Raw genomic sequence first — 115,343 nt, 5'->3', positions numbered from 1 at the left:
CTGACCTAATCAAACTGGTAGAAAGCGTAGAAAAATAGGAGGACAAAATATGGCTGAGCACAACAAATTGGTGTAAGGATGCTTTCTTTTTCTGCTTACTTTTTGGTTCATCCAGCATCCGCTGAAATGCAGCGGACAAGTTTGCTGACTGCAGGTACATTCTTTTTCTGGCCAACCTGTAGGCGAGCTCATCAAATCTATCCGCATCTAAGCGCTTAATCACCTGGGCCAGGTATTCCAATTCCGCCTTGACCACCTCTTTCATCAAATGTCTGAATCCACCATATTCCCAACTGGGGAAAAAGAAATTACTGGCCAAATAAGCTAGACCTGAACCAACAACGGTATCAATGATCCTCTCACGGGCGATAAGAATATTGGCATCTGGATACAAAAAACCATATACAATAAATATAAATGGTGTCATAAAGACCACACTAAGTACATATTTGATCCTCAAAAAAGAATAGGCCAGCACCATCAATATCACCAAAATCACAAAGCGCGCCGTATGGTCCTGCACCAAATACAAAATCATAACACCAGAAACACCACCTATCAAAGTCCCTATTATCCTTTGGGCATTTCTTCTTTTGGTCAAACTAAAACCCGGTCTTAAAATCACCAAGATGGTCAATACCACCCAATAACTATGATGGCCCAAGGACAGCTGTAGAGAGATCAAAAAGCCAACCAAACAGGTCACAGACAGCCTCAAAGCATGCCTGAAAACAGTGGATTCAAAAGTAAGATTATCCCGGATCAATTTTAAAGAGAAATTTTGGTGCCCTACAAACTTGGAAAGGTTTTCCTCTCTGGTCTGGGAAATAAAAGTCAGCTCTTCCTTATAAAAATAATTAAAGATATCATCCACCCTTCTGCTGATAGACCTGAGGTTGGCCTGGATCTTGCGCAGCATCAGGCATTTTACGCCTTGCCTTTCCAAATCTTCAATTTGGTCCTTTAGCCTGGCAAGGATGACTGTTTTGGAAGACTTCTTTATGGGCTTTTCATTATTGATCAGCGCATAGCCCAAGTCCGAGAGCTGATCACTTATCAGCTGTATTCCCAGTCCGATTTCCTTCAAAACCCCATACTTCCCATAAATTTCTCTTAAACTTTTGTACTCGTAATGGGAAGACATCATTTGCTCAAAAATATCCAAGGTATCCACAAAGATCACAATCAACAGCTGACCTGACTTGATGGAATCCCCCACCTTAATCCTGGTATTATAAAGCATCTGCCTCACACTTTCCTGATGCTCATGAACCAACACTTGGGATTTGGCCAAATCCTGATAATTCTTGGAAACATCCACTTTGGTATCATAGAAATTGGCCTTTAATTTCAGATAACTGGCTAACTGCAAAACACATTCACCTAAGGCTTGCTGAGCCACGCGATAAGGCCTGATCTGCATGATAGACAGGCTCAAGACCATATACCAAACCCCTCCGGCAAGAACCAATAGTGCATAAAGCCAAAAAGCTGCCTCTGTCTTTTGAGAATCTATGGAAATGGCCATGGCCAATAAAGCACCCGACCCAACAGATGAAGCCCTAAGCCCATAGACCGAAAACATGGCAAAAAAGAAGCAAAAGACCAAGATCTCTATCGCCAATAAATACACATTGACATTTAGAATTCCTGTGATCAAGGCTGCCAAAAAAACGAAGCCACAACTGGCCAGCATCCCAGTTCTTCTATGCTCTTCAGGCCCTGTACTATCAGAAAGGCTCACAAAAAAAGCCCCCAGGGAAATGGAAAGACCGGTTCTAAAATCACCCATCAGGGAAAAGACCAAAGCAGGAAGTAACACGCCCAAGGTCATCTTCACCCCGTCAGCAAAGTACTGACCAAACAAAAAACTTTTTAATTCTACAGGTCTAAGAATTGCCATTCCTGAATTTTGATTCCAAAATTTAAATATCCCCAATTATAGGCGATTCACCTAATGAGCTGAATTATTTTAATAGTCTAAAAATACTGCTATTTTTACCTTGAACAACACCATCAGTTTTTAATATGAATAAGTTCAGCTTTTTAATTTTATTCCTGGCCTACTTCCTTTCTGGCTGCAGTTGCAATCCCGAAGCACTCATTGAGCTAATCGCCAATTCCAGTATGTTCAAGGGACAAGGTGAGGTAATGGCCATTGGGCATTTTAACCGAATTGAAGCCAATTTCCAAAAAAACCTTAGTGAGCAGCAAAGTAAAATTGAATTGAGACTTTATAATGGGAAATTACCGGAGTTATACGAAAATGAAGCCAATATTGCCCGAAAATGTGCCAAAGCATATATTGAAGCAACAGAAAGCCAAGACTATAAAGAAATAGAAATCTTTATCATCAAGACTTCCGAAGAGATTCCGCCTCAAACCCTCTACCAAAGCAGCTATCTATTTGAAGTAGCTAGCCTTTCAGAGGAATAAATAAGTAATTGGTTAATCAAAAGTAAAATGCAATTAATAGGGGACTTTTCTAATTACGCCTCATCTCAAAGGGCAACACCTCACTTTTAATTTACTATCATCGAAAATTCTTCATACCAAATTATCTGATAAATAATATGCAGCAATATAACTATCACCAAAGACCTCAAATCCCAGTTTCCACTGGTGATTGGATCATTACCCTTATAATTTCAGGCATTCCTTTTTTAGGTTTTATCATGCTTCTTGTATGGGCATTTGATAAAAGCACGCCTATTAGCAAAGCCAATTATGCCAAAGCAGCATTAATTTTATGGGCAATCGGAATAGCTTTTGTAATTTTGTTCGTAGGCATTATTGGCCTAAGTACATTTCCTTTACTATTTCCACAATACAGCTAAATGAACATTAAAGCCCTTTGCACAGATATAGACGGCACTTTTCTCAATAAAAACAGGGAAATTTCTGAGCGTACCATTGCTGCCATCAAACAACTACCTGAAGATTTTCCCGTCATTCTGGCTTCTTCCAGAATGCCCAGTGCCATGCGACATTTACAGGCCGACCTTGGCAGGCTCCAAAACCCCATGATCTGCTATAATGGGGGCTATATTATTCATTTTAATGGAAAAGAAGAAAATTTCGAGCTGTTGGACTCCGTAAAGATATCTCTTGATATTGTGGAGCATATCGCTTCCTTGGCCAAGGGAACGGACATTCACATCAGTCTTTACCATGAGGACGAATGGTATGTTCCTCAGGATGATTTTTGGACCCAAAGGGAAATTACCAGCACTAAGGTAAATCCAGTAATCAAGGGCTGGGAAGAAGTCAAAAGTCATTGGAAGGACAAGCAGGCGGGGGCGCATAAAGTCATGTGTATGGGACCTGTCGAGCAAATAGACTCTATTTTCAGTATCCTGGAAAATGAAAAAAATGGAGATTTACACCTGTACCGCTCCAAAGACACCTATATTGAAATTGCCCCTAAAGCTATTTCAAAAGCCAGTGCCTTAGCCCTTTTGCTCAATGAGAAATATGACATCAAGATGTCAGAAGTAATGGCCTTTGGTGACAACTATAATGATATAGAAATGCTAAAAGCTGTTGGCCATGGAGTAGCGGTAGGCAATGCCAGAGAAGAAGTCAAAGCTGTAGCCAATGAAATTACCGCCAAAAACACAGAGGATGGAGTAGCCATGATGATTGAAAAATATTGCTTGTAAAGCTTCCCAAAAACACAAAAACACCAATCAACCTATAATGGTAATTGGTGTTTTTGTGTCCCCAATTGTCTTGATTCTACTCTATACTTTCAAATGTGTCATCTAAGATGCCACACTTACCTCCCTCTTTTCAATCCTCTTTTTTCTGGCAGGCTTTTTCTTCATCTTATTGATCCAAATCAATGTTCCAGTAATTGGTAAACTAGTAGCAATCAAGCAAGCAATAAAATAAAGCAATTTGCTAAATCCACCATACACAGAACCAATATGTAGTGCCTTTATGGACCTGGCTATTCTTTGATTAAACGGTTGATCTGAAAAAATCTGAATATCATTGACCCCTGCGGTTTTAATATCCAAACTCACCTTGTCCCCTGCCGCGGGGGCAAAAAATCCCACTTTATTTTTCGAGATTTCTAGCTTACTATTGGCATCTTGAGGAATGCTGATCCTGTATTCTCCATCGTAGGGCAAATTTTCGTCCACGACTTTGATATACTCTTCAAAAGCCAAAAAAGAAGGTATTTCTGCCTGATGTTCTTCAGCATCATTTCCCTTCATGGCTTGAGGTGGCCCACCATGTCCACCTCTCTGGCCTGAGGCCTGGTAGGTCCCCAGTGTTTTTTGTAAGGCTGTACGGTACCATGGAAAAGACCATTGCGGACCTGTCAAGCCCATGATCAATAAAAATAAAAAAGAATAAAAAGCCAATGTATTGTGCAGATCATGATTGGCGCGTTTCCAGCTACCATTCAACTTCAATTTTAATCCCTGCTTCCAACTCTTCAACTTTTGAGGAAACCAAATCACTATCCCAGTAATCAATCCAATTGTAAACAATATAGTGGCTGTTCCTGAAATATAACTTCCCAACTTTCTATTTTCCAGTCCTTCGAAAATTGGTTCTTCTATTTTATCCAATAATAACCATCTGTGCAGACTGAACATGTCCCGCATAAAGCCGGCTATCGCATTTTTCTCCTCTGAATTCCCTACAATTTCCCCATTATACGGATTCATATAATACGTCGTACCAAATCGGCTCCGGCTTCCTTCTTCCTTAACGGAAAATTGATAGGTTCTCTCATCTGAATAAGGAATCGACACATTGGTAATATTTCCATCCACCTTACTGGATAGACTTCGAATCAAGTCTTCCACTGCTAACTTATTTTGTCCATCTTCCTTATCGATCCAATGAAGATGAGAGCTGAACATCTCCTGCAGTTCTGTATTATAGACATAAATGGTTCCTGACAAACAAATAGGGATGAGCACCAAAGCTCCTGCTAGGCCTACCCAAAGGTGGACATCATTAAAAAACTTCCTGACCTTTTGCCAATTGGTCTTTTTCTTTTTTGTCTTCATCTTCTTCAATTTTATAATCGTTAGCGTCTGGATTAGAATAATACTACCGGCACTTCCGAAAGGCTCATTCTAAGCAAAATAAACATCTTGGATCACGAAAAAACTACAGCCATTTTCAACTTACCTCTAAATCCATAAGGCCCCTGTACCAACCTTAGATGGTACAGGGGCAATATCAATGCACTAAGCTTATTTCTAAAATACGCCTATAAAGTGATTTCCTGGTTTATTGATCAATTTAGCACCTACAGATACTTCCCCAGTCTGGCTGTGAAGCACATAAACATTACCATCTTTACCCAAAGGAGCTACGGCTACCAATAAATCATCTCCACTTACCAGAAAACCTTGGTATTGATTGAACCTCACATCGGGATCATTTGGAATACCGTCTACCAATGCGGCAGATTGTTGGTTTAGATCTATTCGAACCAAATGTCCCTGGTTGTCTTCACCATGGCGAATCACGGCATATCCGATTCCCTTATTCACATATTTCCAAGCATCCACATAAACGTCTGTCAGACCAAGGGCCTCATCAAGGCTTATAGAGAAAGAATTGTCATATTCATTATCTGGGGTAATTCTTAGAATATGAGAACCATTGGTATCCCTATTTGTCGCCTGATAAATATAGCCGTCTTCTGCAAGGTGGTTCACATTACTTCTATAACCGGAGCAGTCACCATTGGCTTGGGTAGAGGTAATGATTCTAGGGTTTTCCAAAGAGGGGTAATCCACTACTACAGTCTTTGTCCCCAATCGCTCCCAGTCGCCTTCCCTTTCACCAGTAGCAGGGTCATATTTACGCATCCATGTACCGATCAATAATTTATCACCAGCTTGGTTCAGCACTGGTGCATCCAGTCTAAAAATACAGTGTCCAGCCAACTCTTCCTCTGCAGTCAATGGCAACTCATACACCTTATAGTCCTCTATATAATTTTCCTGTAAGTTCAGGTCCAACACAGTAGCTGTTCCTCTGTAGTATTCATATGGAACAGTTTCATCGGTTGCGTTATTTGCAGCAATATCAGCTACATTTACGGCAATACCGTTTTTGTCACCATTGAACAATTTACTCCATCTTGGACCTGTTCCTACATATTGAGAGATATTTACCGGTACATCTTCCTCTATATAACTGCTACCTCCGGCTACTTTAAACCTAGAATACTCCCCTCCATTTTCACCACCATAAGCTATATTAAACATGGTACCTCCATCTTCAGATACCTGTAATCTGGCTGTACGATTCGATTTTACCGGAGTACCATTATCAAACACATTAATTTCCTTTTCTGAGTTAATGGCATCCTCATAGCTTACCGCAAAAATCTTGGTACCACCATTTCCATCACCAGGATTTTCTCCCATAACTGCTCCTGCTATAGTGACCCAACGATCTGCTTCCAATCCACTATCTGGAGTTATATCTTCTTCATTATTACAGCTGGCCATGGAAACTACAGTCGCCGCAAGTCCAAATTGAAGAATTCTTGATCTTAAACTGTTATAATTAAACATTTTATCGTTATATAATTGGTTAAAAATTTATTAGAAATTATTGATTGAATAATTGATTTTAAGATAGAAAGCACGGCCTGGCTTTTGCACTGCAAAATTGTCATAAACCTGCTTATCAAATATATTTCTACAGTCTGCACTGATAGAAAGTCTTTGATTTGGGAGGATATAGGTAGCCCCAAAATCATGGACATATTGTCGAGGAGTTCTGAAATCCTCTATTTCCAACCACGTGGTGTAAAACCTCTCCACAAAACTAAAATAATGCGATAGTCTCAATGCGGACCCACTTTGGAAGATGTCCCTGACAGTATATTCAAGCGAACTATTTACCGTAAAGAAAGGATCATTGGGAATCTGCTGATTATAATGATCAAACACATTACCATTAGCATCATATTTTGTATTATATACAGAATTGAACTTGGAGAAATTCAGGGTGGCCAACAGGGCCTTTTTATAGGAATAGTTGACCTGTCCCTCAAAACCTATTGCCTTGGTCTTTCCTAGGTTTACAAAGGGAGCTGTCTGTACGGCATCATTGATCCTATCATTGATCTCACGAGTAATTTTATCCCTAGTATCCCTGATAAAACCCGTTCCTGAAAAGGAAAACTCATGTTCGTTACGCTCAAAGCTTCCTAATTTGAAACCAAGGTTGAAATTATTGCTTATTTCAGGCCTGATACTAAGATTTTCCACTATATTTTCACTGGGGCTTCCAAAGATTTCCCCTTCAGAAGGCATCCTTACCGCCTTTTCAGCAGAGGTCAGTATTAGCAGTTTCTTGGTAAGCCTGAATGAATAAGCCATACCATAGCCTTTGGTATTTCTTTTACTGGAAACTCGGTCCTCAACACGTACGCCATCTTCCAGTGCCGGATCCATCTTATTGATCCCCTGCACATAATATTTGCCAAAAAGGTTTCCTTTTAGCCGGGATTGCATCAGATTGAATTCATAGCCCAGTGAAGTGATGTACTTTTGGAGATCTCTGGTACCGATAAACTCCCGTTCCACGGCACTTCGCATCATATCCTGCTCATACCTATCGATATTGAAATAGGATTGGGACAGGATCAGCTTATGATGTTCATTGACATCATAGTTGGCACTCGCACGGAAAGTGCTTATATTTCTATCGATGTGATTGATAGTAGGAACTCCCTGCTGGGCACCTTCTGGTCGTAAAATAGGTTCACCATATTTCCCTAGGCTTCTTTCACCAAACCAATTATAATTCCACTTTACGGTATCTGTCACCACTTCTGATCTCTTGGAAAAAGAACCATTGAAATTAAGGTCAAGGCCTTTGGTAAGTAGATCCTCTTTGGAGTAGTTCAGCCCAAAGACATTTGATTGCGATGTAGTAAAGCGACCTTTGTAAGGAATAGACATGTAGGCACCATGCTGGATTTCATTATAATCATCTGAGCCAGTATAACTAACAAAAAACTGATCTGCCCAACTCACATTAGAAAAACCAAGGTCGATTTTTCCTCCCACAGACCTATAGCTATCATTAAACCTTTTGGCGCGCACATAATCATATCTTCCATTGGGCAAAATATTCCTGACAAATTTCCCCCAAACCTCATAGTCATTGTCAGAGTAGTTGTGAAAGGCAGAGATTTTTGCAGTAAATCCAGAGTTTTCATCTCGGTAAACTGCATTCAGGTTATTTTGAAAAGTATTGAAAGAGCCGTAAGAAACGGAAGCTGATAGGTTATTGGCCACTCCTTTTTTCAAGATCACATTGATGGCACCGCCCAGTGCATCATCCGCAAGGTGGGCAGGTATCACTCCCTTATAAATCTCTATGCGATCAATTAGAGCTGGAGGAATACTATTCAAGCTAAACGAAGGTCCATAGGTAGAGATCGGCAGACCATCTATAAATATGCGGACAGAACCGCCTGTCATCCCATTAAGGTTATAATCCACCCGTGAGCCTAGGCCTCCATTCTGTCGTACACGGACCCCTGCTGTTCTATTGAGCAGATCGTTGGTTTGTACAGATTGCAAGGCAGCCTTTTCGGTTTCCACTACCTCTACCGCAAAGCCCTTGGTTTCTATTTCACTTTTGACAGACTGCCCCTCCACGATCACCCCATCAAGTTCAGTGGTCGACTCTGCCAAAGAAAAATCCAGCTGAAGAACAGCATCCCCACTGTTCACCAATACTATCTTTGAATGGGCCTCGTAGCCCATGCACGAAAGTTGAAACTCAAAACTCCCCTCAGGCACATTAAGAATCTGATAACTTCCATCCAAGGATGATATGGCGGTCAAAGGACTGTCTTTTACCCTTATAATGGCACCAGGAACAGGTTGAGACTTTGAATCAAATATCCTCCCCTTTACTGTTGCTGCATCAACATCTTGACAGAAAGCAGTAAGCCCACAGAAAATCAGCAAAATTCCTATGCAAAATTGTATACCTGTTCTATGTAAAGACTTCCCCATACTATCTGTATTATTGTTTAGTTGGATTTCAATTGAAAATTCATCCCTCCTCTTATTCTAAAAAATCAGAAATAAGCCTAAAACCCTCTGTCTTATTTAGACTTAATCTAATTGAATGCAAAAATATATCACCATAAGCTATCTTGCAATACTTATTTAGATTTATTTTTAATAAAGAAAAAAATATTAGCTCAGACGCTCAAAAACCCCTTATATCGAATGATATTTTTTAAAAATTAGCGCTCTTCAAAAAATAAAAAACAGACTATACGGACCATGCCCGCCAAACTACAGTATCCCTTCTCCTCCATCACTTTCATCCACTGCCCTGGAAAGAAATTCATTGAACCTATCCATTTTCCCATAAGCATCAATACATATAGCCACTAAGCCCTTAGATAAGACCTCGCTATCTGTCAACGCTTTGGTGACTATAAAACTCTTCATCCTCAAAAAGTCAATATATGGATGCTCAGAAGGGTAATCCCTAGGAGATGTCTTGAGCTTTTCCCCTTCTATCCCCCCAAATGCATCTTTAAAAGACTTCGCTTCAATGATCTCCTTTAATTCTGCCCCCGAATAATCTATTTCTTGCCGGATCTTCTTCAGGACATCCGAAGCGGGCATCCAAATCCCTCCTGCCAAAAAACACTCTCCAGGTTGTAGGTGCAAATAGTACCCTGGGAGTGATGATTTTTTACCCCCTGGAGAAAAATATGCTCCCATATTATTCTTATAGGGTTCTTTGTTGGCACTGAACCGAATATCCCTGTTTTGTCTAAAAATACATTCCTTTGGTTTTAGGATGGCGAAGCGCGGATCCATTTTACTTAGCTCTGCTAATAATTCTCCTACAGTAGCTAAGAACCCCTCCTTTACTTCCAAATACCAATTTCTGTTCGCATCCATCCATTCTTTGCTATTATTAGCAGCCAATTGTTCCAAAAACTTCAGTGTATCCTTTTTCATCTTAATTATGCTTGATCTTTACAAAACCAGTCTTTAAAGTTAAAGTTTATTTTGAGCCCATTGATATAATTTGTTTCCCAATCAAACATGCCCTTCCAAATTCCCATCATGATCATGTATTAATAATACCCCTATTATTGCTTAAATACATCATAGGAACAAAAAACAGGTCTTGTCCAAGCCCTTTCATCGATCAAACTACGTAGAAATATAAATTTTACGTAAAATTAATTACGTATTTTTACTTATTTTAAAAATAATAACTTACCTTAGCATCAGTAGTTTTCAGTAATTCAAAGAAAACCACAAGCTGCTCAATAAAAGAGGATCCAATATTCAGTAAAAGGAATGAAAGTATTAGGATCCTCTTTGAACAGTATAATAGCTCATAGTCATCAGCTATAAACCTAAAATAATCCTGGCCATACCATATTTTACCTGCAAGTATAAGTACGTAATTTAAAATAACTACTAGCAGAAAATAATTGGTCCAGTAGCATGTGATTGACAGATCGGTTATACGGGAAAAGGTTGGGGCCTTTCAACTAGATGAATTTTCAACTGGAAGAAACGGCCAAGCCTTTTTATCAAGGCTGTCAGCCGGAATAGTAAAGTAAATTCTCTTTTAAGTTTAGGAACTATCCTTAAGGTCTAACAAAAAAAAGATTTAACCATTAACGCATTATTGACATGAAAAAAGTAGCCACAAAAGCCACCTCCATCAAGTTGTTGGATTTTAAAACCCCACAGATGCGGGCCTTTCACCTTTCTTGGTTTGCCTTCTTCCTATGTTTTTTTGGTTGGTTTGGCATTGCCCCCCTGATGGCAATCGTCAGGGAGGAATTGGACCTTAGCAAGGCCCAGATTGGAAACATCATCATAGCTTCTGTAGCTATTACCGTCATTGCCCGCTTACTCATAGGATGGTTAGTGGATAAAATAGGCCCTCGGATCACTTATACCTATCTATTGACACTCGGGTCTATTCCTGTCATGCTGATAGGCTTGAGCAATAGCTATGAATCCTTTCTATTGTTCAGATTGGCCATTGGGATCATCGGGTCTTCATTTGTGATCACTCAGTACCATACATCCGTAATGTTTGCCCCAAATGTAGTGGGCACGGCCAATGCCACATCAGCTGGCTGGGGAAATATGGGTGGTGGAGTTACCCAGATGGTAATGCCGATGATTTTCGCTTTGTTTGTATCGCTTGGATTTTTAGATGAGCAAGCATGGAGATACGCTATGATCGTACCAGGAATTGCCATGATCTTATGCGGTATAGCTTATTACAAATGGACCACAGATTTTCCAGAAGGAAACATTGCTGACTTAAGCAAAGCTGATTTGGACTATAAAAAGAACAAAAAAGCTGATGGCAAAGGCGCCTTTAAAGCAGCTATTACTGACCACAGGGTATGGGCCTTATTCCTAATTTATGGCGCTTGCTTTGGTATAGAATTAACGATCAACAATATTGCCGCCATTTACTACCACGACTATTTTCAATTGGACATAAAAACCGCCGGATTGATTGCTGGCTTATTTGGCCTGATGAATCTATTTGCCCGTTCTGTAGGCGGGATGTTTGGGGACAAAGCAGGAATCAAATGGGGATTGAAGGGACGTGTAGGGCTGTTGGGCGTAGTGCTTTTGATAGAAGGACTTGCCTTGATCCTCTTCGCACAAATGACCATTCTTCCATTGGCCATAGGCACCATGATCCTATTCAGCCTCTTTGTACAAATGGCCGAAGGCGCCACTTTCTCCGTGGTACCATTTATCAATAAAAAGGCCATAGGCACCATTTCAGGCATAGTAGGTGCTGGAGGTAATGCTGGCGCCGTAATGGCTGGCTTTCTCTTCAAAATGGAAGGCATTTCCTATGGACAGGCCTTGACTGTATTGGGCATAGCTGTGGCAGCGATCAGTGCCAGCACATTATTGGTTAGGTTCTCTGCTGAGGATGAAAAAGTAGCCCAGTATGAATTAGAAAAATCTCTAGAGGAGAAACAATTACAACCTGAATACGCAAATAGCTAAGCATTAACCCCCAGAGCAATGTCAACGACAAAAGCTGAAAGTTATAAAAGCACTTGTTCCTACTGTGGAGTAGGTTGCGGAATAATCGTCAACAAAGACAAAAAAGGCCGCGTAACCGTTGAAGGTGATCCCGAGCATCCAGTGAACCGGGGCATGCTCTGCTCAAAAGGCATGAACCTGCATTATGTGGTAGAGGATAAGTCAGACCGGCTACTCTATCCTCAAATGCGCTGGGGAAAATCACATCCCTTGGAAAAGGTGGATTGGGACACTGCACTTAACAGGGCTGCCGCCGTATTTAAATCTATCATAAAAAAACATGGGCCAGATTCGGTAGCTTTTTATGTTTCCGGACAGTGCCTTACAGAAGAATATTACCTGGTCAATAAACTGACCAAAGCTTACCTACAGACCAATAATATAGACACCAATTCGCGGCTATGCATGAGTTCGGCCGTGATGGGTTATATAAAAACCTTGGGCGAAGACAGTGTACCGATCTCCTATGACGACATCGAATTAGCAGACTGTTTCCTTGTGGCTGGCGCCAACCCTGCTTGGTGCCACCCTATTCTCTGGAGAAGAGTAGAAAAGCACAAGGAAGAAAACCCTGACACCAAAATAATTGTCGTTGATCCAAGAGTAACCCAGAGCTGCTCCTTGGCAGACCTACATCTTCAAATAAGACCTGGTACGGATGAAAGCTTATACTTGGCCATAGGACGCTGTATAATAGAACAAGGAGACATTGACCTGGACTTTGTACAACAGCACACTGATGGTTTTGAAGCCTATAAAGAATTGGTGATGCAAACCAGCTTGGAAGAAGCGGCAGAGATCTGTGATGTTAAAGTAAATGATATAAAGCTCGCGGCCTCCTATATTGGCAATGCCAAAGGCTTTCTTTCACTATGGGCAATGGGCCTTAACCAAAGTGCCGAAGGAGTCAATAAAAACCTTGCCTTAATAGATCTCAACCTTATTACAGGCCATATAGGAAAGCCAGGATCAGGACCATTTAGCCTTACTGGCCAACCCAATGCTATGGGCGGAAGGGAAGTTGGGGGCATGGCCACACTATTGGCCTCCCACCGAAACCTGCTCAATCCAGAGCACCGAGAGGAAGTCGCTAAATTCTGGAACGTAGACAGTCTTCCTGACAAGCCCGGCAAAACGGCCACGCAAATCTTTGAAGGCATAGAAGATGGTTCGATAAAAGCCCTATGGGTAATTTGCACCAACCCATTGGTCAGCATGCCCAATGCCACTCAGGTAGAGGCGGCCATGAAAAAAGCCAAATTCGTAGTAGTTCAAGATATCTCCAGCAAGGCTGAAGCTATCCCCTATGCTGACCTAGTTCTCCCAGCAGCAGGCTGGGGAGAAAAAGAGGGCACCATGACCAACTCAGAGAGAAGGATTAGCTACCTCAACAAATTCAACGAGGCTCCTGGCGAAGCCCTTCCTGATGCTGAAATATTGATCCGATTTGCCCAGAAAATGAATTTCGAAGGATTTGATTTTCAAGATATGGGAGCGGTGTATGCGGAATATTGCCAATTGACCAAGGGCACCAATATTGATATTTCAGCTTTGGATTATGAATACCTGAAAAGCAAAGGCACGGTACAATGGCCCTTCAAAAACAAAGAGGAAGGCGGAACGGCCAGATTGTTTACTGACAAAAAATTCTTCACTCCCAATGGCCGGGCCCAAATACTGGCCAATGGACCTAAAAATGATACTGAAAAACCAAATAAGGATTTTCCATTGATCCTTACCACTGGCAGGATCAGGGACCAATGGCATACCATGACCAGAACAGGTAAGGTTTCTAAACTTAACAAGCATATCCCTACACCCTTTTTGGAAATCCACCCAGAGGATGCCCGAAGCAGGGGAATCAAAGATGGCGAAACCGTCCTCATTTCAGGAAAACGAGGAGAAGTAAGGGTCCATGCACAGGTAAGTGAAAAGATCAAAAAAGGTGTGGTATTTCTTCCAATGCACTGGGGGAAAATCCTGAAAAATGATTTCTCCAGAACCAATAACCTTACGGGAAACGGAATAGACCCAGTATCCAAGCAGCCTGATTTTAAATATTCGGCTGTGCAGGTAGCTAAATATGTCAAACCAAAACAAAAACTGCTGATAGTAGGTGCAGGAGCTGCTGCTTACCGTTTTATCAATAGTTACAGGGAGTTTAATCAAAACGATGAGATCCATGTGTTCTCCAAAGAAAAATACCCCTTTTATAACCGGGTACTTTTGCCAGATTATGTCAACAGGCATAAAGCATGGGAAGACTTGCTAAAGTTCAAATCCGATGAGGAAATGAACAAGTTAAATATCAAACTTTATATTGAAAATGGGATTGAATCCATTGACCGTTCGAATAAAACAGTCACCGATGAAAAGGGCTTGGTCCATCATTATGACACCTTAATTCTGGCCACTGGAAGTCGAGCATTTGTTCCTGCCGATGTCCCTATGCATTTGCCCGGCATTTTCACGATGAGAAGCCGGCAAAATGCCGATCAACTCAAATCCTACCTGAACTATCAAGGACATGTCCTAATTGCAGGTGGAGGCTTATTGGGACTTGAATTAGCTGCAGCCTTGCGAGAAATCAACATAGATGTTACCATCGTTCAGCTGGGGTCAAGGCTGATGGAACGCCAACTAGACCCTATGGCCAGCTCTCTTCTTCGCGAAAAAATTGAAGAAATGGGCGTACAGCTCTATATGAACAACCAAGTATCCCATCTCGACAGTAATGAGGCTGAAAAAAGTGTTACTGTAAGTCTGAAAAGTGGAAAAACCATCCATTGTAATGCAGTGGTCTATGCCATCGGTACCCGTCCCAATATGGAACTGGCCAAATCATCAGGACTGGATTGTGGAAGAGGTATAAAAGTAAACGATTATCTCCAGACCAGTGATCCATCCATTTTTGCCATGGGAGAAATCGCCGAGCATCAGGGCAAACTAAATGGCATCACTGCTGCAGCAGAAATGCAAGCTGATATAGCAGCCAGGTTTATCACAGGGGACTTGCTGAGCATCTATAAGGGTTCTGTTCCAATGAACATTTTAAAATTTGCTGACCTAGACCTTTGTTCCATCGGCATACCAGAAATTCCTGCCAATGCAGAGGGCTATGAAGAAATCTTATTGATTGACACGGCACAGACTTACTATAAAAAATGTATCGTTTATCAAGACCGTTTGGTGGGAGCTATCTTAATGGGGGATAAATCAGAATTTGCAGAATTTAAGAGCCTGATTGAAGAAAAAACGGAGCTGTCCAAAAAACGACAAGAATTACTTAGAGGAAAATCCACTAAGGAAGAATTGATTGGGGAAATGGTTTGTTCATGCGGTAATGTAGGCACAGGCAATATCAGTAAGGCGATACAATCAGGTTGCCATGAATTCAGACAACTCTGCCAACAAACGGGCGCCGGACTGGGCTGTGGCAGCTGCAAGCCAGAAGTCAAAAGCATACTGGAAAAAGAATTGCCCGCACTGGTCAAAGTATAATGTATTCCTGTCCCTTGAGCTTGACTATCGGCCCTTTGAAAATCAAACCGTTAAGTTTAATACCGGGAAGCAAATACATTTTCGACCTGAATCACTCCAACACTATTAGGATAAAACAAACCAGCATCCTTCACAATAAAACCATAACTTTACCACAGCAAAAGCTATAAAAAAGATGCAAAAAGCGGATTTAGTAAGGGTATTTGTAAAAGGTGGCATCATCTCTCCAGGTGATTTCCTTAAAACCATCAACACAGCTTATGAACTTGGAACCAAATACATTCATTTAGGCTCTCGTCAGGACATCCTATTTCCTGTCAAGGATAAAAACCTGCAAAGTCTGGAAGACACTTTTAATGCGATCAATACGGCTTACGACACAGATGGTGAAGAATATCATAATATCGTAACTTCTTATACAGCCTTGGATGTGATGCCTACGACGCATTGGCTGGCATCGCATACCTATCACTATATTCTGGACACATTTGATTATCAGCCCAGGCTCAAAATCAATATCACAGATCCGGTTCAGAGTTTAGTGCCACTTTTCACTGGCAATATCAATTTTGTAGCATCCTCTATTGACAACTATTGGTTTCTATACCTGAGATTTTCAGAAATTGATCCAAAACCATGGTGTGCCCCTGTTTTAATTTATGGCTATGACTTGGCCAAAGTGGCAAAGGCCATTGAAGGAATAAACCCTGTAGAAAGCCATTTAAAATATAACGAAATCTTCCAAAAAGCTATTTCGCAAACTACCCCAAACACCAATCCTATAGAACAGGAACTAGACTATCCTGAATCCAATTCCCCTTATTATGAAGGCATGAACAGGATTGTAGGTGGAAAATATTGGCTGGGGCTGTACTGGAGAAACAACAAATTCACCATCAACTTCCTTAAGGCCCTATGCGAGCTTTGTATGGAGACCAATATTGGAAAAATTTGTATCACGCCTTGGAAGTCCATTATTGTCAAAGGTATTGCTGAAAAAGACCGCCTAAGCTGGGAAAAACTGCTCGGTAAATTTGGTATCAATATTAGGCACAGTTCGCTCGAACTCCACTGGCACCTTCCTGTACTCGATGAGGAAGCACTCAATATTAAAAATTACCTGGTGCGCGCCCTGGACAAACAAGACATCAGCACTTATGGCTTGAGTTTTTCGATAAAAACCAAGCATATGGCCCTTTTCACCTCTGTTGCCATAGAAAAGGCTAGCAAGGAAAACCCTAATGACCCGGATACATTTAACATCTTATATTCAAAAGATTTTAACCCCAACCTCTCTGAGTATTATTTCTATGCCAAAAATGTCCCAATAGATACTATTCCCCCGTTGCTTATAGAACTGAGTTACAAATATTATGACCAGCTGGAGGAAAGAAAAAATCAGGACAACAGTGACAGCGATCTTAATTCAGAGCAAAAGCACCATAAAAAATACCAATGCTCCAACTGCATGACCATTTATGATGAGAAATACGGAGATCCGGATTCGGATATATTGCCGGGAACTTCGTTTATGAAATTACCAACAAATTATTGCTGTTCCGTTTGTGAAAGTCCAAAATCTGCTTTTAAATTGATCACAAAATAATTTAATGGATCATGAAACTAAGGATCAACAATAACTCTATCAGACTTCGCCTTAGCCAAACTGAAGTTAAGGAAATAGGCAAAGGAAATTCGGTCACTGAAAACCTATATCTTGGCAATAATAATTTGGCCATAGCCTATAGTCTCATCCCCGACGAAAAGACACCAGCTATCTCCGCCCATTTCTTTGGGAATGAACTCAAAGTTTATGTACCCAAAACTCTTTCAGATAATTGGGCTGGCTCTGAGGAAGTCACTATGCGGCATATGCAAAATGAGGGCGATGAACATCAAAATTTGATTTTAATAGAGAAGGATTTCCAATGCCTACATAAAAGACCGGACGAGGATGAAAGTGACAGTTTCCCCAATCCTAAATCTGAAGAAGATTACAATAATTGCAATTGAACTTTTGTGATTTTCACCCACAGCATATCTTTGAAAATCTGCAGAACAAAAAACGGGCTATTTCAAATGTACAGGTCATTTCATACCTGTCTGCCGCAGGCGGGCAGGTTCGATATGCATCGCTTTTAGCCTGCTTTCCACAAGCAAACAAATCCTTATAAAGTAATTGAGACTGTATCACTGCACTCCGGATGACTTTTTGTCCAATGGACTAACGGCCAGCCAAAATTATCACAATGATTATACGGCTATTAAAACTTGATATCTTCTTCCCATAATCTAAAACCACCTTTGAAGGCATTTTTATTGGTGCCTAAACGACATCCTTCGGGAACCTTGGAAAGGTGTTTTGAATTCCCTCCACCCAGTACAATCTCATCCGGTTGGAAAGCCCTGAAAAAATGCTCAACGCATCTGTTCACATGCTTCTCCCATTTCTTTATCCCATTTTTATAGAAATAGGACTTGCCCAAGTATGCTTCAAAGGTTTTTTTTCTATAAGGTAAATGAGCCGCTTCCATCGGTATAATTGTATTGTTCACTACCATGGCAGTCCCAAGGCCTGTCCCTAAGCCCATAAAAAGCATCTTCTTACCTTCATAACTCCCCAAAGCCTGCATGGCCGCATCATTGATGATTTTTATGGGACGGCCAAAGGCGCCTTCAAAATCATAAGTTTCCCAGCCATGGCCAAGATTTATTGGTTCTGTTAAAATATTATTGTTTTTGACGATCCCCGGAAAGCCCATGGATACCACATCATACTCCCAATGAGAAGCTTGCTCCTTTACCAGAGGGATCATTTCTTCAGGTGAAAAATCACTTCCTGAGGGAATTTTTATTCTTTCCTCTTGGCCTGTGGCTAAAATTTTAATATTTGACCCTCCGATATCAATTACAAGTATTTTCATAAAATCAAATATAATAAGTCCAATGAAAATATTACCCAAAACAAGTGCTTTACATAAAGAACAAAGCTATATTTTTCAAACTAATCATTAAACCTACTCTATTTACACAAAAAACTCACTGCTCCATATACAAAGGATCAAGGTGTTATGACTATTAGATTAGAACTAATTTATCTATTCCTAATTGGCATCATTCAAATCCAGTAATCCTTCCACATGTTGGCTGATCATTGGATTTCCTTTATAATCCACCCTCGCAGCTCCCTCGACATCAATGGACAATTCTTCGGTGCAAAAGACCTCGTAGTCTCCACGCCCAGCAATTTCAATGACCGTTTCATTTGTCAACAATCCAAAATTGTTTACTTCTACGTTTCCTTCTCCATATAACACCTGCCTATCTATCTCACCAGAAAGTTCCAAATGAAATTCCCCATAGGAGTTTATTACTAATTCCTCCAAATCAAGACTTCCCTCACTCCTTACCGTGCTCAATCCATCGGAATTTACTTTTCGAATATTAGGCAATGTAGCCACCACTACGATTCCCTTATTAGTCTCCAAACACCTAACATTTCCCTCTAAACCAATCCTAAGTTCATTTTGGCTTAGCCTATAGTCCAACACATCCATCAATTGAGCTTCTGCCATTACCTTTAAAGAAGCTTGCTCATCTTGGATAATTACAAGATCAATGGGCCCAACAAGAGACACCTGATCAAAAGCCCCCAAATCCAGCTCATAAGTCCTTACACGTCCATCTCCTTTGATACACAAGTGATCATTTTCACAGGAAAAGGAGACCAATGTCAAAAGCAGCAGATAAATAATATTCATTTTCATAGTACATTGATTATAAAGAAATGAAATCCACCAATGAAAAGAAGCTCACTTTAGGCCATGAATTCACAATCCTGTGAATAGCTTAATTGGGTAACTTCTATTTTCATTTTTCCATCTGTACCAGAAAGACACCTAATGTAGGCTTATCCCCTATAGCTGTTAGGAATTTACTGACGCTCAAAAATCATTTTACATCACTCTAAGTCAAAATAACCCGGCTCCGTCCAGACTGCAAGCATTTCCGCCACAAGCATTAAGAATATCGAAGTGACCCAACAGCCAAAAAACATCAGAAAATACATCTCCAAAGAAATATCAACAAATATCCTTAGCACAAATGGAATCAAAAAAATGACTATAGCGATTCCCCTCATCACCCTTACAAAACTACCTATCCACTTATAGTTGCCTAAAACAGGTGCAACTTGAAAACGAAGAATATTGGGTTCATTGATCATGGTTACTTGGGTTTTGGTTAGTACTAGACTTCTACCGAACAGGTCATTACGATATAGAAACACCCTATTCATAACATATTATTTACAAAATATTCTGTAAAAATCCTATAATATCGCAAAATCATTACACACAAATAGCAGTTCAATAAGATTGATTTCAAACAAAATACGGATCAAGCAATATTTCTGGGGGGGATAATTTCAAACTTAAATTTTGTCTTCCCTTGTCAGATTAAGCGTAGTTGAATTAATCAACCTGCCTAGACAGCCAATTGCGTAAAAGGATGAACGCAGATATATTATAAATAAGCATATCCGTGTTCATCTTTATCCATCTGTGGTTATAAATAGCCATATCAAAGCTAAAATAGACTGTTTTCCCCCAGCTTTTCGGCTTAATCCCAAAATACTTAACCAGTACCAAAAAATTGCAGACTTCCATTTAGATAAAATATTGGGACTTGTAAAAAGCCAATTATGCTCCTTAACTTTATATAAACAATAACGAAGCCATGGATAATAGCGTAGAAATTAAATATTGTACCCAATGCAGATGGATGTTAAGGGCCACTTGGATGGGGCAAGAATTATTGAGCACATTTGATGGAGAAATCAAACATTTGATTTTAACACCTGGAACTGGTGGTATTTTTGAAGTATGGGCCAACGGCAAATTGGTCTGGTCAAGAAAGGAAAAAGGACGTTTTCCTGAAATAACCGAAGTGAAACAAGTTGTCCGCGATGAGATAGCTCCCGAAAAACACCTTGGACATGCTGACAAAAAGAAGGATGGAAAATAATCATGAAGATCCCATTTCATTATTGCTCTTATTATATAGTTTCTCCCAAAACTAACCCATCGCCCAAACCTTTGCTTACCCGCTAGACCTGTTTCTATTTTCTACAGCTACCAATTGGTCCATGAATTTTTCCAATAAACTATATAAATCCAAAACCTCCTCCCCAACCACCCGAATCAGTCAAATTATTGACAATAAACACTTTAAATACAATTCACAGACGAAACATAATAGATTTTATCTATAGATCCATAAAAACAATCAATTGTATTTATTACAATAATACGCAAGCGGCTCACTAATATTGCAGAAGCAAAACATCAACTAAATCCTTTATCTATGAAAAACACATTCGCATTTTTCTGGCTGATTGTACTAGCTTTTATGCTACCCGCTTGTCAGGAAAAAAGTACTGACCAAGAAACGGTCAAAGCAGATGGACATTCCGGAGCGACTAAAAAAAGCAAGTCGAATATTAAAGCAACCAGCAATAGCGACTGGTGGCCTAATCAGCTAAACCTAAGCATACTTAGACAAAACTCTTCACTTTCAAACCCTATGGACAAGGACTTTGATTATATAGAAGAGTTCAACAGCTTGGATTATCAAGCGCTAAAAGAAGACATCAGGAAAGTATTGACAGACTCCCAGGACTGGTGGCCTGCAGATTTTGGTCATTACGGCGGTTTATTTATCAGAATGGCCTGGCACAGTGCTGGTACCTATAGAACTGCCGATGGACGAGGCGGATCCCGTGCTGGACAGCAAAGGTTTGCCCCTTTGAACAGCTGGCCTGACAATGCCAACCTGGACAAAGCAAGAAGACTAATCTGGCCTATCAAACAAAAGTATGGGGATAAAATTTCATGGGCTGACTTGATGGTACTTACCGGAAATGTAGCTTTAGAAGATATGGGTTTCAAAACCTTTGGTTTTGCGGGAGGCAGAGAAGACGTTTGGGAACCTGAAATGGATGTTTATTGGGGGGCCGAAAAAGAATGGCTTTCCGATGAAAAACGATATTCTGGAGACAGAGAATTGGAAAATCCATTGGCAGCTGTACAAATGGGCTTGATCTATGTAAATCCAGAAGGTCCAAATGGTAATCCTGATCCACTTCTAGCGGCAGAAGATATCCGACAGACATTCGGAAGGATGGGTATGAATGATGAAGAAACCGTAGCCTTGATTGCGGGTGGTCATACATTGGGCAAGGCCCATGGTGCCGGGCAAGCCTCCCATGTTGGCCCAGATCCAGAGTCTGCAGATATAGAAGAACAAGGTTTTGGCTGGAAGAGCTCCTATAAATCCGGAAAAGGTGCTGATGCCATCACATCTGGACTAGAAGTAACCTGGACACCAACACCAACCCAATGGAGTCATTTGTTCTTTGTAAGTCTTTTCGAAAACGAATGGGAGCTGACCAAAAGTCCAGCAGGTGCTCACCAATGGGTAGCCAAAGATTCGGACATGACTGTTCCTGATGCCTTTGACGAAACCAAAAGACATCAACCAACTATGTTTACAACCGACCTGTCTTTAAGGATGGATCCAGGTTTTGAAAAGATCTCAAGGAAATTTTATGAAAATCCTGAAGCGTTTAATGAGGCTTTCGCTAGAGCTTGGTTTAAATTAACCCACAGAGATATGGGACCTAAAACCACCTATTTAGGTCCTGAGGCTCCAACTGAAGACCTAATCTGGCAAGACCCTATTCCTGCAGTAAATCATCCTTTGATCAACAAAAACGATATCGCTAAGTTAAAATCAGAGATATTGAACGCTGGTTTGAGCATCAGCGAATTGGTATCAACAGCCTGGGCTTCAGCATCTACTTACAGAGGTTCCGACAGAAGAGGCGGAGCCAATGGAGCAAGAATACGCTTAGCTCCTCAAAAAGACTGGGAAGTAAACAATCCTGAACAATTGGCAAAAGTATTAGGTACCCTTGAAAAGATACAAAGCAACTTCAATGCAAAATCCGGTGCAAAAAAAGTTTCTTTGGCAGACCTCATTGTACTTGGTGGTGATGCAGCAATAGAAAAAGCTGCTGCCAATGCTGGATACCCTGTAAATATTCCATTCGTACCTGGCCGAATGGATGCTTTAGCAGAGCAAACAGATGTGGAGTCTTTTAAATTGCTTGAACCAATGGCCGATGGGTTCAGAAATTACTTAAAAACCCAGTATACCATTTCTACCGAAGAATTGTTGATAGACAAAGCACAGCTACTCACCCTAACTGCTCCTGAGATGACTGTTTTGCTTGGAGGAATGCGCTCTCTAAATGCCAATTACGACAATTCGGATTTTGGTACTTTCTCTAGCAAAAAGGACGAACTAAGCAATGACTTCTTTGTAAATCTACTGGACATGAGTACTGAATGGAAAGCAATAGATGATACTAAAGAGATTTTTGAAGGTAAAGACAGAAAAACTGGGAAGGTAAAATACAAAGCTACCCGTGCCGATCTTATCTTTGGTTCGAACTCCGAATTAAGGGCCTTAGCTGAGGTTTATGCAAGCAAAGGCTCCAAGGAGAAATTCATCAAGGACTTTGCAGCGGCCTGGGACAAAGTCATGAAACTTGATCGATTTGATCTTAAATATCCCCAAGACTAAATAGCAATTAAAGAAAAGTAAAAATTAAATCAGCCGCATAAAATGTAAAAGCCATCCGCATGAACGGATGGCTTTTTTATTGAGAATTATCATCTTTATCCCAAAATATCTGTTTCCAATTTCCCTGTACTGTCAGAGAAGTTTTCCACCGGAATACCCATGGTATGTAACATACTGACAAACAGATTAGACATCGGACTGTGTTCATCGAATTTGGTATAGGTACCGTGATTTACTCCCATATTTTTTCCTCCCGCCAATACCAATGGATAATTAACTGCATCATGGGTACTACTACAAGCAGAACCATAAAGAACTAAAGTATTATGGATCAATGGACCATATTCGTCCTCAGTGTTCTTCATCCTGTCCAAGAAATAAGAGAATTGCTTGGCCAACCATTGGTCATAACTTCCCCATTCTACCCAGTGATTTTTGGATTGGTCATGGCTAATGGCGTGGTGTCCATTTTTAAATCCTAATGCCAGCTTAGGGAAGTTCTCTCCGAATCCCATTCCATCTTCACGGGCCATCATATAAGTCATTACCCTAGTGATATCAGTCTGCATACCCAAAACCATTAGGTCAAAAGAAGAGCGGATATAGCTCTCAGGATCTACTGTGGCATTGGGGTTCAAATTGATATGATCGGCATTAAATTCTTTCATAGGAACATTCAGCCATTTTTCATTACGCTTGATCTGCTCTTCTACTTGATTCAATGAAGTCATATATTCATCCAACTTCAATTGATCATGCTTACCCAATCTCCTTTGAAGGTGCTTACTATCGGCTAGCACCAAGTCAACAATTTTTTGCTCTTGCTGCAAACTTTTTCTTCTGGCCTGAGTGGTTTCCCCTCCTCCCGGAGCAAAATATCTTTCAAAGATCTCCCTGTGCCTGTGTTCTGAAGGAATAGGTCTTCCATTGGGGTCAAAAGAAAGCGTAGACACCCTGGATTTATAGCCTACCCCTCCGTCTGTAGATAAGGCCAAAGAAGGGAACCTAGTATGTTTGGCTAGATGTTGGGCTGCCAACTGATCCACCGAAATATTATTTTTGTATTCACTACCTCTAAGATCACCACCTGTAAGCCAGGTATCCCCTGCCAAGTGCCCTAGCAGCCTACGGCTTTTAGGATGGCTAAGCCCCCCTAAAATTGAAATCTCCTTTCTATGTCGCTCCAGTGGAGAAAGTGTCTTGGTAAATCGATAATCCTTGCCTTCACCCAAAGGAAACCAGTTCCAATGTTCATGGTGATAATTGTTTTGTGGGGGAAGCCCTACACCATTGGGAAAATAAACGAAGCAAAGCCTTTTTGGAGCCTCACTCATAGAACCAACTTTAGCCAAAGGTGTACTCATGGCCTCCATATAAGGCAGCATGCAGCTCACTCCTAAGCCTTTCAAAAATGTCCTTCGATCTAAATGCCAAGATTTCTTTCCCATGATTATTTTGTCTTTCTCATTAATTCATTTTCCAATGTACCGAAGCCTATTTGTATTATCATAAAGAATAAACCTAAGCCCGGTTTTATATATCAATTAACTTACAAATCTTCCTTAATTTCCCCCTCTAAAAGAAGGACTCAAAACGATGTTTTCAATTACAGATTGGAATCGATAATCATCCGACCTTACTTCTTTCACAATAGATTCAATTTCCCTTTCATCAACAAAAGTCACATCTCTTCCCATTGCATATGAAAACAAATGTTTTACCAAGGATCTGGTAAAATCATCCTTTTTCATATTTAAAATATACGACTTTATTTCATCAATTCCATCAACCTGCTCTCCACTAGGAAGTTCTGCCTCCGTGTCGATTGGTTTATCCATAGCCACAGTCTGGAACCTTCCCACTGCATTATAGTTTTCAAATACGATCCCGTAAGGATCTATCTTTTTATGACAATCCATGCAGGCCGCCTTATCCCTATGAACAAACAATTGCTCCTTTAGTGTCAATTCATCAAATCCTGGTGTTTCAGGATCAAGCTCTGGGACATTTGGTGGCGGGGCCGGAGGCCTGTCTCCAAGAATCTTGGTTTTGAGCCATACCGCCCTTTTAATCGCATGCGCCTGGGTTCCGTCTGAGTGTCCACTTAGGAAGGCACCTTGAGACAACAATCCTCCACGATGCATATCCGGCGTAATCGCAACTGGTCTAAAATGACTTCCTTTTACATCCTCAATGCCATAAAACTCAGCTAGATTTTGATTGAGCATGGCAAAATCGGACTCTATCATATTCATAATGCTCAGGTCTTGCTCTAAGACATAGTGCATAAAATGATAAGTTTCTTCAGCCATATCCCTTTTTACAAAGCGGGTATAATCGGCATATTGATTCACATTGGTGCTCATGGCTTCATGACGGTCCACCCTTAGCCACTCATTACTGAATGACCTCACCATATTCCAAATCCGATCATCCTTAACCATCCTGGCAACCTGTTTTTTCAAATATCGCTCTTTATGAAGATCTTCGTCTTCTGCCAGTTCCAATAACTCTTCATCGGGTGCAGAATCCCATAAGAAATAGGCCAATCTGGATGCCAAGAAGAATTCCTTCTCTTCCTCTTCTGTTTCTTTTTCTGGTTCTGCTAGGTAAATGAAATTTGGAGAACAAAGGACAGCTACCAAAACCTCCTTAACACCTTCCTCATAGCGTGGATAATCATCCTTGATGCCTTTCCAGAATTCCATATATGGCTCCAATTCCGAATCCTCGATAGGTTTACGGTAAGCTCGCTCCATAAATTTCTTAACAACCTCTTTCGTGTAAGCCTCTTTGTCATCCTCCTTGGAAGAAGGGAAAAAGATCTCCGTATGGCTCTTAGGAGGCCAAACTGGGTAATATGGAGCCTCAAATTCCAATTCATTGATCAATAATGGAGGCCCCGAATCTTCATTGTCCTTGACCAAATAATCATTCCACAATCCCAAAATCATGATATTGGCCAGTATCTCTGTCTCCACTGTATCGATCATTGGGATTGGTAGATTCTCCAATCTTCCCTTGAAAGTCAGGTGCTCAAAATCACCCACCTTGGAGCTTACCGTCTTGAAATCATCAAAAGTTTTATAATCCATCCCATCATCAGTCCTAGAACCTGCAAAGGTTCTGATCACTGGCACATCATTTTCATATTTTTGACGACTTTTATCAGCTTCTGATTTCAACTGTATAGTTACTGGATGGTCTTCAGGGAATGGACTTATGGTTACTTTACTAAAGCCTGTAAAGAATTTCCCTCCAATGGTGAATTTATGCTTTCCAGCTTTCAGATACGCCATGGTCAATGGCGTATACATTTTTGCAAGGTCTTTTTTATCATCCATAAAGTGGAAACGCTCTTCCAACTTAAACTTGTCCAATCTCATTTCCAAGGAAGGCATCCCATCAGCTCCTACATAAGGGTGTTCAAAATCAATTTGGTAATATCCATCTTTTGGAGCTTCAAACTCATAATAGGCCCAGCTAGGATTGGTAAGTTCTTTAGGTCTATAAAAATTCCCTTTCTTTATCAGGTTTTCTGACTTCAAGGCTTTCGAGGCTTCTAGAACAATGGCTCCAGGAAGATTTTCAGCGGGCTGATCATTTCTTAAACTTATCAATCCCTCCTTCTGTATCTCCCACTGATATCCACGGGAAGCTTTTACCCTCAACTCAAAATTACCCTGCTCAGGAAAATGCTTTCTAAACAACAACTTCAAATTGGGGGATGGCCCTTGCCAAGATTTAGGAGTAACCTCTTTGTGTGGTAATGCTGAATAAAGGATGATCCCTTCATCTACTACTTGATAGCGATCAGCATGTGAACCCCTCATGCCTACGCCAATATCCTTCTTGATGCGATCCAGCTCAGCCTTACTCGCACTATCTTTTCCTATTTTGGGTTGCCCCTTTTCATCTAGAATCTCTACAATAAAATCATCGGAATTTATGGGTGCACTTTGATAGCCTCCTATCATTCCAGCAGTTTTCCCCTTTCCTATCCCCTTGCCAAATTTGATCCTATAATGGGTACTTTCCGGTTTCTCTTCTGGGACAATGGCCTTATCGAGTGCATTTCTGGCAATTTGCTTATAATATTCTATATGCAAAGGAGAAACCTGAAGCACCTGTCCATTATTACTGAATCCCATTTCTGACTTAGCATCATCAGGAAGCACTTGACCAAATTTAACCGGTACATATAATAACTCTGATAAGGTATTGCTGTACTGATCTTTGGTCAATCTTCTGATCACTGGCTGTTGTTCAGATTTTTTCTGTGCTACCGCTTGGTGAATAGATGCTGTAATCCAATCTACCAATACCCTTCTCTCTTCATCTGTCAGCTGATCTTCATCCTCCGGAGGCATCTCGCCACTATTCACCATATTCAGCATGGCTCTCCAAGTTTCAGCATCATGCCCCTTTATCATATCAGGATCAATATCATCCAAACGAAGCCCGCCCTTTTTCTCATCTTCATTATGACAGCTTACACAATAATTCTTAGTAATTGGTGCGATATCCTTATCAAAAGCATATTTTGACAAAGTCTCATCTACCTCGTTACTTTCCATAGCCACCAAACCGTCCAAAGCAAATGGGTCGTCTCCCAGAAAAACCCTTACCTCTTCCGGTAAATCTTCAGTCAGGTAATTAGAGCCATGAGTCAAAGAACCTCCATAGTGGCCAGTTGCACTTAAGAACAATATATTTACCAATAATAAAAACCTATAGGACGAAAGTGGTTTCCCTTTCTCATCAATATCATAGCGCAATGCCAATAGCCAAGTACTTATCAAGGCCGTACCCAAGCCCAACCATTTATGCCAAACCATCACATCACTGCCATAGCCTCCACTCCCTGCTAACAATGCTCCCACAATTACAGTGGGAATGGAGGTGATTACGGCCAACCAAAGCAGTAAAGTACAAGCTGACTTCAAGCCCAGTGATGGCGAAAAGTATTGAGCCAATTCCAAAACGAAAAGTGCAATTAATACACCAATAGGTAAGTGCACCAATAACGGGTGCAACTTACCTAAAAACAATAGGGTCCAATGCGCTCCCTCTTCTCCAAACGGAATAAATACAAACGCAAGAAGCAACACGGAAAGAATTCCTGCTCCTAAAGTTATTTTTCTTGCATTCAAATTTTTAATGGTCTTCTCCATCAGTCGCTTTACTAAACTAATATTTTATAATGGACGAATGATTTTACGATAAAATCATTCATTGTATTTGATCAGTCTCATTATTATTTTTTCCGAAAAACACCTACCTAAAAGCACCTTACAAAAACAATAATATTTCAAAAACCACCACTTACACAAACACTTAGCTTATAATATTACCTATTCACATTTAAATCACCAACCTTTTTAGCACAAACGGACAATATACGTTATGAACCTGTTAAAATAATATCAGACTACCTCTATCAATCGATTGCAATAAGGAGTTAATCTTGAAGATCAAACAAAAAAATATTGGACAGCTAATAAAAGCCTTAAGAATTTAACTAATGGATTTCAGCTAAAAAATAGTCAGGATTCTGCAATTACCCATTTAGTAAACTCATCACAAAATTGCCTTTTCTAAAATTCCTAAACGCTATAAAAAAAGCATCTAGGATTCGGTAGGACTAGCAGTATTCCAAGTGTAAAAAAAGGCCTTCCTCAGTAAAAACTAAAGAAAGCCCATATCACTCAATAAAATAATTTTTCAATTAAACTACCCGTAAATTCACTAAGTAGCTGCAAGTGCTTTCTTTACAATGGTCAAAGCAGCATCGGAATGGCTCATGGCCAAAGCAGCATCATGCCCCTTTTCTGACATTTTTTTCCATGTCTTCTGAACAATATCCACCAGCTTCCCTTCCTCATCTTGATGTTTAACAATAAAATCATCAAAATAATACTTCAGAAACACCAAACATACCACATCTTCCAAAGCCTGAACCTCGGGGTCTGTTTTTAGTCTTCTTTTATTAAGCAGATCATCCACCTTCTGGATTTCACCCTCCTCATAGCCATGCTTCTTCATAATGGAACCAGCCAATTCACCATGATACTTTTTCAGTTTGGTTCTCCACATCAAATACCCCTTTCTGTCCATAGAAAAATCTTCTCTCGGGATGGCCCATCTCTTTATATGTTGGCATCTGGCAGCCAAGCGCAAGGTTTCTGAAGCTTCAGGGCAAAAATCCAATAACATCCCTGACATTCTGTGTCCATAAACCAGCTCCTTGGACACTTCTTTACCGTTAACCAATTCCTTATGAGGATCTTCCGCATTGATCGCATCTATCTCCTCGATGGTCTTATCAAATTTATTCGCAGTCATAATTCGAAAATTCAATTGAAAAATCAATTTAGGAGGATTTCCGCTTAGAAGGAAAATAAATAAGAACGAATGACCAAATGCTGGATAAAGGAGTGGTATTAAGTCACATTTACTAAATATGTTGGCCAAGCAAGCAAAGTCCCCATCCTAAATTCCTAAAAACCGTAGATCAAAGCACAATTCAGCTGAAACATCTCTCGGATCTAACATCTCTCAACCACTACTATTGGACCAACACTTTTCCCTCCAAATAGCTACCCAACTGCCTACCTCTTTCTTTAACTACCTGACCAATCACAATGATCGAGGGTGCCATCAGCTGCTCTTTTTCCTGAATACTAAGAATATTTTCAAGATCAGCGGAAATAAACCTTTCATCAGGTCTACTGCCATTTTGAATCATAGCGACAGCCTCATTTCCGCCCCGAAATTGCTTAAATAATTGAACGATTTCAGGCAGTTTTTTTACTCCCATCAATATAATCACGGTTGCAGATGATTGCGCAGCATATTTTAAATCCTGAGCTGTTGAGTGATCTTTCAAAGTTCCCGTCACTACCCAAAAGCTCTCATTCACTCCTCTCTTGGTCAAAGGTATCCCTGACAGTCCAGGCACAGACATCGCACTACTTATTCCTGGTACGTACTCAGTAGGAATACCAAATTGGGCGGCATACTCCAATTCCTCGTGTCCACGACCAAACACATAGGGATCTCCTCCTTTTAACCTTACCACATGCCCACAGGTCTGCGCATAATCAACAATCATCCTATTGATCTCTTGTTGTTGTCTTGAATGCATACCGGCCCTTTTCCCCACAAAAACCTTAATGGCCGTCTCAGGTACGTAAGCCAATAAATCCTCATTAGCAAGCGCATCATACAATACCACATCGGCACTTTTGAGCACTTTAATGGCTTTTAAGGTAATCAAGTCAGGATCTCCTGGACCTGCTCCCACTATCGATAGTTTCTTATTTATGTTGTCCATACTTGTTTTCTACTTAGTTACTAAAACAAATTTAAGTATTTTTATACGTATTTTTACGTATTATTAAATTTAATTTATAACTTAGCCGCTGTAATCAATCTAATAGTCAGTCAAATTACTTAGAAAAACAGCCTAACCTATAAACCAACAAACGTATGACAAAGATAGCAGTAATCGGAAATGGAATGGTCGGCTATAAGTTTTGTGAAAAACTTTGTGCACAGGAAACCGCAAAGGATTTTGAAATCACCGTATTTGGAGAAGAACCATGGCCAGCCTATGACAGGGTCCATCTAAGTGAATATTTCTCTGGATCCACGGCTGACGACTTGATCATGGCACCTAGATCATGGTATGAAGAAAACGATATCACTTTGCATACCAATGAAATGATCGTAAAAATCGATCGGGATCAGAAAAAAATCATTTCCCATTCGGGACACGATTATTCCTATGACAAACTGATATTGGCTACAGGCTCAGGCGCATTTGTTCCTCCTATTGATGGCGTGGACAAAAAAGGCGTTTTTGTTTACCGTACCTTGGAAGATCTGGATGCGATAATCAATTATTCCAAAAAGGTAAAAACAGCTGCGGTTATAGGTGGTGGATTATTAGGTTTGGAGGCAGCTAAAGCTGTAATTGATATGGGACTTAAGGCCCATGTAATAGAATTTGCTCCTAGGCTAATGCCAAGACAACTTGATGAGGCCGGCTCAGCGACACTTCAATCAAAGCTAGAAGAGCTAGGCATCCAAATCCATCTCAATAAAAACACAAAAAAAATCAAAGGCAATGGCAAGCTGGAATCCATGAAGTTTGCTGATGACAGCGAGCTACCTGTAGAAATGCTGATTATTTCAGCCGGGATCAAACCAAGAGATGAACTTGCCAAAGACTGTGGACTAGCCACTGCTCCCCGCGGTGGTGTAATTGTCAATGAGTTTTTACAAACCGAGGATGAAAATATTTTTGCCATCGGAGAAGTAGCCTCATATAAGAACATGATTTATGGCTTGGTAGCCCCAGGATATGAAATGGCCAGCCAAGTAGTCAACCAGCTGGTCAATGAAGAGGTTAGGCCTTTTATGGGCTTTGACATGTCCACCAAGCTCAAACTGATCGGTGTGGATGTGGGAAGTTTTGGAGATCCTTTTGGGGAATTTGAGCCCTCCAAGCCGATTATTTATGAAAACAAAAACAGTGGCATCTATAAACGCATCAATGTTTCCATGGATGGAAAGCGACTTCTGGGCGGTATTTTGGTAGGAGAGGCCTCTGCTTATAATATGCTATTGCAGATGTGCCAAAACAAAATGCCTTTGCCTCCTGAACCAGAAGACTTAATATTGGGAGCAAGAGGAGGAAAGGAAGCTGTAGGCGCGGGAGTAGAAAGTCTTCCTGATGAAGCCCAAATCTGCTCATGTGAGAACGTCTCCAAAGGAAGCATTTGTAGCCTTATAGAAAATGATGGCATCACCAAAATAGACGAAATCAAATCCTGTACTAAAGCTGGCACTGGCTGCGGAGGCTGTATGCCTATGGTGAACGACCTATTAAAGCATCAGCTCAAGGCCATGGGCAAAGCTGTAAAAAATGTCCTTTGCGAACATTTCGATTACTCCAGACAGGAGCTGCTTGACCTGGTCAAAATCAAAAAGATCAAAACCTATAATGAGCTACTTGATCAATTTGGTCAAGGTGATGGCTGTGAAGTTTGTAAACCAGCAGTAGCCTCTATTTTGGCAAGCACTTGGAATGACCTGATCACCAAGCAGGACACTATCCAGGACACCAACGACCGATTTCTGGCCAATATCCAAAGAGGCGGAACCTACTCAGTGGTGCCTAGAATCCCGGGAGGGGAAATCACTCCAGAAAAACTTATTGTAATTGGAGAAGTCGGGAAAAAATATGGCCTTTATACCAAAATCACTGGCGGCCAAAGAATCGATCTTTTCGGAGCAAGGGTGGACCAGTTGCCCGACATTTGGGAAGAATTGATCAACGCTGGTTTTGAAAGCGGTCACGCATATGGCAAATCCCTAAGGACAGTAAAAAGCTGTGTAGGGAGTACCTGGTGCCGATATGGTGTACAAGATTCCGTTTCATTTGCCATCCAAGTGGAAGAAAGATACCGTGGACTTCGCTCCCCGCATAAACTTAAGGGAGCTGTATCTGGCTGTATCAGGGAATGTGCAGAAGCACAAAGCAAGGACTTTGGCATCATTGCCACTGAAAAAGGATGGAACCTTTATATCTGTGGTAATGGAGGGTCAAAACCCCAACACGCGCAACTATTGATCAATGATGTGGATACGGAAACTTGCCTGAAATTCATTGATAGGTTCTTGATGTTCTATATCCGGACCGCTGAACCATTGACGAGAACCGCCACTTGGCTGAATAAACTGGAAGGAGGAATGGAATATGTCCGAGATGTAGTGGTCAATGACAGCTTGGGAATCGGAGAAGAGTTAGAAAGAGAAATGCAGTTTATGATCGACACTTATGCGTGTGAATGGAAAGAAGTGGTCAATAACCCTGAGTTAAGAGCCAAATTCAAACATTTCCTGAATGCTGATGAAGAAGATCCAAACCTCCAGTTTCAGGATATGAGGGGTCAAAAAATCCCATCCCCATGGTAACCCCATCAAATAGCCCTTTGATACCTTAACACTAAACAAAGACATCATGATTTCAGAATTGGAAAAATACAAAACAGCCGACACCTCTAAAGTCAAACATTGGTTCAAAGCAGCTCCCGTGGACCGCTTTCCCGAAGATGGAGGAGCCTGCATCAAATATGGAGATCTTCAAATTGCCATTTTTAATTTCACCAGAAGAAACGAATGGTATGCATGCCAAAATCTTTGTCCTCATAAAATGCAGATGATCTTATCCAGAGGCATGATTGGCTCATTTGAAGGAGAACCGAAAGTCGCTTGTCCTTTTCATAAAAAAACTTTCTCCCTGAAATCAGGCAAAAACCTTAATGGTGACACCTGTGATATTGCCACCTATCCGATCAAAATCGAGGATGGACATGTATTTGTCGGCTTTGAAGAGTAAAAGGGAAATGAAAGCATAGGTTTGTCTACCAAATCCTAAAGGCAGATTGGCAGATAATCAATTAGTAGTAGACCTATTTTTCGTAACTAAGCAGGGTTTGATTTTAAACCCTGCTTTTTCATTTTTTTAATGTAAATTATAGTTCAAAGCCTCTGGCATATTCGAACTATGAAACTACTATCCGTAAGATACCTGCGTGATCAGGCCCAACAATCCTTCAACCGGTTTCCTTGGGTCATGATCGCAGCAATATTGGCAGTTTCCTTTGCTAACTATTGTGTAGAATTCGCTTCTTCCTCCACAAATCTTTTTCCATTTATCAATGGAATGTTGGTCGCGGCATTAGGTATTTCCTTATTTTTTGGCATCATCATCTTTGCAGAGAAAAAAAAACTTTCGAAAAAGCAAAAAAAGGTTCTAGAGTTTATAGGCCTCGCGATATTGGTCGGCATATACTATACACTTCCTGATGGACGCAGCAGTCAAAATACTGCTTTGCCCTATTACCGTTTTGCCATTTTCTGTCTATGCTCCCATCTCTTGGTTTCATTTATGCCTTATAGCAAAAGCAAGCAGACTTTGGACTTTTGGAATTACAATAAAACATTATTTATCCGTACGACCATTGGTCTACTGTTTTCCCTGATCATTTTTGTAGGCATCATTCTGGCCTTGATGGCCATCCACTTACTTTTTGAAATCGAATTTGAGGATGAAATCTTTCTTCAGATTTTCATTTTTATCATAGGTATTTTCAATACTTGGTTCTTCATTTCGGGCATCCCAGAAGACTTCAAAGAAATAGAATTGGAAAACACTTTCCCTAGAGGACTAAGAATTTTCAGTCAATTTATTCTCCTGCCCTTGTTGACGCTTTATTTACTGATCCTTTATGGATATTGTATCAAGATCATCATCAACTGGAACTGGCCAGAAGGAATTGTCAGCTATCTGATTATTTCGGTTTCCTCTTTGGGAATACTGGCCCTGCTATTACTTTATCCTTACAGAAATGATAAGGATGAAGCATGGATAAGTACTTTCTCGAGGTTTTACTATTATTTGTTATTACCACTGGTACTTGTTCTCTTTCTGGCCATCGGGATCAGGATAAGTGAATATGGCATTACCATCAACCGCTATTTGATAGTTTTGCTGGGAATATGGCTCACTTTCACCTGTTTTTACTTCATTCTAGGTTTCCAAAATATCAAAATCATCCCTTCATCACTTACCCTGCTGTTATTATTAGCCTCATTTGGTCCTTGGGGTATCTTCTCTGTAAGTGAAAACAGTCAGTTCAATAGATTAAAATCCATCCTATCAGAATCCAATTCCCTCAAAGACCAAAAGTTAAGACAAGAAATTCTTTGGAAAACGAACCGTTTGCCTGAATTAGAGGCACTGGAAAATCAGAACCTCAATTTATCCTTGGATTCCACTCAAAAAGAAGAAGTCAAATCAATTATAAGATATCTTTCCGAGCATCACGGCCTTGATAAAATCGATCCTTGGTTCAGCCAAGACCTTCATCAAATCATGCTGGCAATCAAAAATGATCCTAAAGGAAACAGGAGCATTGACCAATCAAGACTTTATCTAGAAACAATGGGGCTCGACCTATCCAATAAACCGTATCAAAAAGATTATATTATCAGGGCAAAATTGGACAGACACAGCACCCAAGTAAGCGGATATGATTACCTCAGCCAATTTCACTTAAACCAACAGGATAGCATAACAATATATGCGGGTGGAAAGCAATTTGACTTATCTTTTACCAAAAACAGAAAAGGAGTGCGGATTCAAAACGGCCAGGACCAGGTCAAGTTGTCGATCGCTTCCCTCATAGAAGAAAATCAAGTACTATCAGCAAGTGAGGAAGACACCAACATCTCACCAAACCACCTGATGATCAAGAGCCAAGACGAAAGGTACAAACTCGAACTACACCACATTAGATATACTCGAAAACAAGACAAAGAGGTTGAAATCAATAGCCTATCAGGAATTCTACTTATTAACCAAAAAGAAAGAAAATAATTAATCCTTAGTTTTTTAAGTGTTATTACGTAATTTTAATATTGGATAAAAAAATAAATATCAACCATTACCCTTGTCTGAAAAACCAAAATACGAAAAGCTGGTCCGCTATTACTTAATAGCCCTTTGTGCCATTGCTACCAGCATCATTCTCAGCCAAATCCTGGTTCAAAAATTTATCAGTGAGCAAAAAAATGATTCACGGGTAATCAACCTTTCCGGAAGGCAAAGAATGCTCAGCCAAAAAATCAGTAAATGCGCCTTACTTTTAGGGGATTCCACACAGTCTTCCCAAAGAAACAAATATTTGCAGGAATTCAGTTTGGCCTTAAGCGATTGGAGAGACACCCATCTTGGATTAAAAAACGGTGATGGCAATTTGGACATTATTAGCCGAAACAGTAAAACTGTCCAGTTTTTATTCCAAAATATAGAACAAGACCACCTTGCCATTGTCAGAGCCGCAGAAAACATCATCCATAAACTCAACGAAAACATACAGGCCCCGACCGACAGTATAAAAGAAGACATTGATCAAATCATCAAGCATGAATCGGCATTTTTGAAAGGCATGGACATGATTGTCTTTCAATATGATGACGAAGCCAAAACAAAAGTCACCAACCTTCAGGGTATAGAAATATTTCTTTTGGTGATCTCCCTGGGTGTAATCATGTTTGAAATTTTCTTTATTTTCATTCCTTCCGCAAAAACCATCAAAAAGACTTTCAGACAACTCCTTCAATCAGAGCAAAAATCCAAAAAAATGACTTTGGAGCTCAGCTCGCTTTACAGTTCCTTGGAACAAGCCTACCAAGATCTTTTGGAGGTGGATGTGGATGTGGAGGATTTTACCATTTTTGCCAAATGCAAAGCCAACGGTGATTTCACCTACTTTTCTGATAAATTCTCTAAGTTGATGGAGTTTGAGGACAACACTCCTCAAAACCTCTTCAAGTGGCTACAAGAACAGGGCTATGAAGGTGCCTACCTTGAAAAAATCCAAGAGATGATGCCTTACGGAAAGACCTGGTCCGGAGAAATCAAGGTCATCAATGAAATGGGGGATTTCGTTTGGCTTAAGGTAAACATTACCCCTACTATGGGTGATAGCGGAGAGCTGGAAACCCTGATGATCATTGCCACTGATGAAACAGAAAAGAAAGAAGCAGAGGCCATTTCACAGGAAATCAACAGGGAAAGAATCGAAAAGAAAGTCAAGGAGCAACAATTCCGGTCAGCCTTGATCCTGGAAGGACAAGAAGAAGAACGAAAGCGTATCTCAAGAGATATGCATGATGGTATTGGTCAATTGCTGTCCGCCATGAAATTTAACCTAGAGGGAATCCACTCGGTAAACACCGACATCGAAAGAAATAAGTTAAAAACAAGCAAGGATCTCCTGAAAAACGTCATTAAAGAAGTAAGAAGGATTTCCTTTAACCTTACCCCAAGTGCACTTTCAGACTATGGTATTGTACCGGTGCTGAATAAATTCTGCAGGGAAATATCTAAACTTTCAGACCTTCAGGTATCTTTTGAAAACCAAACGGGGTTTCTTACCCGCTTGGAAGGAAAAGTAGAAAACAACCTTTACAGGATCTGCCAAGAAGCAGTAAACAATGCCATAAAATATTCCGAAGCCAAAGAAGTCAAAATCACCCTTTCGCACAATTCCCAGTATTTAAATTTGGAGATCAGTGACGATGGCAAGGGCTTTGACATGAGAAAATTAGAAGAAAAAGGGCATTTCTCTGCTTCTGGGCACGGGCTGTTCAATATCCGAGAAAGAGCTAACTTTATCAATGGACAGTGTACGATCTTTTCCGAAAAGGGAAAAGGAACAAAAATAAGCATCAATATACCTTTGGATTAATATGAAAAATTAAGAGAGGATGGAAAAAATAAAAGTAGTTTTGGCAGATGACCATGTTGTAGTCAGGAGCGGTATAAGGAACCTACTGGAAAACGAAGGGGAAGTGGAAGTGATCGGAGAAGCAGCCAATGGAGAAGAGGCCATTCAATTAGTAGAAAAAGTCAATCCAGACTTGCTGATCATAGACATCAGGATGCCCGTAATGAACGGTCTTGATGCCACCAAAAAGCTAAATCAGCTTAAAGACCCGACCAAGGTGCTGATACTATCCATGCATGATGATGAAGATTATATCCTTCAATCCATTGAATGTGGAGCTTCTGGTTATTTGCTAAAAGACACCAGCAAAGATGAGTTCATGAAAGCCATTCGTACCATTTTCCAAGGCGGCCAATATTTCAGTGGAGATATCAGCCAGGTACTGGTCAAAAGTTATCTCAACGTAAAGGACAGAAAAGTCACCAAAAACATTGCTCCTACCAACACTTATGAGATTACCAAGCGGGAAAAGCAAATCTTGAAAATGATTTCCGACGGGATAGGGAACAAAGAAATTGCTGAACAGCTGGGCAAAAGCATCAGGACCATAGAAACCCACCGGTTTAATATCATGAAAAAGCTAAAAGTGAGCAATGTCGTTGAATTATTGAAAAAGCTAGAAGAAGAGCCTGGATTGAAACAACATATAGAGAGTGCTTAAATCACCCTTCGTAACAGGAACTATTGATTGTTCCTACTATTCTTATTACCTTATCCCCACTTCAATAGCCAGGCCCTAAACCCACTTAATTTTGTACGTATTTTTACGTATTTATCAAATTATTTAGTACCTTGCTAAAAATGATCAGTAACCTTACACAAAGAACTGAACACCATTCACTTGAAGTAATTAAAATCGTTATGAAAGTACATGCATTTGGAGTTGCCAAGGACATTACAGGGGCAGCCATGATAGATTTCCCGATGGAAGAAACCTTTGTCAAAGTAAAGGATTTCAAGGACCTGCTTTATCAAAAATATCCAGATTTGATCAACCTTCCTTCTCTCGCCATATCGGTCAATCTATTCTACGCAAGTGAAGAAACTGTAATCAATAAGCACGATGAAGTTGCCCTGATTCCACCAGTAAGTGGTGGATAAAGAAATACACCATGGAAAGTCATATCGCCATTACATCTGAAATCAATATTGCAGAGGCTTACCAAATGCTAGTAGACCCCAAAAGTGGAGGAATCTGCACTTTCATTGGGACGGTAAGGGATCTCAACAACAGTAAGGAAGTCAATCACCTCTTCTTTGAAGCCTATGAAAAGATGGCCATATTAAAGATGGAAGAGCTAGCTGAAGACGCCGCAAAAAAATGGCCTTTGAATAAAATTGTAATTATTCATGCTATAGGCGAAAAAGAAATCACTGATCCAGTCGTTTTTATAGGGACCTCCTCAGTTCATCGAGATGCCTCATTTCAGGCCTCAAGGCACCTAATTGATCGCTTGAAAGAAGTGGTCCCCATTTGGAAAAAAGAAACTTACCGAGATCACAGTACTTGGATAAATGCCCATCCATAAAAGAATTTTATGCCATCTATAATTGACAATCACGGAAGAAAAATAAATTACCTGAGACTATCTGTCACAGATAACTGTAATCTGCGGTGTCAATATTGTATGCCCGAGGAAGGAGTCCAGTTTGCCCACAAGCATGAGTTGCTCAGCTGGGAGGAGATGTTCATCATGGCCGAAGCTTTTGTGGATATGGGCATAAACAAAATCAGGATTACAGGTGGTGAACCATTTGTCCGTAAGGGACTAATGGATTTTTTAGAAAGAATAAGCCAATTACAAGGACTAGATGAAATATCCATCACGACCAATGCCACACTGATAGGCCCTCATATCACCCAACTAAAAGCGCTAGGCATCACCACCATCAATGTAAGTTTTGACAGTTTGGACAAAGACCGGTTTAACCATATCACCAGGCGTGACCAATATGATACCGTCATGGCCAATATCTTAATGATGGTAGAACAAGGTTTCAATATCAAGCTGAACTGTGTGGTCATGAACGGCAAAAACACAGCGGATATCATACCTTTTATCAATTTTGTCCAGGAACATCCTATCACAGTAAGATTCTTGGAAGAAATGCCCTTCAATGGCCAATCCAAAGGCAAAAATGTACTCAAATGGGACTATATTGCCATTATAGAACATATCAAAAAACATTTTGGTGAAGTAGAGAAATTACCTGCAGCACCTAGTTCCACCTCACTCAACTACAAGATCAAGGGGGCAAAGGGCTCATTCGGTATTATCCCCAGTTATTCCAGAACATTTTGCGGCACATGTAACCGTGTGCGGGTTTCGGCAAAGGGAGAAATGCAAACTTGTCTTTACGCAACAGAAACCATTGATCTCAAATCACTGTTGAGAAATTATATAAATGTAAGCGGATTGAAATTTAGCATATACACTGCTTTGCAAACTCGTCATAAGGATGGATTTGAAGCCGAAAAACAGTCCGTCACCAAAAAATCCATGACACTAATCGGAGGATGAAAAATAAGAATACCCAATTGTCCCATGTGGACAAAGAAGGCAATGCAAAAATGGTAGATGTATCTGACAAAAACATTACCCAACGCACTGCCACTGCCCAGTCCAGCGTTAAATTCCCAGAAAATGTATTCAATAGTTTAAGTGCTGATAATTTCTTGGGCAAAAAGGGTAGCATTATCCAAACCGCCATCATTGCGGGCACCATGGCAGCCAAGAAAACTTCCGACCTGATTCCTCTCTGTCACCCTTTGGCATTGAGTAAAATCCATATAGACATTACTCCTGAAGAGAATCAGCTGACCATCCAAGCAAGTGTAAAGTGCGAAGGCAAGACAGGTGTGGAAATGGAAGCCTTGACAGCAGCCAGCATGGCAGCTTTGACCATATATGATATGTGCAAGGCCCTCAGCCATGATATTATCATCAGTGAAACCAAATTAATGGCAAAACAAGGAGGAAAAAATGATTTCAACAGATAATCTCTACGGACTGGTATTGGCAGGAGGAAAAAGCAGCCGAATGGGCCATGACAAAGGCGAATTGCAATATTACCGCACTAACCACCGGACCTACTTGTACCATACTTTAAGAGAATTGTGTCCAAAAACCTATATAAGCTGCAGAGCCGACCAAGAAAACATTACCCAATCGGGGTTAAGCTATATACTTGACGAAAACCACTACAAAGGCCCTCTTAATGGCATTCTCTCTGCCCACCATGCTTATCCTGACAAAGCCTGGCTGGTAGTTGCCGTAGACCTGCCCCACATACATGAAAGTACACTACGATCCTTGATCAAACAACGTCAACCCAAAAAAATGGCCACGGTCTATGCTACACATGAATCTCAGCTCCCAGAACCATTGATAGGTATTTGGGAACCAAAGGGGCTGAAAGAAGCTGAAAAATTCATCTTGGAATCAGGAAAAAGCTGTCCAAGAAAATTCCTAATCAATAGTGATACCGCATTGATCTATCCAGAAAAGGACCTGGAACTATTCAATGCCAACTATCCAGAAGACTATGAATTGGCCAAATCCAGAATAGACCAATAATCCCTATGCCTAGTTCAAGGTATCAAAAACATATTAAGCTCAAAGGTTTCGGCAAAGAAGCCCAAGATAAACTGGCCAAGTCAAAAGTCCTGATCATCGGTGCTGGTGGATTGGGCACACCTGCAGCCCAGTACCTCAATGGTGTGGGCGTAGGCACTATTGGCATCGTGGATCAAGACCTTATCGAAGAAAGCAATCTTGCCCGACAAACCCTTTTTCGTCCAAAGGACATAGGAAAAGCCAAAACCGACACCCTTATTTCCTGGCTACAGGAACAAAATCCTGAAACCAAACTCATTAATATTGCAAAATATATTGATCCTGGAAATGCATTGGACACCATCGCTGATTATGATGTGGTCCTGGATGCATCTGACAATTTCGGCACCCGATACCTTGTGAATGATGCCTGTGTGATTTTAGGCAGGCCATTTATTTATGGCGCCATTCACGATTTTGAAGGACAAGTATCTGTGTTGAATTATCAAGATGGCCCTACTTACCGCTGCCTCTTCCCTGAGTCTAGCCACAATCAACTCATACCTAACTGCGATGAAAATGGGGTTTTGGGCATTTTACCGGGACTTATTGGCACTTATCAGGCATTGGAGGCCATTAAGGTGATCACAGGAATCGGTGAACCACTATCAGGAAAACTAATGATCGTGGACACACTTGGACAAAATCATTTGAAAATAGGCGTGCCTTGCAAAGCTGAAAACAAGGCCATTAATAAATTAAAAAACGATTATCGTCAGGATGTTTGTGCCAGCAGTATGGATTATCATGAATTAAGTCCTGAAGATTTATTAGAAAAAATAAATGCCGGAACATCATTCCGATTGATAGATGTACGCAGCAATGCAGAATTTGACCAGGATCGTTTGGTACAGGCTATCAATATCCCCCTTCAGGAAATAAATAAAAAAACAGAAGAGCTCAGGTCGGTAAAGGAACTTATCATTATTTGTCAATCAGGAAAAAGGAGCCAGCAGGCAGCTCTAATGCTAAAAGAACTCTTCCCCACAGCCAATATTTTCAATGTACAGGGCGGGATGAATGCAGTGAGAAGTTCGAAGGTAGAAGTTGGAGGAGTAAAGTAAGAAGATAGAGGTTAGAAGCGGCAAGTTGGGAGAAAAATTTTACTGCTCGGGATTTATCCTCTTATTACGATTACGCTAGAGGCTGTCTTAAAAAAAATCGATGTTCATGTCATACTTACAAACGAAGCATTTCTATTAGCAGAATTAAATTGATAGAAGAGAAGCTTCCTATCGTCTGCATGACAAATTTTAAGACAGCCTACGCTAGGCTTGATTTGTAATTAAGGCTTTATATTACTAAGGATATTTAATATCCTTCTGAAAAAATTAAACTCGAAAGAATTTCATATTAATCATGATCACTATCCAGGAAGCCCTTGACTTAGTTCTTAGCCAAAAACAATCTTATGGAATCGAAGAGGTTCTCTTGACTGAAGCTGTTGGGAGGTTTTTAGCCGAAGACATCTTCGCGGATCGTGATGCGCCTCCTTTTGACAGGGTGATGATGGACGGCATCGCCATCAGTTTACCTGATCTCCATGAACCTTTATCCACCAATTATACCATTCAAGGGACACAAGCGGCCGGTGCTCCACAAATGACCCTAGCAGATACATCCCATTGCTTGGAGGTCATGACAGGAGCCATCTTACCCATTAATGCAGATACCATTATCCCTTATGAGGAAATAGAAATCAAAGATGGAAAAGCCCATGTTCATATTGAAAAAGTAAGCAAACGTTTTATCCACTATCAAGCAAGCGACTCCAAAAAAGGAGAGAAGGTCCTCGAAAAGGGCAAGAAAATAAATGTTGCAGACCTGGGTATTTTGTCAACTGTAGGAAAGGCAAAGATAAACGTAGCCAAATTACCTTCAGCGGCCATTATCTCAACAGGGGATGAATTGGTAGATGTAGACCAACCCCCTCTCCCTCATCAAATCAGAAAATCCAATGTATACTCACTTTGGGCATCACTTAAGCAGGAAGGTATCACGGCAGAAATGCACCATATCATTGACGACAAGGACGCTTTAAGGATAAAACTGGGTCAATTGGTCAGGGACTTCGATATTTTACTACTGAGTGGCGGTGTTTCCAAGGGAAAATTTGATCATATTCCGGAAATCCTGAACGAATTGGGTGTACAAAAACTATTTCACCGCATTGCACAAAGGCCCGGAAAGCCTTTCTGGTTTGGAGTTCACAAGGACTATAACACAAAAATATTTGCTTATCCGGGCAACCCTGTTTCCACCTATGTCAACCACTTGTTTTATTTCAAGCAATGGCTTCATTCCTCATTAGGAAAAGCTTGGGCCTTTGAAATCAAGGAGCTTGGAGAAGAAATACCTGGCAGCCCTCACCTAGCAAAATTCATCTCTGTGCGCCTATCTCCAACAAACGGAAAAGTGCTGCCTCTTAACCATAATGGCTCTGGTGATTTATTCAGCCTTGCCCAAACTGACGGCTTCTTGCTTTTGCCTCAAAGAGAGGACTCCTATCAAAAAGGGGAGAAATTTCAGTTTATAGCAATACAATAGAGCAACAATCCTTAGAATTATAACCTGTATAGAATAAAATCCAATCCCTGATATTGCCCAAACATCCGAAAAGACTTCGTTTTTATCACTGACTATCCTCCACATATTCCAAAATATCACAAGGTTGGCAATCCAAAGCTTTACATACTGCTTCCAATGTACTAAATCTAATGGCTTTGGCCTTTCCTGTCTTAAGTATGGAAAGATTAGAGACGGTGACGCCCACTTTCTCTGACAAATCATTCAAAGATATTTTTCGCTTGGCCATTACGACATCTAAATTTACAATTATTGCCATAGCTTATACAGTTAGATCATTTTCAGATTTAAGCTCAATCGCGTTCTTGAGGAGCTCTTGTAAAGTAGCTGCAAAAACAGCTATAATAGCTGGCGCAATGACCAAAATCACTCCCATAAGAATCCCTCCTGGCGCATCATCTCTCTCTGCGATATAATATATATAAGGCATAGCCATCAGATAGAAACCACTTATCATAAAAGAATACATCTTTATTTTTTTCAGTGCCTTCACAGATAGATCTGAAAAAGCAATATTACTGTCTATATAATTCAACAGCTGAAAAGCCTGAAAGAGCCCCAAGAAAAAAGGGATGGCTGTCAAAATCATCCCGAGAATTACAGGCTTAAATGCGCCAATATCGTCAGATACCAATAAAAGATATATGAGCGCGCCACATAAACCCGTTGCTGCAATGCCTATGAGAATTACCGTTCCCTTTAAAAATAAGGTCGGGCCTCTTTTTATTAGATTTGAACTTAAAGCCGTCATTGAAAATAGTTTGAAGTTATAAAGCAAATCTAATTAAATTTATTGAAAAACAATAAAAAATAATCGCAATACAACAATAAACTCTCCGAAACCCACTTCTACCACCTCTATAATCCTATCCACAGCAAAAGGCTTCTTCCAGAAATTCGCGAAGTAAACTCAGCTTTTGATTAGCATGGGAAACACCTTCCTTTAAATAAAGTCCACTAAACCTTCCAACCTCATGCCCCTACTACCCTTGATCAGGATCAAATGATCTTCCAGTTGGGAATCTGCCAGCCAATTTCTCAAGCTAAAAGGATCTGGAAAATAAAGTGCCCTAGGGGCTTTGGTAAGAGCATGCTGCACTAGTTCTCCTGTAAAACAAACCTTTTCAATATCATATTCACTCACCCAGTCCCCTAGCTTTTGATGTTCTTCGGCGGCACTTTCTCCCAGTTCATACATATCGCCCAAAATCACCATCTTATGGGACTTCCCGCTCATCTTTCCAAAAGTCCTAATGGCCTGCTCCATACTACTGGGATTGGCATTATAGGCATCCAACACAATCAGGTTGCTTCTCTTTTCTATCAACTGGGAACGCATATTGCCTGGTGTATATCCACAAACTGCCTCCAGAGCTGTTTTCTCTTCTACACCGAAATAAGTCCCCACTGTCAAAGCGGTAGCAATATTTTCAAAATTATACGCTCCCAACATTTTGGTCAGGTGTTCATTTCCATCATCCGTTTTGAATCTTACAAAAGGATTGGCCTCTACTAATTCACAATGATAATGATCTCCTTTTGCCGGGTAGGTCACTGGATGATCCATTCTTTTGATCATATTCGCCAAAACAGGATTTTGACTATTTACAAAAATTTGTCCTTGATGACCGATCAAATACTGGTAAAGCTCCGTCTTTGCTCTTAAAACTCCCTCAAATCCCCCAAACCCTTCCAGATGGGCACGGCCTATATTGGTAATCAAACCATGGGTCGGCGCTGCTATCTCACAGAGTTCAGCAATATCTCCTATTTTATTGGCGCCCATTTCAACTATTCCCAGCTCAGTATTTTCATCCATGGCCAATAAAGTCAAGGGCACCCCTATATGATTGTTCAAGTTCCCTACAGTTGCATAGGTTTTATACTTTTTGCTCAACACCGCATTGACCAATTCTTTGGTGGTGGTTTTACCATTTGATCCTGTGATGGCGAGAAATGGAATATCCAGTTGTTTTCTATGGTAATGAGCTAGATGTTGCAACGTCTGAAGTACATCATCCACCAAAAAATAGCGCTCATCCCCTTCTACCTTGTATTGTCTTTCATCAATTACTACCGCAGAAGCCCCTGCTTCCAATGCTTTACCTGCCAAATTATTGGCATTAAAATTCGGCCCCTTTAAAGCAAAAAACAGGTTTCCTTCCTCTATCTTTCTGGTATCTGTACTTACTCCAGTGGATTTATTATATGCTCGGTAAAGTGCTGTTATCGCTGACATAGATGAATTGGCAGTTTTTATTTTTTCTTCAAAAGTTTCCATCCGAAATGTCTTAAAGCATACCGGCTAAACTTTCTTTCAAAATAAATGATTCCCTCACATCTTTGGGCAAGATTGTTCGTTTAATTTTAAATGAAAAATAAAGTTTCTTCATCTTTGTGAACATGAGATACCTGTTTCCCTTCTTTTTGATATTTTCGTTCTACTCCAGCTATGCCCAAAAGGCCTATCAATTTTCAGAAATATCCATCCAACAAAATGGAGAAATTTTACCCATGCCATTTGCAGGAGGAATCAATGCCGCTCAGGTTCAAAGCATGGACACCAATGGAGATGGGAAAGAGGAACTGGTCATTTGGGATATCAATTCCAGATCAATCAAGGTATTCCAAAACACCAATGGACAGTACAAAGAGCTTCCCTATATGCCTTATTTTTTTCCAAAGGACATAAGTGGCTTCATGGTCTTGGCAGATTATGACGGGGATGGAAAAAAAGACCTGTTTACCAGCACAGCCTTTGGCATCAAAGCATATAAAAACATCACAACAGACGGCAAAACCAATCCTGAATGGGAAGTAGCGGAAACCTATTTGAAACTCGAAAATGGTTCCAATTTCCAAGCCAACAACCTTGATATTCCCGCTATCCAAGATTTGGATGGAGATGGGGATTTGGACATTGTAATTTTCAACTATGCTGCTGGAGATTATCTGGAATATTATAAAAACACCAGCATTGAAAGAACAGGAAACAGCGATATTGATGCCTTCGCTGCGCCAGAGATACGCTGGGGGAATTTCGAGTTTTGTGGATGTGGTAGTTTTGCCTTCGGTCAAACCTGTGATGGCGACCCAATTTCCAGAAAAATCCCTGGCGATGAAAATAGCGCCATTGAGCATTCTGGCGGGCATTCCATTTTATTGAAAGATTTCAATGGAGATGGCATCGTGGATATGATGATGGGGCAGGATGAATGCAATACGCTTTATTATTTGGAAAATGAAGGCAGTAATACTGATCCCATTTTCAATAGCTTCAGCACCAATTTGCCCGGAAAAGGAAACTTTCCTCAATTCCCCATATTCCACATTCCCCAAATTTTGGATGATCAGCTTTTGGTCAGCACCAACAGTTCTGAGACTACCTTAACAGCAGGAATTGATTTCTCTCAAAGCCTTTATTTATTGGACCAAAACCTTTCCCCCATCAGCAAAGCCTTTTTGCAGGAGGACATGTTGGATTTAGGAGAAAATACCAGACCTTTCTTTAGGGGAAATGCCAGCTCTGGAGCACTTATCTTAACTGCCAATACGATCAAGAATGGTGAGGCGACAGGACAAGCCTTCCTTTATGATTTGTCAAATGAAACCCTGAAATTAATTGAGACCGATTATCTGGGTTTATCGCAATTGGGATTGAATGATTTGCAGTATTTGGAATATACCAACACTGAGCAGGATAATCACCTTTTTATTTCAGGCACTGAAATAAAAGACTTCCTTCTGGTAAGAAAACTATATTATTCAAACAGTCAAAACGTCCAAAACCTACAAGAAATCAGCATTCCCAACACTACTCTTCGTCCTAATGATCATTTTGAGTTTTACCAACACCAAGGTGAGGATTATATGTTGCTGGCCAAGCAAACTGGAGAGTTGCAGCGCTACAAAGTCACATTTGAGAACTCTCCCCAATTCGAATTGTTGGATAGCAATTATTTGGGTTTTGCTGACAGTCCTGCAAGTAGGAATTTGATCGTAAAGGTCAGTAATAACAATGGCCAACTGGACCTGTACGCCATTGACCAGAGCGGGGTATTGGCTTTCATACCTGGCTTCAACCAGCTTAACAGTGCTCTTAATACACAATTACTAAAAATACCTGATGGCAGCATTCAGGAAACAAGATTCAGCAGGAATACTTGGATCAGCACCATTCCCCAAACTTTTGGGAATAAAGTGGATTTATTATTGGGAAATAGAGCAGGAGGACTACGTTTATTAAAGGATATTTCTACAAACACCAATCCTCCAGAAGAAGGACAGCTTTTATTAAAAATCTATCCCAACCCCACAATCGGTCCTGTTGAATTGATCGCTAGTCAAGCAGGAGAAGCTAGGCTAATAAGTTCCATGGGACAAATTTTGATGGAAAGTTTTAACCTAAAAGCCAACACCCTACAAACCATAGACCTCAGTTCCTTTCCAAGCGGACTTTATCTCTTGGATTTTATAAGTAACAAAGGGAAAAGAATGACGAAGAAACTAATTGTCAGATAAAAAGATAATTGATGTTATAAGTTTATCAAATCTTCCCTTGCTATTTGATTTCACAACATTTTGAAATGATCGGCATCCTTCCAGGCAGGGAATTTTTGTCTATACTCCATAAGTCTTTCTGCATCCAACTCCACGATCAATTCTTCTTCTACCTTTTCCGAAAAGGCCAATGTTCCGCCCTTGAAATCATAGGCTGCGGAATGCCCCGAATAGGTAATGCCATTTCCATCTTCACCGACCCTGTTCACACCTATGGAATAACAAAGGTTTTCAACGGCTCGGGCTTTTAACAATATATCCCAAGCACTTTCCCTTGCTGCAGGCCAAGAAGCAATATAAAACACCATATCATAATCCATATTCCCCTCACCATCGGAGATATTTCTGGACCATACCGGAAAACGCAAATCATAACATACTTGAGGCAGAATTTTCCAGCCTTTCAACTCAAAGACCTGATTACCCTTTCCCATACTGTAATGATCATCCTCATTGGCCATTCTGAACAGATGACGCTTATCATAATGCAATACTTCTCCTTCAGGGGTAACCCAAAGTAGTCGGTTAAAAAACTCCTTGCCTTCCTTAACGATCACACTGCCGGTTACCACCGCTTTGCTTTGGGCTGCCATTTGTTTCAGCCATTTGGTAGTGGTAAAATTCATAGGCTCGGCCAGTTTCTCCGCCTCCATTGAAAATCCAGTTGGAAACATCTCAGGCAAAACGATCAAATCCACCTTTCCTTGCAAAGGCCAGATTTTCTCTTCTAACATGGCCAAATTAGCTGCTCTGTCTTGCCAATAAAGGTCAGTTTGTACAAGTGCTACTTTGAGGTTTTGCATGGATATTCCTTTTAACAAAAAAGTTGACCGGATAGGCTCCTGGTCAACTTTTGATTTAAAGATTTTATGAATACTATTTTACTGGATAGATCATCCTATAATCTGTAGGAATCTTTCCTTTGCTGACATCAATCAACTTACTTTTGACCATTCTTTTTTTAATGCCTTTGATATAATCCACAAAAAGTATTCCTTCCAAATGGTCGTACTCATGTTGGATCACCCTCGCGGTCATACCTGAAAACTCTTCTTCCTTTAGGTTCCAGTTTTCATCAAAATACTCAATGGTCAATTTCTCCGGACGAATGACTTCTGCCCTCACATCGGGAATACTCAAACAGCCTTCTTCAAAACCATAATCATCTCCATATTCATCAAGAATAATTGGATTGATAAAAGCCCTTCTGATCCCTTTTTCTTCGCTTTCCTCATCCAACATTAAAGTACTGTCAATAACAAAAAGACGAATACCTCTATTGATTTGTGGTGCAGCCAAGCCTACCCCGCTGGCATGATCCATGGTATCATACATATCCGAGATCAGTGCACTGATATCTTCTCCCTCGTTAATTTCCTCTGCTTCTTTCTTTAATATCGGATTTCCGTAAGCTACAATCGGATATATCATATTTGATCTAAATAGGTTTGTAATATAATGGCAGCACTGATTTTGTCCAGGTTGCCTGATTTTTCTTTTCTGTCCTTCTTTTTACTGCCCATGGCGATCATACTTTGCATGGCCATCTTGGAGGTAAACCGTTCATCTACCAAAATCACTTTCTTATCTGGATAAGCCTTGGACAACTTGTCTTTCAGCCTGATCGCAGGCTGTGTCATCTGTGTATCTGTGCCATCCATTGATTTTGGATGACCTACGACTATTGCCTCCACATCTTCCTTTTGTACGTAATCCTTCAGAAATTTATCCAGGTCCATTGTCCTGATTGTTTCCAACGGATTCGCGGTGATCTTCAATATGTCTGTAACGGCTATTCCAGTTCTTTTTGTTCCCAAATCTATCGCTAATACCCTTCCCATCTAATTTGACTTTATTTTTTTTAGAATATTCCTCTTCACTTCTTTTTCTAATTCAACAGCTTTGGGAAATAATAATTCATTTTCAATGGTAGCATGGATAATCAGCTCCTTTTCAAAATTTTGTAATTCATGGTACAATACCTTGATAGCTGTAGGTGCATTTTCGGCAAGTTTATAACCTTTTGTCAGTTTTCGAATCCCTTGCATCTCATCATCATGTGCCTCATGTTCTTCAGCCAATCCCGCTATGGACGGCATCTGAAGCACCTTCAAAGACTCCTCCAATCGGTAATGGTTACTTTCAACCTCCTGCAAAGTCTTGATCCTATTGAACAAAGTGTTTTCTTCCTCATGAATATGATGGATAAAGTCATCCACAAAGAGAGGAAACATCAAGCGAAGATCAGCCAATAATGCCACATACTCCCCTTTGAGGTTAACTCCACTGATAATATTGGAGAGGAAAGGCAGCTCATGTCTCAAAAAATAATGATGCTTGTTCTTCAAGTATTCCACCAAGACCTCAATAGGTCTTAAATACAGTTCCTCCCTGCTAGGTTCTTTTCTCCATGCCCAGGCTTCTAATTCATTGATCAACTGCCGGGGATTTATTTTAAAAGCCAGACACACATCCTCCAAGGATTGTTTTTCGTAATTATAAAAACTAATCCCAAAATAATGCAGTACTCCTGCAAAGACATAATTCTCCTGAACTAAGTCTCCTATAGAACGTTTCTTTATATGAGAAATGTGAGGCATGGTATCGACAAAAGTAAAATTTTTTCAGGTAATTATGATGCCTTTTAATTACCTAAATTGATTTTATTCCGATAGTTTAAACGAAATAGTTTAAAATCATGTTAAATTGTATATTTGAAGATTATCTTTAAATAAGAAATATACCAAAATCAAATAAACTGAGGATTTATCGTGAGCGAAGAAAACAATACTTCACGTCCAAATGTGAACACCCCAAAAAACACCAAAGCACAAATCAGACTCCCCATTATACTGGCATTGGCCATCTCTGCAGGTATATGGATAGGAGCTACTTTTGCCGAGCCCCAATCAGACGGAAACGATCTGAAAGCTGCTCTTTATAAACTGCAGGAAATCATCACCTACATAGACAGGGACTATGTAGACACTGTCAATACCACACAGCTGGTGGAGCATGGTATCCAAAAAATGCTAGAGGAGCTGGACCCGCATTCCAGCTATATTCCCGCAAAGGATGCAGACCTTGCCCAATCGCAGCTCGATGGAGAATTTGATGGTATTGGAGTAGAATTTGGCATATTAAGAGATACTATCTATGTAGTGGCCCCTCTAACAGGTGGACCTTCTGAAAAGCTGGGCATTCAGTCAGGAGACCAAATCATCAAAGTTGACGGTGAAACTGTAGCAGGCACCGGTGTGACCAATAGAGACGTTTTCGATCTTTTGAGAGGACCAAAAGGCAGCGTAGTAAATGTAGCCATCAAAAGAAAAAACAATAAAGACCTCATTGACTATGCCATCACAAGGGATAAAATCCCTCAGTATAGCATCAACGCTTCTTATATGATCAACGATGAGATTGGTTATGTAAAAATCACCCGTTTTGCTGCTACGACCTATGAAGAGTTTAAGGAGTCCCTAATGGACTTAAAAGCCCAAGGAATGACCAAACTGGTACTAGACCTTCAGGGTAATCCAGGTGGATATATGGGTGCGGCGATCAACATCGCTGATGAAATCTTAGCTGACAATGCCCTGATCGTTTCCCAAAAGGGTAAAGTCAGCCGTTATAATCAAAAGGCTTTTGCCATGAGACCCGGCTTGTTTGAAGACGGCTCCGTGGTAGTTCTGATCAATGAGGGAAGTGCCTCTGCCTCTGAAATTGTGGCTGGTGCCTTGCAGGACAATGACCGAGGACTAATTGTAGGTCGCAGATCATTTGGAAAAGGTTTGGTGCAAATGCCTATAGACCTTGCCGATGGCGCAGAACTTAGACTAACCATTGCCAGATATTACACCCCTTCTGGAAGATCCATACAAAAGCCTTATGGTGAAGATGCCGAGGAATACAGTATGGATTGGATCAACAGATTTGAACATGGTGAGTTTTTCAGTGCGGACAGTATAGAGTTCAATGACACATTGAAATACCAAACCACCAAAGGAAGGACCGTTTATGGTGGCGGAGGTATCATGCCTGACTATTTTGTACCAATGGACACTTCTATGAGCAGTGCCTATGTCAACAGGTTATTTGGAACTGATTCCCATAGAGAGTTTATCCTAGACTATCTTGAGAAAAACAAAAGCAAATTTGAAGACATGAGCTTTGAAGACTATTATAACAACTTTGAAGTGACTGACAAGATGCTCCAACAACTGGTCGCCATTGGTGAACGCAACAAGCTGGAGTTTGATGAAAAAAGCTTTAATAAATCAAAATCTTATCTCAAGACCTTATTAAAAGCCCATATGAGTAGAAATATTTATGATGACAATGCCTTCTATAAAGTCATCAATGACATCAACGAAATCTACCAACAAGGTCTAAAATTATTTGATGAAGCCGAATCACTGGCTTTCAGTCCTGAAGCTCAGGAAAACCAATAAGAGAAAAAGCGGGAATTCCTCCCGCTTTTTTTATTTTTTCGGCTATATTGTAAGCTAATTTTATGAGCATTAAACCTATTTTAGCCCTGTCCAATGAAAAATAATTTCAAAGTATTAGCCATTTTATTACTATCTCTAATCAGCATGAACACCTTCAGTCAAACTAAACTGAACCATATCGCTGTTTATGTGGAAGACCTGAAAGTCAGCAATAAATTTTATAAAGACTTTCTCGGTTTGGAAGAAATTGAAGAACCTTTTAAAGATGGGTTACATACTTGGTATAATATAGGTAACAGTCAACTTCACCTGATCGAACAACTCCCTTGGACTCCGCCTACCATCAACAAAATCAACCACCTTTGTTTTAGTATGGAAGATTTAGATGGTTTTATTGCCAAATTAAAAGAGAATAATATTTCATTTGAAGATTGGCCAGGGGTAAAGGGCAAAATCAATATGCGACCAGATGGTATCAGACAAATCTATATCCAAGACCCCAATGGTTACTGGATTGAGGTTAATGACGAACATTAACACATCCAACACCCCTCTCATTACCAATACAATAAGTATAGTGTTTTAGATTTTGGTAAATAATAAAAATAATACCTAATTTTATGTGTCATTATTACATATAATATCGCATTTTCTAAACTCGATTTTTCTCCAAAATCGATCTTGTATCGCAAACAATCATGATGAAATACTCAAATCAAACGAGAATCTTAACAGCCATTGACTGTATCATTTTTGGCTTTGATGGTTCTGACTATAAATTACTTCTTATCCAAAGAGGCTTTGCCCCAGAAAAAGAAAAATGGAGTCTTATGGGCGGTTTCTTGCAGCCCCAAGAATCTCTAGATGGAGCTGCCAATCGAATTCTAAAAAAGCTTACAGGCCTCGAAGATGTCTATATGGAACAATTACATACTTTCAGTAGACCTGATAGAGACCCTGTAGAAAGGACCATTGCAGTAACTTATTTTGCCTTGATCGACATCCAGAAATACCAAAAACAAATCAATGATGACTTTCATGCACATTGGTTTTCCATGAATGAGTTGCCAGATTTGATTTTCGACCATAATGAAATGGTTGAAATGGCCAAATCCCGTCTAAGGTACAAAGCAGCCTTGCATCCTATTTTGTTTGAGCTTTTGCCAAAAAAATTCACCTTGCCGCATCTTCAGGCCATGTACGAAAACTTATACGAGACAAAAATCGATAAGCGGAACTTTACTAGAAAGGTATTATCAACCAATATGTTGATCAAAGAAAAAGATAAGGATAAGACCAGCTCTAAGAAAGGCGCCTTTTATTACCGAATCGATCGCTCCAAATACAATGACCAGTTTCAAACCGTCCTAAATTTCATTCCAAGAAATGAAATGCCGGGTGTTAATGAGTAATTTTTTGCTCATTATTTTTTTTTCTGATTTTTTAGGTGTAAATATGACACTTAAATAAGAATTAAGTAAAATCATTTAGAATTAAGTATAAGATAAACCCTCAATATCATTATTATGTCAGTAGGATTTTCTACCCTAGATTATGTTATTTTCATCCTATATGCGCTGGCCATTGTTTCGGTAGGCTTATGGGTTTCCAGATCAAAAAAAGGACTGGAAAAAACCGCTCAAGAATATTTCTTAGCAGACAAATCACTTACATGGTGGGCTGTAGGCGCCTCACTCATTGCTGCCAATATTTCTGCTGAGCATTTTATTGGAACATCAGGATCTGGCTTTGCTATCGGTTTGGGCATTGCGGCCTATGAATGGATTGCAGCATTGGCCCTCATCTTGGTCGCCAAATATTTTCTCCCCATATTTCTGGAGCATGGCGTCTATACCATGCCACAGTTCTTAAGTGAAAGGTTCAATAAAGGAGTAAGTACAGCCTTTGCCGTTTTCTGGCTTTTGGTATATGTGTTTGTTAACCTGACCTCTGTGAGTTATTTGGGGGCTTTGGCTTTGGATAAGATCATGGGAGTTCCGCTTCAATATGGCATTATTGGCCTACTGGTATTTTCGGGAATTTATTCCATCTATGGTGGATTGGAAGCAGTAGCCTGGACAGATGTAGTCCAAGTGGTCGTATTGATAGGCGGTGGTTTGATCACTACATTCCTTGCCTTGGATGCAGTTGGAATGGGAGAAGGTATTATTGCTGGTATGGGCAATCTATACAGTGATGCCAAAGATCATTTTATCATGATTATGCCTCAAGGCGCCACCATGGTTCCAGATGGAGCAGGAGGAGAGAGAGATGCTTTTCAAGATCTACCTGGATTGGCAGTTATTCTAGGAGGAATGTGGTTGACCAATTTAGGCTACTGGGGATTCAACCAGTATATCATTCAAAAGGGATTAGCTGCTAAAAGCATACAGGAAGCAAAAAAGGGATTGATTTTCGCTGGATTTCTGAAGATATTGATGCCCATCATCGTGGTCATACCAGGTATTGCAGCTTATGTACTTATCAATGATTATACTCCAGAGCAATTATCAGCACTGCTGAACCTACCCATTGAGCATATAGGCCAAATCCAAAAATCTGATGAAGCTTACCCTTGGCTTTTAAAGAACTTTGTCCCTGACGGTATTCGAGGTTTGGCCTTTGCAGCACTCGCCGCTGCTATAGTCTCTTCTCTAGCCTCTATGATCAACAGTACTTCCACCATCTTTACCATGGACATCTATAAGGTTTACTTTAAGCCTAATGCCAATAACCATGACATGGTAAAAACCGGTAGAATAGTGGCCGTTATCGCCCTCCTAATAGCCATGTTTGTGGCACCACAATTGGCTTCTTTAGATCAGGTGTTCCAATATATCCAAGAATATACCGGCTATATATACCCTGGAGTGGTGGTTGTATTCGGCATGGGCTTATTATGGAGACAAGCTACCGCTAACGCAGCTCTTTGGACAGCCATAGCAACCATCCCAGCGGGAATAATCTTCAAAGTATTCTACCCAGAAATGCCTTTTCTACTTAGAATGGGCTATGTATTCATCATACTTTGCTTCATTGCCTCTGTGATCAGCTTTACGGAGAAGAAAGCATTTGCCAACCCAGATTTCAAATCCGGAAAGGAAGCGATCAAAGCTGTAGCCTCTGGTTACTTCTTCATCTTCTTGGGATTGGTTTCAGCCATTATAGGTTTTGCATTGTTTGACAGTTATGAATACCTGGGCATAGAATCTATCTTTATGCTGGCCGCACTGTTCTTAATGGTAGGCATTATACTGTATACCAATGTCAAAATGGAACATGCAGACAAAAAATCCTTCAATGTCGATCCAAGCCTTTTTAATACGGCAACTCCATTTAACCTTGGAGCCGCAGGTATTATCCTAATTGTATCTCTCTTGTACTATTTCTTCTGGATGTAGTAAATAAATATTGAAATCAATAAGTAGTGAATAAATGAAAAATTTAAAAGAAAACGAAGTTTGGTTTATCACAGGAAGTCAGCACTTGTATGGTGAGGAGACTTTGCGCCAGGTAGCCGAACATGCCCAAATCATAGCCAAAGAGTTGCACAACTCTGAAAAAATCGCTGTAAGTATTGTCTATAAACCTGTAGTAAAAACTACCGAAGAGATTTATGCGATAGTCCAAGAAGCCAATCAAGCACCCAACTGTATTGGTCTGATCACCTGGATGCATACTTTCTCACCTGCAAAAATGTGGATCAATGGACTGAAAATCTTACAGAAACCACTCCTCCATCTGCACACGCAGTTCAATCAAGACATCCCTTGGAATTCAATCGATATGGATTTCATGAACTTGAATCAAAGTGCACATGGAGACCGTGAGTTTGGATTTATCACTTCCAGAATGAAAGTAAGCAGAAAAGTGGTAGTTGGCCATTGGCAGGATAAGGAATTGCATGGGGAGATCGATGTTTGGTCCAGAGCTGCCAGCGGATGGCATGACTGGCAAGGCGCCAAATTTGCCCGTTTTGGAGACAATATGCGCTACGTTGCTGTAACCGATGGGGACAAAGTCGAAGCAGAGCTTAAATTCGGCTTCTCCGTCAATACCTATGCTGTGGGGGACTTGGTAGAAAAAATAAACGCAGTAAGCGATGTCCAGTTAAAAGCGCTGATTGAAGAGTATGAGGCAACTTATACACTATCGGATGATCTTAAGGCCAATGGTTCAAAAAGACATTCCCTACTAGATGCTGCCAAAATAGAAATCGGGATGAGGACCTTCCTTGAAGAAGGTGGCTTCAAAGGCTTTTCCAATACTTTTGAGGACCTTCACGGCATGAAACAACTTCCTGGAATTGCTACCCAAAGACTAATGGCAGATGGCTATGGCTACGCTGGAGAAGGCGACTGGAAAACAGCTGCTTTGGTTCGTGCCATGAAAGTTATGGGTACAGGATTGGATGGCGGAAATGCTTTTATGGAAGACTATACCTACCATTTTGACCCGAATAACAGCCTCGTTTTAGGCTCACATATGCTAGAGGTAGACCCATGCCTTACCAAGGACAAACCTAGCTGCGAAGTACACCCCTTGGGTATTGGAGGTAAAGAAGATCCAGTAAGGCTGGTATTCAATGGAACGGGTGGAGACGGTTTAAACGCTTCTATTGTAGATATGGGTAACAGATTCAGACTGATTGTCAATGAAGTAGAAGCCGTAGCTCCACTAAAAGATCTCCCTAAGCTCCCTGTTGCCCGTGTAATGTGGAAACCAATGCCAGATATGAAGACTGGTTGCGCTGCTTGGATTTTGGCCGGCGGGGCGCACCATACTTGCTTTAGTCAAAATTTAAGCAGTGAACACTTAAATGACTTTGCCACCATGGCCGGTATAGAAACTGTCAATATTGACAAAGAGACTACCATTAGAGGCATTCAGAATGAGTTGAAGTGGAGTGATGCTTATTACCAATTCAACAAAAAATAATATAACCACCAAACCTAGAAAAACTCACATTGATATCATTGGCCAATATACTTGATCACAACTAAGTTTTGTTCATGACAAATAGGTCAATGACCATTTTAGGACTAATCAATTAAAAAAGCGAACTAAATTAGTTCGCTTTTTTAATTGGAAATGGTCTGTAAGCCACTTTATCCAAATTTGCTTGGTAGAAGCTAGCTGACTTAATTTAACTATTAATTGATCAGATATATTGATTAATCAAGTTTTCAAACATTTCCTGTCTACCACTAGTAAGCTTTGGCTCACCTGTATCAATAGCATGCGCTCTCAGATCCTCCAAAGTAAGTTCTCCCTCCTCAAATGCTTTTCCCTTTCCTTCATCAAAGGAAGCATATCTAGCCTTTCTCCATGTCTTATAATCAGAATTCTCCAGAATATTATCCGCAATCAACAAAGCCCTTGCAAATGCATCCATACTGCCAATATGTGCATGGAACAGATCCTCCAAATCGGTAGAGTTTCTCCTCAGCTTGGCATCAAAATTAACACCTCCACCTTGTAAACCACCTGCTTCCAATATCACCAATAAAGATTCTGTCAACTCTTGAAGATTCAAGGCAAACTGATCAGTGTCCCAGCCATTTTGGTAATCACCTCTGTTGGCATCAATGCTTCCTAAAAGCCCCGCATCTGCCGCTACCTGCAATTCATGCTGGAAGGTATGCCCGGCAAGAGTAGCATGATTGACTTCAATATTCAGTTTAAAATCCTTATCCAAACCATAATGTCTCAAAAAACCGGTCACTGTGGCGGCGTCATAATCATACTGATGCTTAGTGGGCTCCATTGGTTTTGGTTCAATAAGGAAATTACCTTTAAATCCATTCTTTCTACCATAATCCCTTGCCATAGTCAAAAATTGAGCAAGGTGTTCGGTTTCACGTTTCATATCTGTATTCAGTAAGGACATATATCCCTCGCGACCACCCCAGAATACATAGTTCTCCCCTCCAAGGGCAATGGTCGCATCTATAGAATTTTTCACCTGAGTAGCTGCCCATGAAACCACATTGAAGTCAGGATTGGTACTGGCTCCATTCATATACCTGGGATTGCTGAAAACATTGGCCGTACCCCAAAGCAATTTCACCCCTGTCTCCTCTTGCTTTTGTTTAGCGTATTCAGTAATCGCCTTCATTCTACTCTCATATTCCTCGATGGTTGCTCCCTCATCAATAAGGTCAACATCGTGGAAACAGTAATATGGAGCACCAATCTTAGTGATAAATTCGAATGCCGCATCCATTTTGTCTTTGGCTCGCTGTAAGGCGTCTGCAGACTGGTCCCATTCATAGCTTCGGGTTCCCGGTCCAAAAGGATCATCTCCGGTAGCATTGAAACTATGCCAGTAAGCAATGGCAAATTTAAAATGCTCCTTCATGGTCTTGCCGGCCACTACTTTTTGCTCATCATAATATTTAAAAGCAAATGGATTCTTGGAATCTTTACCTTCGAATTTGATTTTATCAATTTCCGGAAAATATGTTTTTGACATGATATGTTTGGTTATTTAATAATATAATTTTCGTTTAAAGCCATTTATGCAAAATTGGCGCGGATCTACAAAGCCCCCCTATTGTTTTAGCGTACTTTCTCCAAGTTAACTTCCCACTGCTGGTATACTTCCTTATATACTTCCACTAATTTCTGATCAGGCATATAAGAAGCCACTTTCTCCAAGCCTACAAACGCTTCCTGATCACTGGAATAAATGCCCGCACCTATCCCCGCACCTCTTGCAGCCCCTTGGGATCCATCCGTATCATAAAATTCCAGGTTCACTTCATTCATATTCACAAAAGCTTCCCTAAAAATGGGACTTAAGAACATATTCGCCCTACCAGCTTTTACTGTGTTCAAACTCAGTCCCATGTTTTTCATGATATTAAAACCAAAAGTCAAAGCACTGACAATCCCTTCTTGTCCTGCTCTAAGCAAATGACGTTTATCATGCTTCAAGAGATTCAGCCCACTCAAATGCGCTCCTACAGCTTTGTTTTCCATGATCCTCTCCACTCCATTACCAAACGGAATAAAACATAAACCCTCAGCACCAGCTGGAACTTCTGCGGCCAAAGCATTCATTTCTTCATACCCCAACGATTCTCCACCTAACATTCTCCTTAACCAACTGTTTAGTATACCGGTGCCATTGACACATAATAATACTCCATAGTGTGGATTGAGCTGTTCATGATTTACGTGCAAGAAAGTATTTACTCTGGATAAAGGATCATAAACAGGCTGGTCACTCACACCATAGACTGTCCCTGATGTGCCTGCCGTGGTCGCCAGTTCGCCCCTATTCAGAACATTCAAAGAAAAAGCATTATTGGGTTGGTCTCCTGCCCGATAGGTGATTGGAATTCCTATATCTAAACCCAAGAGTTCAGCAGCATACGCATTTACCCTGCCCGTCTCAGAAAAAGACTTTACCGCAGTAGCTAATAAATCCTGGTCAATACCATAGTAACCTAAAAGCTCTTGACTGGTACTGTCCTTCTTGAAATCCCAAAATACCCCTTCAGAAAGTCCCGATTCAGTCGTAAAAATCTCGCCGCTTAATTTCATGGCAATAAAATCCCCTGGAAGCATGGCTTTATGGATTTTAGCATAATTTTCAGGCTCATTATCCTTCACCCATTTCAATTTTGAAGCGGTAAAGTTTCCCGGAGAATTCAACAAATTCGATAGGCAAAACTCTTGCCCCAACTCATCAAATGCCTGATTACCTATGCCAACTGCACGGCTATCACACCAAATAATTGCTGGACGGATGACCTCTTGATTTTGATCGACCAAAACCAAACCATGCATTTGGTAAGAAATTCCTATACCTTGTATTTCTCCAGATTTTACAGCTCCGCTATTGAGAACAGATTTGGTGGTGTTTATCACATACTTCCACCACATCATTGGATCTTGTTCTGCCCAATCTTTTTGAGGGGAATCTATGGGCATTTCTATTTTGGGCTGACCATCTGAACTGACTACTTTTCCAGTATCTGCATCCAATAAGGTCGTTTTTACCGAAGAACTGCCTATATCATATCCAATCAATAATCTACGCATGTATTATTTTGGGTTAATTTTCTAAAATTGACAAAATCAAGACAATAGACCACAAATCTCTTTCTCCTGATCGAAACAAATTTCGATCAAAAACCAAAGACCTTCTTACACTATTCAATTAATTTATAATACTCTTTGATCAAAAATGTAATCAAAGAGTATCAATTATTAAATTAGTGTCATGACCATTAATTAGCTCCCCATGAAACCAATTGTTCAGAAACTCCCCAAACAAGCCTCCAAATCATTTGTGTCCACCTCCTTTAGCACCCCCCTATTCGAAACACCATGGCACCGACATATTGAAAACGAAATTCTCTATATCAAAGAAGGGTACGGTACGGCTATCATTGGTGATTTTGTGGGAGAATTTACAGCAGGAGACCTATTTTATATAGGCTCCAATGTTCCTCATTGGTTTAGAAAAGATGAAGAAAAAGTCTTTTGCACCGTTGTGGTCATCCAGTTTGACAAAGGCATCTTTGGCAACACATTTCTGAACCTACCGGAACTAAGCAAAATCAATCAGCTTATTCACTTAAACCAGGCATTATCCATTGATTATTCAGGCCAAACTGACCTTATTCACTCCATTCAAAAATTGGAAAACACAAGCGGTTATGAGCATTTAGGCACTTTAATGAACCTCCTCAATACTTTCAGCGTCAAAACCCATAATACTGTTTTGACAAATGAACATATCAACTCCTTTGATGCCAAGGGGATAATTGACGAAATACTGGAATACACCTTTGAGCATTTTCATGAAAATATAAAACTTGAAGATGTGGCTTCAATAGCAAAAATGAGCGTTTCTAATTTTAGAAGGTTTTTCAAGTTGAATACAAAAAAATCCTATTCCGGATTTTTAAAGGAAATCCGGATTGCACATGCATGTAAATTATTAAAAGACAAAAACCTTTTTGTCTCTCAAATTTTCCACGAATGTGGCTACAGAAATATCACCAATTTCAACCGACAATTTAAAGCAGTGAAAGGCCTAACTCCTTCCGTATACCGCGCACAAATCTGGCAATCCTAAAAAAGCCCCTAATAGTGTTGAAAACAATCAGTTCTTCAACAACTATTAGAGGCTAGATGCTCAATTCAGTTAAATTTAATTAATCGCTTACCAGAACACTGTATACAATGCAGCGAGTATTCCACAAATCAATATCGCTCCGATTTTGAATTTGGTACTGGAAGCAAACAACTCCTTATCCACTACAATGGCTTTCTTACTGTCTTCCCCTTTCCCTTCTACCAAACTGATCACAATAATCAAAGCAGCAAGTACCAAGAAAACTACTCCCATCCTATCGATAAACGGCAGATTTGGAGTAATGAACTTAAAGGCCGCTGACAGAGGTATAGTCAACACAGCCGCTGTAAGTGCTGCATTTGAGGTGGTTTTCTTCCAAAAGAACCCAAAGATAAAAATGGCAAAAACACCTGGAGAAACGAAACCAGTATACTCTTGGATATACTGAAAAGCCTGATCAAGTTGCCTCAACTGAGGAGCTACTATAGCCGCTATGATAAAAGCCACTACAGCAGTGATCCTTCCGATAGTTACTTGCTTGGATTCAGACACTCCTTTATTGATGAATTCTTTATAAATATCGATGGTAAAAATAGTAGAAGTACTATTGGCCATTGAGGCCAAAGAAGATACAATAGCAGCCGTTAAAGCAGCAAAAGCCAAGCCCTTTAAACCTGGAGGTAATAGATGAAGCAGGGTAGGATAAGCCCTGTCCGATTTCGCTAAGCCAGTAACAGGATCTGTCATGGATTCAATAAAAGTGGTATCGGCTCCTTGCTGTACAATAACATAAGCAGCTATCCCTGGAATAACCACAATCAGGGGCATCAATAACTTCAAAAACCCGGCAAATACCATCCCATTTTGCGCTTCATTTAGACTTTTGGCAGCCAGGGCCCGCTGGGTAATATATTGATTACAGCCCCAATAATTAAGGTTAATAATCCACATTCCACCGATCAACACACTCAATCCTGGCAGATCCAAATAAGCATCTTTACTACCTCCTGTTCCATCAGGAATCATCATTTCTCCCTTTTCGATAATCATGGAAAAATGAGCAGGAGCCGCTTTTCGCAAAATCCCTATTCCTTCCCAAACATTGCCGTCACCAACTATTGATAATGCCAAATAGGTAGTGGCAAGCCCACCAGCAACTAAGAATACTACTTGTACCACATCTGTCCATGCCACCGCTTTAAGCCCACCATAAATCGAATAGATCATGGCAAAGGCCGCCAAGCCCATAATGCCATACTGCAAAGGCACCCCCATAATGGTCTCCAGACTCAGGGCCCCTAAATACAATACGGAAGTAAGGTTAACAAATACATAAATCAAAAGCCAAAAAACGGCCATCACGGTCCTTACCCTTCCATCATAACGCCTATTGAGAAATTGCGGCATGGTATAAATCCCCTCCTTCAAATAAATAGGCAAAAAGAAAATCGCAACCACAATAAGTGTAGCGGCCGCCATCCATTCATAGGTAGATATGGCAAGGCCCAATGCAAAGCCAGATCCTGACATCCCGATAAACTGCTCTGCAGAAATATTGGAAGCAATCAACGAAGCCCCTACAGCCCACCAAGGCAATGCTTTACTGGCTAGAAAATAATCTTTGGAATCCTTGACGTGGCCTTTCTTTTCCCTGGACACTACTAAGCCCATGGTAATAATTAAAAGACAGTAGGCCACAAAGACAACGAGGTCTAATGTGTTAAAGGTCATTTAAAATTCAGGTTTAATGGTTTTATCTAATTCAAATCGGCTCATAAGTTATAGTTTTTTTTGCAAAACATAATCATTGCCCTAAAAAGTAATACTCCATTTAACTACTACAGAAGATCACTAATCAATAGAAACCAAAATGCAAACGAAAAACCAAAAAACACCACACTACACTAATAATCAATCACTTAAACCCAATCAACAAACTTCAAAACCGGTAAAAAAACAAAAAGCCTAAACGAAAATTCATTCAGGCTTTCAGTACATTTATTTTAAACAATCCCATTAATTAATCCTGATTGATAAATTCCAAATGATAATTACCCTGAGCTACCTTAACAATCGTTCTGTAAACATATTCTGCAATCACTCTTTCTCCCTCAATATTAATCAGATCTGCGGTATCTTCTGGCCTATGATATTCGGGGTGTCCTCCCGTATGTAAGCCCATTGCTGAAATACCAGCCTTGTAAAAGGACACATGATCAGAACCTCCTACTTCACCTGCATTGACTACAGGATTCAATCCAAGCTCCAAACCTAGGTCCTTCATTAAATCAACACCTCCAGGAAAAGTCCCCGCTCCTCCCATATAAACTTGTTTATTCGCATTTAAACGCCCCACCATATCCATATTTATCATCAGTTTTACACTTTCCTTAGGAACTGGCAAATGCTCAACAAAATGTTTTGACCCTAACAAGCCTTGCTCCTCGGCTCCAAAAGCTACAAAAATCACACTCCTACTAAGCATAAACCTATTACCGGCCATTTTATGTGCAATTTCCAATAATGCAGACGTTCCACTGGCATTATCATCAGCTCCAGGATGGATTTCATCACTTTCCGGCTTTTTGGAAGAAGGCCCTCCATGACCTAAGTGATCATAATGAGCTCCCACAACAATATATTCATCTTTCAAGATCGGGTCAGTCCCCTCCACATAACCAATTACATTCCATGTTTTTACGGGAGACTTGGGAGATTCACCTTTTCTCACTCGTAATTCGGCTTCAAACTCCTGAAGATAATCACCCTCAAATGCCTGCAAACCATAATTTCCAAATTCAGAACGAATATATTTAACAACTCTCTTATTTCCTTTAGTGCCTGGATATCTCCCCTTGTTTTTAGCAGAGGTAAGAAATTCCAAATGCACTTTGATCTCACTTTCTGTAATTTTAATGTTCTCAACTTGGGCATATCCTATTACGTCAACATAGGTCAAAAAATAAATGCCCAACAATGCGGTTAGCAATATTTTACTCACTTTATTTACCATTTTGATGTTGGATTTACCTTAAATCAAGGCTTTGACTGCCGCAAATGTAGAAAAGTTCTTTTTCATAAACGGCAAAACTAGTTAGGAATTACCATTCCTTTACAAACCTCTACCTCATAAGCCATTAACCATCTACAATTTACATAAACATAAATTATTTTTAAACTACTTTTTATGCATGTCAACAACTTTGCCAAAAAAAACAGGCAGTATTTTTTTTATAATCTAAACCAAAATAGATCTCTTAACTATCAAGCAATAATAACTCTTTGGGATAAAGCGGAAAAGTTGGGGATCATGCTATACTTTTTTTTGTCTTTCACCACCCCACATTAGTTTGATCCACAGATGTTATGACTTTTTCAGGATAAATCTGTGTTTATCTTTTTATCTATGGATAATCATTAACCTCGATCCTATAGCCCTGCTTCAATTCCCCTCCACTAACGAGCTTTTCAGATTAACCCACATTTTTCTTTACAGACTAGCTAAAATCAATGCTTTCCCTCCAAAAAATTGAATCAAGGGGAAAAGCTGGGGAATAACAGTCTATTTTAGCTGTGATATGCGCTATTTATTCAATGCCGTTTATTTATAAAATCTGGACCAGAAAGGGAATTTATGAACAAAAAAGAGGGCTTAACCCAGCTTTGCCCCAGCTTTACCTCAGCTTTGATACAGCTTTGCCCCAGCTTTGGTATTACTTTGGTACTAGTTTGAGGTAAAGTTAGATCAAGCGGAAAAGCTGAGGATTAACAGTCTATTTTAGCTGTGATATGCACTATTTATTAACCACAGACGGATAAAGATGAACACGGATATTTATCTATAATACATCTGTGTTCATCCTTTTACGCAATTGACTGTCTAGGCAGGTCTGTGACTTAAACTCCGCTTAATCTGACAAGGATAGACAAAATTTAAGATTGAAATTATTCACCCCCAGAAATATTGCTTGCCCCCAACTTTTAGGACTGATCCGAAAAAATCCCTTAAATGGCTATAAAAACAAAAAGCCTGACGATAAAGCCAGGCTTTTGTGAACCCTATGGTACAGAATTCGAACCAATTAATAGAAGATTTAAAGCTTCTGGCCGATATGCTGGCTGCTTAATCACTAATGGGGCCTTTCAAAATAACTGATAATGAGGTCTTTATCTGTAATCGGCAAATTTATGACCCCATAATGGCCCGTTTGGCCCCTTTATGACCCCTTTGATCTTCGAGACGGAAAAACATAAGTCGTTCCTTTGCCAGTAGTTCCCTTTCTTTGAATGAATCCTTTGTCCATCAGCTCCTGTAAATCACGGGAAGCTGTCCTTTTTGAGATGTTTTCAAGTTGCTGGTATTCAGCATTATTAATTGAGCCATGCTGTCTGACATACAACAAAGCATTAATCTGTCTGGGAGGAAGGTTTAGTTTTCTAAGATAGTCCTCTGTATAAATATCCTTTAGAAAAGTAACGCTTATCCCGCCTTGCTCTTCCTCAATAATAGGCTCCGGCAACCCTACCTCTTTACAAGCATCAAGGATCTTATTAATTCCACGTCCCCAGGATTCAATATAGCCCGCTTTGAAAAATACATTAGCTATATTCCTATTTCTTGGGTATGAAGAATGTTCCTGCTTCAGCTTGTCAATTGTTAACTCTTCCGGTAAAGTTCCCGGATTCCATAGGTGCAATCGATCATCATAAATACGAAGGAAGATGTAAGTGCTGGAATAGTCTTTATGGATTATGGCATTCAATATGGCTTCCCTTAATGCCGTTTCCGGGTATTCCAAAGGTTCTATACGCTCCAGTCCTTCATAAGAGATTGGTCTGACCAGGTATTTTGTTTTCATGACTTCCATCACCTTGTCAGCCATATCAAAAATATTTGTCTCCACTACATCCTGAAACAAAAGGTCATGACTTGATTTTCCAAATCTTCCGATCTTGAAACTGGCCATCACCGACACTTTGATCAGGCTTTTACCAAACAACAAAACCGCTGCATTCGTCAACTGTCCCTGTTCTGTAAGAAGTCCAAGATTTTTGAACAGTGTTTCTTTACTGATTTTAAGGGTATTAGAAGGGATACGATCTTTCTCTATTGACTTAATGATGAACGTCTGGATACTTTCATCATTAAGGTCACAGAATGTAGCGCCTTCGACGGCCATGTCCTCCCATTTCTTCCCCATTTTACTGAGTAGCAGATTTTGCAAAGCAATTCCTTTTAGTTCTTGCTTGGTATTTCCACTCCGGTAATGATAAACTCCATGATAAGCAATTGGTACATTACTGACGGGGACAATAACTTCAAGATAATTTTTTCCTTCAACCGCATGTACATTTACATCAACAACGAGCCCTAAATGGTTGACGGATTTATTCGGAATATCTTCCATCAACTTTTTGTAATTATCTACACCACTTATATTCCCATTGTCATCAACACCAATATATATGCGTCCACCTTTTGCATTTGCAAAACCACAGATCCATTTCAGGTATTCATCTCTCCATGATTGCTTATATTCGGTGTTTTGAGTTTCTCCACGTTCTTCCATTCTCCATAAACCACTATTTTAAATACAAAACTACCTATAATATGATTCTACATCCTACTCAAAATATGTTGAGGATGCTATCATCAGAAAATTCTTGATCTAAATGCTCACAGATGTCGAAAAGATATTACAAGGACTAGGTTGATAGTCTAATTGATTATATCACTTTACTTCAACTTTCAAAAATGATTTTTTTTTACCTGTTCCGAAATCAATATAAACCTCCCCGTCAGAATTCGTTGTTAGCATTTTTCTAAGTACTAAATTTCCTCTATAATGTATTTTCCAGCCACGAGTAATGGCAGAATACGCTGAATTAGCGCTTGTATCACAAATTGACCCATCCGATACAATAGTAAGCCTCGGATTTGAAAGGCGAACAAAATCATTATGATAAGCAGATTGTCTACCATGATGAGGTGCTATAAGTATATCGCAATCTTTTATAGCCTTCTTAAAATCATCTTTTTTCGTCAATTCTTCAAGCGATTGGGACTCATTATCTCCGGGAATAATCACTTTTATACCTGCGTATTGAAGAATAGATATAATGCTAAGGTTGTTTATGTTCTCAGTCAAAGTCGGTGTACTAAAATGTTTAAAATCTACCCCTCCATAATTTTCAGGATTTGTGATCGTATCAGATGGACCAGCAGGAACAGAAAATCGATTGTGTAATTCAATATATTTTTGAAAAAGAGGCTTATCTGCTACTCTTGCATCTTCAAGGAGACTGTCTAAATCAACTAATTTAGGACGATGCAATGTTCTTGGTCCCAGGTCAAGTTTGTCAAGGTTCAAAATATCCTTTATGTGATCTTTATGAGGATGTGTTATCATCAAATAATCAATCTTATCTATCCCATAATGAGTTTTCAGAGTTTCCAAAGGGCTTCTTCCGTCTATCCCCTCTGAGTAGTCTCCCACACCAAGATCAAATACAAGGTGTTTATCATTAGGAGTTCTTATATAAATGGCATTACCGTGCTTTACATCCCAAACTCTCATTTTTACACTACCCATTGTACCTTAATAATATTTTGTTTTGTACGATTTACCATTAATTAAAAGCAAAATTGCTCATTCTTTTTTGCTAGGAACAAGATTCTATTGCCAAAACATTTGCAACAAATCTCCGCCCTCTATTTTGTGCACCAATGCTTACTACTAAATATTGCAGTATTAATCCAATAAAGTAATATAGGTTAATAGGCCAGCTCCCAATTATTAAAGCGGGTATTCCTAGGAATATCACAAACAGAACGGATAATGAAGTTAAATCTCGTGCCAATAAGAAGTCTCTATGGCTGTTCGCTACTATAATATTAGAACTAGTTTTCTTATAGATTTTATACCATAACTTATTCTGCTGTTTAGGGCTTTTAGGTAAGGAACCATGAATTTCTTTCAATTTGTCCCGGTCAATCCTATGGTCATTTTTGCTTAACTTAGTAAAAGCTTCTGAACCAGGTAACGGATGCTTAAATTTCCAAAAAACCAGAATAGCTTTTTGGTGGCTGGATATAAGTCCATTCAACAAGAATAATAATAAAGGGGCTATTGAGGCACCCAACACTTTAAGTATAAGAACAATATCAAAGTCTTTTGTCAGCTCTTTAAAATATGTGGGAAAAATCATCCCACATAGAAAAAGTATGTTTGCAGAAAGGAACACCCATAATTGTGGAGTGTTCTTTGCCTTAAGGTTTTTTTCTTTTTCCATATAATGATATTGTAGGGTTAAAACACAAATGGGAACAATCCATCTGGAGTGATAATTGACAAGAATACTGGAAGTGGCGGATTTAATTGTATAAACTCAGTTTTATGATTATGCACACTTTCCATATCCTGTTGGCTAAGTGCATTAGGCCCTTCAGGATGAGAGTGCCATTCCCCTATATACCCAATTTGCTCTCCAGAATTATGTTTAAATTTTGTAATTTCTTCAGATAAGCCTTTATGTCCCCTTACAAAATGGATTGGATTTGCTTTACTATCAATAGGTGCACTGATTGAATCTACAACATGAATTGTTTTTGTCTTATAATTACAAATTCCAACAAACACACCTCCTGTCTCATTTTCCCCGCCAATTACACATTCTTCATTTATTTTCTGGATAACTCCATCTTTAAATCGAATCATCCAACTAGGATTGTTTAAAGCTTTAAAAACTTCAAAAGGCATAACAGAGATTACTTGTGTTTCAATATTATAATCCTGACTATCCTCAATACGGCTTAGATAAATTTTGCCTCCCTCTGAAGGGGCTAATATTTCTCTCTTTAGATTACCTGAAAAATAAGAGGCATGGGCAGATATTTTATCGTCGGGGAGAATAGTTGTTTCTGAATTACAGCCGATTCCGACCCGAACAGTGACATTATGGTTGTCACTTATTTGCTGTTCTTTTTGAAGCCAGTTACTGATTTTTTTATCGTGAACAGACAAGCTATATAAATAAGCCTGTAGATCATCAATGCGTGGATTTCTGGATTCCCCTTCTTTATATAGTATCCCTAAGTTCCCAAAATCGGATATGGATGCACTAGCAACATTTCGTTTATCCATGCTTCTTACCATTGACAGCTTATTAAAAAAAGCTTCAGATGCAGTGAAATCTAAAACCCAATTATGAATTTCAAAAAAATCCTTTTTGTCTATTATGCCTTTTTTTAAACCCGCCAAACCAATGACATTGTTAGTTTGATGTGGATATATAGATTTTATTCTTTCCGCTAATGCAACAGCTTTATTTGCACCTTCATCTTCTCCAAATAAAGCATGGCGTACTAAATTATGTGGAGAAATGTGATCAGGATCTATAAGTGTCAAGTTTGTATGACCGGCTCTTGCTAAGTGCATAACTGCCTTCGACCCTAAAGCCCCACATCCAAAAACAACAGTTCTAATATCGAAACCTATATTACAATTAGACATTTGGCTCGCTTGTTTCCGAGTGAGTGGTTGATTGTGAGAAAAGAAATCTATAGATATGTTGTTGACGATTGTTCCATCTTTTACGTCATCAGTATTCACCCAAAAGCGGAAGTTTATAAACTCAATATCTGATGAATATCCTATAAGTGGACGGGGCCTTCTTATACCAACAATTACAGGAAAATGAACAAATGTATTTCCATCACAAGTTGCAATGAAATTCTCCAACTCATTGTAGTCAACTCCATAAAAATCACAGAACGATTTAAACTCTTTCCAATTTCTTGGAAGATTGACATAGTAATCGTTACTGATTGCTCCTTCCTTTCCCCATATTATATAGCCATAATGATAATTTCTTCGAGTGATATCTTCTTGATTTTTTTTGCGTTCCTCATCAACATCTTTGATTGTTTCTAAAGCATTTCCGGAGGTGAGCAGCTTAACTAGCTTGTATGTGCATCGTTCAGTTTGCTTAGGACGATCAAATAAGGCCATAGCAAGGTGTTTATCAGGAAGGAATGTTGTCTTTCCTGTAATTACACCAAGCATTGTATCATAATCATAAATTACCGTTCCGGAATAACCCTCTAGTCTAAGTGGATCAAACTGTTTCCCGTCTTCTGTAAGTTCACCGACAGCGGCATCTCTCAGCCAATTACTGATACGTACCACCAAATCCTCGACTCTTTTGTTCGCATACCATTCATCATTATTACCTCTTACATAGCAGAAGGCTGGGGGACGATTATTGACAGCGATGTATAAATGGGCAAGATTATTTTTGGGAAAATCAAGTCGATCTGTAAAAACCTGGGGGGCGGAAAAAGGATAATTCAACAAATCGAAAACCAAAATAATAGGTTCTACTTCCCTGATATCTAACCCTTCCAAATTACCTAGGCTGGGTAAGTCAACACTAACCTCCATGGGCACAGCAATCCTTCCATTTCCCCAATCCAATATTTTAACCTCGCCTACTATAAGTGCCTCCAGTGATTTTAGAGAATCCTGAAGCTCAAGATTCTCTATATCACCAGCAAAAACCGACAAACTTGTACTAAATAGCTCCATTTCCATATTTCGAAGCGGAGTTAACAACGCCTAATCCGGCACCACCTATCACTTTAGCAGAGCCCTCTGATTGCTTTGGTTTTACAATACCTTGTGACGTAACCTCAAATACTATAGGTTGTGGGATTTTATTCACCACTTTGTAAGTGGTAGTGTTAATAAAATTGCTTTCAGTAACTTTCTTAACGTACTCATGTTTTGCTTCATAATGTGGAGGGTTGTCATCATCATTTACTATCCTTTTGCTTGAAGCAATGACCTTTGCGTTCCTCCTTTTGTAATCGAGCACTTCCATGGAAGTTTTTTTAGGAACAGGGTTTTCCTCCTGAGGTCTGTCATTGAAGAACGACCAAGAGCAATGGTGAGGTGAAAGAAATAGATCCCAATACAACGCATGCTCATTTTTATACTTTTTGGTTTTTTCTAAAATAATGCACCAAGAGGTATGGTCAGAATCTCCTCCGAACATTGCAAGGGTTGAGAATCCCTCTTGATAAGAGGTGTTTTTGAATCTTGCTTGGAAAACGATGCTAGTAGAGTTCTTTTTGTCACTACCAAGAGCTTCAAGATGTTCCTTAAATGGAGCATGTATAAAAATTGAAAACAGAGGTTGATCTCGGTCACTGAAACGTGTAACAATATCTCCTGGTATCGCCCTTAGGTGATTTAAGTCCTTGTAGTCAGCACTTCCGTCATATCCGATAATCTTAATTCTGTTTCCTGGATTATCTTTCCTTGCATCGCCTTTCCTGTGAAGGGCAAGCCTACGTTCAGCCTCTTGTTGGTAAGCATCTTCATCTTCATTCGAATGCTGTTCTGCAATCATTGGCGAGAACCACATGGTATCGACACGGATTAGCCCTTCTTTTTTGTCTGCTTCCGAATATTTTTCTGGCGCTCCTTGGTAGAAATGCTTTTTAAAGCCTCTGCAATGGTCTTGGTCACCATGTGTTAGTATAAAAACATCAACATACGGAATACCATCATTATACTGAACGCTTTTTAATAAATCGGATTTTACATCATAGTTGTCCTCATTATCGCAGTTCCTGATGTTGCAATCAATTATAATTGTAGTTTTGTCCTCCAATGTGATTAGAGACGCGTCTCCATTACCCACTGGGTAATATTTAATAGTAGCATTATTAGCCATTTTCTTTATCCTTTTTATTTAATATTAACTTTTAATTAAATAGCGCCCTCGTCCCATTAATAAAGGACCAGTTCCAGCAGAAATATTAGTAAAGCCGGTGTTTATTGCTATGTGGTCGAGGTTAGAGAAAAGAAAATGATGACAATGCTTGCACAAAAATTAGATTTTCTTACTTTTGTGTTGTTCAAAGGTGTTTGTCATCACCAAACCTCCAACCTTGACAAAGAGTGATATGTTTAAGTACCTTTATATCACACCTAATATTTTTGACCTAGATTTGTCTGATTACCTCTTTCTCAAATATTCCACCTCCTTTTTTAAATCATTAATTGTTTCCGTTAACTCTCTACCGGCTTTTAAATATTCTGTAGGGAATTCATCCTTTAGTTCATCCATCAGTAAGTAATATACTGGCTTTAGCATCGTTTTGAAATCAGGTTTATCTGTACTTTCAAAAATATTTAAAGCCACATTGAGTTCTTTTTTTGCTATTAATAAGAGAAAATAATCCACCAATTCAGATAGTGCTTTTCGAAAATGCCTGTTGTTTTCTTCTTCATCAAAAGATTCAAAAATTTCCTTTGTTCTATTGTTAATGATTCTAATAGACTCTGATACATCTCCATTCCATAAGATTATTTTTGCATATAATAAATCATATTGAATGTTATTAGTATCTTTTCCATACTTTTCTAATAGTTTTTTTGCAAAAAGCTTTTTGTCTATTCTTTTTGAATCATAGATACCTTCTACCCAACATCCTACAATTGAGGAATCGCCTAATTCTATAGCTTTTTCAAACATTTTATCAGCAGCCTCATAGTCTTCCATCATATTATAGAGATGACCAAGATGGTGCGCCGATTCAGCATCGTCATTCAGTAAACCTTTCTTAAAAATTTCAATCGCTTGCTCAATATTTTTCTTTCTTATAAAAAGTTTACCAAGCTCACCGTATCCGTCAATTAATCCTTTCTTGATAGCTATTTTAAATTGCTCCTCTGCTTTTTTAAAGTTTGGTCTTTTTTGCATCAGATAAAATCTACCCATATTGATATTGGCGTCTTCTTCATTAGATGCAACTGCAGCTTGCAGTGCGAGCTCTGTCTCTTTTCTCTTCTTCTGTTCTGTAAAAACTTTAGCTAAGACAGTATTAGCTCCTTCAATTTTAGCATTTACAGCTTCTTTTAAGTACTTTTCCGCATTTTCAAGTTGGCCTATCTTGAGATAGATTTCTCCCAAAGACTTTAAAGATTGCTTAAAATTTTTTAGAGCAGCTTGTTTATGATATTCTATAGCGATTGTAAAATCTTCTTTATCTCTGTAGATATCTCCCAGTCTATTAGCAGCATAAGGATGTGGTTGAGGCAATTGCAAGCTTTTCTTATAAAATTGAATTGCTTTTTCTATGTCCCCAAAATAAAGCTCATACAATAAACCCATTGAAGTTGCAGCAAATGAATTTTTATTATCTAATTGCCAGGCTGCTTTTGCATATTCTAAAGCTTTATCTTGCTCTCGAAGCATCAAATAGATAGAGGTAGCCAACATGTAGAAATCAATATTTCTAGCTTCTACTTCTTCAAGACGTTTCTCGGCTTCATCTATCTTTCCTTCATTTACAAGCTTCTTGATTTTATCCAAGGCATCTTTCTGTTTTGTTTTTGTATTCTTCAAAAGCCTATCTGGAAGTATTGAATTTGTAGTTTTAATCAATTCTTCCTTTAAAGAGTCAGAAACATTTTCACATGATAAGAAAGTATTCCCCATATCAATAGCTGCAATGGCATCATACTTACCGGCTTTAAGGTTGTTGATATGCTTTTTTAACCTTTTAGTTAATTCACTCTCGTCACACCAAGCATCAAAAAAACGAACCAACCATATTACGTTTTCCTTATCATGCTTTCTTCCAAACCTCATCAGGTACCATATATTCATAAACCTTTCTTTAATCCGGTACAAATGATTTTTTGTTGAGGTCGGCACTTTCTCAACCTGTTGGTTTTTTTCTAAATACGATAGGATTGATGAAATATTTTTGCTTTCTAATCTCGTCCGTCTTGCGATTTCTTTCACTGATATTGCATCCCATTTTCTGGCTATGGCATCAATCACCTTTTGTTGCTGGGTTGATAACTGATCCAACTCCGATTTGTATAGTAATGTTAAAGTATCTATCAGAAGGTAGAGATCTTTAATAGCTTTGCCATTCTCATTGTCTAGGAAAATCTGGAAAAGATATGATATGGTTCTCGGCACACCACCGGTTAACCTTCTTAAAGCTTCCACTCTACCAGGAAAATTGTTGATCACTTCTCTAATTTGCTGCTCTTCTCCATACTGCTGCCCAATTTTAATCAATAGATTTCCACATTCTTCTTTAGTTAAGCCATCTAATTGTACAACTTCGAAAAATTTGTAAAAAGTATTTCCGAAATCAATAGTTCCATCGTTATAAGAAGTAGATGATCCGATTACTCGGAATGGCGAGTTAGATGTTAGAATTTTTTTTAATCGGTTTTTTTCGTCCTCGGAAAGCTTCTTCAGAAAAAAGTTTACATTTTCTATAAAAAGAATAGCTATCTTATTTTTTGAAACCAAAAAATCCTGTAGGAATTCGAAGGATTCTTTCTCATGCCCCCTATTTGATTCAATTATATCATCTATTTTTGCAACTAAGTTTTCTTTATAAAAATTGTCTTCAATCCCTACTGCTACGGCCTCCCATAAATTGGTTAAATCGGACAAATTATACTGCTCTTCTGAAAACAGAATTGGCAAATAGCGATTGGAGAGGGCTTCTTCGTCTAATATAGCATAGTTTAAGCGGTGCATTAAAGTTGTTTTACCTGCTCCTCTTAGGCCAATTATGATTGTATTTTGGACATCATTAATTGACTTTGCTTCTTTTAGCAAAGCTTTCGTGTGACTAAACTCATTGGTTCTTACCACGAATCCATCCACAATCGCGGACTTTGATTTGCTTCCAGTATTATTCCTTAAAAATATATCTTGCTGAGCTTCCATTCTTGTTAACGATAAAATTCTCGTCAAAGATACAAACGATTTTTTTATCGTCAAACATTTGGCGATTTTTTTATCGCTAAATGAATCCTGTTTCCTTATCAAGCTTTTTTTATGATCAAATGGCTCAGCCCCGGATCATTCAATAGCCGTTCCATTTCCGATTGGATAATATCCTGGATATCCTGTTTGATTTGCAGGTAGTTCCGTTGCACCATACTCGTATCCAGCTTACGGACAACTTCAATGTCCTGGTAGTTTTGCTCTTCCTTCTTTAAAGCCTGGTGATCGTTGATGATCTCACAATGGAAGGCTTTCAAGTCGATCCTGCAATCGGGATTATCGGCCACCATACCCACAAATTCACCGGAACTTAACCCTGATATCTTTGAAGGCGGTATGGCTGCTTCCAATTGTTTGGATCGGCTGATCGAAGTATCTCCACTGTTAATGGAATAGCTCTCCCTGTCCTGCATAATTTTCCCAAAACGCTCTGATAGCTGTTTAGCCGTATCACCTGTCACCTGGCCGCTAATGATATTCCCGGTAATATTCATGATAACATCGGCCTGCTCACGTCCATAATCTTTACGGAGTTGACTGAAATCCTGAACACCTAGACAGGTAGAAACTTTATTGCTGCGGGCAGTAGCGATCAGGCTGTCCATATTGTTCAGGTAAATGGTCGGAAACTCATCAAAAATGAGGCTGCTCTTTAATTTCCCTTTTTTGTTTACCAGCTTTATCAGCCGATTTACATAAAGCGATAACACGGCTCCATAGATCTGTATCTTTTGCGGGTTGTTTCCCACGCACACTATTTTGGGATCATCCGAATTGTTGATGTCCAGATTGAAATCGTTACCGGATAGCACATAGTATAATTGTGGAGATGAAAGCCTTGCCATCGCCACTTTTGCCGCAGCGATCTGGCCTTCCAATTGTTCCATCACATCGTTCAGATAAGCATTGACAAAAGGATTGATCAGCACTTCAATTTCCTTTTCGGTACGTAATAGGGTGAACAGGCTATCATAATCCACCTGCATCAGTTCAATGACGTGCGGGAGGGTGCAAAACTCTCCGTCCTTGTATTTTTTTAAATACCAGATAACTGCTGTCAGAAAGTTGATCGGGGACTCTACAAAGAAGTCTCCCTGACGTTTGATCCACTCCCGGTTTAACCCCATCAAAATGGTACGGGCACTCTCGGCAGCATCGGTAATGTCTGTCATAGCTGATGGTTCCAGGGGATTGCACTGGTGGCTCCGGGTCAGGTCATCGAAATTGATCACATAAAAGGCCGGTGGTTTCGCATACCCATGCTTGTTTTTCAGCCAAGTGTTATAGGCTATTTTAGAAAGGTCGTCAAATTTAAAGTCGTACACGAACATGGTAAATCCCTTTCGGATATGTTGGGTGATCACATGACGTATAACGAAGTAGGATTTTCCCGAACCAGGCGTTCCCAATACCATAATTGCCCGGAACGGATTAATGATGTTGACCCAACTGTTTCTCCGCTTATCCTTTAATTGATATCGGGCAGGAAGATTGACAGAATACTCGTTTTCCAGCAATCGTTCCTCCTGGGGGAAGGTCTCATTTTCTTTATTGAAAATATCCTTGTTGTTGAGCTTGTTCCTGATGATCCGGGAAAGCAAGGTGCCACCCGTCAACACCAGCAGAAAGCCAATTCCTGTGAGTGCCATATACAGGATAGCTATCGTCAGCATAGGTGTGTTCAACTTCATACACAAATAGCTGATAAAATAAATGAGCAGTCCCGTGATCAGGTAGGCAAAGGCCGTTTTGTGGTTCAGTTTTTCATTCTTTTTCCCTTTGGCTCCCAAAAGGGAAATACACAAAAAACCAAGAGCAATCAGCTTGGATTTATGAAAATTGCTGAACAATCCTGTTTTATAGATATTGCCTAATATACGGTCGCTAAAAGTGCTGCTCAATCCCCATACTTCAAATGCGCTGTAACAGTAATAATAGAAGTGGATGATTAAAATGGTAATGCTGATCAGCCTTGTCATATCCAAAATCTTCCTCAGCGCCTGTTCATTCTCTCCGGTATGCATTGCCATAGCTTTTAAATGTTACTGGTTATTATTCAGGTTCTTTCTTTTTTTCTTTTTCCGTTTCTTTTTAAGCTGGTGAGGCAAGTAGTCCAGTGTACTTTCAGCCTGTGTCAAAACCTCCAGCAGGTTTTCTTTTCCTGTTGACCTCGTAGCGGGCTGAAAGTCTTTATCAGTTCCTTTGGTTTCTGCCGCAGCAGTAGCCTGTGGCTGTAACCCAATCTTTTGTTTCAGGTCGGGATGCGCCAGCAAATCCTGTCCTGGAACACCTTCCGGCAGGCATCTTTCCTGAATAGCCTTGGCACTGTATGCTTTGCCCAAAGCACTTCCATTAAAGACGCATTTGGTTTGGTGGTCAACATAGGTGATCCCATACAGGATTCCGTTTGCATTTTGTCTCAACACCACATGAATGCCTTGCTTTTCCAATGCATTTATTAGTTCCTGCAACGATATCTTTTTTGACAACAATTCCTTGTCCACGGCATTTTTAACCCGGCTTCTGAAAGGCATTCGTTTAGCGGCATTTTCTTTGAATTTCTGCTCCAGGAATTTCAGTGTTGGCTTGTTGTAAAAGAGGCTAGCTTTGATGGGCACGCCTACAGGGTTTCCATCGGCATCCAGCACCCGATAAATAAGTCCTCCGGTCTGGTAAACTTTGGAATTTTCTGTTCCTCTTTCCGCCTTTACATTGTACTGGTTAAGTATGGCATTCAGTTCCGGAAGGCTGGTATATTTATAAGGAGTCAATACATTTTCCAAAATATTTTGAATAGCCATTTTGGTCTGTGATTTACCATACATGGCTTTGCTAACAGCTATGGGTTTTAGCTTATAATTTTCATCTTTCTTCTGGGCTTCGGCTTCTACCAAACCAAACTCTTTTTCCAGTGTTTTGCGGGCTGGTTCCGACTTGCGGATACCCAAATGATGCAGGTCAATCCGTTTGCCATCGGCTTCGATATTGGTGGTCACCAGATGAATGTGGGGGTGTCCCGCATCATGGTGTTGATAAACCAAATAGGGTTGTCGGCCAAAGCCAATTTTATCTAGGTAACTGTCCGCAATTTCAAGCAGTTTTTCTTTTGATAAATGGTTTTCGGAAACATCAAAATTGAGCGAAATATGTACGCTGTTCCGCTTTGTTTTTTCGTTTAATTCCATCTGTTTCAGGAAGCGGTTCAGCTTCATGGTAAAGCTCATTTTGTCCGGATCAACCGGGTAATTTCCTGCCCCGATACACTTGGCGACTCCCTGCTTCACTTTGTTCTCATTATAGTTCAAAATGCGGTGAATGGAGTGCCCCGTTTTGATTACTGCAACCATTTTTCAGCCATTTTTTGAATGTGTTTTTTGATCTCATCCACCTTATTGAACAGGGTCTTTTTTTCAACTTCGTAGGCGATCAACCAGCGTTTAAATTCCGCAATCCCATCAAGTGTATGCAGCTTTTTTACGGCTTGATTAAAGTTGTTGCCTACATGGTTGAGTTCCTGTCGTAACCTGGCCATCTCTGCCATAAAGTCATCGGCAGATTGGTTGCGATAAGTGGTTACAATTGGCTTTTCAAAGAGGCTATGGCGAACATATTCGCTTAGCTTTCGGCAGGTGCTGGCCTGCCATTTCTTTTCGATCTTTGCGTACTCTCCGGGCGTTAACCGTAGCCCGATGATGCGTGTCCTGTTTGATCTTTTTCCTTCCATCTCATTATCCTTTATCACGTTATCAAACTCAAAAATTCATTCAATACGCCCTGCCCACGAGTTCCGAGTGATAGGCAGCAAGATGTCGGTTGTTTAACAACCGTTCATCTTGCCGTTTGCAGGAACGTGGCAAACTCACAGTTTTTATCAATATCTCCCAGTGGTTTATCATTCACTTTTAAGCGTTTTTAGCAAATCGGTAAACAGAGGGGAGTGAGGTCAATCCTTACCTTGCCAAGAGCAGTACTTTTACAGTCTGTTGCCTAAACGTTTGCTTTGCTGCTTTGCGGAATGCACAGCCCAATCATTAAGGTCTTTATGATTTTGATAAAGCCTGCTTTCATCCACATACTTATCACTTAGCGACAATGCCTGTTGGGTAACTTTTTGTCCAGTGGCATCATTGTCCAGATAGAGGCGTGTGGTCTGATGTGATTCCAAAAAAGGACGGGCTTTTTCGAACAGGGAAAGGGAATTTAAAATCGTAAAATCGGAAGCGCTATGCACCTCATTTTTCTCAATACTTTTGAACGAAAGAAAATCCATAAACCCTTCGAACACAGCCACCTCATCAGAACCATTTTTGATAGTAGTGATGTCCTTTGGCGAACTGCTTGCCTTGAAGTAAGGATTGCGTATTTCAAATCCGCTGGAATCATTTTTAAACCCAATCCCGTAATAGGTTTTTGCATTTAATTCGTACCGAACTTCACGGCAATATTTAGCTGCTATTTCAATTGGGATTTTCCGTTGTTCCAAGTAACGGATCAGGGCATACGAACTGAGTTCAAAGTTATTCAAAATTTTAATTTTATGTTCCGATTCATTTTCGGTTTTGGAAAGGTTTTCAAATGGCTTATGAAGGGATAAATCGCCATTCAATTTGTTAAGAAATTCCCCGACTGAGCAACGGAAATATTCGATACCAAAATCCACTATATTACCGCCTTTCCCAATCCCATGATCGTACCACCGGTTCAGTCTTCGGTTGACTTTAAAAGAAGGTGTATGTTCCTGCCGTAAGGGAGAAACATACCAATAGTCATTGTTCCTGATCTTTGAGGCTTCATGGCCTAATGAGGACAGGTAATGAACCATGTCCATTTCTTTGGCTTCCGCAATGGAAAGCCTTTGTTTCCTGAAATCCATAACTACACATTTTCAACTTCACTATTCAGTTCACTGGAAGTAAAGTTAAACAAGTGGTAGGGCATTTGTCTATCCCCACCATATTATGATGTGGATGATCAGGAGTGTACTGATTACTTTTGTACTAAAGAATATGTTCGAATTTAAAACGTGTGATTATGTTGACGACAAATGATGTGGCCAAGGTTTATGATACGATTCTCAGTATCCCTGGCATGAATGACACAGTGAAGATTGATTTAAGGATCTCACGTAAAAATGTCCTTTTACTGACCCATGTGATAGAACGTGGATTGGCTTTGAAGGATGACGAGAAAAGTGAAGGACTTTTATCCAGTGTGCCTGAAGAAAGTCTGGAAGAATTGAAGACTATTGCGGACCAATATCTTGAAAAATCCGGGCTTATTGAGTTAAGTGAAAAACTGAATGGGCTGGGGAAAGGGAAGTAATTGTTAAGGCTGGTTATTCACTTATCCAGCCTTCTTCTTTTCTGATATTTTGGATATTGTTTGCAAGTAGCCACTGTTCAAACAAGAAGTCATCAACGGGAGTGAATTTAACGAACTCTCCAGATTTTAGCATCAAGGTATAATCCTTTGTTGCGGTAATATATTTGAGCAGTTCAGAAGCAGAATACTGAAATCCCGGAAAATAACTGGCGGTCTTTTTCATACCAATGCTGTTTTAGTTTTATATACCGCCTGAAAAAAAAGCGCAGGCAGCAACTTACAGCACTGAGGTCTTAGGAAACCCAACAACAATAAGTGCGCCCACGCCGTAGCATGAGCGTTCTTCACTTGTTGTCCTGCTGTTAATGAAAGTTCCTAAGTTTCAGTGCCGGACTCAAAGCAAAAACGCTTCAAGAATATCTTTGTGCAAAGATAGATTTTTCTTCCCGGAAGCAGAAACCATTATGATCTTGTTATTGATGAATATATATTCGTCAATAACAATAATAATATGCCATGTATATTTTTAGTTATATAAAAATCTATTAGCCACCAAATCAATCTATGGCGCTCATGATATAATAGAACCACACTACATGCTTCTTGGTATTCATCAACCTTCATTATTATCGTTATAAAATCCAATTGTCTAAGGTAAAGCACTAAGTACGATTATTAATTTGTGATTTGTCGTTGTGAATGTAGCCCCCAGCAGAATGAAAAACTAAGTAGTGTAACTTTGCAATGCCATTGCACTTGTCAATTTCGTATATTTGCATACAATGAAAATCGCATGCTACATATTAAGTTTTTATTTTATAGCCTTAACCGGGATAGCATGCGCTGATACTGTCCCTATAAATAGCGAGGGACAGACCGTGATAGTTGTAGATTCAAATCAAAATGGCCATAGTCAAAATCACTCTGATACTAACGACGGCTGTTCTCCTCTTTGTGTATGTCATTGTTGCCATATGCATTTTATTTCAACTGCAGGTATAGCCTTCACAGATTTTAAAAAGCTACCTGTACTTCACCAATTTTTTCACCAGGATTTCAACAGTATAGAAATCTTTGATTTTCTCAAACCCCCAAGGACATAATTTAAAGGTTGTAGGGTTCAGTATGCCTATTTGACAATGTTGTATGCATTGGCCTAAAAGGTATTTTTCAACCTATAACCCCCTTCTCTTTTGCCTTAATCCCTTAAGGTCACCTTTTCATTGGTTTCAGTGAAACATTGAAAATTTTGAAAAAATCCAATAAAAACGAAAAGAAAAAAAGGAAGAGAAGAAAAAGAAAGATCACCGTCAAATGGGCAATCAAGTGGTTTTTCATTGTGCTGTTCTGCCTCATTCTGCTCGTAGCGATGGTGGCTCGTGTTCATCACTTCTTCTCTGTCCATGTGAAATAATTTAATAAATGGTATGATCAATAAAATCATTTCTTTTTCAATAAAGAATAAATTCATAGTGGGCTTGCTGACGCTGGCCCTCATTGGGATAGGTATCTACTCCATGTCCACGGTCAACCTGGGATCCGTTCCGGACATTACAAATAATCAGGTGCAAGTGATGACCGTGTCCCAAAATCTGGCTACCGAAGATATAGAGCAATTTGTAACCTATCCGGTAGAGCTGGCCATGGGTAAGCCTTGGCATTGTCGCTTTGCTCATTCCACTGACCATTTCAGGAATTGCCACCATAGGCCCTGCGGTAATGGTACATGAAGGATCAACCCTACTGGTAGTGTTTAATGCCCTCAGACTGCTTGCCTTTAAGGATAAGGCTAACCCAGAGAACAAATAGTATAACCATGAAACGATTAAAATAAAGCAATGAATAAACTAGTAATCATTTTAATAATAGGTTCATCGATAATGTGGACACATAAGGGCTTAGCACAAAATGGGCTTTGGTCATCCAAAAGACCTGACGGACATGCTCCAATCGGAATCATGGGAGATCATTATCATTCTAAAGGAGAATGGATGTTTTCATACAGATTCATGTCTATGAATATGAATGGAAATATCTCCGGGAATAAGACTATTTCTGATGACGTCATCCTCAAAGATTATATGGTAGCTCCTCAAAAAATGTCAATGAACATGCATATGGTCGGAGCTATGTACGCTGTACATGATAGAATTACCCTAGTGACCATGTTGAACTACACAAACCAGGAAATGAGCTTGGTTAACCGAATGGGACAAGCATTCAATACTTCTTCCTCTGGTTTCAGTGATATTTCCATCTTCACACTTATCAAACTTTTAAATGCAAAACGTCAGTCACTTCACCTTAATGCAGGTATAAGTATTCCTACAGGTAGTATTTCACAACGAGGAAGTACTCCTTACTCCGAAAACACGAAGTTACCCTATTCTATGCAACTGGGAAGTGGCACATGGGAACCCCGGATCGGCATTACATACCAGGGACAATCCACAAATTTTTCATGGGGAGCTCAGCCATTAATTATTTTTAGAAATGGAGAAAACTCAGAAGGCTATGGTTTGGGTAATAGTATATCAATCAATGCATGGAGCAGCATAAAAACTAATAGTTGGCTTAGTTTTTCTTTTCGTAGCACCTACACCAAGACTTCAGCTTTTACAGGTTCTGATAGTGAGCTAAACCCTATGATGTCACCTGCTGCTAATAGTAATAATACTGGTGGAGAAAATATCACCTTCTGGGGAGGGGGAAACTTTTATATCCCCTCTGGTAAATTAAAAAACTGTCGTCTGGCGATAGAAGTGGGACTACCCGCTTATCAAAATGTCTCAGGAATCCAGATGAAGCAAACTTTATCCTTGGTTTCTGGGATCCAATACAATTTTGGTGGCAGTGTACATTAGCCCCATCTTTAATTGAATAATGAAGATTTTTCAAATAAGAACAAATCACCTAGCTATGCTCCAAATTCTCTCACTAACAAATGGTAACATCATCGCTACAAAAGCTGATAGCCAGCTTTCACAACAGGATATGGAAAAGATTCACCCAATCGCTCACAACATCCTGAATAACAATCAAAGAGTAAGATGGTATTTTGAAATAGAAGATTCTGACGGATGGGCCTCACAGGGACTGTGGCTGAATTCAAACATAGATATACAGCATGCTGCGGACTATGAGAAAATATCCATCGTGGTAAACCGAAAATGGCAAGAATGGATTGTCCCCTTTTTGAAACCATTTTGCAATGCCGAAATCAGATACTATGACTATGACAATCAAACCTTAGCCAAAGAATGGATTCATCAGTAGCTGAAAACAATAACGGCTATATTAAACAAACCGCAAAGAGATTTCTCGACAGGGAAACCACAGGCGGGCTATGCCTAATTGTAGCTACAATCATAGCACTTTTGCTAGGCAACTCCCAATGGGCTGAGGCATACCATCATTACCTATCAGATGAATTTATATTTGAGTTTTCAGAACATTTTAGCTTTGGACTCACCATTGAGGAATGGATCAATGATGGATTAATGGCCATCTTCTTTCTTGTAGCTGGCATGGAATTGAAAAGAGAAATACTGGTTGGAGAGCTGTCTTCCTTCAAGAAAGCTTCAATGCCACTATTTGCTGCATTCGGAGGAATGCTCTTTCCAGCATTGATTTTCACTGCTTTAAATCTGCAGCAAGAAAGTATCAACGGGTGGGGAATTCCCATGGCAACCGATATAGCCTATTCTCTAGGTATTATTGGCCTGCTTGGGTCTCGTGTGCCATCACAGTTAAAATTGTTTCTTATTGCTTTAGCTATTGCAGATGATCTGGGGGCTATTTTGGTAATTGCCCTGTTCTATACTGAACAAATAAATGGGCAGTTCTTAGCCACAGGATTGAGCATATTCTTGGTACTCATGCTAATCAATTATCTAGGTGTCAAGAATCTACTTTGGTTCATCATTGGAGGTATTGTGCTATGGTTTTGCTTTTTGAATTCAGGCATACACCCAACCATTGCAGGAGTCCTTTTTGCTATTACAATTCCAGTCAAGCCAAAATTGGATAGCAAGATATTAAAAGACAGAACAGCTCACCATGTAGCAGCTCTCGAACAAACCGAAATAGAAACCAAAGACCCTTTACAAGACATCCAACAAAGGAGAATATTAAAAGCGATCAAAAGGGATACAGAAAACTCGAGACCTCCGCTCCTAAAACTTGAAAACGCTTTAGTTGATTTCAATGCTTTTTTTATCATACCTGTTTTTGCCATTGCCAATGCAGGTGTCAAGCTCAACATTGGCATTTTACAGGTTCTCTCAAGCTCCCTCGGGCTTGGAATACTACTGGGACTTGCCCTTGGCAAAGTATTAGGGATCACTCTGTTTTCCTACTTAGGAGAAATGCTAGGCATTTCAGAGCGACATACATCTTTGCGTTGGCCGCATATTATCGGAATGGGAATGGTGGCAGGTGTAGGCTTTACAATGTCTCTATTCATTACCAATCTGGCATATGACAACGAACAATTGATCCAGGTAGCAAAGATCAGTATTCTTTTAGCTTCACTCATCGCTGCGCTAGGAGGTGCCGTTACATTATTCTTCACTAGGCCTAAGTACTGAATAAAGATCAACGAAATAGTGTTAATCAACTAAATAAATCAATTTGAAAAATGAATATAAATCATATCCTTTGGAATGGCTGGACTTATTAATTACAGTTACGCTCAACCCTGCAAAAACAAATGTAAGTGCAATAACTAACGAACAGTTAAACAATATCACTAAACGTCTCCCTGAAGAAACACTGCGTCTACAGTCGCTCATAAAAAGTCAGATTTTCTCCATCAATAAAGAAAGTGAAATAGCATTGCTGATCAAACAATACCATTCTTCGCTTATTGCATTACTTGATCAAACTCTGGCAAATCAAAACAAGGCTGCTACCAAAAAGGCTTCTTTAAAAAAGGTATATAAAGTTTTGGTAACAAATATTGATGAGCTTCTCTCTTTTATTGAGTCCCGGTTTTCTACTAACCTCAGTCTGGAAGAGCGGGTTCCAAAAACCTATCTTTCAGTAACCCGGAAGGAACTAAGGAAAAAGTTAGACAATCTGAAGTCAAACATCAAAGCGGAGATGGAGCAGAACCCGGCCATTGAGATCATGTTGAAGCGCCTATATTACTTTACAGACACCACTTGTATTCGGTATGAGGTAACATTCAGAGATATCCTTTACAAAAAAGAGCTTGTCCGTGGACTGGAGGAAATCGACTGGAGCAAAGAGCAGACGGATGGGTACTCTGCCCTTGATGAGTTACTAATTTACCTGAACTTCAATAGTAAAGCCTATATCAACTTACTAACAGACAACCTAGCCGGACAGATAAACCGTTTTGACAATACAATAGAAAAAATGGACAGACTGCTTTATTATTATAAAGCCTTCAATCAACTGCACCGAAAGCCAGGGATCATACTCAATCCTAAATACCACGACCTGGATACCATTTTGGGCAACTGGTTTGTACAGGAAATCTTCTACCTGGAAAAGAAACTACACTTATCAGTAGTCCCCTTGCAAGGCAAAACAGAAACCCCCAAAAACAAGCAATCCCCACCAAAGGAAAAACAGAAAGTGCTTTGTATGCTTTCAACCGACCAGATGGGACTTATACTCCGTGCTGCTGATGAGCTGCGGATACTGGTGGCTAAATCCATGAACCAGGTATTTAAGACCATAGTTCCTCATTTATCTACCCCTTACCGAGAAGATCTGTCATACGATGGGATGCGCAGTAAATCCTACGTGGCAGAAGAGCGGGACAAACAAATAGCTATTGAAACACTGGAGCGGATCATCAAAAGAATCAGGGATTATTAAAAAAAATAAAGTATCATGAAAAAGCTGTCTTTCTTATTCATCACCATTGGTCTTATAACCGGATGCAATACTACAACCACACCGGAAAAGGACACCGTATTGAAAATCATCAATGAAGAACTTCATTATCCACGCATTATTGATTATGAAATCTTTTGCAGTGACCCTGCGTATGCAAAAAAGTTACTGGACTTGGAGCTTGATAAGGCCGATATGGTAACCATTCAGAAAACACAAAAATTAAAAGACATAGGTTCTCCACTGATATCTTTCACGGAAACAGCCCGCCCGTACCTGATAGAGACGGGTGATCGTGAAAAGGAACTGGATATACAAAAAGTAAAGATTGCTGAAGAAACCATAAGCCATATCGACTTGGGTAGCATCAATGAAACTGATGGTAAAACCTCCATTCCTATAACCTATACAGTAACCTGTACCAACATTACCCCTTTTTCTGTTTTGATGAAACGTGATTTTTCAAAACCGAAAAGCCATTCGGCTACCCTGGTTTTTATAAACGGGAAATGGAGATTGACAAAGCCTTAACGGAAATTAGCTGTACAATATTGAAAGAGAGCTTCCTTCCGGGCTCTCTTTTTTTATGAATAACCCTATTTTACCAGGGTTCCAAGGGTTACAGAAAGGTTCCAACAAAAAGTTGGACTTGTAGCGCCCTCCCTGCATTCGTTCCTTTACTATCGAGATTGAAGTAGACGACCCGACATTGAGATGCCGAGTTGGATTTGTGGAACGATAAAATGAGAGGCGTATGTTTACCCAAATTTCATGGACAGACTACCTGTTGGCAGTCTCCATACTCTTAGTAGTTTATTACTTATTTGTGGGGGTACGGTATTTTTCCGGTGACCTCAAAGACCTGTTTGCAGGGAACCGTAAATTCAGTATAAGGTCATCCCCATCCGGCAGTTTCCCCCAGGAGCAACTCCTTCAAAATGAAATTTCAGAAGACCTTACTGTAACCACTGACGAAGAACAGGATGCTGAGTTTGCAGAAGTGGAACACCTCATTGAAAAAGTGAAGGTTGCAATTAACGATGCGCTCGGCAAACAACTCGTTAAACAGGAATTCAAACAATACCTGCGACTTCTATTACAAGAATTTCCCTCGGTAAAAACATCCATGCTCCGATCTTCGGTCAATGAACTGATCGTATCTGAGTGTGAAAAACAAGGGATTGTTGCCTTCAATGAAGAGGAAGTGGATGAATTGTGGAGTGAGGAACGGTAACAGTCCCGGCGGAACGTGTTTCCCCGCCCGACCCCGAGCGTGAGGGCAAAAGTGTGACAGGAATGGATGGGTGTGAGGCAGCGAAACCGTTCCGCTTTTTATTGCAAAAAGCTTTTGATTTTAAACTTTAATATGATGAGTTATGAGAATGTGCAGCAAGAAAACGACAAAGTTTAACCGCAAGAGGGCCATTACGGTTTGTACCGTTCTGGCACTACTGGCCATCTACTATGGTGCTTACGCACAGGATGGCATTCAGGGCATCAACGAAGCGAACACTAAGGTACGCAGCTACTTTGCCGCAGGTACGAACCTGATGTATGCCGTAGGTGCCATTCTGGGATTGATTGGAGCCGTCAAGGTCTATCAGAAATGGAACAATGGCGACCAGGACACCGGCAAGGTGGCAGCCGCATGGTTTGGCAGTTGTATTTTCCTGGTTGTGGTAGCCACCGTGATCCAGTCTTTCTTTGGTATTTAAATTCCGGTTATGCAGACAGTATTGAAAGAAAAGTTGTGGGCGTACATCGTCCACAACAACCCGGAATTGATGTTGAATCTACAGGAAGATTACTCAGTCACTACATATCTTGAAAGGAAGGTACAGGACATTATGCCTTTGGCGGAACAATTACTTTCCGATAACCAACCGGGGTACGCTATTGAAGAACTGTGCCTGGATCGGATGACCGAAGAACTCAGGCCGTCCCGGTACCACTACCTCCTTTCAGTACTCGAAGAAGAATTCAGTGCCGATTATGAGCAATTAAGAGAAAGCGGGGCACTCACCTTTGAGACAGTCAACCTTATTGAATTCTGCGAGAAAATTTTTGACGGATACGGATTTAGCGAAGAAAATGAAGAGGACAGGCATCTGCGATACGCTGTGATCGGACAGGTACAAGAGTATCTCAGTTAACTGCCGATAAGAAGATAAGCCGGTCATCATATTGAAGATGACGGTTTTCCCAGCCATAAAGGAATTGTGCAAATGAAAATGTGTGGATATGGCTTACAATATTTCAGAAAAACTACAGGATAATCTTAGGGCTATTCGTATTGCCCTGGCTCATCAGAACGGTAAGGCGACCAGCCCGGATGATGTAGCCAAGCTGAAAAAATTCTCCGGCTTTGGAGGAATCAAGACTGTCCTTTATCCTTATGGTACACAGGAAGAGTGGTCAGTCAACGGGGCCACCAAAGAGGATCTGAAGCACCATAAAGGTATCATGGAATTGCATGAATTGCTGAAGGAAAACTACAGCGATAAACAATACCGGGAAATTATTTCTTCCTTACGAAATAGTGCCCTGACGGCCTTTTATACACCACAAGTAGTCCCCGGAACGCTATATAATGCTCTCAAAGAGCAAAACCTGCAACCCAAACGGCTTTATGAGCCTTCTGCGGGTTCCGGTATTATTATCAGTGAAGCGGTAAGGGTCTTTCCTGGGTTGGAACAAATTACAGCCGTAGAGAAAGACAAACTTTCCGGACTTGTACTCTCTGCTATTAATAGTACGCTTCCAGTTCGAGCGACAACCCATATTACCGGTTTTGAGGAAGCTCCTGTAGCGGACAATTTCAGCTATGACCTTGTGGTCAGCAATATTCCCTTCGGGAATTTTTCAGTATATGATGAGGCGTATCCTGATAAAGAGCTTTCAGGGAAAATACACAATTACTTCTTTGCCAAAGGACTGGACAAACTGGCCAATGGCGGTTTGATGGCCTACATTACCACCGATGCCTTTCTAAATAGCCCTTCCAATCAAAAAGTAAGGGAATACCTATTTGGCAAAGCGGATTTTATCAGCCTTTCCATCATGCCCGATAACCTGATGAAGGATACCGGTAATACGGAAGCACCCAGCCATCTGCTCATTGTACAAAAGAATACGGCAAAAGAAGCCCTGTCCGAAAACGAGGAACTACTACTTGCTACCATACCGTTGGAAAACGAATACGGAACCTACCATAGTAACAGCTATATCCAACAGCATCGGGAAATCATTACAGGTAATACCGTAAGACCAGGCAAAAACCAATATGGACAGGCGCATGAAACGGTATGGCAGCAAGGAGACCTCAGTGCCATCCATAAAAAACTAGGACAGACTATTACCGAAGGTTTCAACACCCGTTTGAATCGGGAACGTTATTTCCAAAGTCAATCCATACCGAAAGAAAAACAGGAAATCAACGTCAGGAAGCTGACCTATCTTCCCATGCCCGAAAACAGATCCGAAACCGTTTCGGTGCAGTTAGGTCTCTTTGATACGGCACCGGCAGAACAGATCAACCGGGCAATGGCGTACATCAATCCTTTAGATGAAACGGTCATACGAAAGGAAAGTGCAAGGATCTTCAGTTCTATCCGTACCACCGACAAGCCTTTGCATGAAAGTGTCGTGCTATTGGCAGCTAAACAACAAAAGTCTAATCGCTACCTGTATAAACTGTATTCCAACATCAGGGAAATCGATCATTTTTCCGCCAACTGGATGGATGCAAGGCTATTGGGACATGAGCTGAAAAGCCTGTCCGGTCATTTGCAACAATTTGACCATGCCTTTACCTACGAAGGTGACCAAACCTTAGCAGGTATATTCCAATTAAACAGGCAGAGAGACCTGCCGTTTACCGATTTAAAGCCTTTCCATAAAGAAGGCACGCTGGTCGTTTATCAGGGACAGGTCGGTACCCTTTCCAAAATCGATGATGATTTTAAAAATGCCATATTTCAACCGTTGGGGATTCATGCGGATAGGCGTTTTTATGAACACTATACGCCTCTTCGGGATCAATATCTGGAGGTCTCCGAAAAGGAAACAGCGGGAACCCTGGTAACCCCAGCCGACAGGGAGCAGCTCAATAATCGGTACGATCAATTCATTTCCAGATACGGGCAGTTGAACAGTTCGGATAACCGCAGTCGGATCCTGGAAGATACTGCTTTCGGATTAGCCATACTATCCTCCCTGGAACGCAGGGAAGGTGAACGTTTTGTCAAAGCAGACATTCTATCCCATTCCATTCAGCAGGTAAAAGAGCGGTTTATCACCGATGATCCTATTGAAGCACTGGCGCATAGCCTGAACGATACCGGAAAGGTGGATATCGGTTTTATCAGTGCGGCAATGGGACTGGAAGAACCGGAAACCATTGCCCGTTTGGGCGACCATATTTATTTAAACCCGGTAAGTAATCATTGGGAGACCGCAGATCAGTTCCTAAGTGGTAACGTGGTAGAAAAGTTACGACAGGCAAAACAACAAGCGGAATCTCAGTCTGATCATCCGCAAGTACAGCGAAGCCTGAGTGCTTTGGAAAAGGTGCAGCCGGAACGTATCCCTTTTGAACTGCTGGATTTTAACCTTGGCGAACGCTGGATTCCCCTAAGCTATTACGAACGCTTTGCTGCGGAACTATTCGAGCAACATACGGACATCAACTATTTCCCTTCACTGGATGCTTTTAAGGTGACCACCGGGATGAATACTAAAGTAGCCAGGGAATTTGCCGTGACCCCAAAAAGTGGACGGACTACCTACGGCTATACCTTACTGGAACACGCCCTCGAAAATACCACCCCCTTTTTTACTTATGAGGTTTCTGTTGGTGATGGTAAAAGCATACGGGTTCCCGATAATGAGGCCATCCAACTGGCTCACCAAAAGATCGATCAGATACGCAATGGCTTTATAGACTGGCTGAAGGAGCTACCGGATACCGATAAAAAACATATCGAGAACCTGTACAACGATACCTTCAATTGTTATGTACTACGTGAGTTTGAAGGCAGTCATCTAAACTTTCCCGGACTGGACAAAAAAGCATTGGGCATTGAAGACCTGTACAGCAGCCAGAAGAATGCCGCCTGGCGCATCATTCAGAACCGCGGGGCGCTGATAGATCATGAAGTGGGATTGGGCAAAACCCTTACCATGATCGTTTCGGCACAGGAAATGAAACGGCTCGGTATCATACACAAACCTATGATCCTTGCCCTGAAAGCCAATGTCAACCAGATAGCGGAAACCTATAGAAAAGCCTATCCCAATGCCCGAATATTGTCGCCGGGGCAAAATGATTTTACCCCCGCTAAAAGGCTTCGGTTATTCCATGAAATAAAAAATAACAATTGGGATTGCATCATCCTTACCCATGACCAGTTTGGTAAAATTCCGCAGTCACCGGAGATACAGAAACAGATCTTCCAGACGGAATTGGATCATATTGAACGTGACCTGACTACCGTCAGGGATTTGGGCGGGGCTATTTCCAAAAAGATGCTGAAAGGCCTGGAAATACGCAAAAACAACCTGGAAGGGAAACTAAAAACAGTACTTAAGGACATCGAGGAAAAGAAAGATACCGGCATCAACTTTAAGGAAATGGGGGTTGACCATTTGTTTGTGGACGAATCCCATAAGTTCAAAAACCTGACCTTCACCACCCGCCATAACCGGGTGGCCGGACTGGGCAATATGGCCGGTAGCCAAAAGGCGCTCAATATGCTTTTTGCCGTACGCACGTTGCAGGAGCGTTTCAATTCCGATCTCTGTGTAACCTTCCTATCGGGTACGCCCATTTCCAATAGCCTGACGGAAATGTACCTGCTTTTCAAATACCTGCGCCCCAAAGAAATGGAACGTCAGAGTATTGAGAATTTTGACGGATGGGCAGCGGTATTTGCCCGCAAAACCACGGACTTTGAGTTCAGCGTGACCAATGAGATCATTGCCAAAGAACGCTTCCGACATTTCATCAAAGTACCCGAACTGGCCTTGTTCTATAATGAGATCACCGATTATAAAACAGCCAGGCACATCAACCTGGACAAACCGGAACTCAGCGAAACACTGGTCAATATCCAGCCTACACCGGAACAATCGGTCTTTATCAAAAACCTGATGCAATTCGCCAAAACCGGGAATGGAGAACTCATCGGGCGTGGCAAGCTGAACCCGGAAGAAGATAAAGGGCGTATGCTTATTGCCACCAATTACGCCAAGAAAATGGCAGCCGATATGCGGCTGGTCGATGCCTGGAAATACAGCGACCACCCGGATAACAAGGTGAACACCGCAGCGAGGAAGATCGCAGAAATCTATCGTGACACACTTCCGCACAAAGGCACCCAGATTGTTTTCTCGGATATAGGTACTCCCAAACCAGACAGCTTTAATGTGTATGATACCCTGAAGGAAAAACTGGTAAGGGATTTTAATATCCCGGCCCGTGAAGTCACTTTTATTCATGACTGGACAGACCGGCAAAAACCGGAACTGTTCCGGAAAATGAACCGTGGTGAAATCCGCATCCTGCTCGGAAGCACGGAAAAAGCGGGAACCGGTTTGAATGTGCAGGAGCGTGTGGTGGCAATGCACCACCTGGACATCCCCTGGAAGCCCTCGGAACTGGAACAGCGCAATGGCCGTGGGGCACGGCAGGGCAACCACATCGCCAAAGAACATTATGGTAATAAAGTACAGAATTACGTCTATGCCGTAGAGCAATCGCTGGACAATTACAAGTTCAACCTGCTTAAAAACAAGCAGACCTTCATTTCACAAATGAAGAACAGTGAACTCAATGTCCGTACCATAGATGAAGGAGCTGTGGATGAAAAAAGCGGCATGAACTTTTCCGAATACATCGCCATCCTTTCCGGGGATACTTCCCTTTTGGAGAAAAGCAAACTGGAAAAGAAAGTGGCCGTGATGGAAAGCCTGAAACACTCCCATTTCCGGGAAATCACCCGCCACAAATACCAGTTGGAAAAGCTGCAAAATGATCATGCTTCCACTCAAAAAACGCTTGGAAAGCTTTCTGCCGATGCAGCCTTATATAAAGAGCAACTTCAAATGACAAAAGAGGGTACCAAAGCCAACCCTATTCAATTGGACGGTGTGCAGAACGGAGATAGTGAAGCAATTGGCAAACACATTATCCAACTGTATCGCAATTGGAAACCACAAGCCGGGCAGCACGAACAAAAAATAGGAAACCTGTACGGTTTTCATTTGTACATCCGCAGGCAACAAGAAGCCTATGAAGAAAACGGGTTGTTTGAATACCGGTATTCCAACAGCTTTTATGCACAAAGGGAGGCAGATGGTATCAAATACACCTACAATAATGGTCTGCCCAATACGGATAATCCAAAGCTGGCATCAAGGCATTTTTTAAATGCCATTGACCGGGTGGAGAACCTCAAAGAACGATATGAACGTAACCTTTCCGATATAAATGTCGAGGTACCGAAACTTGAAAAGTTGACCACCAAACCCTTTACCCATGAAAGTGAATTACAGCAATTGAAAACGGAGCTTGCCAACCTGGAAAGGCAGATTGCCATTAAAATCCAGGAAAACCAATTAAAGCAGCATCAACCAAGTGATCCGGAGGAAGAACAAACGCCGGTGATTAAGCTTGCAGAACATAAAACAAACGGACATGTGATCAAGGAAACCGTGGTGGATGCCTCGGTTTCGGAACGTCCCCGTAGCAGAATGAGATTGTAAATATTAAAAATTGAGGTAATGGCAAACAGTGTATATCAAGTTAACAAAGGGATTAACCGCAGTATCGAATTTAAGGGCTTAAAAGCTCAGTACATCTGGTATCTGGGTGGTGGCATGGTGGGGTTACTCATTGTTTTTGCCATCATGTATATCATTGGCCTGCCCACCCTGGTGTGTATCGGCGTGATACTCGGAACGGGAACCTTGCTGGTGATGAAGATCTACCGGATGAGCCATCAATATGGGGAGCACGGGTTGATGAAAACCCTTGCCCGAAAACAGGTTCCCAAAGTGATCCGGTCAAGAAGCCGTCTGGCTTTTCTAAAGAGTTAAAAGATAAAAATTGATAACCCGGTAATAATAATGTGGAGATGGAAAAAGTGTTGGATGATATGTTACCGATCATGGATGTGGAACACGACTGCATCCTGAGCAAACAGGGCGATGTAACGGTCGCCTTTAAGGCAGACCTGCCGGAGGTCTTTACACTCTCCGATCAGGAATACGAGGCCTTTCACCAGGCTTGGGTAAAGGCCATTAAGGTATTGCCTAAATTCAGTGTACTGCATAAACAGGACTGGTTCCTGCAAAGCAGTCATCAGCCTGATTTCACCAAAGAAGACACCAGTTTTTTGAGCCGGGCAAGCGAGCGGTTTTTCAATGAACGCCCGTTTCTGGATCATAGCTGTTATATCCTGCTGACCAAAAAGCCGGGCAACAGGAAAACGGCAACTTCCATGTATTCCAGTTTGCTCCGTAAGAGCATGGTGCCGGAAGAAACCCTGAAGCCATCCCTCTTACAAGACTTCCTGGACAGTACCGGTCAGTTCAGGCGTATCATGGAAGATAGTGGCTTTGTAAAACTGACCCGGTTAAAGGAAAATGACCTTTGGAGTAGTAAAAGGACAATGGGCATTATAGAAAAATATTGCTACCTGTCCGAACGAAATGATCGTTACCTCTTGGGAGACATCAGCTTCCATGAAGGCTTACAGGTGGGAGCCAAACATTGTCAGCTTTATACTTTGGGGGATGCTGCCGACCTGCCTGCACTTTGCGGCAGCCGGATCAATTACGACAAGTACAGTACGGACAAAACCAAGTTTAGTATCGGTTTTGCCTCCACGCTGGGACAACTTCTGCCTTGTAACCATATTTACAATCAGTACCTTTTTATCGAGGATGCCCAGAAAACCATCTCAAAGCTGGAATCCAAAAGGTTAAGACTGCAATCCCTGTCCGCTTACAGCAGGGAAAACATGATTGCAAGAGATGCCACCAATGATTTTTTGAACGAAGCGATCAGTCAGCAACGCCTTCCGGTAAAAGCGCACTTTAATGTACTGGTATGGACAGATCAAAAAGAGGAACTCAAAGACCTGAAAAATAAAGTGTCGTCCGCATTGGCACAGATGGATGCGGTAGCCAAGCAGGAAACCATCGGAGCCCCACAAATATTCTGGGCGGGGATTCCGGGCAATGCCGCTGACTTTCCGATGAATGATACCTTCGACACTTTTGCAGAGCAGGCTACTTGCTTTCTCAATTTAGAGACTGGCTACCGCACTTCATTAAGCCCCGTTGGTATTCGTTTGGGTGACCGTATGACCGGCAAGCCCGTCCATGTGGATATCAGCGATGAACCTATGAAAATGGGTATTTGCACCAACCGCAACAAATTCATACTCGGCCCTTCCGGGAGCGGCAAATCCTTTTTTACCAATCACATGGTTCGTAGCTATTATGAGCAGGGAACGCATATCGTTTTGGTAGATGTGGGGCATAGCTACAAGGGACTCTGCGATATGGTAGAGGGCTACTATTTTACCTACAGCGAGGAAAACCCAATCCGTTTCAATCCTTTTTTCATTGGCGAGGGTGATAGCCTGGATACGGAAAAGAAGGAAAGTATCAAAACGCTGCTCCTGGCACTTTGGAAAAAAGATGATGAAGCCTTTAAACGTAGCGAGTATGTGGCTCTTTCCAATGCCATCACCGGGTATTACCAGCACCTCGAAAAAAACCCTAAAGTCTTCCCTTCCTTCAACAGCTTTTATGAGTTCCTGCGGGACGATTATGCAGCAGTGCTGAAAAACGACCGGGTAAAGGACAGGGATTTTGATATGGATAACTTTCTCTATGTGCTTCGGCCATACTACAAAGGTGGTGAATTTGACTACCTGCTCAACGCCACAGAAAACCTGAACCTTTTACAGGAAAGATTTATCGTTTTTGAGCTGGACAATATCAAAGACCATCCCATCCTCTTCCCTGTGGTCACCATCATTATCATGGAAGTTTTTATCAACAAGATGCGGAAGATGAAGGGCCTCCGTAAGATGATCCTGATCGAAGAAGCCTGGAAAGCCCTCATGAAAGAAGGTTTTGCAGAATATATCAAATACCTCTTTAAAACCGTCAGAAAGTTCTTTGGTGAGGCCATCGTGGTGACCCAGGAAGTGGAGGACATTATTTCCTCCCCCGTGGTAAAACAGGCCATCATCAATAACAGTGACTGTAAAATATTGCTCGACCAGAGCAAATACCAGAACAAGTTTGACCAGATACAGGAACTCTTGGGGTTAACGGAAAAAGAAAAAGCATTGGTGTTGTCGGTTAACAAAGCCAATGATCCTACCCGGAAATACAAAGAAGTCTTCATAAGCCTGGGCGGGATGCTCAGCAAGGTGTACCGTACAGAGGTCAGTGTGGAAGAATACCTGGCTTACACCACCGAGCAGACCGAAAAGGTAAAACTGATGGAGTATGCAGCAAAGTTTGGCGGGGATATACGCAAGGGCATAGCTGCAATGGCGGAAGATATGAGAACGAACACCTTAAAATGATGAACAATGAAAAAGTATGCAAAAATGTTACTGCTTGCCCTTTGCATTTCCTTTACGGTACTGCCGGTACAACAGGTCAATGCCACACCGATAGCCATATTGGAAATCATTAAAGCAGCAGTCAAGAAAGTGATCAAGGCCGTTGATTTGAAGATACAACGGTTGCAGAACAAAACCATCTGGCTACAGAATGCCCAGAAAACATTGGAAAACACGCTTTCCAAACTCAAACTGGATGAGATCTCAGAGTGGACGGAGAAGCAAAAAGAACAATACCGGGAATACTATGAAGAGCTGGCAAAAGTAAAGGCGATTATTTCTTATTACCAGCGCATCCGGGATATTACTCAAAAACAAGCACGCCTGGTCAATGAATACCAGCGGGCATGGCAGCTTATCCGGCAGGACGAGCACTTTATGGCAGATGAAATAGAATACATGGCCAAAGTGTATGCTGGTATTCTTGATGAAAGCCTTCAAAACATTGACCAGATCAACCTGATCATCCAGTCCTTTACCACTACCATGAGCGATGCCAAAAGGCTGGAACTTATTAATAATGCCGCAGATCAGGTCGATGCGAATTATGATGACCTGATGCGCTTCAATCAGCAAAATGTTTTGCTGAGCCTCTCCAGGGCAAAGACCTCCATAGAGGTACAGGCAGTGAAGAAATTATACGGACTTCCTTAAAGATGTGTAGTATGAAAAAGATGATTATGATAGGATTGGTAATGTTTTCGGCAGCCGGAACCCTACAGGCTCAGAATTTTTCGGAATGGTTTCGTCAGAAGAAAACACAAAAGAAATACCTGCTCCAGCAGATTGCCGCCCTACAGGTATATATCGAATATGCCCAGAAAGGTTATCGGATTGCCAGGGAAGGCCTGACGACCATAGGAGGTTTTACCAAAGGAGAATTTGACCTGCATAGTGATTTTATCCATTCCTTAAGTATGGTCAACCCGGAAATCAGACACTACGCCAAGGTGGCGGAGATCATCGCCCTTCAGGTAAACATTGTTCAGGATTACCAGCGAACGTACCGGCAGCTTAGAAATAGTGACGCTTTTTCTGCCGAAGAACTCAGTTATATACAGCGGGTTTTTACCCGGCTGTTGGATGACTGCGAGCAGGCTCTTGATGAACTCATTGCCATAACTACGGATGCCCAATTGCAGATGGAAGATAATGAGCGCATCAGCCGTATAGACCGGATCTACCTGCAAATGCAGGACAATTACACCTTCTCACAAAATTTCGGTAACGAAGCAAAGGTAATGGCAGCCGTTCGGATAAAAGAACAAAATGAGGTGCAGCTCAGCCGGACATTAATGAACATTCAAAACGAATAACGATGAAAAAGACAGGTATAATCATAAGTCTTGTGATCTGTGGACTGTTGCCAACGTTCAGGGCATCGGCTCAAGCCGCAGAGATACAGCAGCTACTGCTCAATGTAGAGAAACTGGCACAGTTCAAACAGATATTGAGCGATATGAAGAAAGGCTATCAGATATTGGAAGGTGGTTATAATACCATCAAGGATATATCCGAAGGTAATTTCAACCTGCACAAAGCCTTTCTTGAGGGCCTGCTGGAAGTAAGCCCCACCGTACGCAACTACAAGCGTGTGGGGGACATTGTGAATTACCAGCTTATACTGGTAAAGGAATATCGGAATGCGTACGACCGGTTTCAAAGTGATGGGAATTTCAATCCCGAGGAACTAGCCTATCTCGGACGGGTGTATGACAACCTGTTTGATGAAAGCCTTCGCAACCTGGATGAATTGCTGGTGATCATTACAGCAGGGAAATCCCGTATGAGTGATGATGAACGCTTGCAGGCCATTGACCGGATCTATGCCGATATGCAGGACAAATTGATGTTCCTACGGTACTTCAACAATAACATGACAATCCATGCGGTGCAAAGGGCTAAAGAAAGAAATGATGCCGAGACTATCCGCAGGGTATATGGGATAAACAACTAAAGATCAGGAAATATGACAAGGTATAAGAAATCCGCCTGGCTGGTAGTAATGGGATTGCTATTGCCCTTTGCAGGCAGCGCGCAGGGCATTGCCGATGAAATGAACGGCTTGCACGGGGTACTGGACCAGCTATATGATGAAATGATGCCCCTGTGCAGCCAACTCATCGGTGTGGGACAGGCGATAGCGGGATTTGCGGCCATGTGGTATATCGCATCAAGGGTATGGGGACATTTGTCAAGAGCAGAGCCCATTGACTTTTATCCGCTTTTCCGTCCGTTTGTGATTGGCTTTTGTGTATTGATGTTCCCTTCTGTTTTAGGATTGATCAATTGGGTGATGAAACCAACGGTTACCGCTACCGCTTCGATGGTCGAGGGCTCTGACAGGGCCATTGCTGTGTTGCTGGAAAAGAAGGAAGAAGCTATCAAGAAAACGAATGTATGGCAAATGTATGTTGGGGAAAGCGGCAATGGTGACCGGGATCGATGGTACAAATACACCCATGATAATGCCGATCCTTCCGATGAAGGCTTTTTTGAAAGCATTGGCAATGATATCAAGTTTGCCATGTCCAAGGCCTCCTACAATTTCCGCAATTCGGTAAAGGAATGGATGAGCGAAGTGCTTCGGGTACTTTTTGAAGCGGCGGCTTTGTGTATCGATACGCTACGAACATTCCAGTTGGTGGTACTGGCCATTTTGGGGCCGCTGGTATTTGGTATAGCCGTCTTTGACGGGTTTCAGCATACCCTCACCGTTTGGATCGCCCGCTACATCAATATTTTTCTCTGGCTGCCTGTGGCCAATATTTTCGGGAGCATCATCGGAAAAATCCAGGAGAAAATGCTGGAACTGGATATTGCCCAGGTGCAGAATTACGGAGATACATTTTTTAGCCGAACGGATATGGCCTACCTGGTATTTATGATCATTGGTATCGTGGGATACTTTACCGTGCCTTCGGTAGCTAATTATATCGTCCATGCAGGCGGTGGCAGTGCCTTGGGACATAAAGTGACCAGCCTTTTCAGCAGTTCATCCAGGGCGGTAGTAGGTGCAGCCACAGGCGGGGCAAGTATGGCGGCAGATGCGATGGGCAATGCCGCCAGCCGCCTCTCCCAAAGCATGGCGAGTAATGGTACTTCCAATCCCTATTTCACGGACAGTAGCAATAATGGAGGAAGCTCAGGCTATATGAACGAAAAACTGAAAGGCAATTCTTAACCGCAAAAAGAGGATTTATGTTTAGAAAGATGAAGAATATAGATACCGCCTTCCGGCATGTCAGAGGGTTTACCATGCTGGTTATCGTTGGCTGCGTAGTATTATCTTGTTTTGCCCTTTATAAAAGTTTCAGCCTGGTATCCGAGATGCAGGGCAGAATATACATTCTCGCCAATGGCCGGGCACTGGAAGCCTATTCTGCAAGCCGTAAGGATAACATTCCCGTGGAGGCAAGAGACCATGTAAAAACTTTCCATAGACTATTCTTTACCCTTGACCCGGATGATAAAGCGATACAGGCCAATATCACCAAAGCTTTGTACCTGGCTGACGGCAGTGCCAAACGCGTCTATGATGACCTGAAGGAGAACGGCTATTATGCCGGGTTGATCTCAGGCAATGTCAACCAGACCATTCAGGTGGACAGTGTTACGGTGGACATCAATGAATACCCATACGAATTCAGGTGCTATGCCACACAAAGTATCGTCCGTCCCACCAGTATCACGACCCGAAGTCTGATTACTGAAGGGGCTTTACGCAACGTATCCAGAAGTGATAACAATCCCCACGGCTTTCTGATAGAACGATGGACGACTATCGCCAACAAGGATCTGAAGACTACCGCCAGACGGTATTAATACCAGCAATATGAAACGGAATGTAAAACAGAAAAAGGATGCTCCTAAAAACGGACTGGTGATGCAGGGACTGCTTGCCCTATACAAACGCCTGCAAAAGGCATGGGCACAATGGATGTCCAACCGGACGAAGGGAATTTCACAAAGGATCCTAAAGATGGCACTGGCTGCTTTTGTGCTCTCCATAGGCAGTTACTGTATTTATCTCGGGGTACATGCGATTACCGGAAAAAGCAAGGATAACACCTTTACGGTTACCTCGATTAAACGTCCCAGGCATCTCACCCAAACAGGCGATGTAGGGCCAACAACTCCTCTGGTATCAATGCAGGAATACGAACGCATCAAAAAGTTCCGGCTGTACATGGACAGCCTGGCTCGTAGCCCCACGGGGAAAAAGGTATATGACAGCATAATGGTCTGCCGTCCGGGGCTGATGGATTCGGTACGGTATTTCGAAAAACAGTATCAAGACTCTAAAAAACGATAATGATGGAAAAACAAGTAAAAACACAGAAAATGATGAGACAACGCAAGTTCCTACTGGTGCTGCCGTTGCTCGTACTCCCATTTATAACCATGATCTTCTGGGTTTTGGGAGGTGGTCAGGTGCAGGAGATACAGGCACAGGAAATCAAACAGGAAGGGTTCAACATCCATCTGCCGGAAGCGAAACTGACGGATGATAAGCAAATGGATAAAATGAGCTACTACAACCGGGCAGAGCGGGATTCGGCAAAATTCAGGGAACTCCGTAAAAATGACCCGAACTATAGGAACAATATTCTCTCGGATACCAATGATGACCTGTTCCCTGAACAAGAAGTAAAACCTGGTCAACTATCTTCGGGGGGATTAAATACATCCCTTTACGGAAACGACAAGGGCAGCGATCCGAATGCCGATAAAATTTACCGGAAGCTGGAAGAATTGAACAGGGAATTAAATAAACCGGTAGAAAGCACTGGTCTTCCTGATGATGCGCCTGATCAAGAAGTCAAGGACAATTATGGCAATGCTAATGTGAGTTCCAGCGATGTGGACAGGCTGGAAGAAATGATGCATACGATGACCCAACCGGAAGCACCAGACCCGGAATTGGAACAACTCAACAGTATGTTGGAAAAGATCCTGGATGTTCAGCACCCGGAACGGGTTCAGGAGAAACTTAAACAACTATCGGACGCCCGCAGGGAGAAACTGTATTCAGTTTCAACCCAACAGGAAAGCGACCTTGTTTCCCTGATGGGTACAGGACAGTCATTGACCCAACCTTCTGTAAACGGATTTTATTCTTTGGATGATGAGGAAAACCCGGAGCAAATAGAAAATACCATACAGGCAGTCATTCACGAATCACAGACCGTGGTCAATGGATCTACCGTAAAGCTGCGTCTGGTAAATGATGTATTTATTGGTGGGGTACATATTCCCAAAGATAATTTTCTGTACGGTATTGCCTCCCTTAACGGGGAAAGACTTCATATCAAGATCAATAGCATCCGGGACGGCAATTCCCTGTTCCCGGTAGAACTGTCCGTGTACGATATGGATGGACTGGACGGGATTTATATACCGGGCGCCATTACAAGGGATGTCGCCAAACAATCGGCAGATCGCTCCCTGCAAACTGTCGGCCTTACCTCACTTGACCCTTCCTGGCAGGCACAGGCTGCCAGTGCAGGTATAGAAACGGCCAAATCACTTTTCAGCAAAAAGGTGAAGCTGGTGAAAGTGAACCTGAAAGCAGGCTATCAGGTGCTGCTCCGTGATGAAAAACAAAAGCAGATCAGTAATCAATAATTGTTAAACATTAAAATTCCATAAAGATGAAAAAGATTAGTGCAAGAATGGTAATGGGATTTTTCCTGTTCATTTTCGTTTTTAATGCAAACGCCCAAAAAGTAACCGGACTTCAACCCCGGACAATCGCTCCTTATCCTTTGGAGGTCACTTATTTCAAAACTACCAATATCATATTCCCAAGTGCCATTGTGGGTGTGGACAGGGGCAGTAAAGATGTATTGGCACAAAAGGCTAAAGGTGCGGCCAACATTCTACAACTGAAAGCGGCAAGGAACGGCTTTCCTGAGACCAACCTTACGGTAATAACATCAGACGGCAGGTTAAGCTCCTTTGTAGTGAATTATGCCCCTGAGCCGTCTATGCTGAATGTTTCATTGACCGGAACCGGTAACAAAAACGTTATTTTCCTTTCACCAGGATCAGTTAATGAAGCCGATGTAACTGCATATTCCAAACGTGCCCTCTATTCCAAATACAAGGGGCGCAAAATAAAAGATAAAAAATACGGCATACGATTCGGGATGAACGGGATATTTATCCACGATAACCTCCTGTACCTGCGGCTAAACATCGCAAACAAATCCAATATCAGTTATGATATTGACCAGTTACGTTTCTTTATCCGTGACCAGAAAAAAGCTAAAAGGACAGCTTCGCAGGAAATTGAGATCACACCCGTACATATACAGAACGATGTGATAAAAATTAAGGGTCAATCTTCACAGACCCTTGTGGTAGCCGTTCCCAAGTTTACCATACCTGATAAGAAATACTTCGCGATTCAACTATTTGAAGCAAATGGGGGAAGGCACATGGAACTCCATGTAAAAAACAGAACGATCATAAAGGCGACCGTACTTCCGGTATTACCTCAGTAGTGAAGTGTGGTCAATCAATAACTATTAAAATTAAAATATCATGAACCAGAAAAATTTTGAATACCTGAAAGACCAGGTAAAATATACAGGTTTTGGGGAAGGGTTGGAAGATACCCTGAAACAAAAGATTGAACAGGGACAGCCTGAATTCAAGCTACAACATCAGGCGCAATTCGGCAATGACAAAGTGGATACTACACTGAATTTCAGTAAGTCCAAGCAAACGGATATGTATTTCTTCAACTCATATCAAGTAAGTGTCCTGAAGGAAAACAATCCTGAACCGATGCAACAGACCATCTATATCAACAAGGGTAATAACCTCACCCTGAAAGAAGCCTATAACCTGATGGAAGGCAGATCGGTCAACAAGGATTTGACCAATAAGGAGGGGCAACTCTATACTGCCTGGCTACAGATGGACTTTAAACAAAGTGATGACAATGGGAACTTCAAAATGAAGCACTACCACCAGAATTATGGTTATGACCTGGAAGCTGTCTTGGCCAAACACCCGATCAAGGAACTGGCCCACGAGGAATACAGATCCAACCTGATCAATTCTTTGAAAAAGGGGAACCTGCAATCCGCTACGTTTCAGCGTGAGGGGTCAGAGCAGAAGCAATATATCGAAGCCAATCCCCGGTTCAAGACCATCAATATCTATGACAGCAATATGCAAAGGGTGGATAACCGCCAGTCTAAGAGTGAAAAACAATCGGAAGGACAAAGGCGCTCGGCTAAACAGGATAATAAAAGTCAGGAGCAGGCAATTTCCGATGATGCCCCGGACATACCGAAGGCTAAGATAAAAAGAAAGAGACAAACGATAACTTAAACATAATGGCATGGAACAGTTAAAGCCCTTGTCTGACTTTTTTACGGCTATTCAGCGGGATGCCCGTATCAGCATTACGCATATAGGGATTTATGCTGCCCTTTTGGAATACCGTACGCAGATGAGCTATGCAAATCCCATAGAGGTATTCAGTTATGACATTATGAAGATTGCAAAGATATCATCTGCCATGACCTACCATAAATGTGTGAAGGACTTGAATGAGTATGGCTATATACGGTACGAGCCCTCATTCAATAAGAACAGGGGAAGTAAGATATATTTCCCGGAAAGCGATGGGTAAAGTGAATTAGAATTCCGGTACAGGCCCGGCAAAGGGCCTTTGCTGTTTTAAAGCGGAGGTGTGAGATGGAGAATGAAGTGAAGAGGATACCACCGGAAAAAGCAGTAGCGCTATTGAAGGAAGATGGCATAGAAGTAACAGTGGAACAAGTGAAAGTCATACTGGATTTTATGTACCAGATGGCTGACATTGTAGTGGATCAATATCTGGCAAAAACCGCCTAAATTTTGTAAATTTATAGGTATAAACAGGCTGTTTAAATTGAACATCCTTAATAGGTTAGAGTGATGAAAATTGCAGATTTATATATACGTGTAAGTACCGATGAACAGGCAGATAAAGGTTATTCCCAACGGGATCAGGAAGAGCGTTTGCGCAAGTACTGCGAAATAAACCACATTCAGGTACGAAAGGTTATCTATGAAGACCATTCGGCCAAAACCTTTAAACGTCCTTCCTGGACAAAACTGCTGGGTGATCTACGGAAGTCGAGAGGTCAATCAGATCTGATACTGTTTACCAAATGGGACAGGTTTAGCAGGAATGCAGGTGATGCATACCAGATGATCGGCACCCTAAGACGATTGGGCGTGGAACCGCAGGCAGTAGAACAACCATTGGATCTGTCGATCCCTGAAAATAAAATGATGCTCGCCTTTTATCTGGCTGCGCCTGAAGTGGAAAATGATAGAAGGGCATTGAATGTCTTTCACGGAATGCGCCGGGCAAAAAAGGAAGGTCGGTGGATGGGAACTGCACCAATTGGTTATGTCAATAGAATAAGCGAAACAGGTAAAAAGTATATCGCCCAGAGGGAAGGCCAGAGTGAGATTATGAAATGGGTTTTCAAGGAGTTGGCAAAGAACAACTTCAATACTGAGCAGGTTTGGAAAATGGCCAAGGCAAAAGGCCTGAAATGCAGCAAGAATAACTTTTGGACAGCCATTCGCAACCCGATGTATTGCGGTAAAATATTTATCCCAAAATACAAGGACGAAGAAAGCCAACTTGTTACCGGGCAACATGAACCTTTGATATCCGAAGCTTTGTTCTACGAAGTTCAGGATATTCTTGATGGCCGTAAGAAGATCATGCGGGCTAAGATGACCGTAGATGAGAATTTTCCTTTGAGAGGGTTTGTCATCTGCCCTAAATGTGGCCGTATGCTTACTGGCAGTGCATCCAAGGGACGTTCCCAGTATTATCACTATTACCACTGTTCAGGCGGCTGCAAGTTCAGGCACAAGGCACCGGATATGAACGACAAGATCATTGCCGAAATTGGAAAGTACGTGCGTCCCTTGCCGAAACTCAAATTGTATAAAGAAGTTATTGCTTCGGTATATAAAGCGAAGACAAGAGACTGGATCGGGAACATCCAGCAACTGAAAGTCCGGCTCCAGGAAGAGAACAAAAAACTGAGCAAGGCCAGGGAATTACTTTTGTGCGGTGATATTGAAGCGGATGATTATCGTATGATGAAAGCGGATGCCGATAAAAAGATCAACAGGATCGAAGCAAAGCTGACAAACACCGTAGCCGATACACAGAACCTTGAACCCCTATGGGATAAGGCCATTAGCAATCTTTCTCAATTGGATTATCTATACAAATCAGGATCGGTCATACAAAAAAGAAAAATCGTTGGTTCGGTCTTTCCCGAAAATCTGACTTTTGACGGATTTGAATATCGAACCACCAGGGTCAACGAAGCGATTCAATATATCATGCTGATTGATAAGGACTTAGGAGGAAATAAAAATGGGACAAGTCGTTCATTTTCAAACTTGTCCCATCAAGTGATCCCGCTGGGGCTCGAACCCAGGACCCATACATTAAAAGTGTATTGCTCTACCAGCTGAGCTACGGAATCTTAAGAAATAAGAAGCAGAAATTGCTTTCTGCTTTGTGATCCTGAAAGGACTCGAACCTTTAACCTACTGCTTAGAAGGCAGTTGCTCTATCCAGTTGAGCTACAGGACCGTTCACTTTGAATAAACAAAGCTATTTGATCGTCGGGGTGGCAGGATTCGAACCTGCGACCTCCTCGTCCCAAACGAGGCGCGATAACCGGGCTACGCTACACCCCGGGAATACAAACACTTACAATAATAAATGCTTTCCCGAATTGGAGTTGCAAAGGTAAAACCTTCTGAGCAAATTATTCAAAAGAATTTACAATTTTATTTCCAATTTTGTGATCCCGCTGGGGCTCGAACCCAGGACCCATACATTAAAAGTGTATTGCTCTACCAGCTGAGCTACGGAATCATTTTTTTTTTACATTATAATATTTCCCATTCCGATAGTACAGTCATCTATCATGAACACAGAAATATTTTATAAATTATCTGCTTGAAAATTCTGGTACATTACATCAAAAGCGAAAGAACAAAATCTATATCCTCAGGCTCCGAAAGTCCTTTTAACTTCCTTTTTTTGTCAATTTCGACTTGCTTTTTGTTATATCTTTGTCGTAATTGGACTGCAAATTTAAGAGACCATTTCGAAAATGCCAAACATCAAACGAAACTTTATTGTATTATTTTTGATATTTATTCTAGTGTCAATACAAACCATTAATTGTCAAGCAGATACAAAACCGCTTTTTTTAGCAGACTCATTATTCAATGCAAAAAGCTACCAAGAAGCCTATAAACATTATGAAGACATCCTAAAAAACGAGGATGCTTACTCACCAGCAATGCTCCTAAAAATGGCATATATAACAGAAGGAATGGGAAAACACGAAGAAACTACCCTATATCTTTCCAAATATTACGACTTAAACCCAAACCCCAAAGTCATCAGTAAAATCAAAGCCATTACTGATCAAACAGACCTTAAAGGATATGAAATTTCTGACCAAGCACAGTTCTTTAAAATTCTAACAGACTACCAACAAGAGATCACAGGTGTTTTTGCTTTATTGCTAATTATCAGCTTAATCCTTGCCACTACTTCCAATAAAAGCAGGAAAATCCAATATTACATCCCCAGCATCATTCTACTGATGCTGGTCTTTATTAGCAACAATTTCCTCAAAGCCCCTGAAACAGGAGTAATCAAAGAAAGCCCCACTATCATCATGGAAGAACCAACTGCAGCAGGAAACCTCCTGGCAAAGGTAAATCCAGGCCACAGGGTCATTATCAAATCTTCAAAAGACATCTGGTACCAAATCGAATGGGAAGGCAAAAATGCCTTTGTCAAAAAAAGCAGTATTTCAAGGTTATAAAAAATTCTAAAAATCGAGCGGGTCGAGGGATTTAAAATGTCCATTCATTTTAATTTTCTCTTTCGCTTTTTCAATTTCTCTCATAACAGGAAGTATTCGCTTTAAATACTTAATAATATAATCCATCCTGTCATCCTCCTTTTCAATCAATAACAACTGATATTCCTCTTCTAGTTTCAGCCCTACTTTATGTGCATAAGTAAACGAATCTAAATTTGAGATATTCACCTCATCTCCTGCATGCAGGAGCCTCAACACCTCCTGTAGATAGAAGACAAACTCATTAAATAAGGCCTCAGAAACTAACTGATCATTGTCCAAAAGCTCCACCTCTCCCCCTGCATACATTCTTCCCAATAAAGGATTCTCAAAGCTCTTCAGCCTAAACGGACGTAAACCAATGGTCTTAACATCCATCCTCCCGTCATCATACTCTTTATAAACCTCAACCAACTTCACCACAGTACCATGCGTCATTAATCTATCTGTATATACACAAATGCCAAATTCAAGATCACCCTGCAAACAATCTTTAATCAGCTGCTTGTACCTAGGTTCAAAAATATGGAGGTTTAAATTTTCTCTAGGAAAAGCAACTAGTTTTAAGGGAAATAATGGTAATACAACGCTCATCAGCTCCATTTTTTTCAATACAATTCACCCATCCTCACTATTACAAACGTAAATTATTTCCCAAAGATACCAAGCCAGACAATCTCCCATCACGCCACCATTGCTTTAAGCACAATAAAGCTGCAAAAATTGGTTGACAAAATTAAAACCAAAATCATCAAAAGATGATTATCACGTCTTTAAAACAATTTGAAGCAGCTAAATTTAAAAAAATAGACAAAAAAAATCCGACCATAAAAATTTACAGCCGGATCACATTCGGTAAATATCAATCAAAACACCAATTTTTTCATATACAAGGCATTTTCTTTTGCTGCTTCCAAAGGAGTAGTTCCTTCAAATTTTTCCTGCTCCACCACATAATATTCCATTCCATTCTCCTTGGCAGTCTTTAGAATTTTCGCAAAGTCTATACTTCCCGTACCCAGAACCGTGGAAGCATTTCCCTCTCCACTCGCAGCACCTTTTTCCCTGTCTTTCACATGACAAAGACGGAAACGGTCCTTATACTTCTTAAAATAAGTTTCAGGATCCACACCTGCAGTCACGGCCCAGTAGATATCCAATTCAAAATCCACTAGTTCAGGGTCTGTATACTCTAAGAGGACATCTTGAGGCAATTGACCTTCCATTTCTTCAAATGTATAACCATGATTATGATAAGCAAACCTCAATCCATTTTGCTTACAGGCTTCCCCTACTTTGTTAAAACGATCAGCCATCTTCTTCCATGCTTCAATCGACTCCTGCTGACCAATATATGGACAAATCAAATGCTTCATCCCAATAGTTCCAGCCTCTTCTGCTAGTTGCTCAGTGTTCTCAAAAACATTAGCATGGGAAGAAATAAAATTCAATCCTAAATCACTCGTAAAGGATTTGAATTCTGTATTTTTCATTCCCCAGAAGATTCCCTTTCCACCATCATAACCTTCGATTTGATTATAACCAAATCCAGCTATCTTTTTAATGGTTTCTTGAGCATTTTCGGCCATGTCCTCTTTTACTGAATAAAGCTGAACACCAAAACTTTCCAAAGTCCCTTTTACCGCCTCAGATACTGCTTCTTCTATTACCTCTGACTCCTTCTTGGGAGACGAGCAAAACTGAAAAGGTAAAAAGGCCCCTGCTGCAAATGCAGCGCCCAACTTAATAAATTTTCTTCTTTCTTTCATACAGGGTTGGTATAGGTTAAAAAAGGGGGAAAATACTTCCCCCTTTATATCAAAATTTAAATCGCATAGGCTTTATCGCCTTTTTTATAGTCTATACATGGCTCCCATCTACCAGGAACCTCCACATAATTCAATGCCTGCGTTGCCCCAATTTCAGAACTAAAATAGCCCAACACGGTCAAATCCTTAAGCATTCTAAAATACTTCGGACCATTTTCATCATTTACAGTTGCATTAAGCTTGTTCAAATATTCCGTTCTTTCCTCTTGGCTTGCTTTCATGAAGTCTTTACCAACTTCACTTTTGAAACCTGACCTCAGGGCATTCAAACCATCAACAAACTCCTTTTGCTCCTCTTCCCAATAGGTATCCTTCACCATCATCACCATAAACGCCCCTATTCCGGTGGCCTTGGCACCAGGGGTATCTGTAGTTGGAATAATGGTATCTCCTATTTCATCTAAAAAGGCGATCTCTTCCGGAGAAAAGTCCAATCCTTCAATTTGCTTCTCCGGTGTACACCCTGTCAGGATGGCATTAGCGCCCACCATGGTTCCTCCCATCATGAGGACAACACTCTTTAATGCATCTCTTCTGTTCATTGCCATAGTCGTGTCTTGTTAGATTATAGGTTACCTTTTTTTAATTCCTCCACTGCAAAACTCGCTGCTCTGGCCGTCAGAGCCATATACGTCAAGGATGGATTCACCGCAGATGCAGAAGTCATTGCCGCACCATCAGTTACAAAAACATTTTTCGCATCCCAAACTTGATTATTACCATTCAAAACCGAACTCTTAGGATCTCTCCCCATCCTAGCAGTGCCCATTTCATGGATTCCCTGACCAAAGGTGTAACCCGAATCATAAGTATGGACATCCTTAACACCTGCAGCCTCAAGCATTTCAGCGGCATCGTTCATCATATCCTTCCTCATCTTCTCCTCATTTTCCTTGATTTCAGCATTCATCACCAAGGCATACATTCCCCACTTATCCTTTACTTCTTTACTCAATTTAATGGTATTTTCATGATATGGCAAAATCTCACCAAAAGCCATCATCCCCATGCTCCATGGTCCTGGCGCTGTCAAGGCCTCCTTAAGCGGACCGCCAATATTCATTTCTCCTACATTACGGCTCCACCCACTTCTACTGGCTCCTCCCTGATAGCCAAATCCACGAACGTAATCTCTCTTGTCATCCCCCACGTTACGGAACCTTGGCACATAAACACCTCCTGGTCTTCTGCCAAAATAATACTTATCATCATAGCCATCTACCCTTCCACTGGCTCCTAACCTGAAGTGGTGGTCCATCACATTATGACCGAGCTCACCAGAACTACTACCCAATCCTTCTGGCCAGATATCAGTGGCAGAACGCATTAGTATTTGAGTAGAATTAAAAGCAGAAGCACACAAGAACACTATCTTAGCCTTATACTCGATAGTCTCCATGGTCTCAGCATCAATCACCTCAACCCCTGTGGCTTTCTTGGCATCTTTGTCATAGATCACCCTGTTGGCAATGGAAAAAGGCCTTAAGGTCAAATTCCCAGTAGCCATTGCCGCAGGCAAAGTAGAAGACTGTGTACTAAAATATCCACCAAACGGACATCCCAACCAACACTTATTTCGGTATTGGCAACCCGGTCTCCCGGGAAGGGGTTCTGTGATATTGGCAATACGGGCATTGATCAGGTGACGTCTTCCTTCGAAACTTTTTTCGAGCCTCTCCTTTACATCCTTCTCCACGCAGTTCATGGCCATTGGAGGCATAAACTGCCCATCAGGCAAAACATCCAAACCATCCTTATTCCCTGCGATACCGGCATGCTTTTCTACATAATCATACCAGGGAGCAATATCCTTATATCTTATCGGCCAATCAACAGCAATCCCCTCTTTTAAATTGGCCTCAAAATCCAAATCAGACCAGCGATAGCTTTGCCTCCCCCATAACAAAGAACGACCTCCTACTTGGTATCCTCTGAACCAAGTAAAGGGCTTCTCTTCTACATAAGGACTATCATCCTCATGGGCCCACCAATCAAGGACCTGCTCATTGAGCACATAGTCCCGCTTCAAATTAGGGTGATTTTCCACCATCTCAGTGGTTCTTCTTCCCCTATGAGGGATTTCCCAAGGTGCCTTGGTGGCATTTTTATAGTCTTTGATGTGCTCTACATTTTGCCCTCTTTCTAGCAGCAAAACCTTCAAGCCTTTCTCAGTAAGCTCCTTGGCGGCCCAGCCACCACTTATTCCAGAGCCCACTACGATTGCATCGTACTCTTGATTAGCCATAATAAATTTAAAGGTTTATAGGTTTAAGTTAAATATCACATAGTGCTATGGCCTCCCTTAAGGAAGCGTTCTTATCTTTTGCCTTTGGAATAAATTCTTGGGCAATATATCCTTTGAAACCCGTCTGAGCTATAGCCTTGATAATCGCAGGATAATTTAGCTCTTGGGTATCATCTATTTCATTTCTTCCTGGATTACCAGCTGTATGGTAATGTCCATAATACTGATGGTTCTCTCCAATTGTCCTGATCACATCTCCCTCATCGATCTGCATATGATAAATATCATAAAGCAGTTTAAAATTATCTGAATCAAGGCGCTTACACAATTCCACGCCCCATACACTCTTATCACACATATAATCTGGGTGATCAATCTTACTGTTCAATAATTCCATCACCAAGGTCACTCCATGCTTTTCTGCCAAAGGCAATAATTGCTGTAAGCCTTTCACACTGTTCCGGAGTCCAGTCTCATCATCCATTCCGTTTCTGTTCCCGCTGAAACAGATAAGATTTTTATAACCATTTTTTGCTACCAGAGGAATCATTTCAGTATAATTCTTAATCAGCTCATCATGGAATTCAGTATGACTAAAACCTTCCTCAAGACTGATTTCAGCTCCATTACACATAGAACTGTACACCCCGTGTTTTTGGGCTATAGGCCAATCTTTTGGTCCCATTAAGTCTATTGCATTAAATCCAATATCCTTAATCAATACACATAATTCATCTAAGGATAAATGACCATAAGTCCATCTACAAACAGAATGGTTGATATTCCCTTTAAGCATTTTTTGGTTATTCTTTGCGTTTAAATTCAAATAGGGCATGCCGCTTATCGCAGCAGTGCCCATTATCATTTTCTTTAATGCGGATCTTCTCTCTGACATTTTCTAGACCTGTATTATGCCGTTACTGGTGCTGGTTTCTTTTCTTTGAATGCCAAAGCAAAAATCAAAGCTACCAAAACCGCAATACCAGACGGAATCAACCAAATAGTTTCCCAATTGTGCAATCCATCAGCACCTGTATTGGCATCGGTGATCATTCCGGCTACCCAGAAACCAATCAACATACCTACACCATAAGTAGCCAAAGTAATCATACCTTGAGCAGCACTTTTGAACTTCTCGCCCGCCTTGGAATCTGTATAGATTTGACCCGATACAAAGAAAAAATCATAGCAAATTCCATGAAGAGCAATCCCTATCAAAAGCATGAATGAAAGCTCATTTACATTGCCAAATGCAAATAATGCATACCGGACAACCCAGGCAATCATCCCCACCAATAAGGTTTTCTTGATTCCGAACTTACTAAAGAAAACTGGCAGAAGCAACATAAACAGCACCTCACTCACCTGACCCAGAGCCATTTTACTTGTTAAATTCGTCATTTCAATCTCTCCCAAAAACAAACTGGCATTCTGATAATAAAAGGCCAACGGAATACAAATCATGATCGAAGCAAGGAAAAATATCAAGTAGTTCTTATCCTTGAGTAAGGCAAAGGCATCCAATCCCAATATCTCTGAAACAGACTTTTTCTCTCCCTTAGAGATTTTAGGCGGTGTTTTTGGAAGGGCAAAGCTATAAATACCCAAAACACCAGAAGCAATGCAAGTCATCAAGAAGGTATTCCTTAGCAAGCCTTGGCCTGCTCCTTCGGCTGAATCCCAACCGAACACCAAACTGATCACCAATCCTGCTACAATCCAGCCAATGGTACCCCAAACCCTGATGGATCCAAATTCTTTTTCAGGATTGCTCATCTGGTTGAAGGAAACCGAATTGACCAATGCCAAGGTCGGCATATAGGCTACCATATAGGCAAACACATATGGGTAAAACGTGGAAAAATCTTCGGCATTGTACATCTGGAACATCAAGACCGCTCCGATGATGTGCAACACTCCCAAAATTCGCTCTGCGTTAAAGTATTTATCGGCAATTAAGCCTATAATAAAAGGAGCGATAATGGCTCCAAATGACTGGGTGGAAAATGCCGCAGCACTTTGCGCCCCCGTTGTGCTAAGGTTCTTCTCTAGGAACAATCCCAAAGTTACAAACCAACCGCCCCAGATGAAAAATTCAAGAAACATCATGAAGGACAGCTTAAACTTGGTGGTAAAATTCATAAGGTTTAATACGGGTTTTTGATTGTTGTTAAAATTTCATCATTAAAATGAAAAGCCAAACTACTTAAATATTAATTTAAATTTTAGCGTTTTTCATTTAATTTTAGTTTTTGTATCTCAAGGACGTAAGTATAAATTATCTATTCCTTAAAAACACAACCACTCGTAATACTATATTGCTTTTGGTCACTTTTGTCTGTAAAAAGACTAAAAATTAGACGAATTAATACTTAATTAATGAAAATTAATCCCAACATATAATCAATAAAACAAAAATGGATCAACGCAAACTTCGTATGGGCATGATCGGCGGGGGCCCCGGTTCCTTTATTGGAGCAGTCCACCGCATAGCTGCAAATATGGATGGTAAAATAGAATTGGTAGCAGGAGCTTTTAGTAGCAATGCTGAAAAATCTGCCCAAGCAGGAGCAGAACTTTGCTTGGAAAGCCATAGAATTTACCAATCCTATGATGAAATGTTCGAAAAGGAGAAACAACTCCCTGAAGACCAAAGAATCGACTTCGTCAGTATTGTCACCCCTAATCATGTCCATTTCGATCCAAGCATAAAAGCACTGAAAAACGGTTTCCATGTGGTCCTTGATAAACCAATGACCCTGACTTACGAAGA

The 115,343-nt window shown here is 40.8% G+C and carries 95 protein-coding genes, 4 tRNA genes and 2 pseudogenes (2 of these 101 cut by a window edge); 56 read left to right on the top strand and 45 right to left on the bottom strand.

Features of this window, described 5'->3' with window-relative positions; genetic code table 11:
- A protein-coding gene (locus KZP23_RS09860; RefSeq protein WP_226336074.1) for an FUSC family membrane protein crosses the window boundary here: on the bottom strand, positions 1 to 1,903 show its 5' portion. The gene continues 242 nt to the left of window position 1, outside the view; 1,903 of the gene's 2,145 nt are visible here — the first part of the coding sequence; it begins with the start codon at positions 1,901 to 1,903; its stop codon lies off the left edge, out of view.
- A 125-nt stretch (positions 1,904 to 2,028) separates the two neighbouring features.
- Here KZP23_RS09860 and KZP23_RS09855 point away from each other — a divergent pair, with 125 nt between their 5' ends.
- The 3 genes from KZP23_RS09855 (at position 2,029) to KZP23_RS09845 (ending at position 3,662) form a co-directional block, all read left to right on the top strand.
- Entirely contained in the window at positions 2,029 to 2,436 is a 408-nt protein-coding gene (locus KZP23_RS09855) for a hypothetical protein (RefSeq protein ID WP_226336073.1), read from the top strand.
- Between the two features lie 137 nt (positions 2,437 to 2,573).
- The gene (locus KZP23_RS09850) at positions 2,574 to 2,837 is read left to right on the top strand and encodes a hypothetical protein (RefSeq protein WP_226336072.1); all 264 of its coding nucleotides are present in this window, start codon (positions 2,574 to 2,576) and stop codon (positions 2,835 to 2,837) included.
- Entirely contained in the window at positions 2,838 to 3,662 is an 825-nt protein-coding gene (locus tag KZP23_RS09845; protein WP_226336071.1) for a Cof-type HAD-IIB family hydrolase, read from the top strand.
- Positions 3,663 to 3,764: 102 nt separating this feature from the next.
- Here the strand turns inward: KZP23_RS09845 and KZP23_RS09840 are convergent, their stop codons facing one another.
- The 4 genes from KZP23_RS09840 to KZP23_RS09825 form a co-directional block, all read right to left on the bottom strand.
- Positions 3,765 to 5,030 carry a PepSY-associated TM helix domain-containing protein gene (locus KZP23_RS09840; protein WP_226336070.1) on the bottom strand — a complete coding sequence of 422 codons (1,266 nt, stop codon included), beginning with the start codon at positions 5,028 to 5,030 and terminating at the stop codon, positions 3,765 to 3,767.
- A 195-nt stretch (positions 5,031 to 5,225) separates the two neighbouring features.
- A complete protein-coding gene (locus tag KZP23_RS09835; RefSeq protein ID WP_226336069.1) occupies positions 5,226 to 6,557 on the bottom strand; it encodes a hypothetical protein in 1,332 nt (443 codons plus the stop codon).
- A gap of 30 nt (positions 6,558 to 6,587) precedes the next feature.
- Positions 6,588 to 9,023, bottom strand: coding sequence for a TonB-dependent receptor (locus KZP23_RS09830; RefSeq protein WP_226336068.1), 2,436 nt, complete (start codon positions 9,021 to 9,023; stop codon positions 6,588 to 6,590).
- Positions 9,024 to 9,311: 288 nt separating this feature from the next.
- Positions 9,312 to 9,992 (bottom strand): DUF2461 domain-containing protein, encoded by a 681-nt coding sequence (locus KZP23_RS09825; RefSeq protein WP_226336067.1) that lies wholly within the window; start codon positions 9,990 to 9,992, stop codon positions 9,312 to 9,314.
- 690 nt (positions 9,993 to 10,682) lie between these two features.
- Between KZP23_RS09825 and KZP23_RS09820 the strand changes: the two genes are divergently transcribed.
- From KZP23_RS09820 to KZP23_RS09805, 4 genes are all read left to right on the top strand, one after another.
- Positions 10,683 to 12,038: a NarK family nitrate/nitrite MFS transporter gene (locus KZP23_RS09820; protein ID WP_226336066.1), complete on the top strand. Its 1,356-nt coding sequence runs from the start codon at positions 10,683 to 10,685 to the stop codon at positions 12,036 to 12,038.
- 18 nt (positions 12,039 to 12,056) lie between these two features.
- A complete protein-coding gene (locus KZP23_RS09815) occupies positions 12,057 to 15,578 on the top strand; it encodes a nitrate reductase (protein WP_226336065.1) in 3,522 nt (1,173 codons plus the stop codon).
- Positions 15,579 to 15,753: 175 nt separating this feature from the next.
- Positions 15,754 to 17,184, top strand: a complete 1,431-nt coding sequence (locus KZP23_RS09810) for a rubredoxin (RefSeq protein WP_226336064.1) — start codon at positions 15,754 to 15,756, stop codon at positions 17,182 to 17,184.
- Positions 17,185 to 17,195: 11 nt separating this feature from the next.
- Positions 17,196 to 17,591: a DUF7009 family protein gene (locus tag KZP23_RS09805; RefSeq protein WP_226336063.1), complete on the top strand. Its 396-nt coding sequence runs from the start codon at positions 17,196 to 17,198 to the stop codon at positions 17,589 to 17,591.
- Between the two features lie 251 nt (positions 17,592 to 17,842).
- On the opposite strand, the gene KZP23_RS09800 is transcribed toward KZP23_RS09805, so the two are convergent.
- The 3 genes from KZP23_RS09800 to KZP23_RS09790 all read right to left on the bottom strand — a co-directional run bounded on the left by KZP23_RS09800 (position 17,843) and on the right by KZP23_RS09790 (position 19,875).
- Complete coding sequence (locus KZP23_RS09800; protein ID WP_226336062.1) at positions 17,843 to 18,502, bottom strand: ROK family protein; 660 nt, start codon at positions 18,500 to 18,502, stop codon at positions 17,843 to 17,845.
- Between the two features lie 180 nt (positions 18,503 to 18,682).
- The gene (locus KZP23_RS09795) at positions 18,683 to 19,345 is read right to left on the bottom strand and encodes a GIN domain-containing protein (protein WP_226336061.1); all 663 of its coding nucleotides are present in this window, start codon (positions 19,343 to 19,345) and stop codon (positions 18,683 to 18,685) included.
- A 194-nt stretch (positions 19,346 to 19,539) separates the two neighbouring features.
- Positions 19,540 to 19,875, bottom strand: a complete 336-nt coding sequence (locus KZP23_RS09790) for a hypothetical protein (RefSeq protein ID WP_226336060.1) — start codon at positions 19,873 to 19,875, stop codon at positions 19,540 to 19,542.
- Between the two features lie 440 nt (positions 19,876 to 20,315).
- On the opposite strand from KZP23_RS09790, the gene KZP23_RS09785 reads away from it, so the two are divergent.
- Together KZP23_RS09785 and katG are read left to right on the top strand one after the other, a co-directional pair.
- Positions 20,316 to 20,603: a SelT/SelW/SelH family protein gene (locus tag KZP23_RS09785; RefSeq protein WP_226336059.1), complete on the top strand. Its 288-nt coding sequence runs from the start codon at positions 20,316 to 20,318 to the stop codon at positions 20,601 to 20,603.
- Positions 20,604 to 20,987: 384 nt separating this feature from the next.
- The gene (gene katG / locus KZP23_RS09780) at positions 20,988 to 23,225 is read left to right on the top strand and encodes a catalase/peroxidase HPI (protein ID WP_394370981.1); all 2,238 of its coding nucleotides are present in this window, start codon (positions 20,988 to 20,990) and stop codon (positions 23,223 to 23,225) included.
- Between the two features lie 95 nt (positions 23,226 to 23,320).
- Here katG and KZP23_RS09775 read toward each other — a convergent pair whose 3' ends face one another.
- From KZP23_RS09775 to cobA, 4 genes are all read right to left on the bottom strand, one after another.
- Positions 23,321 to 24,673 carry a DUF1552 domain-containing protein gene (locus KZP23_RS09775; protein WP_226336057.1) on the bottom strand — a complete coding sequence of 451 codons (1,353 nt, stop codon included), beginning with the start codon at positions 24,671 to 24,673 and terminating at the stop codon, positions 23,321 to 23,323.
- Between the two features lie 114 nt (positions 24,674 to 24,787).
- On the bottom strand, positions 24,788 to 28,399 hold the full coding sequence (locus KZP23_RS09770) for a DUF1592 domain-containing protein (protein WP_226336056.1): 3,612 nt from the start codon (positions 28,397 to 28,399) through the stop codon (positions 24,788 to 24,790).
- A gap of 574 nt (positions 28,400 to 28,973) precedes the next feature.
- On the bottom strand, positions 28,974 to 29,570 hold the full coding sequence (locus tag KZP23_RS09765) for a DUF4202 domain-containing protein (protein ID WP_226336055.1): 597 nt from the start codon (positions 29,568 to 29,570) through the stop codon (positions 28,974 to 28,976).
- 223 nt (positions 29,571 to 29,793) lie between these two features.
- On the bottom strand, positions 29,794 to 30,561 hold the full coding sequence (gene cobA / locus KZP23_RS09760; RefSeq protein WP_226336054.1) for a uroporphyrinogen-III C-methyltransferase: 768 nt from the start codon (positions 30,559 to 30,561) through the stop codon (positions 29,794 to 29,796).
- Positions 30,562 to 30,716: 155 nt separating this feature from the next.
- Between cobA and nirB the strand changes: the two genes are divergently transcribed.
- The 12 genes from nirB to KZP23_RS09700 all read left to right on the top strand — a co-directional run bounded on the left by nirB (position 30,717) and on the right by KZP23_RS09700 (position 43,755).
- A complete protein-coding gene (nirB, locus tag KZP23_RS09755; protein WP_226336053.1) occupies positions 30,717 to 33,209 on the top strand; it encodes a nitrite reductase large subunit NirB in 2,493 nt (830 codons plus the stop codon).
- A 46-nt stretch (positions 33,210 to 33,255) separates the two neighbouring features.
- Complete coding sequence (nirD, locus tag KZP23_RS09750) at positions 33,256 to 33,633, top strand: nitrite reductase small subunit NirD (RefSeq protein WP_226336052.1); 378 nt, start codon at positions 33,256 to 33,258, stop codon at positions 33,631 to 33,633.
- Between the two features lie 168 nt (positions 33,634 to 33,801).
- On the top strand, positions 33,802 to 35,676 hold the full coding sequence (locus KZP23_RS09745; protein WP_226336051.1) for a DUF4153 domain-containing protein: 1,875 nt from the start codon (positions 33,802 to 33,804) through the stop codon (positions 35,674 to 35,676).
- A gap of 73 nt (positions 35,677 to 35,749) precedes the next feature.
- A complete protein-coding gene (locus tag KZP23_RS09740; RefSeq protein ID WP_226336050.1) occupies positions 35,750 to 37,552 on the top strand; it encodes a sensor histidine kinase in 1,803 nt (600 codons plus the stop codon).
- A gap of 19 nt (positions 37,553 to 37,571) precedes the next feature.
- Positions 37,572 to 38,252, top strand: coding sequence for a response regulator transcription factor (locus tag KZP23_RS09735; protein ID WP_226336049.1), 681 nt, complete (start codon positions 37,572 to 37,574; stop codon positions 38,250 to 38,252).
- 140 nt (positions 38,253 to 38,392) lie between these two features.
- Complete coding sequence (locus tag KZP23_RS09730; protein WP_226336048.1) at positions 38,393 to 38,692, top strand: MoaD/ThiS family protein; 300 nt, start codon at positions 38,393 to 38,395, stop codon at positions 38,690 to 38,692.
- An 11-nt stretch (positions 38,693 to 38,703) separates the two neighbouring features.
- Positions 38,704 to 39,120, top strand: a complete 417-nt coding sequence (locus tag KZP23_RS09725) for a molybdenum cofactor biosynthesis protein MoaE (RefSeq protein WP_226336047.1) — start codon at positions 38,704 to 38,706, stop codon at positions 39,118 to 39,120.
- Between the two features lie 9 nt (positions 39,121 to 39,129).
- Entirely contained in the window at positions 39,130 to 40,113 is a 984-nt protein-coding gene (gene moaA / locus KZP23_RS09720) for a GTP 3',8-cyclase MoaA (protein WP_226336046.1), read from the top strand.
- The gene (gene moaC, locus KZP23_RS09715; RefSeq protein ID WP_226336045.1) at positions 40,110 to 40,592 is read left to right on the top strand and encodes a cyclic pyranopterin monophosphate synthase MoaC; all 483 of its coding nucleotides are present in this window, start codon (positions 40,110 to 40,112) and stop codon (positions 40,590 to 40,592) included. Before moaA ends, moaC begins: the two co-directional genes overlap by 4 nt.
- On the top strand, positions 40,576 to 41,169 hold the full coding sequence (gene mobA, locus KZP23_RS09710) for a molybdenum cofactor guanylyltransferase (protein ID WP_226336044.1): 594 nt from the start codon (positions 40,576 to 40,578) through the stop codon (positions 41,167 to 41,169). The genes moaC and mobA overlap by 17 nt, the downstream gene beginning before the upstream one ends.
- Before the next feature lie 5 nt (positions 41,170 to 41,174).
- Positions 41,175 to 42,272, top strand: coding sequence for a HesA/MoeB/ThiF family protein (locus KZP23_RS09705; RefSeq protein ID WP_226336043.1), 1,098 nt, complete (start codon positions 41,175 to 41,177; stop codon positions 42,270 to 42,272).
- Between the two features lie 295 nt (positions 42,273 to 42,567).
- A complete protein-coding gene (locus tag KZP23_RS09700) occupies positions 42,568 to 43,755 on the top strand; it encodes a molybdopterin molybdotransferase MoeA (protein WP_226336042.1) in 1,188 nt (395 codons plus the stop codon).
- An 85-nt stretch (positions 43,756 to 43,840) separates the two neighbouring features.
- Here KZP23_RS09700 and KZP23_RS09695 read toward each other — a convergent pair whose 3' ends face one another.
- From KZP23_RS09695 to KZP23_RS09685, 3 genes are all read right to left on the bottom strand, one after another.
- Positions 43,841 to 44,053 (bottom strand): helix-turn-helix domain-containing protein, encoded by a 213-nt coding sequence (locus KZP23_RS09695; RefSeq protein ID WP_226336041.1) that lies wholly within the window; start codon positions 44,051 to 44,053, stop codon positions 43,841 to 43,843.
- Between the two features lie 3 nt (positions 44,054 to 44,056).
- Entirely contained in the window at positions 44,057 to 44,572 is a 516-nt protein-coding gene (locus KZP23_RS09690; RefSeq protein ID WP_226336040.1) for a DUF2975 domain-containing protein, read from the bottom strand.
- Positions 44,573 to 44,737: 165 nt separating this feature from the next.
- Entirely contained in the window at positions 44,738 to 46,033 is a 1,296-nt protein-coding gene (locus KZP23_RS09685) for a UDP-N-acetylmuramoyl-tripeptide--D-alanyl-D-alanine ligase (RefSeq protein ID WP_226336507.1), read from the bottom strand.
- Between the two features lie 164 nt (positions 46,034 to 46,197).
- On the opposite strand from KZP23_RS09685, the gene KZP23_RS09680 reads away from it, so the two are divergent.
- Positions 46,198 to 48,315 carry an FG-GAP-like repeat-containing protein gene (locus KZP23_RS09680; protein ID WP_226336039.1) on the top strand — a complete coding sequence of 706 codons (2,118 nt, stop codon included), beginning with the start codon at positions 46,198 to 46,200 and terminating at the stop codon, positions 48,313 to 48,315.
- Between the two features lie 50 nt (positions 48,316 to 48,365).
- Here KZP23_RS09680 and KZP23_RS09675 read toward each other — a convergent pair whose 3' ends face one another.
- From KZP23_RS09675 to KZP23_RS09660, 4 genes are all read right to left on the bottom strand, one after another.
- Positions 48,366 to 49,157, bottom strand: a complete 792-nt coding sequence (locus KZP23_RS09675) for an amidohydrolase (protein ID WP_226336038.1) — start codon at positions 49,155 to 49,157, stop codon at positions 48,366 to 48,368.
- A 73-nt stretch (positions 49,158 to 49,230) separates the two neighbouring features.
- Positions 49,231 to 49,785: a peptide deformylase gene (gene def, locus KZP23_RS09670; protein WP_226336037.1), complete on the bottom strand. Its 555-nt coding sequence runs from the start codon at positions 49,783 to 49,785 to the stop codon at positions 49,231 to 49,233.
- Positions 49,782 to 50,195 carry a Holliday junction resolvase RuvX gene (gene ruvX, locus KZP23_RS09665; RefSeq protein WP_226336036.1) on the bottom strand — a complete coding sequence of 138 codons (414 nt, stop codon included), beginning with the start codon at positions 50,193 to 50,195 and terminating at the stop codon, positions 49,782 to 49,784. The genes def and ruvX overlap by 4 nt, the downstream gene beginning before the upstream one ends.
- The gene (locus tag KZP23_RS09660; protein ID WP_226336035.1) at positions 50,196 to 50,954 is read right to left on the bottom strand and encodes a hemerythrin domain-containing protein; all 759 of its coding nucleotides are present in this window, start codon (positions 50,952 to 50,954) and stop codon (positions 50,196 to 50,198) included.
- Between the two features lie 204 nt (positions 50,955 to 51,158).
- Here KZP23_RS09660 and KZP23_RS09655 point away from each other — a divergent pair, with 204 nt between their 5' ends.
- The 5 genes from KZP23_RS09655 (at position 51,159) to araA (ending at position 57,743) form a co-directional block, all read left to right on the top strand.
- Entirely contained in the window at positions 51,159 to 52,805 is a 1,647-nt protein-coding gene (locus KZP23_RS09655) for a S41 family peptidase (protein ID WP_226336506.1), read from the top strand.
- Between the two features lie 93 nt (positions 52,806 to 52,898).
- Positions 52,899 to 53,342 carry a VOC family protein gene (locus KZP23_RS09650; protein WP_226336034.1) on the top strand — a complete coding sequence of 148 codons (444 nt, stop codon included), beginning with the start codon at positions 52,899 to 52,901 and terminating at the stop codon, positions 53,340 to 53,342.
- A gap of 161 nt (positions 53,343 to 53,503) precedes the next feature.
- A complete protein-coding gene (locus tag KZP23_RS09645) occupies positions 53,504 to 54,217 on the top strand; it encodes an NUDIX hydrolase (protein WP_226336033.1) in 714 nt (237 codons plus the stop codon).
- Positions 54,218 to 54,331: 114 nt separating this feature from the next.
- Positions 54,332 to 56,206, top strand: coding sequence for a sodium/sugar symporter (locus KZP23_RS09640; protein WP_226336032.1), 1,875 nt, complete (start codon positions 54,332 to 54,334; stop codon positions 56,204 to 56,206).
- A gap of 34 nt (positions 56,207 to 56,240) precedes the next feature.
- Entirely contained in the window at positions 56,241 to 57,743 is a 1,503-nt protein-coding gene (araA, locus tag KZP23_RS09635) for an L-arabinose isomerase (RefSeq protein WP_226336031.1), read from the top strand.
- A 223-nt stretch (positions 57,744 to 57,966) separates the two neighbouring features.
- Here the strand turns inward: araA and xylA are convergent, their stop codons facing one another.
- Both xylA and KZP23_RS09625 read right to left on the bottom strand, forming a co-directional pair.
- Positions 57,967 to 59,280 carry a xylose isomerase gene (xylA, locus tag KZP23_RS09630; protein WP_226336030.1) on the bottom strand — a complete coding sequence of 438 codons (1,314 nt, stop codon included), beginning with the start codon at positions 59,278 to 59,280 and terminating at the stop codon, positions 57,967 to 57,969.
- Between the two features lie 86 nt (positions 59,281 to 59,366).
- Positions 59,367 to 60,857, bottom strand: coding sequence for a xylulokinase (locus KZP23_RS09625; protein ID WP_226336029.1), 1,491 nt, complete (start codon positions 60,855 to 60,857; stop codon positions 59,367 to 59,369).
- Between the two features lie 202 nt (positions 60,858 to 61,059).
- On the opposite strand from KZP23_RS09625, the gene KZP23_RS09620 reads away from it, so the two are divergent.
- Positions 61,060 to 61,899 carry an AraC family transcriptional regulator gene (locus KZP23_RS09620; RefSeq protein WP_226336028.1) on the top strand — a complete coding sequence of 280 codons (840 nt, stop codon included), beginning with the start codon at positions 61,060 to 61,062 and terminating at the stop codon, positions 61,897 to 61,899.
- A gap of 87 nt (positions 61,900 to 61,986) precedes the next feature.
- On the opposite strand, the gene KZP23_RS09615 is transcribed toward KZP23_RS09620, so the two are convergent.
- From KZP23_RS09615 to KZP23_RS09560, 12 genes are all read right to left on the bottom strand, one after another.
- Entirely contained in the window at positions 61,987 to 63,630 is a 1,644-nt protein-coding gene (locus tag KZP23_RS09615) for a sodium/sugar symporter (RefSeq protein WP_226336027.1), read from the bottom strand.
- A gap of 289 nt (positions 63,631 to 63,919) precedes the next feature.
- Positions 63,920 to 64,912: a M20/M25/M40 family metallo-hydrolase gene (locus KZP23_RS09610; RefSeq protein ID WP_226336026.1), complete on the bottom strand. Its 993-nt coding sequence runs from the start codon at positions 64,910 to 64,912 to the stop codon at positions 63,920 to 63,922.
- Positions 64,913 to 66,116: 1,204 nt separating this feature from the next.
- Positions 66,117 to 67,469: an ATP-binding protein gene (locus KZP23_RS09605; protein WP_226336025.1), complete on the bottom strand. Its 1,353-nt coding sequence runs from the start codon at positions 67,467 to 67,469 to the stop codon at positions 66,117 to 66,119.
- A gap of 162 nt (positions 67,470 to 67,631) precedes the next feature.
- Entirely contained in the window at positions 67,632 to 68,492 is an 861-nt protein-coding gene (locus tag KZP23_RS09600; protein ID WP_226336024.1) for a ComEC/Rec2 family competence protein, read from the bottom strand.
- Positions 68,493 to 68,562: 70 nt separating this feature from the next.
- On the bottom strand, positions 68,563 to 69,192 hold the full coding sequence (locus tag KZP23_RS09595; RefSeq protein WP_226336023.1) for a hypothetical protein: 630 nt from the start codon (positions 69,190 to 69,192) through the stop codon (positions 68,563 to 68,565).
- A gap of 17 nt (positions 69,193 to 69,209) precedes the next feature.
- Positions 69,210 to 71,492: a ThiF family adenylyltransferase gene (locus KZP23_RS09590; RefSeq protein WP_226336022.1), complete on the bottom strand. Its 2,283-nt coding sequence runs from the start codon at positions 71,490 to 71,492 to the stop codon at positions 69,210 to 69,212.
- The gene (locus KZP23_RS09585) at positions 71,473 to 72,639 is read right to left on the bottom strand and encodes a ComEC/Rec2 family competence protein (protein WP_226336021.1); all 1,167 of its coding nucleotides are present in this window, start codon (positions 72,637 to 72,639) and stop codon (positions 71,473 to 71,475) included. The genes KZP23_RS09590 and KZP23_RS09585 overlap by 20 nt, the downstream gene beginning before the upstream one ends.
- Before the next feature lie 285 nt (positions 72,640 to 72,924).
- Positions 72,925 to 75,771: a tetratricopeptide repeat protein gene (locus tag KZP23_RS09580; protein ID WP_226336020.1), complete on the bottom strand. Its 2,847-nt coding sequence runs from the start codon at positions 75,769 to 75,771 to the stop codon at positions 72,925 to 72,927.
- A complete protein-coding gene (gene mobC, locus KZP23_RS09575) occupies positions 75,768 to 77,759 on the bottom strand; it encodes a conjugal transfer protein MobC (RefSeq protein WP_449506048.1) in 1,992 nt (663 codons plus the stop codon). The genes KZP23_RS09580 and mobC overlap by 4 nt, the downstream gene beginning before the upstream one ends.
- Positions 77,760 to 77,771: 12 nt before the next feature.
- Entirely contained in the window at positions 77,772 to 79,076 is a 1,305-nt protein-coding gene (locus tag KZP23_RS09570; RefSeq protein ID WP_226336019.1) for a relaxase/mobilization nuclease domain-containing protein, read from the bottom strand.
- Entirely contained in the window at positions 79,064 to 79,471 is a 408-nt protein-coding gene (locus KZP23_RS09565; protein WP_226336018.1) for a plasmid mobilization protein, read from the bottom strand. Before KZP23_RS09565 ends, KZP23_RS09570 begins: the two co-directional genes overlap by 13 nt.
- Before the next feature lie 231 nt (positions 79,472 to 79,702).
- Positions 79,703 to 80,602, bottom strand: a complete 900-nt coding sequence (locus KZP23_RS09560) for a toprim domain-containing protein (RefSeq protein ID WP_226336017.1) — start codon at positions 80,600 to 80,602, stop codon at positions 79,703 to 79,705.
- A gap of 158 nt (positions 80,603 to 80,760) precedes the next feature.
- Here KZP23_RS09560 and KZP23_RS09555 point away from each other — a divergent pair, with 158 nt between their 5' ends.
- The gene (locus KZP23_RS09555; RefSeq protein WP_226336016.1) at positions 80,761 to 81,051 is read left to right on the top strand and encodes a hypothetical protein; all 291 of its coding nucleotides are present in this window, start codon (positions 80,761 to 80,763) and stop codon (positions 81,049 to 81,051) included.
- A gap of 13 nt (positions 81,052 to 81,064) precedes the next feature.
- Here the strand turns inward: KZP23_RS09555 and KZP23_RS09550 are convergent, their stop codons facing one another.
- Positions 81,065 to 81,274, bottom strand: coding sequence for a hypothetical protein (locus KZP23_RS09550; protein ID WP_226336015.1), 210 nt, complete (start codon positions 81,272 to 81,274; stop codon positions 81,065 to 81,067).
- 559 nt (positions 81,275 to 81,833) lie between these two features.
- On the opposite strand from KZP23_RS09550, the gene KZP23_RS23090 reads away from it, so the two are divergent.
- Positions 81,834 to 82,154, top strand: a complete 321-nt coding sequence (locus KZP23_RS23090; RefSeq protein ID WP_317198058.1) for a DUF6660 family protein — start codon at positions 81,834 to 81,836, stop codon at positions 82,152 to 82,154.
- A 95-nt stretch (positions 82,155 to 82,249) separates the two neighbouring features.
- On the opposite strand, the gene KZP23_RS09545 is transcribed toward KZP23_RS23090, so the two are convergent.
- A complete protein-coding gene (locus tag KZP23_RS09545) occupies positions 82,250 to 82,456 on the bottom strand; it encodes a hypothetical protein (RefSeq protein ID WP_226336014.1) in 207 nt (68 codons plus the stop codon).
- Between the two features lie 22 nt (positions 82,457 to 82,478).
- Between KZP23_RS09545 and KZP23_RS09540 the strand changes: the two are divergent.
- The 24 genes and pseudogenes from KZP23_RS09540 to KZP23_RS09425 all read left to right on the top strand — a co-directional run.
- Positions 82,479 to 82,700: pseudogene (locus KZP23_RS09540) on the top strand (efflux RND transporter permease subunit); the annotation flags it as partial.
- A 189-nt stretch (positions 82,701 to 82,889) separates the two neighbouring features.
- Entirely contained in the window at positions 82,890 to 83,915 is a 1,026-nt protein-coding gene (locus KZP23_RS09535) for a transporter (RefSeq protein ID WP_226336012.1), read from the top strand.
- Between the two features lie 55 nt (positions 83,916 to 83,970).
- Entirely contained in the window at positions 83,971 to 84,327 is a 357-nt protein-coding gene (locus KZP23_RS09530) for a SpoIIAA family protein (RefSeq protein ID WP_226336011.1), read from the top strand.
- Complete coding sequence (gene nhaA, locus KZP23_RS09525) at positions 84,312 to 85,640, top strand: Na+/H+ antiporter NhaA (protein WP_226336010.1); 1,329 nt, start codon at positions 84,312 to 84,314, stop codon at positions 85,638 to 85,640. The genes KZP23_RS09530 and nhaA overlap by 16 nt, the downstream gene beginning before the upstream one ends.
- Positions 85,641 to 85,683: 43 nt before the next feature.
- The gene (locus KZP23_RS09520; RefSeq protein WP_226336009.1) at positions 85,684 to 86,901 is read left to right on the top strand and encodes a hypothetical protein; all 1,218 of its coding nucleotides are present in this window, start codon (positions 85,684 to 85,686) and stop codon (positions 86,899 to 86,901) included.
- A gap of 15 nt (positions 86,902 to 86,916) precedes the next feature.
- Complete coding sequence (locus KZP23_RS09515) at positions 86,917 to 87,450, top strand: hypothetical protein (protein WP_226336008.1); 534 nt, start codon at positions 86,917 to 86,919, stop codon at positions 87,448 to 87,450.
- A 223-nt stretch (positions 87,451 to 87,673) separates the two neighbouring features.
- Complete coding sequence (locus KZP23_RS09510; RefSeq protein ID WP_226336007.1) at positions 87,674 to 88,153, top strand: hypothetical protein; 480 nt, start codon at positions 87,674 to 87,676, stop codon at positions 88,151 to 88,153.
- 148 nt (positions 88,154 to 88,301) lie between these two features.
- Positions 88,302 to 88,634 (top strand): DUF4134 domain-containing protein, encoded by a 333-nt coding sequence (locus KZP23_RS09505; protein ID WP_226336504.1) that lies wholly within the window; start codon positions 88,302 to 88,304, stop codon positions 88,632 to 88,634.
- A 69-nt stretch (positions 88,635 to 88,703) separates the two neighbouring features.
- Positions 88,704 to 89,072: a DUF1896 family protein gene (locus tag KZP23_RS09500; protein WP_226336006.1), complete on the top strand. Its 369-nt coding sequence runs from the start codon at positions 88,704 to 88,706 to the stop codon at positions 89,070 to 89,072.
- A gap of 88 nt (positions 89,073 to 89,160) precedes the next feature.
- On the top strand, positions 89,161 to 94,683 hold the full coding sequence (locus KZP23_RS09495; protein WP_226336005.1) for a helicase-related protein: 5,523 nt from the start codon (positions 89,161 to 89,163) through the stop codon (positions 94,681 to 94,683).
- 18 nt (positions 94,684 to 94,701) lie between these two features.
- Positions 94,702 to 95,016 carry a DUF4133 domain-containing protein gene (locus KZP23_RS09490; protein ID WP_226336004.1) on the top strand — a complete coding sequence of 105 codons (315 nt, stop codon included), beginning with the start codon at positions 94,702 to 94,704 and terminating at the stop codon, positions 95,014 to 95,016.
- Between the two features lie 38 nt (positions 95,017 to 95,054).
- Positions 95,055 to 97,529, top strand: a complete 2,475-nt coding sequence (locus KZP23_RS09485) for a TraG family conjugative transposon ATPase (protein ID WP_226336003.1) — start codon at positions 95,055 to 95,057, stop codon at positions 97,527 to 97,529.
- Positions 97,530 to 97,535: 6 nt separating this feature from the next.
- Positions 97,536 to 98,222 carry a conjugal transfer protein TraI gene (locus tag KZP23_RS09480; RefSeq protein WP_226336002.1) on the top strand — a complete coding sequence of 229 codons (687 nt, stop codon included), beginning with the start codon at positions 97,536 to 97,538 and terminating at the stop codon, positions 98,220 to 98,222.
- A gap of 11 nt (positions 98,223 to 98,233) precedes the next feature.
- Positions 98,234 to 98,884 (top strand): hypothetical protein, encoded by a 651-nt coding sequence (locus KZP23_RS09475; protein WP_226336001.1) that lies wholly within the window; start codon positions 98,234 to 98,236, stop codon positions 98,882 to 98,884.
- Between the two features lie 2 nt (positions 98,885 to 98,886).
- Positions 98,887 to 99,525: a tellurite resistance TerB family protein gene (locus KZP23_RS09470; protein WP_226336000.1), complete on the top strand. Its 639-nt coding sequence runs from the start codon at positions 98,887 to 98,889 to the stop codon at positions 99,523 to 99,525.
- 12 nt (positions 99,526 to 99,537) lie between these two features.
- Positions 99,538 to 100,752: a conjugative transposon protein TraJ gene (gene traJ, locus KZP23_RS09465; RefSeq protein ID WP_226335999.1), complete on the top strand. Its 1,215-nt coding sequence runs from the start codon at positions 99,538 to 99,540 to the stop codon at positions 100,750 to 100,752.
- 17 nt (positions 100,753 to 100,769) lie between these two features.
- The gene (traK, locus tag KZP23_RS09460) at positions 100,770 to 101,393 is read left to right on the top strand and encodes a conjugative transposon protein TraK (RefSeq protein ID WP_226335998.1); all 624 of its coding nucleotides are present in this window, start codon (positions 100,770 to 100,772) and stop codon (positions 101,391 to 101,393) included.
- Between the two features lie 10 nt (positions 101,394 to 101,403).
- Positions 101,404 to 101,883, top strand: a complete 480-nt coding sequence (locus KZP23_RS09455) for a hypothetical protein (RefSeq protein ID WP_226335997.1) — start codon at positions 101,404 to 101,406, stop codon at positions 101,881 to 101,883.
- Positions 101,883 to 103,196 (top strand): conjugative transposon protein TraM, encoded by a 1,314-nt coding sequence (gene traM / locus KZP23_RS09450; protein ID WP_226335996.1) that lies wholly within the window; start codon positions 101,883 to 101,885, stop codon positions 103,194 to 103,196. Before KZP23_RS09455 ends, traM begins: the two co-directional genes overlap by 1 nt.
- Positions 103,197 to 103,222: 26 nt before the next feature.
- Positions 103,223 to 104,077: a conjugative transposon protein TraN gene (gene traN, locus KZP23_RS09445; protein WP_226335995.1), complete on the top strand. Its 855-nt coding sequence runs from the start codon at positions 103,223 to 103,225 to the stop codon at positions 104,075 to 104,077.
- Between the two features lie 40 nt (positions 104,078 to 104,117).
- Positions 104,118 to 104,915: a hypothetical protein gene (locus KZP23_RS09440; RefSeq protein ID WP_226335994.1), complete on the top strand. Its 798-nt coding sequence runs from the start codon at positions 104,118 to 104,120 to the stop codon at positions 104,913 to 104,915.
- 10 nt (positions 104,916 to 104,925) lie between these two features.
- Positions 104,926 to 105,219, top strand: coding sequence for a hypothetical protein (locus KZP23_RS09435; RefSeq protein ID WP_226335993.1), 294 nt, complete (start codon positions 104,926 to 104,928; stop codon positions 105,217 to 105,219).
- A 65-nt stretch (positions 105,220 to 105,284) separates the two neighbouring features.
- Positions 105,285 to 105,443, top strand: a complete 159-nt coding sequence (locus tag KZP23_RS09430; RefSeq protein WP_226335992.1) for a hypothetical protein — start codon at positions 105,285 to 105,287, stop codon at positions 105,441 to 105,443.
- 63 nt (positions 105,444 to 105,506) lie between these two features.
- Positions 105,507 to 106,436: pseudogene (locus KZP23_RS09425) on the top strand (recombinase family protein); the annotation flags it as partial.
- A gap of 583 nt (positions 106,437 to 107,019) precedes the next feature.
- Here the strand turns inward: KZP23_RS09425 and KZP23_RS09420 are convergent.
- From KZP23_RS09420 to KZP23_RS09405, 4 genes are all read right to left on the bottom strand, one after another.
- Positions 107,020 to 107,092: transfer RNA gene (locus KZP23_RS09420), tRNA-Lys, on the bottom strand.
- A gap of 36 nt (positions 107,093 to 107,128) precedes the next feature.
- Positions 107,129 to 107,202: transfer RNA gene (locus KZP23_RS09415), tRNA-Arg, on the bottom strand.
- 32 nt (positions 107,203 to 107,234) lie between these two features.
- A tRNA-Pro gene (locus KZP23_RS09410) sits at positions 107,235 to 107,309 on the bottom strand.
- Positions 107,310 to 107,417: 108 nt separating this feature from the next.
- Positions 107,418 to 107,490, bottom strand: a tRNA-Lys gene (locus tag KZP23_RS09405).
- Between the two features lie 445 nt (positions 107,491 to 107,935).
- On the opposite strand from KZP23_RS09405, the gene KZP23_RS09400 reads away from it, so the two are divergent.
- Positions 107,936 to 108,457 carry an SH3 domain-containing protein gene (locus KZP23_RS09400; RefSeq protein ID WP_317198057.1) on the top strand — a complete coding sequence of 174 codons (522 nt, stop codon included), beginning with the start codon at positions 107,936 to 107,938 and terminating at the stop codon, positions 108,455 to 108,457.
- Between the two features lie 6 nt (positions 108,458 to 108,463).
- Here KZP23_RS09400 and KZP23_RS09395 read toward each other — a convergent pair whose 3' ends face one another.
- The 6 genes from KZP23_RS09395 to KZP23_RS09370 all read right to left on the bottom strand — a co-directional run bounded on the left by KZP23_RS09395 (position 108,464) and on the right by KZP23_RS09370 (position 114,712).
- A complete protein-coding gene (locus KZP23_RS09395) occupies positions 108,464 to 109,090 on the bottom strand; it encodes an LON peptidase substrate-binding domain-containing protein (RefSeq protein WP_226335990.1) in 627 nt (208 codons plus the stop codon).
- Positions 109,091 to 109,362: 272 nt separating this feature from the next.
- On the bottom strand, positions 109,363 to 110,265 hold the full coding sequence (locus tag KZP23_RS09390) for a sugar phosphate isomerase/epimerase family protein (protein WP_226335989.1): 903 nt from the start codon (positions 110,263 to 110,265) through the stop codon (positions 109,363 to 109,365).
- 56 nt (positions 110,266 to 110,321) lie between these two features.
- On the bottom strand, positions 110,322 to 110,873 hold the full coding sequence (locus KZP23_RS09385) for a gluconate 2-dehydrogenase subunit 3 family protein (protein WP_226335988.1): 552 nt from the start codon (positions 110,871 to 110,873) through the stop codon (positions 110,322 to 110,324).
- Between the two features lie 17 nt (positions 110,874 to 110,890).
- Complete coding sequence (locus tag KZP23_RS09380) at positions 110,891 to 112,570, bottom strand: GMC oxidoreductase (protein WP_226335987.1); 1,680 nt, start codon at positions 112,568 to 112,570, stop codon at positions 110,891 to 110,893.
- A gap of 28 nt (positions 112,571 to 112,598) precedes the next feature.
- The gene (locus KZP23_RS09375; RefSeq protein WP_226335986.1) at positions 112,599 to 113,465 is read right to left on the bottom strand and encodes a hydroxypyruvate isomerase family protein; all 867 of its coding nucleotides are present in this window, start codon (positions 113,463 to 113,465) and stop codon (positions 112,599 to 112,601) included.
- A 14-nt stretch (positions 113,466 to 113,479) separates the two neighbouring features.
- A complete protein-coding gene (locus tag KZP23_RS09370) occupies positions 113,480 to 114,712 on the bottom strand; it encodes a nucleoside permease (RefSeq protein WP_226335985.1) in 1,233 nt (410 codons plus the stop codon).
- A 275-nt stretch (positions 114,713 to 114,987) separates the two neighbouring features.
- On the opposite strand from KZP23_RS09370, the gene KZP23_RS09365 reads away from it, so the two are divergent.
- On the top strand, positions 114,988 to 115,343 hold the beginning of the coding sequence (locus KZP23_RS09365; RefSeq protein WP_226335984.1) for a Gfo/Idh/MocA family protein. 811 nt of this gene lie beyond the right edge of the window; the window shows 356 of its 1,167 coding nt (coding positions 1-356); it begins with the start codon at positions 114,988 to 114,990; its stop codon lies beyond the right edge, outside the window.

The sequence above is a fragment of the Echinicola marina genome, assembly GCF_020463795.1.
GTDB lineage: Bacteria > Bacteroidota > Bacteroidia > Cytophagales > Cyclobacteriaceae > Echinicola > Echinicola marina.
The sequence above is the reverse complement of the archived record's forward strand: the minus strand, read 5'-3'. Positions and strand labels throughout refer to the sequence as shown.

Bases quoted from the DNA above. Each gene is read 5' to 3' on its own strand.
- KZP23_RS09855 (WP_226336073.1), top strand. From the start codon at position 2,029: ATGAATAAGTTCAGCTTTTTAATTTTATTCCTGGCCTACTTCCTTTCT.
- KZP23_RS09850 (WP_226336072.1), top strand. From the start codon at position 2,574: ATGCAGCAATATAACTATCACCAAAGACCTCAAATCCCAGTTTCCACT.
- KZP23_RS09845 (WP_226336071.1), top strand. From the start codon at position 2,838: ATGAACATTAAAGCCCTTTGCACAGATATAGACGGCACTTTTCTCAAT.
- KZP23_RS09840 (WP_226336070.1), bottom strand. From the start codon at position 5,030: ATGAAGACAAAAAAGAAAAAGACCAATTGGCAAAAGGTCAGGAAGTTT.
- KZP23_RS09835 (WP_226336069.1), bottom strand. From the start codon at position 6,557: ATGTTTAATTATAACAGTTTAAGATCAAGAATTCTTCAATTTGGACTT.
- KZP23_RS09830 (WP_226336068.1), bottom strand. From the start codon at position 9,023: ATGGGGAAGTCTTTACATAGAACAGGTATACAATTTTGCATAGGAATT.
- KZP23_RS09825 (WP_226336067.1), bottom strand. From the start codon at position 9,992: ATGAAAAAGGATACACTGAAGTTTTTGGAACAATTGGCTGCTAATAAT.
- KZP23_RS09820 (WP_226336066.1), top strand. From the start codon at position 10,683: ATGAAAAAAGTAGCCACAAAAGCCACCTCCATCAAGTTGTTGGATTTT.
- KZP23_RS09815 (WP_226336065.1), top strand. From the start codon at position 12,057: ATGTCAACGACAAAAGCTGAAAGTTATAAAAGCACTTGTTCCTACTGT.
- KZP23_RS09810 (WP_226336064.1), top strand. From the start codon at position 15,754: ATGCAAAAAGCGGATTTAGTAAGGGTATTTGTAAAAGGTGGCATCATC.
- KZP23_RS09805 (WP_226336063.1), top strand. From the start codon at position 17,196: ATGAAACTAAGGATCAACAATAACTCTATCAGACTTCGCCTTAGCCAA.
- KZP23_RS09800 (WP_226336062.1), bottom strand. From the start codon at position 18,502: ATGAAAATACTTGTAATTGATATCGGAGGGTCAAATATTAAAATTTTA.
- KZP23_RS09795 (WP_226336061.1), bottom strand. From the start codon at position 19,345: ATGAAAATGAATATTATTTATCTGCTGCTTTTGACATTGGTCTCCTTT.
- KZP23_RS09790 (WP_226336060.1), bottom strand. From the start codon at position 19,875: ATGAATAGGGTGTTTCTATATCGTAATGACCTGTTCGGTAGAAGTCTA.
- KZP23_RS09785 (WP_226336059.1), top strand. From the start codon at position 20,316: ATGGATAATAGCGTAGAAATTAAATATTGTACCCAATGCAGATGGATG.
- katG (WP_394370981.1), top strand. From the start codon at position 20,988: ATGCTACCCGCTTGTCAGGAAAAAAGTACTGACCAAGAAACGGTCAAA.
- KZP23_RS09775 (WP_226336057.1), bottom strand. From the start codon at position 24,673: ATGGGAAAGAAATCTTGGCATTTAGATCGAAGGACATTTTTGAAAGGC.
- KZP23_RS09770 (WP_226336056.1), bottom strand. From the start codon at position 28,399: ATGGAGAAGACCATTAAAAATTTGAATGCAAGAAAAATAACTTTAGGA.
- KZP23_RS09765 (WP_226336055.1), bottom strand. From the start codon at position 29,570: ATGACTGCGAATAAATTTGATAAGACCATCGAGGAGATAGATGCGATC.
- cobA (WP_226336054.1), bottom strand. From the start codon at position 30,561: ATGGACAACATAAATAAGAAACTATCGATAGTGGGAGCAGGTCCAGGA.
- nirB (WP_226336053.1), top strand. From the start codon at position 30,717: ATGACAAAGATAGCAGTAATCGGAAATGGAATGGTCGGCTATAAGTTT.
- nirD (WP_226336052.1), top strand. From the start codon at position 33,256: ATGATTTCAGAATTGGAAAAATACAAAACAGCCGACACCTCTAAAGTC.
- KZP23_RS09745 (WP_226336051.1), top strand. From the start codon at position 33,802: ATGAAACTACTATCCGTAAGATACCTGCGTGATCAGGCCCAACAATCC.
- KZP23_RS09735 (WP_226336049.1), top strand. From the start codon at position 37,572: ATGGAAAAAATAAAAGTAGTTTTGGCAGATGACCATGTTGTAGTCAGG.
- KZP23_RS09730 (WP_226336048.1), top strand. From the start codon at position 38,393: ATGATCAGTAACCTTACACAAAGAACTGAACACCATTCACTTGAAGTA.
- KZP23_RS09725 (WP_226336047.1), top strand. From the start codon at position 38,704: ATGGAAAGTCATATCGCCATTACATCTGAAATCAATATTGCAGAGGCT.
- moaA (WP_226336046.1), top strand. From the start codon at position 39,130: ATGCCATCTATAATTGACAATCACGGAAGAAAAATAAATTACCTGAGA.
- moaC (WP_226336045.1), top strand. From the start codon at position 40,110: ATGAAAAATAAGAATACCCAATTGTCCCATGTGGACAAAGAAGGCAAT.
- mobA (WP_226336044.1), top strand. From the start codon at position 40,576: ATGATTTCAACAGATAATCTCTACGGACTGGTATTGGCAGGAGGAAAA.
- KZP23_RS09705 (WP_226336043.1), top strand. From the start codon at position 41,175: ATGCCTAGTTCAAGGTATCAAAAACATATTAAGCTCAAAGGTTTCGGC.
- KZP23_RS09700 (WP_226336042.1), top strand. From the start codon at position 42,568: ATGATCACTATCCAGGAAGCCCTTGACTTAGTTCTTAGCCAAAAACAA.
- KZP23_RS09695 (WP_226336041.1), bottom strand. From the start codon at position 44,053: ATGGCAATAATTGTAAATTTAGATGTCGTAATGGCCAAGCGAAAAATA.
- KZP23_RS09685 (WP_226336507.1), bottom strand. From the start codon at position 46,033: ATGTCAGCGATAACAGCACTTTACCGAGCATATAATAAATCCACTGGA.
- KZP23_RS09680 (WP_226336039.1), top strand. From the start codon at position 46,198: ATGAGATACCTGTTTCCCTTCTTTTTGATATTTTCGTTCTACTCCAGC.
- KZP23_RS09675 (WP_226336038.1), bottom strand. From the start codon at position 49,157: ATGCAAAACCTCAAAGTAGCACTTGTACAAACTGACCTTTATTGGCAA.
- def (WP_226336037.1), bottom strand. From the start codon at position 49,785: ATGATATATCCGATTGTAGCTTACGGAAATCCGATATTAAAGAAAGAA.
- ruvX (WP_226336036.1), bottom strand. From the start codon at position 50,195: ATGGGAAGGGTATTAGCGATAGATTTGGGAACAAAAAGAACTGGAATA.
- KZP23_RS09660 (WP_226336035.1), bottom strand. From the start codon at position 50,954: ATGCCTCACATTTCTCATATAAAGAAACGTTCTATAGGAGACTTAGTT.
- KZP23_RS09650 (WP_226336034.1), top strand. From the start codon at position 52,899: ATGAAAAATAATTTCAAAGTATTAGCCATTTTATTACTATCTCTAATC.
- KZP23_RS09645 (WP_226336033.1), top strand. From the start codon at position 53,504: ATGATGAAATACTCAAATCAAACGAGAATCTTAACAGCCATTGACTGT.
- KZP23_RS09640 (WP_226336032.1), top strand. From the start codon at position 54,332: ATGTCAGTAGGATTTTCTACCCTAGATTATGTTATTTTCATCCTATAT.
- araA (WP_226336031.1), top strand. From the start codon at position 56,241: ATGAAAAATTTAAAAGAAAACGAAGTTTGGTTTATCACAGGAAGTCAG.
- xylA (WP_226336030.1), bottom strand. From the start codon at position 59,280: ATGTCAAAAACATATTTTCCGGAAATTGATAAAATCAAATTCGAAGGT.
- KZP23_RS09625 (WP_226336029.1), bottom strand. From the start codon at position 60,857: ATGCGTAGATTATTGATTGGATATGATATAGGCAGTTCTTCGGTAAAA.
- KZP23_RS09620 (WP_226336028.1), top strand. From the start codon at position 61,060: ATGAAACCAATTGTTCAGAAACTCCCCAAACAAGCCTCCAAATCATTT.
- KZP23_RS09615 (WP_226336027.1), bottom strand. From the start codon at position 63,630: ATGACCTTTAACACATTAGACCTCGTTGTCTTTGTGGCCTACTGTCTT.
- KZP23_RS09610 (WP_226336026.1), bottom strand. From the start codon at position 64,912: ATGGTAAATAAAGTGAGTAAAATATTGCTAACCGCATTGTTGGGCATT.
- KZP23_RS09605 (WP_226336025.1), bottom strand. From the start codon at position 67,469: ATGGAAGAACGTGGAGAAACTCAAAACACCGAATATAAGCAATCATGG.
- KZP23_RS09600 (WP_226336024.1), bottom strand. From the start codon at position 68,492: ATGGGTAGTGTAAAAATGAGAGTTTGGGATGTAAAGCACGGTAATGCC.
- KZP23_RS09595 (WP_226336023.1), bottom strand. From the start codon at position 69,192: ATGGAAAAAGAAAAAAACCTTAAGGCAAAGAACACTCCACAATTATGG.
- KZP23_RS09590 (WP_226336022.1), bottom strand. From the start codon at position 71,492: ATGGAAATGGAGCTATTTAGTACAAGTTTGTCGGTTTTTGCTGGTGAT.
- KZP23_RS09585 (WP_226336021.1), bottom strand. From the start codon at position 72,639: ATGGCTAATAATGCTACTATTAAATATTACCCAGTGGGTAATGGAGAC.
- mobC (WP_449506048.1), bottom strand. From the start codon at position 77,759: ATGGCAATGCATACCGGAGAGAATGAACAGGCGCTGAGGAAGATTTTG.
- KZP23_RS09570 (WP_226336019.1), bottom strand. From the start codon at position 79,076: ATGGTTGCAGTAATCAAAACGGGGCACTCCATTCACCGCATTTTGAAC.
- KZP23_RS09560 (WP_226336017.1), bottom strand. From the start codon at position 80,602: ATGGATTTCAGGAAACAAAGGCTTTCCATTGCGGAAGCCAAAGAAATG.
- KZP23_RS09555 (WP_226336016.1), top strand. From the start codon at position 80,761: ATGTTGACGACAAATGATGTGGCCAAGGTTTATGATACGATTCTCAGT.
- KZP23_RS09550 (WP_226336015.1), bottom strand. From the start codon at position 81,274: ATGAAAAAGACCGCCAGTTATTTTCCGGGATTTCAGTATTCTGCTTCT.
- KZP23_RS23090 (WP_317198058.1), top strand. From the start codon at position 81,834: ATGAAAATCGCATGCTACATATTAAGTTTTTATTTTATAGCCTTAACC.
- KZP23_RS09545 (WP_226336014.1), bottom strand. From the start codon at position 82,456: ATGGACAGAGAAGAAGTGATGAACACGAGCCACCATCGCTACGAGCAG.
- KZP23_RS09535 (WP_226336012.1), top strand. From the start codon at position 82,890: ATGAATAAACTAGTAATCATTTTAATAATAGGTTCATCGATAATGTGG.
- KZP23_RS09530 (WP_226336011.1), top strand. From the start codon at position 83,971: ATGCTCCAAATTCTCTCACTAACAAATGGTAACATCATCGCTACAAAA.
- nhaA (WP_226336010.1), top strand. From the start codon at position 84,312: ATGGATTCATCAGTAGCTGAAAACAATAACGGCTATATTAAACAAACC.
- KZP23_RS09515 (WP_226336008.1), top strand. From the start codon at position 86,917: ATGAAAAAGCTGTCTTTCTTATTCATCACCATTGGTCTTATAACCGGA.
- KZP23_RS09510 (WP_226336007.1), top strand. From the start codon at position 87,674: ATGTTTACCCAAATTTCATGGACAGACTACCTGTTGGCAGTCTCCATA.
- KZP23_RS09505 (WP_226336504.1), top strand. From the start codon at position 88,302: ATGTGCAGCAAGAAAACGACAAAGTTTAACCGCAAGAGGGCCATTACG.
- KZP23_RS09500 (WP_226336006.1), top strand. From the start codon at position 88,704: ATGTTGAATCTACAGGAAGATTACTCAGTCACTACATATCTTGAAAGG.
- KZP23_RS09495 (WP_226336005.1), top strand. From the start codon at position 89,161: ATGGCTTACAATATTTCAGAAAAACTACAGGATAATCTTAGGGCTATT.
- KZP23_RS09490 (WP_226336004.1), top strand. From the start codon at position 94,702: ATGGCAAACAGTGTATATCAAGTTAACAAAGGGATTAACCGCAGTATC.
- KZP23_RS09485 (WP_226336003.1), top strand. From the start codon at position 95,055: ATGGAAAAAGTGTTGGATGATATGTTACCGATCATGGATGTGGAACAC.
- KZP23_RS09480 (WP_226336002.1), top strand. From the start codon at position 97,536: ATGAAAAAGTATGCAAAAATGTTACTGCTTGCCCTTTGCATTTCCTTT.
- KZP23_RS09475 (WP_226336001.1), top strand. From the start codon at position 98,234: ATGAAAAAGATGATTATGATAGGATTGGTAATGTTTTCGGCAGCCGGA.
- KZP23_RS09470 (WP_226336000.1), top strand. From the start codon at position 98,887: ATGAAAAAGACAGGTATAATCATAAGTCTTGTGATCTGTGGACTGTTG.
- traJ (WP_226335999.1), top strand. From the start codon at position 99,538: ATGACAAGGTATAAGAAATCCGCCTGGCTGGTAGTAATGGGATTGCTA.
- traK (WP_226335998.1), top strand. From the start codon at position 100,770: ATGTTTAGAAAGATGAAGAATATAGATACCGCCTTCCGGCATGTCAGA.
- KZP23_RS09455 (WP_226335997.1), top strand. From the start codon at position 101,404: ATGAAACGGAATGTAAAACAGAAAAAGGATGCTCCTAAAAACGGACTG.
- traM (WP_226335996.1), top strand. From the start codon at position 101,883: ATGATGGAAAAACAAGTAAAAACACAGAAAATGATGAGACAACGCAAG.
- traN (WP_226335995.1), top strand. From the start codon at position 103,223: ATGAAAAAGATTAGTGCAAGAATGGTAATGGGATTTTTCCTGTTCATT.
- KZP23_RS09440 (WP_226335994.1), top strand. From the start codon at position 104,118: ATGAACCAGAAAAATTTTGAATACCTGAAAGACCAGGTAAAATATACA.
- KZP23_RS09435 (WP_226335993.1), top strand. From the start codon at position 104,926: ATGGAACAGTTAAAGCCCTTGTCTGACTTTTTTACGGCTATTCAGCGG.
- KZP23_RS09430 (WP_226335992.1), top strand. From the start codon at position 105,285: ATGGAGAATGAAGTGAAGAGGATACCACCGGAAAAAGCAGTAGCGCTA.
- KZP23_RS09400 (WP_317198057.1), top strand. From the start codon at position 107,936: ATGGCATATATAACAGAAGGAATGGGAAAACACGAAGAAACTACCCTA.
- KZP23_RS09395 (WP_226335990.1), bottom strand. From the start codon at position 109,090: ATGAGCGTTGTATTACCATTATTTCCCTTAAAACTAGTTGCTTTTCCT.
- KZP23_RS09390 (WP_226335989.1), bottom strand. From the start codon at position 110,265: ATGAAAGAAAGAAGAAAATTTATTAAGTTGGGCGCTGCATTTGCAGCA.
- KZP23_RS09385 (WP_226335988.1), bottom strand. From the start codon at position 110,873: ATGGCAATGAACAGAAGAGATGCATTAAAGAGTGTTGTCCTCATGATG.
- KZP23_RS09380 (WP_226335987.1), bottom strand. From the start codon at position 112,570: ATGGCTAATCAAGAGTACGATGCAATCGTAGTGGGCTCTGGAATAAGT.
- KZP23_RS09375 (WP_226335986.1), bottom strand. From the start codon at position 113,465: ATGTCAGAGAGAAGATCCGCATTAAAGAAAATGATAATGGGCACTGCT.
- KZP23_RS09370 (WP_226335985.1), bottom strand. From the start codon at position 114,712: ATGAATTTTACCACCAAGTTTAAGCTGTCCTTCATGATGTTTCTTGAA.